Raw genomic sequence first — 114822 nt, forward strand, 5'->3', positions numbered from 1 at the left:
CCGGTGCGGAAGAACGAGCGGGCCAGCCGGTGATCGCCCAGGTTGATCATGATCATGCCACTCAGCCCGGAGAGCTGCGCCGCCATCCTGCACAGGCGGTCCTGCAGATCGTTGGGCTGGCGGCGGGACATGGCCGTGCGTACGGCGCTCAACTCGAGCATCACGTCGCACAGCAGCCTGAGCGGAGCCGTCGTGGTGTATTGACGGCCGAAGCTGACCGTCGCCTCCTCCCACTGGTCGAGCATCTGGGCGGACACGGAGGCGGAGACGAGCGTCTCGTCCATCCGGCGCCTGATGCCCTCGCACGCGCCGAGCACGGGCCCGTCGAGCTGCTCCAACAACTTGGTGTCGGTGTTGAGCAAGTTTAATAGCGTGCGACGCAGGACGTTTTCGTCCTCCTGGGCCTCAGGCTCGGTGACCATCGGCTGGAGGTCGAGCTCGCGCTCGGTCGGCTGAAGCGGCTTCTCCCGCTCGGTCGCCAGCACCCCCGGCATCCGGTGGCCGTGGCCGCAGATGCACGGTCCGTCGAAGCCCAGCGCGACGGGCTCCACCCGATAGACGGTGCACAGGTAGTGCAGGTATTCGGGCCCAGGGCGCTTGAGCCCGCTCTCGTAGGCGGAGAGCAGGGTCTCCCCGATGCCGGGCATCGGTTTCGAGTCGCGCTCGAACAGGGCTCTGATCTGCTCGATCACGTCGGCCAGCGCGATCCCGAAGGCCAGGCGGTGCGCCTTTATCCGGGTCGTGTTGAACTGGGACGCGCACGTCTCATGGATCTCATCAGCTATCTGGGCCGACGTGCGCCCGGCTGCCAAGGCCTTGGCCCTGATGCGCCGGGCGATCTCCGTCTCCCTGTGCTGTCTGCCGGACATCCCGGCCCCTCTCACGATGCCCTCGACCGGTCCACAACTGGTGACTCAGCGTAGCCCCTTTGTTGCTGTGCGCCTACCCAAGATGATGAACCAATGCCGGCCGGATGGGAAATGCGCCCATCCGGCGCACGGTTAAGGATCGTCCACCGCGGGACTGTTTCTTACAACCCATGAGGGAGAAGCAACTCCCTGTGAGCGGACCCCCCTCGTTGCGCCCCGCCTTGACATGCGTCATGTTGGGCCCACCAGCACCGATTCCTAGGGAGGGACGAACAGTGGGGGACGACAACTTCGAGCACCTGGAGCGTCTGGTAGCCGAGCTCGACGCCCGTGGAATGCTCGCACGAGTGGTCCGGACCCAAGGGCGTCTGTTCGTCCGGGTCATCAACCCGAACGCCACGAGCCTGTCCGAGAACGTCACCTGCCGCCCGGCCAACGTATCTGACATACCCGACTGGTGGTACTGCTGGTCCTGGGGCGAGCGGATGCACACGGCCGACGACCCGGCTGGTGCGGCGACGAAGGTCGCCCGAGTACTCGCCGCCGTGGGGGAGTGACGACGTGGTGAACCGGGTGGAGCGCAGCCACCACGGCTCACCGCGTCCACGGCGGCCGACACGGAGCCGGTGGAGTGGCCGGTGCGGAGGGTCCCCTGTATGCCGGGGCCCTGGCCACTCCGCCGGCTCCGATCCCCGACCCTCCTGCGCCCACAAGCCGCTCGCCCGGTCCGCCGGGCGAGTGTTCGGGGGATCCCTTCCGGAACCGGCATGGGACACGCTTCCGGGTGCGTGTCCCGTTCCGAGCCGTCCGTCATCGGAGCGTCCGCTCTCTCCCTCCGCGGCCCAGAGAGTCGGCGTCCCCGTCTTCCCCGGCGTGATGTGACGGCGGGCGGTTCGGTCGGCGGTATTTTTGGATCGAAACGGTCCAAGCCGACCGAACCGCTTCCGGAGGGGGATCCGCCCAGTGTTACTGCTGGTGACAGCGTCGCCACAACCCAGCGCCACACCGACGACCGGCCTGCCGGATCCCGAGAAAGTGGTCCAGGGAATCGCGACGATGTGCCAAGGCGACAGCGTCTGCTCTACTCTCGTGGAGATGTTCGGCCAAGCGCCCTGGGCACCACTCGTGGCCAGCACGATCGTCATCGTCCTGATCGTCGTGCTGGCTTTCGTGCTCCGCAAGATCGCGCACCGGATCATCTCGCGAGTGGTCAACCGCGCGGCCTCGGGTGGATCCATCACCAGCAGGTTCCGCAAGGGCGTGGCCACCGACTCGCTCGACGCGCTCCTCCACGAGCGGCGCAAGCAGCGGGCCGAGACCATGGGCTCGGTGCTCAAGCACGTCGCCTCCATCGTCATCCTGGGCACGGCGGTGCTGACCGTGCTCGACCGGTTGACGATCAACATCGCACCCCTGCTCACCAGCGTCGGCATCCTCGGCGTGGCCATCGGCTTCGGCGCCCAGGAGCTGGTCAAGGACTTCATCGCGGGCATGTTCATGCTGCTCGAAGACCAATACGGCGTCGGCGACGTGATCGACGCGGGCGCCGCCGTCGGCACGGTCGAGGCGGTCACCCTGCGCGTCACGAGGCTGCGCGACGTGGACGGCCGCGTCTGGTATGTCCGCAACGGCACCATCACCAGGGTCGGCAACGAGTCGCAGGGCTGGTCGCGGGCCTACGTGGACGTCCCGGTGGCCTATGACACCGACGTCGTGGGCGTACGCGTGCTGCTGGAGCACGTCGCGGAGGAGATCTGGGCCGACCCCGAGCTCCGGGAGGCCAAGATCGTGGAGCAGCCGCAGGTGTTCGGCGTCGAGCAGCTCTCCGACAGCTCGCTGGTGTTCCGCCTGAGCGCCAAGACGCTGCCCGCCCAGCAGGCGGAGGTGTCCAGAGAGCTCCGGCTCAGGGTCAAGTCGGCGCTCGACGACGCGGGCATCCCCATGGTGGCTCTTGCGTAGGAGGACCGGTGCAGGCCTCGCAGGACCCGGCGCGCCGTGGTGCACATAAGCTTGGGGGGTGACTGAGACCTCCTTCTTTGACGCCGTCGGAGGCGAGGAGACCTTCCGGCTGCTCGTGCACCGCTTCTACGAGGGGGTCGCAGAAGACCCGTTGCTACGGCCGCTCTACCCCGAGGCCGACCTGACGGGCGCCGAGGAGCGGCTGCGGGGCTTCCTGATCCAATACTGGGGCGGTCCCAAGACCTACAGCGAGCAGCGCGGGCATCCAAGGCTGCGGATGCGGCACATGCCGTTCGTGATCGGCGAGCGGGAGCGGGACGCCTGGTTGCGGCACATGCGCGACGCGGTCGACTCCCTCGACCTGACCGAGGAGCAGGAGACCAGGCTCTGGGACTATCTCGTCTACGCCGCCCACAGCCTGGTGAATGCCCCGGTATAAACGGGCATGACACGCCACATGGAAACCCCCTGGTGGCGTGACGCCGTCGTCTACGAGATCTATGTGCGCAGCTTCGCCGACGCCTCGGGAGACGGCGTCGGCGACCTGGCCGGGGTGCGCGAGCGCCTGCCCTACCTCGCCCGGCTGGGGGTGGACGCCGTCTGGCTGACGCCGTTCTATCCCTCCCCCATGGCCGACGGGGGCTACGACGTGGCGGACTACCGCGACGTCGACCCCATGTTCGGGACGCTGGACGACTTCGACGCGCTGGTCGCCGACGCGCACGCGCTCGGGCTGCGGGTGATCGTGGACATCGTGCCCAACCACAGCTCGTCCGAGCATCCCTGGTTCCGGGCCGCGGTGCGCGGGGAGAAGCGCGATCGCTACATCTTCCGTGACCGGCCCAACAACTGGCGCTCCACCTTCAGCGGGTCAGCGTGGACCCAGGTGGCGGACGGGACGTACTACCTGCACCTGTTCGCGCCCGAGCAGCCCGACTTCAACTGGCGCAACCCCGAGGTGCACGCGGAGTTCCTGGACGTCCTGCGGTTCTGGCTGGACCGGGGGGTGGACGGGTTCCGTATCGACGTGGCGATGGGGCTCTACAAGGCGGAGGGGCTGCCCGACGTCGGCGACCAGTCGTTCAAGTCGGAATCGCCGGTCTGGGGACGGCCCGAGGTGCACGACGTCTACCGCGAGTGGCGCCGGCTGCTGGACGGCTATCCGGGGGCGCGCATGGCCGTGGGCGAGGTGTGGACCGACAGCCTCACCGACCTGGCCCTCTATGTGCGGCCCGACGAGTTGCACCAGAGCTTCAACTTCGCCTGGCTGCAGGCGCCGTGGTCGGCGACGGCGTTCAGGAAGGTGATCGACGACACGCTCGCGGCTGTCCCGTTCCCGACCTGGGTGCTGTCCAACCACGACGTCGTACGCCACCGCACCCGCTACGGGGCCGCCGACCCCGGCACGGGGATGGCGCGGGCCAGGGCGGCGCTGACGACGATGCTGGCCCTGCCCGGCTCGTCCTACCTCTACCAGGGCGAGGAGCTGGGGCTGCCGGAGGTGACCGACCTGCCCGCGGTGGCCCGGCAGGACCCGGTGTTCCTGCGGTCGAAGGGCAGGTTGCCGGGGCGCGACGGGTGCCGGGTGCCGATCCCGTGGACGGTGGACCCGCCCTCGCACGGGTTCTCGCCCGGCGGGGTGGAGCCCTGGCTGCCGCAGCCGGCCTCGTTCGCGGAGCTGAGTGTCGAGAAGCAGGAGGGGGACGCCGACTCGACGCTGGAGTTCTACCGGCGGGCCCTGCATCTACGCCGTGACCTGGTGGGATCCCTTCCTTACACCTTGGAGTGGCTGGAATCCCCCGAAGGTGTGCTTTCTTTCACCCGTGGGCCGCTGACCTGCGCGATCAACTGCAGCACCAGGGCGGTACGCCTGCCCCGGCACGAGGACCTGCTGCTGGGGAGCGGCCCGCTCAGGCGGGGCCTGCTGCCACCCGACACGGCGGTGTGGCTGCGGCGCACATCATGATCGTTCTCCCCGGAAGGGGATGACGGGTAACGAGATCAGCGCGCATCCCAGGCCTGCGGCGAAGCCGACCCCGTAGCCGGTGTGCGTGATCAGCACGCCGGCCAGCGGCGTGACGGCCAGGGAGACGGTGTTCTGGATGGTGTTGTGGGTGCCGAGCACCCGGCCGGCCCAGGCGGGCCCGGCGAGCTCGCCCGCCTTCAGGTAGGCCAGGCCGTTGCCGGCCACGGTCATCACCGAGGCCAGCGCGAGCATGAGAGGCCCGAGCCAGCTGCCGGTCAGCGTTCCGGCCACCAGGAGTGCCAGCACGCCCAGGGTGGCGAAGGTGAGCAGGAGAAGGGGTCGCATGCGCAACCCTGTCCGGTCGGACCAGCGGCCGACCGCGATGCGCACCGCCGCCCCGCCGATCGCCGCTATCCCGAACAGTTGCCCGGCCCCCACGTCGTCCCAGCCGTACTGGCGGACCAGGAACGTCACCCCGTACGTGCTGACCACGACCTGCGGCACCACGTGTAACGCGCTGGTGGCGTGCACCCGCCAGAGCGCCGGCTGCCGGTACGGCGTGCCCGCCGGGGCGGTGCCGGACTCCTGGATCGGGTGCGGCGGCTCCCTGAGGAAGAGCGCGGCCAGCACGGCGGCCAGCAGGCTCACGCAGGCGCAGACGATGAGCACGGCGGGCAGGCCGTACGCCTGGGCCACGGGCGGGAGCGCGAAAGCGCCGATCGCCATGCCCAGGGTGAAGGAGACCTGGCGCAGCCCCATGGCGACGCCCCGCTCCGGCGGCCGGAACCAGCGCAGCACGATGCGGCCGCCGCCGACCATCGCGGCCGAGCCCGCCGCGCCGGCCAGGGCCAGCAGCGCGATGACCGCCCAGGCCGGCTCCACGAACGCGACGGCGGCGAACAGCAGGGCCGCCGCCCCCACACCGAGGCCCAGGACCACCCGCTCGCCGTGACGGTCGGCCAGCGCGCCCCAGGCGACCAGGGCGATCAGGATGCCGATGGCCGGGGCGTTCGCGATGATGCCGGCCACCGCCAGCGGGACCCCGAAATGCCGCTCGACCTCCGGCATGACCAGAGGCAGGCCGAACAGGCCCAGGGTGACGCCGGCGTGCGCGTTGACGCCGAGCGCCAGCATCCACCAGCGCCTCACGAGAAGCGCTTGAGGTAGGCCAGTTCGCTCTCGGTCAGCCTGCGGGGTCTGGCCTCTTTGACGTCGTAGGCCGCGATGACGGACGCGGCGGTGACGAACACCTCGTCGTCGTCGCGGATCTCGTACTGGAGGGTGAAGCGTACCGGCCTGATCTCGGTCACCCAGGTCTCGACCCGCACCGGTGTGGCGCGGAAGCCGAGCGGGCGGCGGTAGTCGATCTCGTGACGGGTCACCACCAAGCCCTTGAACGGAGTCTCCCCCGCGTTGTGCGGATCGATGTGGAACATGCCGAACCGGGCGTCCTCGAGGTAGTCGAGGAAACGGACGTTGTTCACGTGCCCCTGGGAGTCGATGTCGGCGAATCTCACCGTTCGGGGATAGACGTGTCGATGGGCCTGGGAACGTTCAACCACGTCCGCAACCGTACCCCGTTCCGCTCAGGTGACCTTGCGCCGGGCCAGGCACGCCAGCACGGTCAGGACCGAGATCGTCGCCATGGTCGCCAGCGCCCACTGGTAGCCGGTCACGAGTTGCTCCACCGCGCTGCCCCTGAGCCGGGAGAGCGTACCGGCGAAGACGCTCTGGTGGAGCACGGCGGGCAGCGGCGCGGTGATGATCGACAGGACCAGGCCGGTGCCGACGACGTTGCCGGTGTTCTGCAGCATGAGACGCATGGCGTTGACGATGCCGAGCCGCTCGGAGGGCAGCCCGTCCAGGATGGCGGTGGTGTTGGAGGGCAGGAACACGCCCGACCCGAGCCCGATGAGCACCAGCCCGAGCGCCACCGCCGGATACGGCGTGGCCGCGGACATCACGGCCAGCATCACCAGCAGCCCGCAGGTGGTCATCGCGGCCCCGGCCACGGCCAGCGTGCGGGCGCTCAGCAGGCGTTGCAGGAAGCCCGAGCTCACCGACGCGACCATCGCCGCCACGGCCAGGGGCAGCACCTTCAACCCGGCCTGTACGGGGTCGTCACCGCGTACGGCCTGGAAGTAGAGCGCGACCAGGAACACCATGCCCATGCGCGCGACGGCGTTGAGGAAGGAGGCGAGCGTGCCGAAGGCGAACGCCCGCTCGCGGAACAACCCAAGGTCCACCACCGGATGCGCGGCCCGTGCCTGCCTGACCAGGAACAGCGGCAGCCCGACCGCGAACCCCGCCAGCCCGCCCAGCACCACCGGATGCCCCCAGCCGAGCCGGGTGAACTCCGACAGCGCCAGCAGCAGCCCGCCCAGCGTGACCAGCACGAGCACGCATCCGGGCAGGTCGAGCCCGCGCTCGCGCCCGGCAGGCGGCACCCGCCGTAACACCAGTGCGCCCCATGCCAGGCAGATCAGCCCGATCGGCACGTTGAACCAGAACACCCACCGCCAGCCCAGGCTCTCGGCCAGCACCCCGCCCAGCGTCGGCCCGATCAGCCCCGCGATCGAGAACGAGGCCACGTAGACCCCCATCCCCTCCCCCAGCCTCTCCCGCGGGAAGGCGTCACTGACCAGGGCGGCGCTGTTGGTGAGCAACATGGCGGCCCCCGCCGCCTGGACCACCCGCATGGCCACGATCGTCCACGCGTTCGGCGTCAGGCCCGCGAGCAGGGCCGCGGCCGTGTACGTGGCCAGCCCCCACAGGTACAACGTGCGCCGGCCGAACATGTCCGCCAGCCGTCCGAATACCACCATGAGGACAGTCGTGGTCAACTGGAAGCCCAGCAGTATCCAGCCGGCCGCGGTGGCGTCCGCGCCGGTGTGGCGGGCGATCTCCGGCAGGGCGACGTTGATCGCGCTGCCGCCGAGCCCGGTCAGCACGCTGGCCAGGCTCACGACGGACAACGTTCGCCAGGCATAACCGACGGGGGTGGTGGTCGTCGCCAGCAAAGACCTGTCCTTTCTAGATTTTGATACTAGAATCTAATTCGCATCGTCAGCCGGTCAAGGATCGAGGTGTCGGATGAGCGGAATAGTCGAGGGCCGCGTGGTGATCGTCACGGGCGCGGCCAGGGGCATCGGGCGCGGGCACGCGCTGGAGTTCGCCCGCCAGGGCGCGAAGGTGGTGGTCAACGACCTCGGCGCGGAGGTCGACGGCACGGGCTCGTCCGAAGCCGCCGCCGAGGTGGTGGCCGAGATCGAGGCCCTGGGCGGCCAGGCGGTCGTCAACGGCGAGGACGTCTCCGACTTCGACGGCGCCGAACGGCTCGTGAACACGGCCATCGAACGCTTCGGCCGCCTGGACGTGCTGGTCAACAACGCGGGCATCCTGCGCGACCGGATGCTGGTCAACATGACCGCCGACGAGTGGGACGCCGTGATCAGGGTGCATCTGCGTGGCACGTTCGCGCCGCTGCGCCATGCGGCCGCCTACTGGAGGGCCAGGGCCAAGGCGGGCGAGCCGGTCGACGCGCGGATCATCAACACGACCTCGTCCTCCGGCATCTACGGTAACCCGGGGCAGGGAAACTACGGCGCCGCCAAGGCCGGCATCGCGGGGCTGACCGTCATCGCGGCGCGCGAGCTGGAGCGCTACGGCGTGACCGTGAACGCCATCGCCCCCGCCGCCCTCACCCGCATGACCGAAGGGCTCATACGCCCCGCGGGGACCGGCTCGACCAGCGCCGACCCCGACGACATCGCGCCGCTGGTGGTCTGGCTGGCCAGCGCCGAGGCCCGGGGGATCACCGGCCGGGTGTTCAACGTGCGAGCCGGGACGATCAGCGTGGCCGAGGGCTGGCACGCCGGCCCCGCCGTCGACAAGGGCTCCCGCTGGGACCCGGCCGAGCTGGGCGCGGTCATTCCGGCCCTGGTGGACAAGGCCGCGCCCAACGCGTTGACCAACGGCCGCATTCCCGGGCGGGAGGACTGACATGGCACTCGACCACGGCCTGATCGGCGTCGAGAACCCGCCCCACGAGCGCACGTGGACCGCCAAGGACACCATGCTGTACGCGCTCGGCGTCGGAGCGGGCCTGTCCGAGCTGGAGTTCACGACCGAGAAGGGGCAGCGGGTGCTGCCGACGTTCGCGGTGCTGGCGGCGCAGGCACCGGGGCGGCGGCTGGGCGACTTCGACCCGGCCCGGCTGGTGCACGCGGAGCAGTCCTTCGAGCTGCACCGGGAGCTGCCGGCGGCGGGCGGCGTGCGGACCACGACGAAGGTGACCGGCATCTACGACAAGGGCTCGGGCGCGCTGGTGGTCACGGAGGCCAGGGCGGTGGACCTGGACACCGGCGAGCCGGTGATCTCGGGCCGCAGCTCCCTGTTCATCCGGGGCGAGGGCGGTTTCGGCGGCGACCGCGGCCCCCGCGACGACTGGGCCGCGCCGGACCGGGCCCCGGACCACAAGGTGACCTATCCCACGCTGCCGGAGCAGGCGCTGATCTACCGGCTGTCCGGTGACTACAACCCGCTGCACAGCGATCCGGAGTTCGCCGCCCGGGCCGGCTTCGACCGCCCGATTCTGCATGGGTTGTGCACGTACGGGGTCACGGGCCGGGCGCTGCTGCACGCGGTGGCGGGTTCGGACCCGGGGCGGTTCCGGGCGATGTCGGGGCGTTTCAGTAGCCCGGTGTTCCCCGGGGAGTCGCTGACGGTCTCGATCTGGGTGGACGGGGCGGAGGTGCTGTTCAGGACGGCCAAGGACGACGGAACGGTGGTCATCGATCGCGGCCGGGCCACGATCGCCGGGGGTTAGTCCCCATGCCAGAAAGTTGAGGGCTTTGGGCGGCTGTCAATGAGGGTTCGGCGGGAAAGGAGATCTTCCCGGAGCGAGCAGCGACGACTGTTCGCTGCCGAGCCGAGTTTCATCACCGCAGGCTGATTTCTGCACGCGGCTTCCTCGAAGGCCGGCCCGCCGCAAAGGTACGTGAGACAACGGCGCCCCGGTTGGGCCGGGGCATTCCCCGGGGCGCCGTGCGGGCCTCAAGCGATACTGATGCCAGGCCCGCCAAGGTCAGAAGTCGATGAATCCGTACAGTGCCAGGTGGTTCGACTTCGTGCCGCCCACCGTGTGGTCGATCGGCGAAGGCCGCACCGCACCCTTGACGAACAGATAGTCGATCTTCCGGGAGCCCATGGTGGCCTTCGCGCCGTAGCCGGTCATGCCGAAGCCGCTGAGCGTCGTCGGAGCGATGTTCGCGCGGTTCGCGTCGATCCCGATGACCCGGATCGTCGAGGCGTTCATCAAGCTGGTGGCGTCGGCGCCGACATGGATGCCGGAATTCCCGATGCCGGCGCTGCCCGCGCCCCCACACGCGTTCGCGCCGTTCTCCTCCGGGAGATGCATGGTCGCGGCGAACACGGTGGTCCCCGTCGCCTTGATCGTGAACCGCGCCGCGATGGCACTCGTGCGCTTCCACTTGGCGGCGTTGGTAGTGCCGCTGTCGTTGTCCGGCGGCTTGTACAGAGTGCAGCCGGCCCCGCCGTTGTACGAGGTGCCGGGCTTCAGCCAGCCCGCGCTCCAGTATTTCGAGATGTCCCCGGCAGCCAGGCTGAGTGTCCTGGAGTTGTAGACGATCGCGTTGGTCTGCTTCTTCTTCAGGTCACCGAGCGACTGCTGGCTGCACTTGTGCGTGCTGCCCCAGGCCTCGGGGTCGTCCCACGCCACGATCGCCTTGTACGTTCCTGCCGCATATCCGAACTTGGCGCCGAGCTGGTCGGCGTAGGCCGTGGCCTGCCCGGTGCCGCGCACTTGCTGCACGATCAGCAGATCGGGAGGCTGCACCCCCGAGGTGCCCGTCTTCCCACTGTCGTCGACCAGGATCGACGTGAGGTGGTCCGGGCCCGAGATCCGGGTGCACGAGCCGTCGGCGTTGTTCGTGATCAGGTTTTCAATGTTGTTGTTGTAAACCCGTAAGACCCGCTCAGCCGCGGGTGCTTCCTGTGTCTGCGCGCTTACGGCGGTGGCCGTGGTGGCGAGTGCGACAGCCGCCGCGAGCACCGCCGCGGCAACCGATCGACAGGTGAATGACATGGTCGAAAAGTAGCAATCATCTCGTACTGGCAACACGGGGCCCTTCCCGCGGTGTAGATCGAGGCCGGCCCTGCGATGTGCGTCGCGTCGAGAGCGACGAGCTCCAGGCGTCCTGTCACGGCGATGCCTGTCATCCTGTCTCTGTCCCTGTCCCTGTCCCTGTCCCTGTCGGGGCAGGATCATGCCGGTGAAACTGGCACGCTGGTCCGGCAGAAGCCGGAGAGCGATCCGCGCCGTCCCAGGGGGTGCCGTCCGAGCGGCAGTCCCTGGGACGGCTGTCCGGTCAGCCGCTCGGGAGCTGTACCTGGCTGCGGAACAGGTAGTGGTCGGAACAGGGGTGGTCGTCGCCGCCGCACTGCCCGACGTCCGTCAGGTGCTCGACCCGGCCGGGCGGCACGAAGAGGTGCCAGCGGCCGGCGAACACGTAGTCGATCTTCTGTGGCTGGTTGCCGCTCGCCTCGTCGCTCCAGTGCGTGGGGCCGCCGCCGCTCTGGCGCGGGACGCACGAGCCGAGTTCGCCGCAGTCGCGTTCCTGGTCGACCTCGGTCACCGCTGCCCGCCGGATCGGCGTACAGCGTGCTGAGGCCACTGTTGGACGGTGGCACCCGGATGTTGAAGTCGCCGGCCATTCTCCTGGTCCAGGTGTGTCGAGCAGGCCTTGAGGTCGCGGCTGGTGCCGGGCAGCCGCGCGACGACGCAGGCCACACTCCGGTCCACGCCGGAGAAGTTCTCACCGGGGAGGGCGGTACCCGAGGGCTTCCAGCCGGACGCCGAGGTGTTCGAACTGGCGCAGGCAGACCTCGTTCAGCGAGATGACGTCCGGGTTGCGCGCCTGCACCAGGCGTTATCAGCCCTCGCATCGTCAAACGCGCGATCTCCAGACACCGGGCCAAAGGCCACGTCGACCGCACCAACCACCGAGCAGCCATCAACATCAACGTTCTTACCGAACCCTCATTGACAGCCGCCCAAAGCCCTCTGGGGTTAGTCCGCCTCGTCGAGCACCCTGAGGGGGTCGAGGCGGTGGATCAGGGTCATCGCGGCCTCGATGACCTCCTTGGCCTCCTCCTCCGTGTCCGAGGTGGCCACCTCGCGGGCCGCCTCGCCGATGATGCTGGTCAGCACCGCCACGGTGAACCGGTCGAGCGGGTCGCCCCCGGCCCCGAGCAGCACCGCGTTCTGGCGCACCCACTCGCGGCCCCGCGTGCGGCGGATCAGCTCGAATCCCGGCGGCCCGTCGCCGTCGATGAACAGCCTGACCAGGTCCCGCCGCTCCCACGCGCCCGCCAGGTAGGCCCGGGCCCCCGCGATCAGCAGCTCGACCGGATCGGAGACCCCGGCCTTCTTCGCCTTGGCCACGCTGGCGGCCGAGGCCTGCTCGTGCGCCGCCTGGTGGTCCTCGTAGAGCGCGAGGAAGAGCTCGGTCTTGCCGCCGAAGTGGTGGTAGAGGCTGCCCACGCTGGACCCGGCGCGGGAGACCACCTCGGAGACGTTGGAGTCGGCGAAGCCGTGCTCGCTGAAGACCTCGCGGGCCGCCTGCAGCATGCTCTTGCGGGTCTGGGCCGTACGGCTCCACTCCCAGGACGACTTCCGTGCCATGCGAGACATCCTAACTCCGGCAAATTCTAGAATCTGATTCTTGACATCCGGCCGGTCCGCGCAAGAGTCTCTTCCTAGAGAACGATTCTAGAAATTGAGGAGGCGGCTGTGGACTTCTCGCTCACCCCCGAGGAACGGCAGATCCGCGACACCGTCCGGTCCTTCGTCGAGAAGGAGATCATGCCGCTGGAGCCCGAGGTGCTGCGCAACGAGCGCGCGGGCCGGCCGGCGCTCGACCCCGAGGTCCTGCGCGACCTGCGGGCCAAGGCCAGGAAGTCCGGCTTCTGGGGGATCAACACCCCCGAGGAGTACGGCGGCGCGGCGCTCGGCCCCATCATGTCCGCGATCATCGCCATGGAGGTGGGCAGGACGTTCGTGCCGTTCTCGTTCGGCGGCAGCGCCGACAACATCCTCTACGCGGGCACCGAGGAGCAGAAGCGGCGCTACCTGCTGCCCACCATCGAGGGCGAGCGGCGCTCCTGCTTCGCGATCACCGAGCCGGGCGCCGGCTCCGACGCCCGCAACATCCGTACCCGGGCCACCAGGGACGGCGGCGAGTGGATCATCAACGGCGAGAAGACCTTCATCACGGGCGGGAACGAGGCGGACTTCGTCATGGTGTTCGCCGTGGCCGAGGAGTACGGGGTGACGTGCTTCCTGGTGGACCGCGACCTGGGCTGGACGTCCGAGCCGATCCCGACCATGGGCCAGTGGGGGCCGGCGGCGCTGGTGTTCCAGGACGTGCGCGTCCCGGAGGAGAACATCCTGGGCGAGCTCGGCAAGGGGTTCGAGCTGGCCATGCAGTGGATCGGCCAGGGCCGGTACATGATCCCGGCCCGGGCCATCGGAGCGGCCGAGCGCATGCTGCAGATGGCCGTCGACTACTCCAAGATCCGCAAGTCCATGGGACAGACGATCTCCGAGTACCAGGCCATCCAGTGGATGATCGCCGACTCCCAGGTGGAGATCGAGGCGGCCAAGTGGCTGACGCTGTACGCGGCGTGGCGGGTGCGCGAGGGGCTCGACGCCCGGCACGCGTCCTCGATCGCCAAGCTGAACGGGGCGGAGATGGCCAACCGGGTAGTTGATCGGGTGCTGCAGATTCACGGGGGTATGGGCTACACCAAGGAACTGCCGATCGAGCGGTGGTATCGGGAGTTGCGGCTGCTACGCATCTTCGAGGGGACCGACGAGATCCAGCGGCGTACGATCGCCCGCAACCTGATCAAGGGACACGCCCGGCTCGGCCTGATCGGGGAGTGATCGTATGTCGGTGCAGGCGTTGTTCAACCCGCGTTCGATCGCCCTGGTGGGGGCCACGGACAAGTCCGGGTGGTCGGTCAGCACACTGCTGAACCTGCGTACGCACGGCTTTCCCGGGCCCGTGCACCTGGTGAATCCCCGGGGTGGCGTGGTGCACGGCTCGCCTGCCTTCCGGAGCCTGGCCGAGGTGCCGGGGCCGGTCGACCTGGCCTACGTCATGGTGCCGACCGCCGCCGTGCTCGGGGTGTTGCGGGAGGGGGCCAAGCTGGGGATCAGGTGTTACGTGGTGCTCACGGCGGGGTTCGGGGAGGCCGGGTCGGAGGGGGCGCGGCTGGAGTCCGAAATTTCGGCATTTGCTGTGGAAAATGATCTTACGATCCTGGGGCCGAACGGGAACGGGTACATCAACGCCGCCGCCGACGTGACCCCGTACGGGCTGCCCATCCCCGCGCCCCTGCTGCGCGGCTCGGTCGGCGTGGTGCTGCAGAGCGGCGCGCTGGCCAGCTCGGTCCTGGCGTTCGCGCAATCCCGCAACCTCGGTGTCAGCCTGCTCACCTCGATGGGCAACGAGACGGTCGTCACCGTCACCGACGTGATCGACTACCTGGTGGACGATCCGGCCACCAAGGTCATCGCGCTGTTCCTGGAGACGATCAGAAACCCGGCCGAGTTCTCCCGGGTGGCGCGGCGGGCGCTGGCGGCGGGCAAGCCGATCGTGGCGCTCAAGATCGGGCGCAGCCGGCTGGCCTCGAACACCGCGCAGGCGCACACGGGGGCGCTGGTGGGCGACGACGACGTGATCGACGCCGCCCTCCGCCAGCTGGGCGTGATCCGGGTACGGTCGCTGGAGGACCTCATCATCACGGCCGGGCTGCTTGCCTCGTACGGGCCGCTGCCGGGGCGGCGGATCGGAGTGGTCACGCCCTCCGGCGGGGCCTCGGAGATAATCGCCGACCGGGCCGAGGACGAGGGGCTGGAGCTGCCGCCGTTCGCTCCGGAGACGGTGGCGCGGCTGGCCGAGATCGTGCCGTCGTTCGGCACCGTACAGAACCCGCTCGACGTCACCGGCTACGTCCTCATCGACCGCACCCTGCTGGGCCGGGCCCTGGAGATCGTGACCGCCGATCCCGGGATCGACCTCGTCATGCTCCTGTCCGAACCGCCCAGGATCGCCCCGCCCGACCCTGCTCCCTCCTTCGCCCTGTACTCGGCCAGCGCGGCCCGCATCGCCGCCGCGCCGGTGCCCGTGGTGGTGGTGAGCAACGTGCTCACGGACGTCACGGAGTTCGGGCGGCGGGTGCAGCAGGAGACCGGGTTCCCGTACGTGGTGGGCGGAATCGAGCACGGCCTCCACGCCATCGGCGCAGCCGTGCGCTGGTGCGAGACCCACTCCCGAGCCCTCCCCCACACCGCCGCCGCGCAGGCCGACCTCATACCGCAGCCCGGCACTACCAGGAAGCCCCGAACCAACACGCAGCCCGAAACCAGCACGCACGCCCCGGCCACCGCCACCACTGCCTCTCCGGTGGCTCTCCCGGCCGGTATCGGTGGTGTGTGGGCCGAGCACCGCGCGTCCGCCCTGCTCGCCTCGGCCGGGCTGCCGGTGGTGCCGTCCGTGCTGGCGGGCACGGAGGCCGAGGCGGTCGCGGCGGCCGAGCGGTTCGGATATCCGGTCGTCCTCAAGATCGCGGCCGAGGGTCTCGGTCACAAGAGCGACATCGGAGGCGTACGGCTGGGGGTGACGGGCCCTGAGGAGGTACGCCAGGCGTACCGCTCACTCACCACCACAACCACCGTGCCCGCACCCCCACCCACCATCGACCCGACACCGTCACCCACCACTCCGGACTCCGACCCGCCGTCGTTGGCGGGGATCCTCGTACAGCCGCAGCGGACCGGCGGGATCGAGTTGCTCGTCGGCATCGTGCGGGACCCCGCGTGGGGGCTCACGCTGGCGGTGGGGCTGGGCGGGGTCTGGGTGGAGGTGCTGCGGGACACGGCGCTGCGGGTGCTGCCGGTGGACGCCGGCGAGGTGCGGCGGGCGCTGTCCGAGCTACGCGGCGTGGCGCTGCTACGCGGGGCCAGGGGCGCCGAACCGGCGGATCTGGACGCGGTGGCCGAGGTAGTGGCACGGATCGCCGCCTTCGCAGAGACCCTGGGCGTCCGCCTGGAGTCCCTGGAGATCAACCCCCTCCTCGTCACCGGCTCCCACGTCGAGGCCCTCGACGCACTGGTGACCTGGCGCCCCGCCAACTGAACCCCACCACGGGACACCCCGCTCAACCGCGAATGGGCGACCACACCCGCCCATCCGCGACCCCATGCCTCGACCCCTGCGCCTCGGTCCGACGCCCGCCCCCATACCTCAGTCCAATGCCTCGACCCTCGATATCCCGCCGACAGCGGTCCACGATCAGGGCAGGCGGTTGGTGAGCACCAGGGTGGCGGCCGAGGCGAACATGCCGCCGTTGCCCAGCACGACGCTCACCTCCACCCCCGGCACCTGGGCCGCCGCCTCACCCCGCAACTGCCGTACCGACTCCTGGATGGCGAACATGCCGTACATCCCGGTATGCGTGTACGACAGGCCGCCGCCGTTGGTGTTCAGGGGCAGGCGACCGCCCGGTGACGTGTGGCCCTCGGCGATGAAGGCCCCGGCCTCGCCCCGGCCGACGAACCCCAGATCCTCCAGCCCATAGATCGGCACATGGGCGAACGCGTCGTACACCATGAGGTGGTCCACGTCCTCATGGCCGATCTTGGCCTCGGCGAAAGCCGCCTCGCCGGAGAGTCTGAACGCCTTCGACGTGGTGAAGTCCTCCATCTGCGAGATCATCGGCGACTCGGCGGCCTCGCCGGAGCCCAGCAGGTAGACCGGGGAGCGGCGCGACAGCTCCTCCGTCGTGACGATCAGCGCGCCGCCGCCGTCCGTCACCAGGCAACACTCCAGGAGGTGGAACGGGTAGGCCACCATCCTCGACGCCAGCACGTCATCCACCGTGATCAGGTCCCGGTACATCGCCCGGGGGTTCATGTGGGCCCACCGCCGCTGCGCCACCGCCACCTCCGCCAGCTGCTCGTGGGTGAGGCCGGTCTCCTTCATGTACCGCAGGGCCGTGATCGTGAACGACGTCGGCGGCCCCACAACTCCGTACGGCAGCTCGAACTGTCCCAGCAGTGAATCCGGCGCCATCCCGAAACGCCCGGCTCCGATACGCGACCTGCCCGACTCCCCGTGGGTGATCAGGACGGTACGGCACATGCCCGCGCGGATGGCGGCGGCCGCATGCCGTACGTGGAACAGGAACGACGACCCGCCCACCCCCGTGCCGTCGAGCCAGGCGGGCGTTATCCCGAGGGCGTGGGCGATCTGGATCGGGCCAGGGGTGCCGACGGTGGCGATGCCGTCGATGTCATGCTTTGTCATACCGGCGTCGGCCAGCGCATTCCTGGCCGCCTCAAGGTGGAGCTGCAGGGTCGAGTGGGTGGGGAGGCGGCCCACCTCATCCGTCTCGGCCGCGCCCGCGATCACGATCGTCATCTGGTGCCTCCCGCCGGCTCGAAAAGGGGCACATGCATGTCTCCGCGCTGCTCGAACACCACCCGCAACTCCATGTCCAGCGGCAGGTTGTCGGGGGTGTTCGGCACGCCCACGAGGTTCGTCATCATGCGCACGCCCTCCTCCAGCTCCACGACCGCGATGGCGTACGGGGCCTCGTCCTCGAAGCCGGGGGCCGGGCGGTGGTTGATCACGTAGGAGTAGAGGGTCGCGCGACCACTGGCCCGCACCCATTCGACCTGGTCGCTACCGCAGTGCGGGCAAGCGGGGCGCGGGTAGAAGTAGTGCCGCTCGCACGTCTGGCAGCGCTGAATCCTGAGCTCTCCCGCCGCCGTACCGTCCCAGAAGGGCTGGGTCTCAGGTGTGGGCTTAGGTACCGGCTTCATCGGCCTCCCCAATCTGGTTCTAGAATCCCACTCTAAATCTGCCCCCCGTTCCCAGAAAAGACCCATGTGCGATGGACGACCGATGCAGGGTCGACGCCCAGCGGTGGAGTCGGCGGACAGTAAGCGGGTGCCGAACCCCAGTGCCTGTGCTCGGTGCCGGTGCTTGGTGCTGGTGCCGGGTGCCGGGTGCCGGTGCCCCGGTCTCGGGTGCCGGTGCCCCGGTCTCGGATGCCGGGTGCCCTGTGCCGGCGCCGGGGTGCCCGGCGTCTCGGCGTCCGGTAGCGGGCCGGGTGCCAGTGCCGGGCCGGGTGCCAGTGCCCGGCCGGGTGCCAGTGCCCGGCCGGGTGCCAGTGCCCGGCCGTATGCCGGTGGCGGGTCATGAGCAGAGTGCGGTCGGCCCCACACCGCTACCAGCCACCAACCCGCCACCAGCCACCACGCTCGCCAGAACACCCCGCCAGGACGCCCCGCCGGCGCACCCTCCCGCCGGCCCATGCCGACCTCACCCGCCGACCTCACCCCACCGACAACCCGCGCCCAGCCGCACACCCCCCGCCCACAGTCAGCAACCCGCACCACGCCGACCACATTCGCCAACAACCCGCACCGACCGCACCCCGCCCACGGCTCATGCGACCCGCCATCCCCACCACCGGCCAGCGGCCTCACCCGCCGGCCGGGGCGAGGACCGGGGGCCGAGAGCCGGGGCGGTGGGCTGGGGCGGTGGGCTGGGGCGGTGGCCGGGACAGGGCGCCGGGACAGGGCGCCGGGACAGGGCGCCCGGGCGCGGGCTGGAGAGGTGGGCCGGGATGGAGGGCCGGGGAGGTGGGCCGGAACGGAGGGCCGGAACGCGGGCTGGGGAGGTGGGCCGGGATGGAGAGCCGGGATGGAGGGGTCAGGGGCTTGGGGTGCCGGTGCCGGTGCGGCCGTGGCCGGAGAGGACGTCCTCCAGGGTGGGGCGGGGCTCGCCAGGGGCGCGCGGTCCCGGCTGGGCGAGTTGGATCAGGACGCCGTGCGCCTCCTTCGGGTGCAGGAACACCTCCCGCCACCGGGCATCCGCCCGGTTGAGGCCGTGGAGCCGGTAGCCGCGTGCCGTCAGCCGCGACACCGCCGCACCCAGGTCGCTGACGTGGAAGTTCAGATGGTGGACGCCACCCCTGCCCCTGGTGAGCTCGAAGAAGCTGTCGAAGAACGTCGACCCGGCCAGCGGCTCCATGAGCTCGACCTTGCCCCCGTTCGCGTACGTGAGCTGCAAGGTGCGATAGCCCGCGGCCCGGTTGTCGCCCCCGCCGCCCAGGTGCCGCCCGCCGAGCAGGTCGCGGTAGATCGGCAGCAGGTCCCTGATCCGGGGAGCGGCCACGGCCGTGTGGTCGAAGGCCACGTCGAGGCCGTCGAGTTCGAGGTCCAACGCACGACTCCTTACGTCAAGCGATCCAGGAATCCTAGAACTTCATTCTAGCTGTCGACTCGCGGCTCACCCTTGACGCCGGATGATGTGAGGAGCAGCATCTCAGAAATAGATTCTAGAGCTTGCTTCTAGAACCTGTCACGGGGGTCCAGCCCGAGCAGAAAGGCTGAGCCATGAGGCCGTCCTACGTCCGTGAGCTCGACGAATATCCCACCGGCGCCCGTCGCATGAAGATCCTCACCATGGCAGTCCTCGCCATCCTCATCGGCTCGTACGAGGGACAGATCGCACCAGTCGTGCCACTCCTGCTCAAAGACCTCCACATGTCGCTGGAGACGTACGGCACCGTGTCCGGCGTCGCGGCGGTGGCCGGCGCGATCGCCTCCATCGTGGGCGGCAGGCTCACCGACCGGCTCGGACGGGTGCGCCTGCTCATCCCGCTCATGGCCCTGACGGCCGTGTGCTGTTTCGCTATGACGCTCGTGCACAGCCCGCGTGACCTCCTGATCGCGCGGATCGTGCTGGCCTTCGTGGACGGCGTGGCCATGGCCAGCACCGCACCGCTGATCCGCGACTTCTCACCACGCCTCGGACGGGCTCAGGCGTTCGGCTTCTGGACGTGGGGCCCCGTCGGCGCGAACTTCCTGGCCGCGGCCGTCGCGGGCTGGACCCTGCCGATCTTCAACGATTCGTGGCGCTCGCAGTTTGTCATCATGGGGTGCTTTTCGCTGGTCATCTCGGTCGTCATCGCGTTGAACATCGCGGATCTGTCACCCGAGCTGCGAGCGAGGATCCAGCTCACCGAACGCGCCGCCACCGAGGTGGCCGGCCTGCGGCAGGCGCCCAAGCTGCGCTCCCTCTTCGCCAGGCGGAACATCTGGGCACACGTGGTCGGGATCTCGCTGTGGCTGGTGCTCTACATCACACTGTCGCTCTTCGGGCAGACGATGCTGGTCGACGCGCTCGGTATCAGCAGTGCGGAGGCTTCAACGATCATGGCGGCATTCTGGAGTCTCAACCTGATCACGTTGATCGTAACAGGCCGCGTGTCCGACCGTACCCAGCTGCGCAAGCCGTTCTCCCTCGGCGGAACCATCGCCGCCGTGATCGTCACGGCCTACCTCGCCGTCTCACTCGGGCAGGAGAACATGTCCACCGGCACGCTCATGGTGACCGGCGCCCTGCTCGGCGGCTCGCTCGGAGTGGCGTACGCGCCGTGGATGGCCAACTACTCCGAGGACGCCGAGGACGCCGACCCGCGACTGCAGGGCACGGCCTGGGGGCTGTTCGGGTTCCTCAGCAAGGGCATCGCCGTGGTCGGGCTGCTGATCATCCCGCGCGTGGTCGGGGCCACGAACTGGCAGACGTGGCTGTTCGTGGCGCTGGGCTGCCTGGTTCTGTTCATCCCCGCGATCCTGCTGTTCAATGGGCCTTGGCGGCGGGCCGCGCGTGCTCCTCTGCCCTCCGCCGTCGGGGAGGTCAAAGGATGAGCAAGCTGTCGAAGGTCGCCGATTCCGATCTGCGCGGCCTCGGCGACCTCGACATCGACGACGTGCTCGCGTACGTCCACCGCGACCTCAAGCGGCTGCCCGACTACACCGAGCTCTACCGCCGCTACCTGAGCCAGCGCTGGAACGTCTACGACCTGGACTTCTCCCGGGACGCCGTCGACTGGCGGGAGCGGATGTCCCGCGAGGAGCGGGACGCGTTCGTGGGGATCTCGGCCGGATTCCATCACGGGGAGCGGCAGGTGGAGGTGGAGCTGCCGGTGTTCATGCTGGGCGGCTCCGAGGAATCCAAGATCTACATGTCCAGCCAGATCGAGGACGAGGCCCGGCATACGGTGTTCTTCGACCGGTTCTACCGCGAAGTGGTCGGCCTCCCCGGCGACTCGGTGCAGGCCGTGCTGGACGCCTCGTTCGAGCACGTGTCGGAGACGTTCGTGGGGCCGTTCGGGCTGCTCGCCTACCAGGCCGACGAGCTGCGGAAGGATCCCGAGGAGCCGGCCGCGCGGGTGCGTTACGGGACCACGTACTTCCTGTGGATCGAGGGCGTGCTGGCGCTGACCGTCATGAAGATCACGCTCACATACTGCCGGGAGCGGGGGTTCCTGCCCGGCTACTACACCGGCTTCACCGCCACGTGCCGCGACGAGGCCAGGCACGTGCAGTTCGGGATGCGGTTCCTGCGCGATTCCGTACAGGAGGATCCGCGGCTGCTGCTCCAGATCCACGAGACCCTCCGTACGCTCCTCGCCATGAACAGCGCCACCAGCCGCCGGCTCGATCTCCAGTCGCTGGGCTGGACGCCGGAGGAGGTCAAGCGCCTGATGATCCGGCAACTCCGGATGAAGCTGGTGGATGTGGGCATCACCCTTCCGCCGGATATCCAGGACATGGTCTCCGGGATCACACCTGAGATCGCCGGAGGCTGACGCATGCGCTTCTTCACCCCCGAATGGGCTGAAACCGTACGCGCCGCCGTCGACGCCGGGCCGCCCCGGGAAGACAAACTGCCGGAATACTGGAGCTGGATCGACCGCGCCCGCACCGCCTACACCGCCACGTGGGCGCTGGGGGTGCGGGAGACGGGGCTCTACCTGGTGCTCGCCTGGAAGGACGGCAAGTGCGTGGACGCCGCGATCAGCGGCGATCCCGGGAGCGCCGACTACGTGCTGACGGCCGGTTTCGCCACCTGGCGGGAGCTGCGCGAGGGCGCCGATCCCGGCCAGGCGGTGATGTATCGGCGGTTGCGCCTGGAACGGGGCAACGTGCTGGCGTTCTTCCGCGTGATCTACTTCTTCGTCGAATCCCTGGCCGCCCTGTCCCGTGTCCCTGCCGAACCCTGAGCTCCCCTGCTCCCGGTGAGCCCGGCCTGGGTCATCGCTCAGGCTTTGGGCAGCTCTGTCCTGATCCAGTCGGTGACGGAGGTGTGGCGAGGACGCCAGCCGAGCTGTTCGCGGGCGCGTTCGGCACGGACCCGGCTGTTGGAACCGAGGGCGAACAGGGCGAGTTCGTGGCCCCATTCGCGGACCGCGGCGGCGGCGTCCCATTCCTCGACCGGTCCCAGGCCCAGGGCCTCGGCGATGGCGTCAGTGACGTCCGCGAACGACGCCTCGCCGTTCTCGACGAAGTAGAAGGACCCGGCGGGGGCCGATTCCAGTGCGAGCAGGTAGAGGTCGGCCATGTCGTCGATGTGGACGTTCGACCAGATGTTGCGGCCGGCCCCGATCCGGCGGACGACTCCGCTGGCGCGCGCCTGCCGTACCAGGGCCGGGATCTGTACGCTGTCGCGCCCGAGCCCGCGCCCGTGGCCGTAGATCAGCGTGTTGCACAGGACCACCGAACGGACCCCACGATCCGCGGCCGCCCGGACGTATCGGTCGATCTCCACCCGAGCCTGCTTGTCGTCGGCGGGCCGCCAGGCAGAGCCCTTGTCGAGGATGTCCTCCTCGAAGACGTCACCGGAGGCCGCGCCGCGCGAGTCGGAGCCCACGATGCTCGATCCGCTGGTGTGCAGCAGCGTTTTGCCCGACCCCGCGAGCGCCTCGACGAGCGCCTCCGCCGCGCCCCGGTGATCGCTGTCGGCCGCATTGACCACGGCGTCGGCGGCCTGCGCCTGCTCGCCGAGCAGGTCGCGGTCGTCCAGCGTCCCGAGCACAGGGGTCACGCCCAGGCGCCCGAGCGCCTGCGCCTTCTCGGCGGTACGGACCAGGCCGGCGACCTGGTGGCCGGCCCGCAGCAGCCGGTCGGCGACCGAGCCGCCGATGAACCCCGTGGCACCGGTGACGAACACCCGCATGCGACAACCCCGATCCATGCATAGACGTTAGTTGTATATGCATAGATTGTATGAGCATGTTACCTGTGTCAAACTGCTCGGCGAAGGAGTTGATGATGCCGCCGACCACCCCGCGCATCGAGCTGCCGTCGGTCCTGGAGGGCCGGTGGCAGGCGCTACGCCGCCTGAGATCCGCCGTCGATGACGCACTGGACCGGGCACTGCAGGCCGAGCACGGCATCTCCGCCTCCGAATACGCCGCCCTGGCCGCCCTGGCCTACTCCGACGACGGGGGCCATCTGCGCCAGCAGGTGCTCGCGGACGCGATCCCGCTGCAACAGAGCTCGCTCAGCCGCCTGGTCTCCCGGCTGGAGCGAACGGGCCTGACCGAGCGTTTCCACTGCCCGACCGACCGGCGCGGGGTCTATACGCAGATCACCGACCGGGGACGCGAGGTCGTTGCCGCGGCACGCACCACCTATGTGGCCGTCCTCGAACGCTCCCTCGCCGAAGCCTGCGGCGATCCCGAGCTGGCACCGCTCGTCGAGCACTTCCGCCACGCGTAGCCGGCGCCCTTGAGAGGGGCGACGCGGTGGCCGCGCGCCGGTCGCGGCGGCGCGGACCATGACGATCATGTCACCCGGCGACGTCACGACCGACCTGCGGCCGAAGAGTGGGGCGCCCAGCTCATGCTTCTGGGCGCCGAGCGGACCTCAGCAGGGAGTCTCGAAGAACTCGGGATAGGACCCGCGCGTGCCCACCCAGGTCTCGTCACCGACGCAGTTCTCGTACTTAATCCCGACCAGCGTGGTACGGGTGGAATCGCTGTAGTAGTACGTTTCGCAGTGGAAGTCGATCCTGCAGGCACGGGCGTGCGCGGGCGAGCCGAGCACGGTGAGGGTGCCGACGGCGAGGAGAACGGCTAACAAAGTGCGGCGAATCACAGGATCCCTCCTGAAGTAAGCGCTACTGCCCTCGATGATTGATCACCGCGGCCTACAGATCAATAAGGCCGGCGGTATGGCCTGCATCCCGTAGTACCTCAGAGCTACACGAAAGGTGCCATCCACAGTGGGTCGCCGGCTGGTAGTGGCGACCCGTACCTTCGAGGTCCGAGCCCGACCCCCGGCCTGTAGTGCGTCGATAGGCTGGCCATTCACCGAAAGCGGGCCAGAAGGGATGCGGGTCGAGGTGGGCAGGCTGCGACGGCTCCCGGGCGCCTTACGTGCGGACTTGTGGGCGACGGCCCCCGACCCGCTCCCCCGTATGGCGGGGCCGCGCTGGTCGTCCCGGCTCCCGCACGTCCTGGTCATCCTGTACGCGCTGGTCATGGGCACGTTCCCCAACGCGGCAGGGGTGGACCCGACGGTTCCGCTGCTCGCCATGGTGCAGGCCGCGATCCTCATGATCGCGATGTCGTACCCGCTGCCCGCCTGGTGGGCGTCGATCGTCGTCATGGTCATCGGCGCCAGGTCGGGTGCGACCTACCTCCAGCAGAGCCTGAGTTTCCCCTGGATGGTGAACTCGTCCACGTCCGTGATGTCGGTCGTGCATGCCTCCCCTGTGACTTTCCCGTGGACGGGCTCCGGCATCGCCCTGCAGGCCGGAGTGCTGTTCCTGCTGGCTCTCCGGGTACGCCCGCGCGTCGCGGCCGCGTCGCTGGCGATCACCACGCTGGTGGGAGTGGGGTGTGTGGTGTTCCTCCCCAAGGCCAACTGGAGTGGCGATGCGGTGCTGGCCCTGCCGGCCTACGCGGTCGCGGTCCTGGTCGGGGTGGGGGTACGCCTGCTCAGGACGACGCGTACCCGGCTGGAGGCCCAGGAGGAGTTGACGGCCGAGGAGCGTGCGCGCCGCACCCTGCTGGAGGAGCGCAGCAGGATCGCCCGCGAACTGCACGACGTGGTCGCGCATCACATGTCGGTGATCTCCATTCAGGCGCAGGTGGCGCCGCACCTGGTGGACAACCCGCCCGACGAGCTGAAGGAGAACCTCGCGGGCATCCGCGGGAACGCCGTCGCGGCGCTCACCGAGCTCCGCCGCATCCTGGGCGTGCTGCGCGCGCAGGACGCACCCGGGGACGCGCCTCAGCCCACCCTCGACCGCCTCGACGACCTGCTCGCCAACGTACGAGCCGCGGGGGTCGAGCTCACCGCCGAGACCACGGGCGAACCGCGGCCGCTGTCGCCCGGGGTGGAGTTGTCGGCGTTCAGGATCGTGCAGGAGGCACTCAGCAACGCCATGCGGCACGCGCCGGGCGCGCCGGTGACGGTCCAGCTGGGTTACCGCCCCGCCGCCGTCACGATCCGAGTGGCCAACGCCGCACCCGCCGCGGCGGTGCCGCGCTCGCCCGGCGCGGGGCACGGACTGCTGGGGATGCGCGAGCGCGCGGCCATGCTCGGCGGCGATCTGGTCACCGGGCCGACGCCGGACGGCGGCTACGAAGTGAGCGTGTTCCTGCCCGTCGATTCGCAGAAAGGCATCGAGGCCACTCCATGACGAGCATCCGCGTGCTCATAGCCGACGACCAGATCATGGTCCGTCAGGGCTTCACCGTGCTGCTCAACGCCGAGCCCGGCATAGAGGTCGTCGGCCAGGCCGTGAACGGCCTCGACGCCGTCGCCAAGGTCGCCGAGCTGGAGCCTGATGTCGTGCTCATGGACGTACGCATGCCCGAGCTGGGCGGCATCGAGGCGACCCGCCGCATCGCCGGCCGGCCGGGCACCGCCGTGAAGGTCCTGGTCCTGACCACCTTCGACCTCGACGACTACGTCTACGAGGCGCTGCGCGCGGGAGCCTCCGGCTTCCTGCTCAAGGACGCGTCCGCGGCCGATCTGGCCCACGCCGTCCGGGTGGTGGCGGCCGGGAACGCCCTGCTCGCCCCGAACGTCACCAAGCGCCTGATCGCCGAGTTCTCCCGGATGAGCGGAACCCCGCGCATCCCGCTGAAGGAGCGCGTGGGCGACCTGACCGAACGGGAGACCGAGGTCTTGTCGCTGATCGCCCAGGGCCTGTCGAACGCGGAGATCGCCGAGCGCCTGGTGGTCGCGGAGCAGACCGTCAAGACGCACGTGAGCCGGATCCTGGTCAAGCTCGGGTTGCGCGACCGAACCCAGGCAGCGGTCTTCGCGTACGAATCGGGCCTGGTGCGCCCATCAGGCTACTGAGGCTCCCACCGCCCGACCCCGGGGGGCGGGCGGTGGGCCGTGGCTCTGCCGCACCGTACGCAGGAGTGGAAGATCTCCCGCTGGATCAGTCGCGGTGCAACTTCCGGTACGTCACGCGGTGCGGGCGGGCGGCGTCGGCACCCAACCGCTCGATCTTGTTCTTCTCGTAGTCGGCGAAGTTCCCCTCGAACCAGAACCAGTTCGAGCCCTCCTCCCACGCCAGGATGTGGGTGGCGATGCGGTCGAGGAACCACCGGTCGTGCGAGGTGATCACCGCGCAGCCCGGGAAGTCGAGCAGCGCGTTTTCCAGCGACGACAGCGTCTCCGTGTCGAGGTCGTTGGTGGGCTCGTCGAGCAGCAGCACGTTGCCGCCCTGCTTGAGGGTGAGCGCGAGGTTGAGCCGGTTGCGCTCGCCGCCCGACAGCACCCCCGCCTTCTTCTGCTGGTCCGGCCCCTTGAACCCGAACGCCGCGATATACGCCCTGGACGGCATTTCCACATTGCCGACCTTGATGTGGTCGAGCCCGTCGGAAACGACTTCCCAGACGTTCTTGTTCGCGTCGATGCCGCCTCGGCTCTGGTCCGCGTAGGAGATCTTGACCGTGTCCCCGACGATGATCGAGCCGCTGTCGGGCGTCTCCCCACCCGTGATCATGCGGAACAGCGTGGTCTTGCCCACGCCATTCGGGCCGATGATGCCGACGATGCCGTTACGGGGCAGGTCGAACGTCAGCCCCTCCATCAGCAGCCGGTCGTCGAAGCCCTTGGTGAGCTCCTCCGACCTGATCACCGTGGTGCCCAGGCGCGGGCCCGGCGGGATCTGGATCTCGTCGAAGTCGAGCTTGCGGAACTTGTCGGCCTCGGCCGCCATCTCCTCGTAGCGCTGGAGACGGGCCTTGCTCTTGGTCTGGCGGGCCTTCGGATTGGACCGGACCCACTCCAGCTCGTCCTCCAGCCGCTTCTTCCGCTTGACGTCCTTCTGCCCCTCGACCTTGAGGCGCTGCGCCTTGGCCTCCAGGTAGGTGGAGTAGTTGCCCTCGTAGGCGTAGGCGCGGCCACGGTCGAGCTCCAGGATCCAGCCAGCGACGTTGTCCAGGAAGTAGCGGTCGTGGGTGACGGCCAGCACCGTCCCGGCGTATTTCTCCAGGTGCTGCTCCAGCCACTGAACGCTCTCCGCGTCCAGGTGGTTGGTGGGCTCGTCGAGCAGCAGCAGGTCGGGAGCCTCCAGGAGCAGCTTGCACAATGCCACCCGGCGGCGCTCACCACCGGACAACTTGGTCACATCGGCGTCGGGCGGCGGACAGCGCAGGGCGTCCATGGCCTGCTCCAACTGGCTGTCGAGATCCCAGGCGTTGCGGTGCTCCAGCTGCTCCTGCAGCTTGCCCATCTCTTCCAGCAGCTCGTCGCTGTAGTCGGTGGCCATCTGCTCGGCGATGTCGTTGTAACGCTGGAGCATCGCCATCGTCTCGGCGACACCCTCCTGAACGTTGCCGAGAACGTCCTTCTCCTCGTTGAGCGGCGGCTCCTGCTGGAGCATGCCCACCGTGAAGCCCGGCATGAGCCTCGCCTCACCATTGGACGCCTGCTCCAGGCCGGCCATCATCCGGAGCAGCGTCGACTTCCCCGTGCCGTTCGGCCCCAGGACACCGATCTTGGCTCCGGGCAGGAACGACAACGTCACGTCGTCAAGCACAACCTTGTCGCCGTGCGCCTTGCGCACGCGCTGCAGCGTGTAGATGTACTCCGGCATGCCCTCTAGCTTAGGGGCTCCCAACCCGGGCTTCCGCCGCTCCTCCCCACTCGACCCCCAGCCGATCTACGACAAGCAACCCCCTGACCCAACCACCCACCCCCGCACCCCACCCTCCATCCCCGACCTCACCCTCCAACGCCCCCACCCTCCACCCTCGAACCCACCATCAAACGCGCCACCTTCCGACCCCGAACCCCACCCCCCAAAGCCCCACCCATGGTGCAGGAGCTGCTGGAGGCGGCGCCCAACCTGAAGGTGCTGGCTCCGACCCCGAACCCCACCCTCCAACACCCCACCCACCGACCCCGCCGTCCACCCTCCGTCCCAGAACCCGCCCTCCAACGCCCAAAACCCCACCAGCCGACGACCAGAGCACCAGCAACCCGGCCCATCGCCACCGAACACCCTCGTCAAGCACACCGACCAAAACCGGACCATCACCAACTCGACGCCCACGGCCACCTAGCCCTCCCGGCACGCGCCAACAGCCCGGACCCGGCTACCCAACCCCGACACCCACCACCCGCCGGACAACCCCACAGGCACCCACCGGCCAAGACAGAACACCAACCACCCAACACCCACCGCAATCGAGCATCCCCGCCACGCACCAACAACCCGAACCGGCTACCCAACCCGACACCCACCGCTCGCCGGACACCCCACAGGCACCACGGAGCAGAAGCTCACGCACCACCAGGCCCCGGGGATGGAGAGTCGACCAGCTCGCAGGACGGAAAGCCGATCAGCCCGGGGAACGGGAAGCCGACCAACCCGCAGGACGGAAAGCCGATCAGCCCGAGGAATGGGAAGTCGACCAGCCCGCAGGACGGAAAGCCGTCGGCCCAATGGACGGAGAATCGACCAGCCCGCAGGTTGGAAAGCCGTTCAACCTGAGGAACGGAGAATCGACCAACCTGCAAGCAGGAAAGCCGCCCACCCGAGGGACGGAGAATCGTTCAGCTCGCAAGGTGACGTGTCGTTAGCCGGGGTCAAGGGTGGGGTCTTTGGGGAGGGGGCGTGGGGGTGGTTGGACGGCGGGGATGCAGACGCGGTTGCGACCCAGTTCCTTGGCCCGATACAGCGCCAGGTCGGCGGCGGCCAGCAGGTCGATCAGGTCGTCGCCATGGACGCTCATCAGGGCGACCCCGGTCGAGATGGTGATCTTGATCGGGGCGTTTTCAGCGGGGATGGCCATGTGGCTGATGCGGGTGCGGAGGCGTTCGGCGACTTGGCGGGCTTCATCGGTGTCGGCGCCCGGCAGGAGGACGACGAACTCCTCGCCGCCGAACCGGCCCACCACGTCGTATTCACGCAACTGGCTGCGCAACGTGGCCGCCACCCCGGCCAGCACCTGGTCGCCGACCAGGTGGCCGTGGGCGTCGTTGACGCGTTTGAAGTGGTCGATGTCGATGATCAGGAGAGCCAGAGTGTCACCGGTGCGGCGGGCTCGGACTATCTCGGTGTCCGCCTCGCGTTGCCAGGCGGCGGCGTTCAGCAGGCCGGTCTTGGCGTCCGTACGGGCGGCGGCCTGGAGTTGGGCGTGGAGGAGGCTACGTTGCAGCAGCACCACGGGTGGCAGGGCCAGCACCAGCAGGGCCAGGTTGAGGCCGCAACCGATCGAGACCGTGACCCCCAGGCACAGCTCGACGATGTCCAGCAGCACGCTCTCCCTGTCCCACAGCACCTCACGCCAGGGCCTGTCCGGGTTGGCCATGTGGGCGGCGAAGGCGATGAGGGCGATGTTGAGCAGGGAGAAGAGCAAGGCCGCCAGGACAGCGAAGCCGATCGTCGAGCCGCTCCCCTGCGAGAGGGCCCGGGGGTCCTCGACGAACCAGTGGAACATGAAGGACGCCGTACATCCGGCCAGCCCGATGGCCGCCGAGCTGAACACCCGGCGGTAGATCACCGTGGCGCGCACACGCACCTGGAGCAGGATCTGCAGCACTATCGGCGCGAACAGCGCATAGACCGGGGGCAGGAGCAGCGCGACCGGCAACCACCACGCCGACAGCAGGTCGCGTGACACTCCAGCGGGCATACCCAGCCGTCTCGTGGCCTCGATGCAGACGGCGCCGCCGCCCATGAGTGCGGTGAACGTGAGCAAGTCGCGCCACTGGAACACCGTGGTTACGGTCAGGAGCATGATCGCGACGAGATCTAGAGCGACTATGACGCACAAATAGATCACTAGCGCGCGGCGTTGCCCGAGCAGTGGCCAGCGGCCAGCTCGTGTTGACACACCGTCGCGAGACTTGACCGAGGCGTGACTGGTCGCCGCCATCTCGTCTCCTCTCTGACTAACGATGTGTAACACAATAATTGCGGAGTGTGCGATGTGCGATGGAAACCGCTACGTTGGCTAGCACGACACCTGCTCAATCCGCGAGCGGGCCGTGCTGGAAAGGAGCAGCCATGGTGCGGGGCGTGACCTGGACCTGACCGATGCTCTAACCATCTGACACGGGCAGCACACCATCGGCCGCCGCCCTCCGGGTGCCAACGGATCCGCCCGGTGCCCCCCTCCACCCCGGCCTCCCCGTGTGCCTCCCTCAGCCCTCGCCACGACCGCCCCCACTCCGCGCTCTCACCCACGCCCAGCCTTCTCTGCGGTCTCACCCCACGCCCGACCTCGCTCCGCGATTTCGCCGAACGCCCGACCCCACTCGACGGTCTCACCCAACGCCCGACCCTTGCTCTGCGGTCACGCCGAACGCCCGACCTCACCCGGCGGTCTCACCCCACGCCGGCCTCCCTCTGCGCTCTCACCCCACGCTTAATCTCACCCCCGGTCCCACCCCAGGCCCGACCTCACGCCGCCGCTTCCACACAGGTCCTTCAAGACTGCTGCTCGCTAGCGCGACTGCGCGCCGCGGCCAGCGCGGCGACGGCGACGGCGACGCGCAACGGCTCGCTCCGCCCCCTACACACCCAGCGTCCCTAGCACCCTCTTGCGCACCCCGGCCGCCCTGCGCCCCCTTTCCACACCGGTTTCGACCCTGCTTTCTCGGCTCTTGGGCACCGCCACTGCGCTGCCTTCCCACGTCGCACCGGCTCTCTCCGTTGCCTTCAGCGCCCTTGCACGAGCTAAGAGCAAGGGGGTAGTCGCAGAGGGCGCGTCCAGATGCGGGTGGGGTGATCGTGGGCGTGTCGCTAATGGTCGGTGTGGCCCTCGCCTCGACACGACCGGCGAGCGGGATGCTCGTGCGACGGCCGGGATGCCGCACGCGAGGGCCGGGATGCTTGCGTGTGAGGGCGGGGCACCAGAGTGGTGGTCGGTGCCCCGTTGCGTGCGTCCTGGGGCTTCTACGCTGCTGCTCGCTCCTCCAGGGCTATTCGCCCGGGGTTTCGGTCCTGCTCGTCATCGCCGTCGCTGGGCGCTTCCTCTGCGCCCAGGATGCGAACCGTGTCGCCGTCCGGGAGCAGCGAGCGCATCGGGTCACCATCGCCCAACGCGCGTACGGTGCCGTTCTGCTCGTCCAGGGCACGGGAGGTGGCGGCTTCCGTGCCCTGGGCTCGTGCCGGGTCACCTTCGGTGCTTGCGAAAGCGTCCGTGCTGGTGAGGTCGGCGTGGGTGAGGCTCCGGAGGTTGCGAGAGCCCATTGCCCAGTCTCGGGTTTCCTCGTCGAGGCGCTCGCGCATCTCCTTACTCACCAAGCCCACCCCGCCGCCCCGCTCGGGCTTGGTGAATACGCCGCTGCCCCAGCGCAGGTCATGGCCCACCGCGCTGGCCTCCACCTCGGGCATGAAACGACGATCACCCTCCGGGCCGAACTCGCGGATGCGTAGCTTGCCCGACACCACTACCGGATGTCCTGCTCGTACGGAGCTCGCGACGTTTTCGCCCAGGGCTCGCCAGCAGCGGACGGTGAAGCAGACCTTGTCGCCGTCCGTCCACTGCCCTGTCTTCCTGTCGAAGTAGCGGTGTGCGGTGAGCACCTTCAGTGAAGTGACCCTGGTGCCGTCGTCGAAGCTGTATTGCCTCGGCTCTGCCGCCACGTTGCCGGTGAGCGTGATGTAAATGTCGTTCATCCCGTGCCTCCCATGCGGCGGGCCGGCTGCCCGCGATCTGGGAACACGGTGCCGTGGGAGGGCGAGGCGCCGGGCTGTGGAACGGGATTCTGTGGACGACGGGCGAGCGATCGGCCAAGACTGTGGACGAGGGACGGGTGTTCGGCCAACGCTGTGGACGAGGGACGGTGTTCGGCCAGCGCTGTGGGCGAGTGAACGATGGCCCAAGGGTGTGGGTGGAGGTGGACGACGACCCGAGTTTTCGGGTGAAGGGTGAACGACGACCTGAAGTGTCGGCTGAAGGGTTAACGACAGGCTGAGGCTCTGGGCAAAGGGTGGACGCGGGCCTGAAGCCTGTGGATGGGGCTGAGACAGGGCTCAGGGAGATGAAAGCCGCGTCGGCGAGCCTCCAAACAAGCGACGGCACCCACGCAAACGACGGCCTTCAGGCGAACGATGGCTTTCAGGCAAACGCCGGCCTTCATGCGACGACCGACCTGGGCGAATGGTGGACGCAGGCCTGAGGCTTAATGACAGGCCGGAGCGGACGGCGGGCGTGGGCTCGCCACGGCGCCGCCCGCCAGGGCGCTTCACCCCCTATGTGGCCGTGAGGGTAGAGGGAGGCATACGGGCTGATTGCGGCGATCGGTATGACAAGCCATCGCGTGCCGCCTTGTCACAGCAACGGTGATGCGATGCCGTCCGTAGGCAGCGCGGCCCGCCGTTCCCTCTTAAGGTCCGGGATGCCCGTTCGTGGAGCTTGTCGGCAAGGCCAGGCCGCTGCCTACACCGGGGCCGGGAGATTGGGCAGGGTCAGGATGACATGTCCCTCAGGGCGGTGTAGAAGGCGTGGTGGCGGCTCAGTTCGCGTTCGACCGGCTCCACGACCATGGTCGCCGACACCGTCCCGACCCTGCGCCGCATCTCGCGCTCCAGCCGCTCCCGCTCCCGCGACGCCCCCAGTTCCACGAAATTGCGGGACGCGATCCCGGACAGGGCTCCGAGCCCCAGAACCGAGGCCATCATGAGTCCCACCCACGGCAGCGTCGCGCTGTCACCCAGCAGTTCCAACGCGGGCGGCAACTGGTCGGGCATGGTCAGCCCCACCACCAGCCACGCCAGCCCGGCCACGAAGGCCGCCACCAGCAGGTATTGCCACACCTTGAGCAGCCGCCACCACCCGGGCACCCGGTCGAGCTGTGGCGCGACCTCCGTGAGGTCCTCGGTCAGCGCCTGCGGGAGCTGCTTGGAGCGGGATCTGGCCGCCTGGTGCACGGCCGTACGCCAGACCGGGTGCATCCCCATCGACAGCCCGTCCGTCAGCGCCTGGACGGCGTTGGACACCTCGGCCGACTGCGCGCTCACCGAGCCGGTCGTGATGCCGCGGATCTCGTCACCCACGTCCTGCAGCCGCAGGCTCTTCAGCGGATCGGCACGGAACTTGCCGAACCACCGCGGGTACGGCCACCCCACCCACCGGTTGGACCGCTCGGCGTAGACGTTCTCCATGGCCTCGCCCACGGCCGGCACGCCCACCGCGTCGCACAGCGCGTCCGTCAGCCCCATCCTGCGGGCCTCGTCCACCGACGAGGGCGCGGACAGGGCCTCGCCCAGCGGCATCGCCTGGGTGAGGCGCTGTTCGAGCCGGTGGAGGTCGGCTTCGAGCTTCTGGATGGCCGCGCGCCGGCGGCTCACGGCGGTCGCGATGACGCTCTTGAGGCTTTCCACGCCCCGGCCGGTGACGGCCGAGGTGGGGACCACGCTGGGGTGTTCGACGCCTTCGCGGCGCAGCAGGTCGTTGAGGTCGATGACCAGCTCGGCCAGCTCCTCAGCGGTGAGCCGGTCGGCCTGGTTGAGCGCGAACAACGTCACCGCGTCATGCCCCGCCAGCTCCGTCACGTAGCGCCGGTGCGTCGAGGCGTCGGCGTACTTCTGCGGGTCCAGCACCCACACCACCAGGTCGGCCAGCCCGATGAGCCGGTCTGCCTCGGTGTCGGTGAGCGCCCTGATGGAGTCGTGGTCGGGCAGGTCGAGCAGGATCAGCCCGTGGAGCTGGCTGTCGCCCCTGTCGAGCGCGCTGGCCCGCGAGAAGCGGTGCCGCCACTGGATCTGCAGCCAGTCGAGCAGCGGCCCGGCGCCTTCCAGCCCCCACACGCAGGCGTGGGTGCGAGCGGTGGTCGGCCGGCGTACGCCCGTGGGCGAGAGCTCCAGCCCCGAGATCGAGTTGAACAGCGACGACTTGCCACTTCCCGTGCCGCCCGCGAGGGCGACGACGGTGTGCTCCGACGACAGCTTGAGCCGTTCACCGGCCTGCCGGAGCAACGCGGTGGCGTCGTCGAGCAGCTTTTTGTCCAGCCTTCCCGGGCCCAGCTCCACGACCTTGGTGAGCGCGGACAACCGCGAGGCGAGTCCCGTCCTGGTGGTCATGGTGGTCATCGAGCGACCTCGAGGTTGTAGGTCGCCTGGTAGAGGCGGGTCGCGACGGACTCGTCGGGAATGCCCGCAGAGTCGAGCGCTTGCACGTAACGCATGGATTCCTCGTCGAACAACATGCCGATTCTGGCCCGCAGATCGCTGAGTGCCTTGGCACCGATGCCGCGCAGCGACTCGGCGCCCAGCAGGGCATTGACCAGCCGGTGCGGGACCCCTTCGCCGTTGCTCCCGCTGAACATCGCCACCGTGAAGATCAACGACAGCGAATCCGGGTCGAACGACACCAGCTTCGACACCGACCGCTTCGCGACACCCTCCGTGCGTACGAGCTCGCTCAGGTGATCCTGCCAGGTGGCGATGGCACGGCCGGTGTGGCGTACGAGATTGTCGGAGGGCCGCTCCAGGCCCTCACCGAGGCTTGCGCCCAGCTCCGCACGGTGCCGCCAGCGCGCGACGACCTCCTCGGCGGCGCGGTTGGCGGCGGCGACGATCACCGACTCCAGCCCCGCGCGGATCGCCGTCCTGAACGCCGTCACGCGCTCCGGCGCCCGCTTCGACCAGTTGCGCTTGCGCAGCTGCAGCGAGCGCATGAGGTCGCCGGAGCCCGCGAAGTCCTGCCAGCGGGCCAGCACCTCGCCGTGCAGCAGCGAACCGTTCTTCGACGCCTTGTCGATCTCGCTGAGCGCGCCGAGGAAGGCCGCCTCCACGTCGCCGCGCAGCTCCGCGCGGAACGCGACCTGCCCCTCCAGGTGCTTGGCCAGCGCGGGTACGCGGGTGCGGAAGCTGTCGAGCACACCATTGAGTGTCTCGCGTACGGCCTGGGCCCGGCGCTCCTCGTCGACCGACAGCTCGGCGAGCCACAGGCGCAGGTCCACGACCTCGCTGTCCGGCAGCCTGCCGTCGTGCACCTTCGCCTCGTGGATGACGAACCTGTCGATCTCGCCCAGACCGTATTCGGTCAGCATGCGTCCGAAGTGCTTCAGCACCACGTCCGCGGACTTCGGCTGGACCCGGGAGAGCACGATGGCCAGGCGGGCACCGCGTTCCTTGGCGAGGCGCAGCAGATTCCAGGCGGGGGCGTCGGCGTAGCGGGCCGCGGTGGTCACGAAGATCCACAGGTCGGCCGCGTCGAGCATCCGGTGCGCCACCTCGTGGTGCTCCTCGACGACCGAGTCGATGTCAGGAGTGTCGAGCAGCGCGACGCCCTGCGGGAGCTTCTCGGTGGAGACGATGACGAGGCTGCGCAACCCGGCGTCCGGGCTGGGCTGGTCGACGCGTGTGAGGCCGCCGAGCAGCTCTCCCTCCGCGAACCACCTGCGGTCGTCCGGATGACAGGCCAGGACGGGGGTGCCGGTGGTGGGACGGCGTACGCCGGTGCGGGAGATGTTCCGCTCGGCCAGGGAGTTGACCAGGGTGGATTTGCCCGCGCCGGTCGAGCCCGCGATCACGATGAGGGCGGGCGCGGCGCTGGTCCGGACCCGGGGCAGTACGTAGCCCTCCAGCTGGGCCAGCAGGTCGGCCTGCGCCTGCCTGGCCTCCTCGGCGCCGGGGAGGTCGAGGCCGAAGCGCAGGGCGGCGATGCTTTCGCGGAGCGCGTCGAGCGCTGCCATGAGCGTTTCCGCCGCCTCGGCGGGCAACTCCTCCTCGGACCCGCCCGCCTGCTCTCGGGCTGCGGAATCGCGGCCCTTCTCGCCACTGTCGGCGGCGCCACGGCCTTCCCGGGCGTCGCCCGTAGGGTCGGTTTGAGCTTCCCGGGCGTCGCCCGCAGGGTCGTCCTGGGCTTCCCGGGCGCCGCCCGTAGCGGCGTCCTGAGCTTCGCGGTCGCCGTCCGGGGTGGCGGGGCCCTTCCCGTCGTCGCCAGCGGGCTCGGGCTCCTGCCGGGCTTCGTCGCCGGGCTTCCGTCCCTTCCGCTTGAGGTCTGCGGCAGCGCTTGCCGCCGCCGGGGCGGGGTGTCCGGGGTCCTGCCTCTCCTGGTCCCGCGCTTCGGGGTCGTGCCCCTCCTGATCGCGGGACGGCTCCTCGTCCTGCGGTTTCCCGGCCGCGCTAGATCCGCCGGAGGACTGCTCCTCGAACGACTCGGCATCGAACGGCTCGGCGTCGAACGATTCGGCATCGGACGGCTGCTCGGCCGCGCGGGGCTCCGGCTCGTCGTCCCGGCGATCCGCCTGGGGCGCCAGGCCGGACTCCTCGGTCGCCCCGGGGCGCCGCTCGGAGGAGGCGGCACTGAAGAGTGAAGCGGTGGCTTGCTCGGGAGGCGAAGCCGCAGTTTCGGGGTCCGACGGCTCCGTCGTCTCGTAGCGGGGAGCGGGCTCGGGAGCGGGCTGGCGGTTCTGGCTCTCCGGCCCTCCTAGCGAGGCGGGCCGCACGAAGAGAGAGGGCTTTTCGGTCGCAACCGGGTCACCGACCGCGGCGGGCTTGCCGCCATCGGCGGGCTTGCCGGCCTGCGTGGGCTCGCCGGGAGTGACGGGCTTGACCGGCTTGCCCTGGGCGGCGGCCCTGCCCGACACGGCCCGGCCGGCGGCGGCGCCTGGCCTGTCAGAGCCGCCACGCTCGCCGGCCCCACCGGACGCGTCGAAAAGGCTGCCGCCCGACGAGCCGGAAGTTGTGGCGCCAGGTGGGTCGGAGGGGCCCGGGCGGGGCGTGCCGAAGAGGGTGGTGCCGGGTGAGTCGGGAGCGGCGGCGCCCGGCGGGCCGGCGGCGTCACGCTCTGCCGTGTCAGGCTTCCTGGCCGGTGTCCTGGCCGTGAAGAGGCTCGGTCTCTCGCCGGTGGGCTCCTCCGGCGTGCCGGGTCTTCCGGCTGCCGGCCCCCGCGACCCCGTGGGGGAAGTGTCGTCGGCGTCCGTAGGCGGGTCGTCGGTGGACGGGGGGCGGTCGCGGGTCTCCCGCGCCTCCTCCGGCCCTCCCCCGCCGCGTACGGCCTCTGCGCCGTCCGAGGCGTCGTCGTCCCGCACCGGGCGAAAGCTCAACGTCTGCTCTCCCGGTGACTCCTGCCGCCCGTCATCCATGGCCGTGTTCACGGCAAGCGCTCCGCTCGAACCATCTCGACCTCCTGGCCGACCCTCACGACGTCGCCGACGACCACGATCGCCGGCGGCCGTATCCCAGCCGCGGACACGCGGTCGGCCACAGTGGAAAGCGAAGCGGTAACCGCCCGCTGGGTCGGAAGAGTACCGTCCTGTACCACCATTGCGGGAGTCTCCGGGTCACGTCCGTCGCGAATGAGCGCCTCGGCCACCTGGGCCAGCCGCTCCACCGCCATCATGAGCACCAGCGTGCCCCGGGAACGGGCCAGCGCGGGCCAGTCGACGGTGGACCTGGCGTCGTCGGGCGGCACGTGCACGGATATGACGTGGAACTCCTGGCTCACTCCCCGATGCGTCACCGGCACCCCGGCCATCGCCGGCACCGCCACCGCGCTCGTGATGCCGGGCACCACCAGCACCGGGATGCCCGCCTCCGCGCAGGCGATCATCTCCTCGCCGCCGCGCCCGAACACGAACGGGTCGCCGCCCTTGAGCCGGACCACGAACTTGCCCTGCCGGGCCCGGTCCACGAGCAACTCGTTGATCGTGTCCTGGGCCAGCGCCCGGCCGTAGGGGACCTTGGCGGCGTCGATCAGCTCGACGTCCGGCGCGAGCTCGTCGAGCAGGCCGCGGGGCGCGAGCCGGTCGGCGACCACCACGTCGGCCTGGGCGAGCAGTTGCCGGCCGCGCACCGAGATCAGCCCGGGATCGCCGGGCCCGCCGCCGACGAGGGCCACGCCGACCGGTTTGGTGCGGTTGCGGCGGGCGTCGACCGTGCCGTCGCGCAGCGCGCCCACGACCGCGTCTCTGATGCCGGCGGCCCGGCGCGGGTCGCCGCCCGCGGTGATCGCGACGCTGATCTCGTCGACCCGGCCGGAAGCCGGTGTCCAGGCGGCGGAGGCGTCCTTGTCGTCGGCCCGCACGCACCACACGCGCTTGGCCTCCGCTTCCGCGGCGACCGCCGTGTTGACGGCCCTGACATCGGTGCAGGCCTGCACGAGCCAGGCCCCGTCGCAGTCGCCCACCTCATAGGGGCGGGCGTGCCAGGTGACCCGTCCGGCGGCGATCAGGTCGTCGAGCGCGGGGGTCACGCTCGGCGAGACGACAGTGACCTCCGCACCGGCCTCCAGCAACGCGGGCACGCGCCGCTGGGCGACGCGACCGCCGCCCACGACGAGGACCCGGCGGCCGGTGAGCCGCAGGCCGAGGAGGTAGGGACCCATGGGGGGAATCTCCCGTTCGCGAAGGTTGTGTTAAGAGGTAAACCTACCGGCTTCGGATGCGTCATTTGCTGCATCGCCTCAACGACCGTCAAGAAGGGGCTGCCGCGGATCCCAGCGAGGCCCGCCTTCGTCATCCTTCCGGCGTCTGGCCATCGCCGACAGCGCTTCAAGGATAACCCGGTTCCCGAGGTACGCGGTGATGTCCGCGTGGTCGTAGGGGGGCGCCACCTCGACGACCTCCATCCCGGCCACCGGAAGTTCGTAGCAGATCCTGCGTACGGCGTCGAGGAGTTGCCTGGCCGTGAGCCCCCCGGGTTCGGGCGTGCCGGTGCCGGGAGCGTGCCCGGGGTCGCAGACGTCGATGTCGACCGACAGGAAGATCTGGTCGCATTCGTCCAGGGCCGTGCCGAACGACTCCGTGAGACACTCCTCCAGCCCGCGCGCCACGATCTCGGTCATCTCATAGGAGCGCATCCTCTGGGCGGCCATCCAGTCCAGCGTCTCCGGCTCGGGCCAGTAGCCGCGCAGCCCGATCTGCAGGAACCGGTCTCCGCGGATGGCGCCCGACTCGATGAGCCGGCGCATCGGCTGGCCGTGCCCGTGCAGGTGGCCGAAGGTGATGTCGCCGGTGTCCGCGTGCGCGTCGAAGTGGATCATGGACGTCCGGCCCGCCGCGTACGCCCTGGCCGTGCCCCTGGCGTCGGGCAGCGCCACCGTGTGGTCGCCGCCGAGGACCAGCGGGACGGCGCCCGAGGCGGCGATGCGGTGGACCGCCTCCTCGATCGCGGCCAGCGAGCCCTCCACGTCGCCCGAGTAGCACTCGACGTCACCCGCGTCCAGCACCCGCAGATCCCGCAGCGCGTCCACCCGCAGCGCCAGGCTCGGCCGGGAGCCGTCATGCGGCAGGTAGCACGCCTGCCGCAGCGCCATCGGGCCGAACCGGGCGCCGGGGCGGTTCGAGGTGCCGCCGTCGAAGGGCGCGCCGATGATCACCACATCGGCGTCGGCGTAGCTCTCCGGTTCGTTGACGTCGCAACGGTCCACCCCGAGAAAGGTGATGTCGGGGCCGTACATAGTGCCATAACGGGACACTGCTCACCTCCAGGGCCACCATCATCACACGGGCTTTTCCGTCACTCCCGCCGAGTCGAAGGTGGCCACCTCCCGCAGTGCCCGTACCGCCGCGCAGACCATCGGATGGGCGAGCAGGCCGCCGGTGCCCTCGCCGAGCCGTAGCTCCAGGTCCACCAGCGGGCGCAGCCCGAGCTGGTCGAGCGCGGCGGAGTGGCCCGGCTCGACCGAGCGGTGGCCGGCGATGCAGTGGTCGGTCACGGCGGGGTCCAGGGCGGCGGCGACGAGGGCGGCGGCGCCGGCGATGACCCCGTCGAGGATCACCGGCACCCGGGCCGCCGCGCCGCACAGGATGAAGCCGGCGATGGCCGCGTGTTCGAACCCGCCGACGGCGGCCAGGGCACGCAGCGCCTCGCTGGGCGCTTTCAGGCCGGAGGCCAGCTCGGTGGGCAGATCGCCGGAGAGGCCGTTCACGCGGATGGACTCGCGTACGATGCCCACCTTGCGCTCGTGCGTCGCGTCGTCGATCCCCGTGCCCCTGCCGGTCACCTCGGCCGCGTCCTTGCCGGTGAACACGGAGATCAGCGCGGCGGACGCGGTGGTGTTGCCGATGCCCATGTCGCCGGTGATCAGGCAGCGCGCGCCCGTGGCCATCAGGTTCCTGGCCACCAGGATGCCGGCCTCCAGCGCCTGTACGGCCTGGTCGACGGTCATCGCGGGGCCCCGGGACAGGTCGGCCGTGCCGTATCCGATCTTGTGGTTGACGAGGCCGGGCGCCTCGGGCAGGTCGGTCGCGACGCCGACGTCCACCACCGTCACCGGCACGCCCGCCTGGGCGGCGAAGGCGTTGGCGACCGCGCCGCCCGCCAGGAAGTTCGCCACCATCTGGACGGTGACCTCCTGCGGCCACGGGCTGACGCCGCGGGCGTGCACGCCGTGGTCGGCGGCGAAGATGGCCAGCGCCGCGGGCTCGGGCATGGGCGGCGGGCTCACGCCGGCCGCGCCGGCCAGCCGGATCGCGACGTCCTCCAGCACGCCGAGCGAACCACGCGGCTTGGTGAGGCGGTCATGATGGGAGCGGGCCTCGGCGAGCGCCCGCGGGTCTGCGGGGCGGATCTCGGCGAGCGTCTCTGCTAGCACGGCAATCCTCCACTTATGGGACGAGCTGGAGCGCTTCCTCGTATCGGTCGATCACGACGTCGGCCAGGATCTCGCAGTCGCCGATCACCTCGGCGCAGCGGATGTCGAGGTCGGGGTGTCCCGCGCCGTACGCGAGCGCCTGCGCCCACACGCGCTCCAGCAACCCGCCCGCGAACAGCAGGTACGGCACCACGATCACCCGCCGGGCACCCAACCGGCGGCAGCGTTCGAGCCCGCCGGGCACGCCGGGCGGGGTGACCGACACGAACGCCGTCTCCACGGTCATGAAGTCGTAGGCGTACGTCTCCCAGAACAGCCGCGAGACCCGGTGGACCTCGGCGTTGGCGGCCGCGTCCGTCGAGCCCTCGCCCACCAGGACGACCGCCGTCTCCCCCGGCTCGACGGGCGTGGCGACGTCGTCGGCCGACAGCGCGTCCACGGCGCGCAGCCGGGGCCTGGCGCCCGCCAGCTCCAGCGCGCGCGGCCTGGAGAGCTCGACCGCGGCCTCGTTGAGCCGCTCGGACAGCAGCCCCAGCACCCGCGGATCGGGGCCGAGCGGGCGGCCGTAGTCATAGGCCAGCGTGGGATGGCGCTTCTGCTCCAGCTCCATCGCGGCGGGCAGCTCCTCGCCCAGCCTGCTGAGGCTCAGCGGCAGCGCGACCAGCCGATGGTGTCCCCTGGCCACCAGAGAGTCGACGGAGTCGCTCAGCCGGGGCGTGGCGCGCTCCAGATAACCCCCCGAGACGTCGGCGACCGTCTGGTCGAGCCGGCAGCGCAGCCGGTGTACGAACCGGCCGAACTCCGCGGCGTAGGCGTCATCCTGTGAGCCCTGCCCGATCAGCAGGAGCGGCGGCTTCATCGTGAGGGTATCTCCGGTGCGGTAAGACAAAGTCACGCGAGGATAACCGATGCGCACCGGTAGGGGACAGGTCACCCTCCGTGCACGGGTGTCGCGTGCACCACGAACACGGGGTCGCAGGCCGTCAGATGGTGCGAGCCGTCGGGGCCGGGCGTCAGTCCGGAGACCAGGATCTGGCTGCCCTCACCGCGAAATCCCTGCTCGCGCAGCAGGTCGAGCACGACCGCGACCTGCTCCAGTTTGCTCAGCGCGCACACGAGCGCGCGCGGGCGGCGGGCGGCGCAGGCGACCACGACGTCGGGGCCGCCACCGCCCACGAAGACGGCGTCGGGGTCGGGCAGCGGCTCCAGCGTGGGCGGTGCCTGCCCCCTGGCCAGGGCCACTTTGACGCCCTGGCGGAGCACGTTGGCGCGCAGCAGGGCGCAGGACTGCTCGTCGCGTTCGACGGCGATGACCGCCGCGCCCATCCTGGCGCACTCGACGGCGATCTCGCCGGCGCCGGCGCCGACGTCCCACACCAGGTCGCCGAGCCGGGGACCGAGCTTGGCCAGGATGAACGCCCTGACCTCGGCCGGGATCCCGCCCTCGGACGGCAGCGCCCACTCGGCCGGTCCCGGCTGGGCCCCGGCCACCCAGCCCGGCTCCTTGGGCTGGTGCAGCGGATCGATGACGAGGACCACGTCGGGATCCTTCCATGGCCTGGTGGTGGCCTCGCCCATGCGGCTGTGGGTGATCCGCTCGTCGGGCCCGCCGAGGTCCTCGCAGACGATCAGCGCGCGCGGTGTGGTGGGGGCCAGCTCCCTGGCGATCTCCGCGGGGCCGACGCCCGGCGCGACCAGCAGGGCCACCTTGGGGTGGGCGCGGCAGGCGTTGACGGCGCGGTTGAGCTGGCCCGGGCCCGACGGGGCGACGACGAGCGCGTCCTCCCAGTTGAGCCCGGCGCGGGCGAAGGCGAGGCTCACCAGCGAGATGGCGGGCAGCACGTCCGGATGGAGGCCGTGCTCGCGCAAGGTGCGTACGACGCCGAAGAAGCCGGGGTCACCTTCCGCGATCACCACCGCGGGGCCCTTGCCGTGTTCGAGGTGGCTGTCGAGGGCCTCCAGGAGCGACCTGTCGGCCACGGTCGGCGCGCTGATCCTGAGCTGGTCGAGGATGGCGTCCGGCCCCACGACCAGCCGGGCCTCGTGGAGTTTGTCCACCGCCCTGGCCGAGAGCTCGGATCCGTCCCAGCCGACAACCGTGATCATTGCGCCTCACCGTCCTCATCTCAAGGGTGACTGGTCAGGAGGGGTTTCACAAACGGTGCGAGGGTCATTCCGATGTGCCCCCGGGCCAGGTCGGACGGCATCCAGCGGGCAGGTCAACCCAGGTCGGCCGGGACGAGGCTGTAGACGACGAGATCCTCGCCGCCGAGCGAGGCGCGGGCGACGCCCTCGCGGACGAAACCCGACTTCTCCGCCACCCGCTGGGAGGCCGGGTTGGACACGGCCGCGCGGAGCTGCAGCCGGCCGAAGCCGTGCCGTTCGAACAGCCAGTGCGCGATCCGCACCACGGCCTCGCCCGCGAACCCCCGGCCGCGGGCCCACGGGGCGGTCATGTAGCCGACCTCGGCCGTCCGGTTGGTCCAGTCGAGGTCGCGCAGGTCCACGCTGGCGGCGAACCGGCCGGTGGCGAGCTCCTCGACGGTCCAGGCGATGCCGGCGCCGCGCAGCCGCATCCGCTCGCAGTAGTCGATGAAGGCCCTCGCGTGGTCCTGCGAGTAGCCACGCGGCACGTTCGTCCTGGCCTGGGTGAGCGGATCGGCGCCGGTGGCGGCCAGGTCGGGTACGTCGGCGGGGGCGGGCGGGCGCAGCAGCAGCCGGGGGGTGCGCAGCTCCGTCCTGGGCAGCGTGTCGGAGGGGAAGCGGCTGTCGTCGCGCAGCAGGCCGAAGACGACCAGGTCGTGCGGGCCGTCGTCCTCCAGCACCGCGGCCCGCAGTACGCCCTCCCAGGTGAAGCCGGCTTTCTGGGCCACGCGGAGGGAAGGCAGGTTGTCCAGGTTGGCGGTCAGGTCGATCCTGCGCAAACCGGTGGTGGTGAACACCCAGTCCGTCAGCCCGCGTACGGCCTCCGTGGCGAAGCCGCGGCCCCGGTAGAGGGGGTGCACGCCGTATCCGACCTCGGTCGTACCGGCCTGCCACGAGGTCTTGAACAGGCTGATGGCGCCCACGATGAGGCCGGCCTCGCCGGTCATGGCCAGGTGCAGGCCCTGGCCAGAGCGGCGCAGCTCGTGCACGCCGTTGGAGAGCCACTGGGCGACGCCGGCCGCCTTCGCCGGGGCGCCGGGCGGGAGGAACCGGACGCCGGACCGCACGATCGAGCCGATCCTGGCGGCGTCCTGCAAGCCGAACGGCCGGAGCGTGAGCCGTTCCGTAGCGATGCTCACATCAGCGTCGAACACCCTCGGCAGGGTACACAGTCGCGACGTTTGCCCATCAAAGCAGGGGTAGGGGCGCATTGAGGGGAGTGAGAGAACTATGGAACGTGGGAGCGGCAAGCACGGTCCCCGCCTCGACGACCAGCAGAAACACGAGACCGAGGGCCTGGTACGCGGGGGCGGCGGCACGCATGCCGAAGAGTGGAAGGAACCCGAGTCCCCGCTCGCGCCCGGCGAGGAGCCGCGGAGTTCCTACCCGCCGGGGCACGAACCGGGCGTCCCCGAGGGCATCACGCCGCAGGGCGCCGAGATCCGCAGCGATCTGGCCAAATGGCTCAGCGACGCCGGCTGGCCCGCCTCCAAGGACGAACTCGTCCGGCACGCCGACCGCGCGCAGGCGCCGGACGCGGTGGCCGGCCTGGTCGGATCCCTGCCCGACCGCCGTTACGCGAACATGGCGGAGGTGGCCGAGGCCCTCGGGCTCGGTTCGGAGCGACGAAGGTGGTGAGCCGTGCGCCTCGACTTCATCCGGCCCCTGTACGAGCGGAGCGGCCCGTACGCGTCGGTCTATCTGGGCGCACTGACGGGCCCGGAGCGGGCGAGGCACTGGCGGGGCCTGCGCGACCGGCTCGACCGGGAGGTGGACCCCGCCACGCTTGACGCTTTGGAGGAGGAGGCGACCCGGACCGCTCCCGGGCAGGCGTTGTTCGCCGCGCACGGTGACGTGGTGCTGGCCGAGTCGTTCGACCGGCCGCCGGTGGAGCTGGCCACCTGGTCGCCGTTGCCGCACGTCACGCCCATGCTCATGCAGCGCGGCGAGAACGTGCCGCACATCCGGGTGATCGTGGATCACGCGGGTGCGGAGGTGACGGTGTTCGGAAGCGGGGCGCCGCGCAGGACCACCGTGGCGGCCGCCTCGTGGCCACTGCAGAAGACCGCGCAGGGCGGCTGGTCGCAGAAGCGGTACGAGCGGGCCGTGGACGAGACCTGGGAGAAGAACGCGGTGGCCGTCGCTCGCGAGGTCGACGAGCAGGTCCGCCGGATCGGCGCGGAGCTGGTCCTGGTGGCCGGTGAGCCGAAGTCGCGCTCGTACCTGCTGCAGCATCTCGGTACCAAGGCCGCCGACCGGGTCATGATGGTCGAGCACGGCAGCCGCGCCTGCCACGGGCAGTTCGAGGCGGACGTGGAGCGGGCCCTCGACCAGTGGCTGGAGCGGCGGCGGGCCGAGCTGGTCGAGCGGCACCAGGAGTCGGCGGGGCCGGTCGGGATGGCCAAGGTGGCCGACGCCCTGCGCGACGGCCGGGTCCAGGCCGTGCTCTCGCCCGGCGAGTTGCCGCGCGGAGTGTGGACCGGGCAGTGCGGGACGCTGCTGGCCACCGACGCGGGCGAGCTGCGCCGCTGGGGCGTCGAGGCTCCCATCGAGGAGCGCTCGGACTCCGCCCTGGCCAGGGCCGCCGCGCTGACGGACGCGGAGTTGTGGTTCACCGACCGCGTCCCCGACGTGGCGGCCGTGCTCAGGTACTGACGATCGCCTGGGGGCCCCGGGTGCGGGGCTCAGGTGCTGACGATCACTTCCAGGGTCCTGGGGCCGTGCACGCCTTCGACCCGGTTCAGCTCGATGTCGCTGGTGGCCGAGGGGCCGCTGATCCAGGTGAGCGGGCGCGACGGGTCGAGCCTGGCGATCGCCTCCGGCACGCAGGACACGATCTGGTCGGCCCGCACCACGCACAGGTGGTAGTCGGGGACCAGCGTCTGCGCCCTGGTGCCCTGGCCGGGGCCGTGGTCGAGGACGATCGTGCCGGTCTCGGCGACGGCCACGGCGCAGTTGGTGATCACGCCGTCGGCCGTGTTCAGGTCGGTCCAGCCGCCCTCCCGGTCGAAGCCGTCGGGGACGATCATGCGGCGCCCGGCCACGCTCTCGGCGATCCTGCCCGGCACCTCGGCCTCGGGCAGCACGTGCACGATCGCCCGGTAGTCGTCCACCCGCTCGGCGAACAGCGTCACGAGGTCGTCCACCTGCTGCGTCGTGCGGTAGTGCCGGGGGATCTCGACGTCCGCCGCACCGGCCACGGCCCTGCCGATCCTGGCCAGAATCTCCTCACGCGCGCTCATTCGCCCGCACCCCCGCTCCGCTCCCACCAGTCTCTGAACGACTCCTCCGGGATGTCCGGCAGGTCCCTGGTGTCGGTCCACGCCGACAAAGGCCCGGGCAGCCGTTTCGGTACGAGCTTGCGCAGCCGGGTGGCCGCGCGCTCGGCCTTGGCCAGCCGGGTGTGGTCGTCGAGTATCCAGCCCGCGACCTTCATGCCCGCCCGCTCGGCCGCCGCGTGCGGCGCCTTGGCCCGCAGGTCCACCAGCACCTCCGGGATGTCGATGGCGACCGGGCAGACCTCGTAGCAGGCCCCGCACAGGCTGGAGGCGAACGGCAGCGAGGCGTCCAGCTCCGACGACATGCCCCGCAGCTGCGGGGTGAGGATGGCGCCGATCGGCCCCGGGTAGACCGACCCGTACGCGTGGCCGCCCGTACGCTCGTAGACCGGGCACACGTTCAGGCAGGCCGAGCAGCGGATGCAGCGCAGCGCCTGGCGGCCCACCTCGTCGGCGAGCACGTCGGTGCGGCCGTTGTCGAGCAGCACCAGGTGGAAGTCCTGGCCTTCGACCGCGCCGGTCCACATGCTCGTGTAGGGATTCATCCGCTCACCCGTGGAGCTGCGCGGCAGAAGCTGGAGGAACACCTCCAGATCCCGCCAGGAGGGCAGCAGCTTCTCGATCCCGACGACGCTGATGAGCGTCTCCGGCAGGCTCAGGCACATGCGGCCGTTGCCCTCCGACTCCAGCACCACGAGGGTGCCGGTCTCGGCGACCATGAAGTTGGCCCCGGAGATGGCGACCTTGCTCCGGAGGAAGCGTTCACGCAGGTGGAGCCGGGCCGCCTCGGTCAGGGCGGGCGGGTCGTCGGTCAGGCCCTCGGGCGGATCGGGCATCTTGTCGAGGAAGATCTCGCGGATCTCCGACCGGTTGCGGTGGATCGCGGGGACCAGGATGTGGCTGGGGAAGTCGTCGCCGAGCTGCACGATCAGCTCGGCCAGGTCGGTCTCGTACGCGGTGATGCCCTGCTCGGCCAGCGCCTCGTTGAGCTCGATCTCCTGGGTGGCCATGGACTTGACCTTGACCACCTCGGTCTCGCCGGTGGCCTTGACCAGGCCGGTGACGATGGCGTTGGCCTCCGCCGCGTCCCTGGCCCAGTGGACCGTGCCGCCCGCCCTGGTCACGGCCTCTTCGAGCTGGAGGAGGTAGCGGTCGAGGTTGCGGAGGGTGTGGTCCTTGATCGCCTTGCCGGCGGCGCGCAGCTCCTGCCAGTCGGGCAGCTCACCGACGACGCCGGCTCGCTTGTCCCGGATGGTGTGAGTGGCCTTGCGGAGGTTGTAGCGGAGCTGCGAGTTACTAACGGCTTTCGCCGCATTTTGCGGGAAATTTCCGGGCATGCCGAGGAACGTGGCGCTCATTGTGCTTCCTCCGTGGATGCCAGGATCTCGGCCAGGTGCATCGTCCGGACGCCGGTCTTCTGGCGGCGCAGCGTGCCGCCGATGTGCATCAGGCAGGAGTTGTCCGCCGCGCACAGCACTTCGGCGCCCGTGTCCAGGATGCCGCGGGTCTTGTCGGCGCCCATCGCCGCGGAGACGGCCGGGTTCTTGACCGCGAACGTGCCGCCGAAGCCGCAGCACTCCTCCGCGCCGGGCAGGGGCACCAGCTCCAGGCCGCGGACGTTCTTGAGCAGCCGGGTGGGCCGGTCGCCCAGGTGGAGGCCGCGGAGCGAGTGGCACGTCGGGTGATAAGTCACCCGATGCGGGAAATATGCGCCGACGTCATCGGTCTTCAGGACGTCGATCAGGAATTCGGATAGCTCGTACACCTTCGGCACGACCTCGGCGATCGCCGCCGCTCCCCGGCTGCCCGGCCGCGCCAGCTTCGGGTACTGCTCGCGCACCATGGCCGCGCACGACCCCGACGGCGCGACGACGGCGTCGTATCCGGCGAAGACCTCGGTGAAGTGCCGTGCCAGCCGTACGCCCTGCTCGCGGTAGCCGGTGTTGACGTGCATCTGGCCGCAGCACGTCTGCGCCGCGGGGAAGTCCACGTCGCAGCCGAGCCTGCGCAGCAGGGAGACGACGGCCTTGCCGGTGCCGGGGAAGAGCGTGTCGTTCACGCACGTGATGAACAGGGCGACTCGCACGCCACTCCTTCCAAGATATGGTCGGACCACTGTATGGTCAGACCATACCTAAATACCACTATTTCCGGCCACCACCAGAGAGGACTCCGTTGGCGGACAGCGGCTGGCATCCCGTCAGGCGAACGCGGACGTTCGAGGACGTACTCGCACAGATCGAGCGGCGCATCGCCGAGGACGGACTGACCGTGGGCGACCGGCTGCCCGCCGAACGCCACCTCGCCGGGCAACTCGGCGTCAGCCGCTCGTCCGTACGCGAGGCCCTGCGCGTGCTGGAGACCCTCGGCGTGGTCTCCTCCCACGCCGGCCGGGGGCCGGACGCGGGGGCGGTGCTCACCTCGCGCCCCGACTCGGCGCTGACGGACCTGCTCCGGCTGCACCTCGGCCTGGCCAGCCTGGAGCTGCGCGAGGTCATCGACACGCGGCACATGATCGAGCAGTGGGCGGCCTCGCATGCCGCCGCCGCCAGGGCGGACACCTCCGCCCTGGCCGACGCCCTTTCCGGGATGGACAGGGCGCGGACGGCGGAGGAGTTCGTGGAGCACGACACCGCCTTCCACTGCGCGATCGCGGACGCGTCGGGCAACCGGCTCGTCGCCGCGATCATGCGCTCACTACGGGACTCGATGTGCAAATACGCCGTCGAAGCCGTCGAACGCCTGGGCGACACGTCGATCCTGCGTACCGACCACGAGCGCATCCTGAACGCCATCGACCGGGGCGAGGCCGCCGAGGCCGCCCGGGCGGTGTCGGACCACCTGGCGCACGCGTACCCGTCGCTCTTCGGTCAATGACGGGTGTCCGCCTCCCGGCAGCCGGCCCCTGAGCAGGCCATCATCGCCTGCAGCCGCCGCTCCAGGCCGACCAGCAGCCCGGGGTCGGCGTCCTGGGCCAGGTTGTGCAGCTGGTACGGATCGGCGGCCAGGTCGTAGAGCTGTAGCTCGCCCGTCTCATAGCGGACATACGTATGGTCCCGCGTACGCAACGCCTGATAGGCGGGCACCGGGGTCTGGGCGGCCGACGACCGGTCGATCGGCCGGTAGAACTCGATCAGCAGGTTCTTCCGCCACTCCCCCGGCGGCTGGCCCCGCAGCAGCGGCACCAGCGACCGCCCCTCCGCGAACGCGGGCACCCGGGCCCCGCCCAGCGCGGCGAACGTGGGCGCCAGGTCCACCGTGGCCGCCAGCTGGTCGTTCGTGGTGCCCGGGCTGATGCCGGGACCGCGCACCACGAGCGGGATCCTGATCGCCTCCTCGAACGGGGTGGTCTTGCCCTGCTTGAGGCGGTGCGTACCGAGGTGGAAGCCGTTGTCGGAGCTGAAGAAGATGTAGGTGTCGTTGAGCTTGCCCGACTCCCGCAGCGCGTCGACCACGGAGCCGACCAGGTCGTCCACGCCCAGCATGGAGCGCAACCTGGTGCGGTAGCGCTCGTCCACCTCGTCCAGGGCGGGCTCCTGGATCCGGGGCCGCTGCCGCAGCCAGAGCGGCTCGCGGCTCACGTCCTCCTGGTTGAACGACGGCGTGCGCGGGGCAGTGGCCAGCGAGAAGGCGCCCGCGTGGCGGACCGCCGGGTTGGCCGGATTGTGCGGGCCGATCGGCGCCAGGAACAGGAAGAACGGATCCTGCGAGGCAGTGATGAAGTCGGCGGCCTTGCCGGCCAGCACGTCCGACAGGTAGTCCTCCTCCGACCAGCCGTAGTCGTAGACCCTGCCGTTCTCGTTGAGGCGGTAGCCGTATTCCTCGTAGAGGTGGCGGACCGGCACGTCCCACTCGTTCCAGCCGGGCGGCACGTACGTCTCCTCGGCCGTACCGCCCGGATAGTGGTTGAGGTATTTGCCCATCAGGCCCGTGCGGTATCCGGCCTCCTGCATCCAGGTGCCGATGGTGGAACGTTCCAGACCCAGACTGTGGAAACGGTCGAAACCGCCTTCCGGGGCCGTGTTGGTGCGCACGTTGTGGCTGTGCACGTACTGGGAGCGCAGGATCGAGGCCCTGGACGGGCAGCACCACGAGTTGGTCACGAAGAAGCGCTCGAACGAGACCCCCTGACGCACGAGCTCCTCGGCGATGTTGGGGAAGAGCCCCAACGTCCCGGTCTCGAGGTCGTCGGCCACGATGTACACGATGTTGGGCCGGGACTTGCCTTCGGCCATCGTGGGCTCAGCCGCCGGCAGCAGGAGAAGCAGCAGGCAGACAATGCGTCGCAGACCGTTCAGCACAGTGTGACCAGTACCCCGGAAGATCCTCCATTGACACTTTCGGTCCTCACAGCCGTAATAGAACTTAATTCCGGAGGTGTCATATGAAGCTCGGCCTGTGTCTCGGATACTGGCAGCGCCACGCCGACGACGCGACGGAGACGGTGCTGGCGGCCGAACGGCTCGGCTACGACTCGGTGTGGACGGCCGAGGCGTACGGGAGCGACGCGTTCACGCCCCTGGCCTGGTACGGGGCGCGTACGAGCCGCATCAAGCTGGGCACCTCGATCGCCCAGATCTCCGCCCGCCCGCCGGTCACCACGGCCATGACCGCGATGACCCTGGACCACCTCACCGGCGGCCGGTTGCTGCTCGGCGTGGGCGCCTCGGGCCCGCAGGTGGTGGAGGGCTGGTACGGCCAGCCGTTCGCCCGGCCGCTGGCCAGGACCCGCGAATACGTGGACATCATGCGCCAGGTGTGGCGCCGCGAGGAGCCGGTCACCAGCGACGGCGCGCACTACCCGCTGCCGCTGCCCGGCGGCCTGGGCAAGCCGCTCAAGCTCATCACGCATCCGCTGCGCCCGGAGATCCCCGTCTATCTCGGCGCCGAGGGCCCGAAGAACGTGGCCCTGGCCGCCGAGCTGGCCCAGGGGTGGCTGCCGCTGTTCGCGTTCCCCGCCAAGATCGAGGAGATGTACGGCACGGCGCTGTCGGGCGCCCCCACCGGCTTCGACGTGGCCGCCATGGTGATGGTGGTGATCTCCGACGACGTCCGGAGCGCGCTGGACGGCGTGAAGCTGATGCTCACCCTGTACATCGGCGGCATGGGTGCCAAGCAGCGCAACTTCCACGCCGACATCATCGGCCGGATGGGCTACGCCGCGGCCGCCGAGCACATCCAGGCGCTCTACCTGGCCGGGCGCAAGGAGGAGGCGTTCCGGGCGATCCCGGACGAGCTGGCCGACGGCATCTCGCTCGTCGGCCCGCCCGGCAGGATCAAGGAGCGCCTGGAGCTCTGGCACCGGAGCCCGGTCACGACCCTGCTGGTCATGGGACCGCGCGACGAGCCCTCCCTGAAACTGGTCCGCGACCTGGTGCTGGGCTGAGCGCCCGCGCCCGGCGCCCAAAAGACCTGCCCGGGGCGGGTGGCTCAAGTCCGGGCGCGGCGCCGGGTCGGGGCGGGGCGGGGTGGGTCAGTCCGGGCGCGGGGCCGGGTCGGCGGTGACCGAGCGCAGCAGCGGCCTGCTCAGCGCGCCCGCGCCCACCACCCCGCCGAAGCCCACGACCACGCAGGCCCCCAGCGTGATCGCCCCGGCCACGCTCATCCCGCCGATCATGAACGGCATCGCGCAGAACACCCCCACCAGGATCGCCCCGCCGCCCATCACCGTGAGCGGGACGAGCGTCTCCGCGCGCCGGGCCCGGTCGAGCACCTCCAGCGGCGTGCCCGCCAGCCGCAACAGCGCGTACGTCTGCCGCCGGTCCAGGATCGAGGACGCGGCCGTGATCCCCGCGCTGGCGATGGCCACCAGGAACGACACGGACAGCACCACGGTCGTGCCCATCCTGATGTCGGCGAGGAGCTGGGTGGCGAAGCGCTCGTCGTCGGCCCTCGTCGTGGGAGTGCGCCCGGGCATGAGCCCGGTGAGCGCGGTGCGCGCCCGGTCGATCGTCGCCGGGTCGGCGTAACTGCCCAGGGCCGTGGCCACCAGCGCGTCCCCGGTCCCGCGCCGCGAGACCCGCACCGTCGCCCGGACCCCCGCGGCCCGCAGCCGGTCACGGGCCTGCCCGGCGACGGCCTCGGCCTGCCCGGCAGGCGCGGAGACCAGCAACTGCGGCGGTTCCCCGTCCCCGGCGAACGCCGACGGGCTGAGCAGCCCGATGAAGCCCGCCACGAACCCGGTCAGCGCCACGCCGCTCACCGTCCGCCAGGCCGAGCGCGGGTCGTCGACCAGCCGGCGCCCGGCGAGCAGCCCGGCGGGCCGGCGCGCGCTCCCGGCCGTGATCCGGCCGATCAGGCTCACCACCCAGGGCCCCGCCAGGTTGACGCACAGGAACGCCAGGCCGAGCGCGACGGCCACGATCCCGATGCTGGTGCCCCTGGTCAGCAGGGGGAACGCGGCGAGCACCGCGAACAGGGCGAGCACCCGGACGAACCGCATGGCGGGCGGCGTCTCCCGCTTGGCCACCCCGAGCGGGCTCACCACGACGCGCCGCAGCCCCACCACCGCCGACAGACCCACCAGCAGCGGCACCCCGGCCAGCACCGCCGCCAGCGGCAGCGGGCCTGGCAGCACGTCGGAGACGAACCACGAGCCGCCCGCGATCGGGATCCCGGCCAGCAGCGGCGCGGCGGCGGCGTAGGCGGCCGCGCCGAGCAGCGCGCCCGCCAGCGCGACGATCACGGCCTCGGCCACGGTCATCCGGACGACCTGCCCCGGCGTCGCGCCGACCAGCCTGAGCGCGGCCAGCCGCCAGTCGCGCCGGGCGACCGTGAGCCTGGCCGCGGCGCCGCCGAACACCAGCAGCGGCACCACCATGAGCACGCTCGCGACGAGCGTGAGAGCGCGGTAGGCCTCGGAGTCCTCCGACGGGGTGCCCGTCAGGTCTGCCACCTTGGCGGGGCCCTTGCCGAGCGCCCCGTCCCGAGTGCCGGCCGCCGTCATCGCCGGCGCGTCCGGCGCGTGGCCGACCACCGCGACCAGCTCACCCGGGTAGACCAGGGCCTCGTCGCCGAGCACGCCCGCCGGATCCGGGTAGCGCTCGGCGAGCTGGTCGGCGGGCAGCTTCCTGGCCAGCTCGGCCAGCGCCGGGGACAACCACACCTCGCCCGGCGCGGGCAGGCGCGGCATGCCCGGCGGCCGCGCTCCCGCAGCTGCCCGGGCGTCGAGCGCCGCCAGGTCCACAACGGTGATCACCTGGTCGCCGACGAAGTCGAAGCGCGCCGCCTCGATCGCCACCGCCCCCGCCTCCGCCGGTACGGGGTTGCGCCAGGCGCCGCGGTCGGCCCTGGCCGCGAAGGCGAAGTTGACCGCCACGGCGAACAGCAGCAGCGCGGTGGACACGGCGACCGCGCCCAGCGTGAGCCAGGCGCCGAGCAGGCCCCTGCGGCCGCCGCCCTTGAGCAGCCGCCAGGTGAGGTCGAGGTTCACGCGCCGACCCCGCCGGGAACCAGGAGCAGGCCGTCGCGGACCTCGACCGTGCGGTCACACCAGGAGGCCACGTTCTGGTCGTGGGTGACGACGATCAGGGAGGCACCGTTGTGCCTGGTCGCCTCCACCAGCAGCCGCATCGTGTCGTGGCCGGTCCGCTGGTCGAGCGCCCCGGTGGGCTCGTCGGCGAACACCACGGCAGGCCTGCTCACCAGCGCCCTGGCGATGGCCACCCGCTGTGCCTGGCCGCCGGACAGCTCCCCCGGCCGCCTGGTCTCCATGGTGTGCAGGCCGAGCGGGGCGAACCACTCGCGCGCCTGGCGTACCGCCTGGGTCCTCGGCACCCCGCCCAGCATGAGCGGGAGCGCCACGTTCTCCTCGGCGGGCAGCTCGGGCAGGAGCTGGCCGAACTGGAAGACGAAGCCGAAGCGGGTGCGGCGCAGCGCGCTGCGCTCGCGCTCGCGCATGGTGTCGATGCGCCGGCCGAGCAGGCTCACCTCGCCCCCGTCCGGCTTCATGATCCCGGCCAGGCAGTGCAGGAGCGTCGACTTGCCGGAACCGCTCGGGCCCATGATCGCTACGGCTTCGGCCGCTCCGATGGTGATGTCCACGCCGCCCAGGGCGACCGTCTGCCCGAACCGCTTGGTCAGGGCTCGTCCAACAAGTACGTCGTTCATGGCTTCCAGGTTCGCCGGGTGGCGGGCCTGGCGAATCGGCCGTGAGTCCATATCGGCCTCGGCCGAACGGACGATCCTTAGAGTTGGGGCGTGACTATTCGGGTTCTCATCGCGGATGACCAGCAGCTTGTACGCACCGGATTTCAGATGATTTTGGACGCCCAACCGGACATAGAGGTGGTGGCCGCCGTGGCCGACGGTGCCGAGGCGGTCTCGGAGGCCAGGCGGCTCAGGCCCGATGTCTGCCTGCTCGACATCAGGATGCCCAAGCTGGACGGCCTGGAAGTGACCCGGGTACTGGCCGGGCCGGGAGTGGAGAACCCCCTGCGGGTGGTGATAGTCACCACCTTCGACCTCGACGAGTACGTCTACGGCGCGCTGCGTTCCGGGGCGACCGGGTTCCTGCTCAAGGACAGCGGGCCGACGCTGCTCATCGAGGCGGTCCGGGCCGCGGCGGCGGGCGACGCGCTGGTGTCACCGTCGGTGACCGTACGGCTGCTGCAGCACCTGGCCAAGCCGCGGCGGGCCGCCGTCCCCGCGGGCGATCCGCTCACCGACCGCGAGCTGGACGTCGTGCGCCTGGTGGCCAGGGGGAAGACCAACCAGGAGGTGGCGGCGGAGCTGTTCGTGTCGCTTTCCACGGTCAAGACCCACCTCGGCAGCATCCAGGCCAAGCTCGGCGTCCGCAATCGGGTCGAAACCGCAGCGTGGGCTTGGGAATCCGGCGTGGTGAGCTGATTAACAGCGCCGCTCCCGGGATACAAGTGAATCAAGACCTCAGCGCATGGCCCGGGGGGAGAACAACGTGCGCGACAGCCAGGAACCGCCCATCAGAAGAGCCGCCTCTGCCGTTTATGTAACGCTTGCCGCGCAGGTCCTCTCTCTCGGCGCCCTGGTGATCTTCGAGCATTCACGCGGCCGCCGGCTCGCGGCCCAGCTCGCGGAGTTCGGCGGCCGGCCCCAGGGGGCCGAGGCGGAGGCCGTGGTGGGCGCGGTGACGACGTTCGCGGTGCTGATGATGCTGGTGACGGGCACCTCCATCGCGGTCGCGGTCGCCTACGTGACCTGGCTGGTGCGGGCCAGGCGGGCCAACGACCGCTCGGCCGCCTCCGGCCCGGTCGCGGCCGCCTGGCTGATCCCGTTCGTCAACCTGGTGGCGCCCGCCGTGCTGGTGGACGAGGTGTGGCGGGGCACCAGGCCGCCGGCGGGGCAGCGGGCGCGGTGGATCGGGCTGCTGGCCGGGTGGTGGCTGAGCTGGCTGACCATGGTCGCGCTGGTCACGATCAGGCTCCCGCTCGACGCCTCCGCGGCCGGCCTGACGGGGGTGGGGCTGCCGGAGCTGGCCTGCGCGTCGGTGGCCGCCCTGCTGTGCGGGGCCACCGTACGCGAGCTGACGCGGCTGCAGCGGGCCCGAGTCCCCAGGAGCGCCGGGTCCGGCGCCGTGCGCACCTTCACCCCGCCACCCCGCCAGACCCCGGACTCCACCCCGGTCGGCCACCCGGGCTGACCCCGGATCGACGGACCGTTTCCGGATATCGCGGGGTCAGGCGGCCGTGGGGCCGGAGCTGCCCGGGCTGGCGTGCCAGAGGCGGCGGGGCGGGTCGGCGATGGCCGGGCCCAGGTCGGAGTAGGGCGAGAGGCGGTAGCCGTTCGGATATTCGATCTTGCGTCCGCCGACCCCGGCGAGCTCCTCCGGCGCCCGCGCGAGGTGGGCGCGCACCGCCTCGATGCCCTGGGAGCGCCAGAGGGCGTCCAGGTCCCGCAGGTCCCAGCAGTCCACCGCGCGCATCGACACCGCCCGCGTGCCCGTGCGCCTGACCACCCCCTTGCCCAGCAGGAGCCATGAGCCGAACACCGTCGCCGCGCACCGGCCCTGCACCGACTCGAAGAACGTCAGGTCGATCGGGCCGGTCGAGTCGTCGAGCGTGGTGAAGATGACCCGCTGGCCCGAGCGCACGGCGGGTGTCTGGGTGGCCACCTTGACCCCGGCGACCAGGATCTCCGCGCCGTTGCGCTGCGCGAGCAGATCCCTGGAACGGACCACGCCGAGGAGGTCGAGCAGCTCGTCGTAGAAGCTGATGACGTGGCGGCTGACGTCGATGCCCAGGATCTCCAGCTCGGCCTCGACCATCTCCGCCTCCGTCATCTCCGGCAACTCCCCGGGCGCGAGCCGCTCGCCGAAGCCCAGCGGGAGCTGCACGGACGGCGGGGCGGCGGCCCGGGGAGGGGCGGCCACGGGCGAGGAGTAGCGCTTGGACCCGCGCGAGCCCGTCCGCACTCCGCTCGCCGAGACCCGGTCGAGCATCCCCACCTGGGCGATCAGGTCGCGCCTGGTCAGCTCGCCCGGCCGCCAGCGAGGACCGCCAGGGTGCAGGTCGTGCAGCGCGTCCAGGCCGCCCACCTGGACGATGCGCTCGATCGTGGGGCGCGAGGGGCGGGCGCGGTCCCAGAAGTCGGCCAGCGACGTGTACGGCTGCCCGGCCACCATCCGCTCGACCTCCGCCTCGCTCACCCCCTTGATCGCCGAGAACGGCACCCGCAGCGCGTATCCCTTGCCGATCTCGTCGATCTTGAAGTCTTTCCGCACCGGGGAGCCTTCCAGCGCGGAGGGACGCACGCGAACCCGCACACCAGCCTGGTCACCGGTCCCGGCACCGGCCTGGTCACGCGCCTGACCGCGCGCCCGGTCACGGGGCCGGACCCGGGGGCCGAGCCGCTCCACCCGCCAGTCCCGGCCCGACTTGTTGATGTCGAGCTGCAGGATCTGGACCCCGCACTGCCGGGCCTCGTCGATGATGACCCGCGGCGGGTACATTCCGGGCTCGTGCGTGAGCACCCCCGCGAAGAACGCCGCCGCGTGGTGCCGCTTGAGCCACGCCGACTGGTAGGTCGGCAGCGCGAACGCCGCCGCGTGCGCCTTGCAGAACCCGAAGGCCCCGAACGCGTCCAGCACCTGCCAGGCCCGGTCCACGGCCGCGTCGTTGAACCCGTTGGCCCTGGCCAGGGGCACGAACGTCTTGCGCACCCGCTCGCGCCCCTCCGGCGTGTCCAGCGTGCGCCGCAACGTCTCGGCGAACGACAGGTCCCGCCCCGTCATCACCTCGATGATCTTCAGCACCTGCTCGTGGAACACCACGACGCCGTGCGTCTCCTTCAGCGCCCCCCGCAGCCGCTCGTGCGGATAGTACGGCTGCCGCCACCCGTGCCTGGCCTCCAGGTAGGGGGTGACCATGTCGGAGTTGACCGGACCCGGCCTGAACAGCGAGATGTCCACGATCAGGTCGTGCATCGTACGCGGCTCCAGCTTGGCGACCAGCTCGCGCTGGCCCGGGGACTCGATCTGGAAGCAGCCGATGGTGCGGCTGGCGCCGATCAGCTCGTAGGTCTCCTGGTCGTCGTGCGGCACGTACTGGACCTCGGGGTCCTCCTGCGCGGCGCCGTCGTCCGGCGGGCGTGCGGTGTCGTCGTCCGGCGGGCGTGCGGTGTCGTCGTCCGGCGGGCGTCGCTGGGTGTCCAGCTCCACCACGACGTCGTCCACGCGCTTGATCTCGCTCAGCGCGTACGCCAGCGCGGACTGCATCCGCACGCCCAGCACGTCGAGCTTGAGCAGCCCGGCCTCCTCCACGTCGTCCTTGTCGAACTGCGACATCGGGAACTCCAGCAGGCTGCGCTCCACCGGCGTCCTGTCGCGCAGCCCCGAGTTGCCGATCAGCACGCCGCACGGGTGCAGCGCGATGTGCCTGGGCAGCCCGTCGAGCTTCTCCGCCAGCCGGAACACCCGCTCCAGCCCCGCGTCGCCGAGCCGGCTCTCGCGCAGCTCCGGCAGGTCGCTCAGCGACGCGGTGATCTGCCGGGCCCTGATGTGCGGGAACGCCTTGGCGATGGCGTCGATCTCGTGCGGTGGCAGGCCCATCGCCCCCGCGACGTCGCGGATGGCGCTGCGCGCCCGGTAGGTCTCCATCATGGACACGCAGGCCACGCGCGCCTCGCCGTAGCGCTCGAAGATGGCCTTGTAGCAGTCGAGCCGGCGGGCCGACTCCACGTCCATGTCGATGTCCGGCAGCCCGATGCGGCCCTCCGAGAGGAAGCGCTCCATGAGCAGGTCGTGTTCGAGCGGGTTGACCTCGCCGATGCCGATGAGGTAGTTGACCAGGCTGCCCGCCCCCGAGCCGCGGATGGCGCAGCGGATGCCCATGCCGCGGATCATGTCGGTGATGCCGGCCACGGCGACGAAATATCCGGACAGGCGCTTCTTCTCGATGATCGCCATCTCGGCCCGGAGGCGCTCCCTGGCCGGGCCGGAGCGGTCGAGGCCGCGCGCGATCAGCCCGTCCTCGGCGCGGTGGCGCAGCAGCGGCACCGGGTCGCGGCCGATCTCGGGCAGGTGCAGGGCGGGCGGGCTGTTGTGCAGCGCGAGCAGGTCCAGCGGCGCCATCGAGCACGCCTCGGCCAGCCGCCGGGTGGTGAGCAGCAGCCGCGCCACCCGCTCCTGGTCCGCGCCGCAGACCTTGGTCGCCACCTGCCACATCTCCTTGGTGCTCTTGAGGTAGGCGTGGGAAGTGGTGCGTTCCAGATGGCGCGGGTGCAGCGGGACGAGCTGGCGGGCCGCGTCGAGCACGTCGCCCACCTGGTGGTCGGCCGGGTCCAGGTAGCGTGCGGCGTTGGTCAGCACGGCCGGCACGCCCATGGACTCGGCCAGCCCGAGCATGCGCACGGCCGTGATGGCGTCGCGGAAGCCGTACTGGTCGACCAGCTCGATCACCACGCCGGGCACGGCGGCGCGCCACAGGCCGAGCAGCGTCCTGGCGTGCTCGTCGCGCCGCTCGGCCACCGCGCGGCCCACGTCGGACCTGGGGCCGAGCAGCACCACGAGCCCGTCCTCGGCGCCGAACCCGTGCTCGCCCGGCCCGCCCGCCCAGGCGCCGAGCAGCTCGCGGGTCACCTTGGGCGCCCCCCGCTCGCCCGCGTGGTGGGCGGCCGTGACCAGACGGCACAGGCGGGACCAGCCCTTGGCGCGGGCCAGCACCGTGACGCGGTCCTCGGCGTCCGGGCCGGTCCTGGGCCGCCCGCCGCCGGACCGCCCGCTCCTGGGACGCGGCGGCGCGGGGATCCCGGGCACCGGGTCGAAGGCCGGAGCGGGGTGGTCGAACGCCAGGTTCACGCCGACGACAGGGGCGATCCCGGCCTCCGCGCACGCCTGGACGTGCTTGATCGCGCCGTAGAGCCCGTCGCGGTCGGTCAGCGCGAGGATGTCCATCCCGTGCTCCACCGCCCGGTTCACCAGCGCGCGGGGGAAGGCGGTGCCGTAGCGCATGGAGTATGCGGAGCACACGTTGAGGTGCGGGAACGGGGGCGCCATCAGTCCCACGCCCGCAAAAGCAGCCAGCCGTTGCCGGCGGTGTCGTAACGCAGCTCGTAGGAGCCGACCTCGCGCCCGGGGCTGGCCTCCACCCGCCAGAACTGGCGCTCGCCCGGGTCGTTGTCGCCGGTCTTCCACCACTCGCGTGCGACCACCCAGTGGTCGAGGACGCTGCGGACCAGATAGAGCCGGTCACGCCAGACGAACTGGGTCGGCTCCCCGTCCCGGGTCCACACCTCTATCGGATCGCCATAGAGTCTGCTCAAGACGCTTCTCCCCGCGGCTCTGGTCGTATGGTGAGCCACCCGGGGGAAGGCGGGCGCTTATAAGTCGAACATATGTTCTCTGCGCCCGGAGCGCAAGTCTCCCGCCTGTCTCACGAGCGGGTTGGCGCCGATCGAGTTGCGGATGCTGAAGATCACGCTGCCCGCCCGGTAGCGGTCGTCGGAGGTCTCCACGGGGCGGCCCTCGTACGTGGTCGTGATCCTGCGCTGGCGCAGGAGCGGGCTGCCGCGGCGCACCCCGAGCAGGCGGGCGTCCTGGGCGCCCGCGGGGACCGCGTCGATGAGGTGCTCGCCATAGGCGATCACGAGCCCGATCGACTCGTACAGCGCCTCCGTGACCGACTCGCAGTCGGCCGGCAGCCGCTCGACGGCGGGGGCCACCCACTCCGCGTAGACCGTGCGCTCGACCAGCACGGGCTCGTCGTCCAGCGTGCGCAGGCGCAGCACCTCCAGCACCTTGTCATTGCCGAGCCGGACCGACTCGACGGCGCTCGCGGCCCTGCGGCGCTGCTCGATCACCTGGCCGCCGTAGCGGTGGCCGTTGGCGCGGGCCCACTGCGCGAAGCTGTGCAACTCGGCGAAGCTCTGGCTGCGCGCCCGGCCGAGCACGATGCGCCGGGCACCCTGCCGGGACCCGACCAGCCCCTCGACGGCGAGTACGGCCACCGCCTGGCGCACGGTGCCGCGTGCCACGCCGAAGCGCCCGGCCAGGTCGGATTCGCTGGGAAGTTGCGAGCCGACCGGATGCGCGCCCGTGAGGATCTCCTCCCGTAACGCATCAGCGATCCGTTCATAGCGCGCAACCATCCCCGACCTTTCCCATTCACCAACGAGCAACATCTGTGCGACTTACTAGGGCTCGCTTGTTTGTACAAGTTCCCCTATGTTCTTGGCACACCCCCTGGAAAGTGGAGGCGTTGTGTTCACACCTCGCACCCGAGCGGCCGGCGTTGTCGCAGCACTCACCCTAGTCACAGCGGCGTGCGGCGCCGCGCCCAGCACCCAGCAGACCACCCAGGCGTCGGAGGGCGGGGTCAACGCGGCCACCGCCACCTCCGCCGCCGACTTCGGCGGTATGGAAAAGCTGGTCGAAGCCGCCAAGAAGGAGGGCAACCTCCACGTCATCGCCCTCCCCCCGAACTGGGCCAACTACGGCGAGATCATTGAGAAGTTCCAGGCCAAGTACGGCATCAAGATCGAGAGTGAGACGCCGGACGCGGCCAGCGCCGACGAGATCAACGCGGTGAAGACCCGCAAGGGCCAGGACCGCGCTCCCGATGTGCTGGACCTCGGCAAGTCGTTCGCGATCAGCGGCGCCGCGGAGGGCCTGTTCGCCCCGTACAAGGTCGAGGCCTTCGACAAGATCCCCGAAGGGCAGAAGGAGACCACCGGCCTCTGGGTCAACGACTACGGCGGCTACGTGTCCATCGGCTGCGACGCCAAGAAGATCACCAACTGCCCGACGAGCTTCGCCGACCTGCTCAAGCCCGAGTACAAGGGCAAGGTCGCGATGAACGGCAACCCGACCAAGGCGGGCTCGGCCTTCGCCGGCGTGTACGCCGCCGCGCTGGCCAACGGCGGCTCGTTCGACGACATCCAGCCCGGCATCGACTTCTTCAAGAAGCTCAAGGACGCCGGCAACTACAACCCGGTCGAGACCACGCCCGCGACCATCGAGAAGGGCGAGACCCAGATCAGCATCGACTGGGACTACAACAACGCCGCCTACGCCCCCCAGATGACGGCCAAGGGCATCGACTGGAAGGTCAACATCCCGAGCGACGGCAAGTACTTCGAGATGTACGCCCAGGCCATCAACAAGGACGCCCCGCACCCGGCGGCGGCGCGCCTGTGGCAGGAGTACCTCTACAGCGCCGAGGGCCAGAACCTGTTCCTCAAGGGCTTCGCCCGTCCGGTGCTGCTGCCGACCATGACCACTGAAGGCACCGTGGACCAGGCGCTGGCCGACGCGCTGCCGCCGGTGGACGGCACCCCCGAGTTCCCGTCGACCGAGCAGCAGGAAGCGGCCAAGGCCAAGCTGGCCACCGGCTGGGACGCCGCGATCTCCGGATGAACCGCGCCGGATCCAGAGGCTGGCTCGGGGCACTGCCCCTGCTGGCCTTCTTCGCCCTCGTCTTCGGCGTCCCCGCCGTCGCGCTGGTGGCGGGGGCGTTCACGGCGGACGGGCGGCCGAGCCTGTCGAACATGTCGCAGAGTCTCCAGGGCGGCTACCTCACCGCGATGATCAGCAGCGTCCAGCTGTCGGGTGTCGTCGCGCTGGTCGGGGCCGTGCTGGGGACGTTCCTCGCCTACGCCATCGTGACCTCCCGCTTCGCCCTGCTGCGGGAGGCCGTGCTGACGGCCTCCGGCGTGCTGGCCAACTTCGGCGGGGTGCCGCTGGCCTTCTTCTGGATCGCCACGCTGGGCAACTCCGGCGTGATCAGCGGCCTGATGGGGCTGCCGTCGGGTTCCCTCTACACCTTCTGGGGCCTGGTGGTGGTCTACCTCTACTTCGCGGTCCCGCTGATGGTGCTGGCCATGGCGCCGGCGCTGGACGGGCTGCGGCCGCAGTGGCGCGAGGCGGCGGCCAACAACGGGGCCACCACCTGGCACTACTGGCGGTTCGTGGCGCTGCCGGTGCTGGCGCCGGCGATGCTCGGCGGGGTGGTGCTGCTGTTCGGCTCGGCCTTCTCCGCGTACGCGACCGCGAACGCCATGGTCGGCAGCGTCGTGCCGCTCGTCACGCTGAAGATCGCCGCCGCGCTCACCGGTGACGTGCTGATCGGCTACGAGAACATCGCGCTGGCCCTCAGCCTGGACATGATCGTGGTGGCCGGGCTGGTGATGGCGATCTACCTGCCACTGCAGAAGAGGAGCTCCCGATGGCTGCACTGACCGGTCTGGAGCGGGTCAGCGCCCCGGCGCCGGCCGCGCGCACCCGGCCGCGGGTGTGGCGCGGGGTCGTGTTCCTGCTGTCCGCGGTCTACTTCCTGATCCCGCTCGGCGCCTCGCTCTGGTACACGATCTACACCCCCGGCAGCGGGGTCTCCCTCGCGGCCTACGGCGAACTGCTCACCGCCGAGGGCTTCCTGCAGTCCCTGGCGCTGTCGCTCGGGCTGGCGGTGGCCACGATCGTGATGGTGCTGCTGCTGGCCCTGCCCGCGATGCTGGCCGTGCGGCTGTTCGCGCCGCGGCTGCGGGTGGTGATGGAGGTGCTCTGCACGCTGCCGCTGGTGGTGCCGCCGATCACGTTCGTGGCCGGGATCGGCACGTCGCTGCGCACCGGGACCGAGGTGCTGGCCCCGACGCCGTTCTGGGGCACGATCATCGCGGTGCAGAATCCGGCCTTCCCCGTGGTGCTGGTGCTGGCGTACGTGGTGCTGGTATTGCCGTTCGTCTACCGGTCGCTGGACTCCGGGCTGCGCACGATGGACGTGCGCACGCTGGTGGAGGCGGCCCGGAATCTGGGGGCCTCGTGGCCGTACCTGCTGTTCAGGGTGATCGTGCCGAATCTGCGCTCGGCGCTGGCCAGCGCGTCGTTCCTGACGCTGGCGCTGGTGCTGGGCGAGTACACCGTGGCCAGCCTGCTCGGGTACCAGCCGTTCGCGGTGTGGATCGTGACGGTCTCGGGCTCCAAGGGACAGCTCTCGGTCGCGGTGTCGATCCTGAGCCTGGTGCTCATCTGGCTGCTGCTGCTCGCCGTGTCCACGGTCTTCGGCCGGCAGAGGTTTGGTAAGGAGAAGGGGAAATGACCGCATCTGTGGAATTCCGCGGGCTGCGGCGGGAGTTCGGGAAGACCGTCGCGCTCGACGGTCTCGACCTGCACATCGCGCCCGGCGAGTTCATCGCTCTGCTGGGGCCGTCCGGCTGCGGCAAGACGACGGCGCTGCGGTGCGTGGCCGGGTTCGAGCGGCCGGACTCCGGCGCGGTGCTGGTGGACGGCAAGGACATCACGAACGTGCCGGCCAACAAGCGGGACGCGGGCATGGTCTTCCAGTCCTACTCCCTCTTCCCCAACCTGAACGCCCGCGACAACGTGGCCTTCGGCCTGCGCGTGCGCAAGGTCCCCGTGGCCGCCCGGCGGAAGAAGGCCGACGAACTGCTCGAACTCGTCGGCCTGCCCACGCACGCCGACCGCTATCCGCACCAGCTCTCCGGCGGTCAGCAGCAGCGTGTCGCCCTGGCCCGGGCGCTCGCCCTGGAGCCGCGGGTGCTGCTGCTGGACGAGCCGCTGTCCGCGCTGGACGCCAAGGTACGGGTCGCGCTGCGCGAGGAGATCCGCCGCCTCCAGCTCGACCTGGGCATCACCACCATCTTCGTCACCCACGACCAGGAGGAGGCGCTGTCGGTCGCCGACCGGGTGGCGGTGCTGCGGGCCGGGCGGCTGGAGCAGATCGGCTCGCCCGCCGAGGTCTACGACCGGCCGGCCACGCCGTTCGTGGCCGAGTTCGTCGGCACCATGAACCACCTGGCCGGGCACGTCTCGGGTGACCAGGTCACGGTGCTCGGCCAGCTGCTGCCCGTGGACGGGCCCGTTCCCGCGGATCCGTCGGTGGACGTGCTGATCCGCCCGGAGGCGGTCAGGATCGCGCCCGCCGCGGACGGGGCCGGCGAGGTGGTGGCGGCCTCCTTCCGCGGCGCCTCGGTACGGCTGAGGCTGGCGGTGGCGGGCGGCGAGGTCCTCGCCGACGTGCCCGGCCACGAGGCGGCCGGGCTCGGGCCCGGCACCCGCGTGGCGGTCAGCCTGGTCGAGCGCCCCGTCCTGGTGGCCGCCCGGACGGTCACGGTACCCGCCCCCGTCGTGACGACCGATGCCGTCTGACGCGCGAGTGCCGGCAGACAGGCGGATGCCGTCCGGCGGGCGGATGCCGGCCGGTGAGGAGGTGCCCGGCGGGTCCGGGACGCCGGCCGCCGTGCTGCTGGACATGGACGGGACGCTGGTCGACACCGAGGGGCTCTGGTGGCAGGCGGTCGCCGCCGTCGCCGAGTCCCTCGGCCGCCCGCTCAGCCCGGCCGACCTGCCCCACATCCATGGCCGCACGATCGAGGACGCGGCCGCCCATCTCCTGCGGAACGATCCCCCGGCGGCGGACGGCGAGCTCGTCGCCGAGGTGATCGACCGGCTCACCGTCGCCTTCGCCGAGCGCGTCCGCCGGGACCTGACGGTCATGCCCGGCGCCCCGGAGCTGCTGGCCGACCTCGCCGCCACCGCCATCCCCACCGCCCTGGTCAGCGCCTCGCCCCGGAGCGTCGTGGAGCTGGTGCTGCCGCGGCTGGGGCACCGGTTCGACCTGGTGATCGCGAACGAGGACACGGCCCGGGGCAAACCGCACCCGGACCCGTATCTGGAGGCGGCCCGCCGCCTCGGGACGCCGCCGTCGAGCTGCGTCGCCATCGAGGACAGCCCGACGGGCATCGCGTCCGCCACGGCGGCGGGCTGCCGCGTGCTGGTGGCCTCGCCCGAGGCGGGCCTGCCGTCCTTCGATCGGGTACGCCGGTCCTTACCCTCTTAGCGGAAGTGCGGGCGTGTCGGCGGTGGCGTCCGCGCCACACCGTTCCGTATCGGTAACATTGCGCTGCGTGAGCGGTGAAACCTCCCACATCGGGCGCTACAGGTTGCTCAGCGTGCTGGGGCGTGGCGGGATGGGCACAGTCCATCTCGCCGAGGACCCTGCCGGACAGCAGGTCGCCATCAAGGTGATCAATCCGGAGCTCAGCCAGCACGAGCAGTTCCGCATGCGCTTTCGCAGGGAGGCCGATGCCGCCCAGCGGGTGCGCAGGTTCTGCACGGCGGCGGTGATCGAGGCGGCGCTCGACGGCGACCTGCTCTACGTGGTGACCGAATACGTGTCGGGCCCCAACCTCGAGGAGGCTGTGCTCGATTCGGGGCCGCTGCGCGGTTCCAGCCTCGACGCGCTGGCCGTCAGCGTGGCCACCGCGCTCACCGCCATCCACGGGGCCGGGGTCGTGCACCGCGATCTCAAGCCGTCCAACGTGCTGCTGTCCCCCGTCGGGCCGCGCGTGATCGACTTCGGCATCGCGCGGGCGCTCGACACGCTCGGCGGCGTCACGAGCACCGGCGAGCTGGTCGGCACGCCCCGCTACATGGCTCCGGAGGTGCTGCGCGGCGACCCGGTGTCGTCGGCCTGCGACGTGTTCTCGTGGGGCTGCCTGGTGGCGTTCGCGGCCAGCGGGCGGGCGCCTTTCGGCGGGGACACGCTGCCGGCCATCGTCTACCAGGTGCTCAACAGCGAGCCGTCCCTGGACGACGTCGAGCCCGGCCTGCGCGAGGTGGTCAGGGCCGCGCTGGAGAAGGATCCGGCCGCGCGGCCCACCGCACAGCAGCTGCTCGACGACCTCGTCGGGCGGTCGGCCGCGCCCGAGCTGGCGGCGCACACCGTACAGGTGGCCTGGCAGCAGGTCACCAAGCAGCTCACCGCCGTGCGGCCCGGGGCGCGCAGGCCGCGCGGCAAGCTGGTCGCGGGGCTCGCGGGCGGGGCGGCGCTGCTGGTGGCCGGGGCCGTGACCGCGTGGGCGGCGCTCGGCCCGAGCGGGCCGCCCGACGACCTCGGGGTCCTCTACCGGGAGGACTTCACGCAGACCTCCGGCGGCTGGGACGGCATCTACGACCCGGAGAACGGCGCGAGCCATGGCTACCGCCCCGACGGCACCTATGGGCTGGACGTGGCGGAAGGATACGAGGAGCGCTGGGCCAAGGCCCCCATCCCCTTCCTCGTCGCCACGCCGACGGACACGCCCGACCCCTCGGCCACGCCCACGCCGATGTTGCCGCCGAGCGTGGTCGTCGGCGTGACCGCGGAGATCAAGCGGGCCTCGGGCCCCGGCGAATACGGCGTCTACTGCCACAACTCCGACGACGACGACACCTACTACGAGTTCGCGCTCGACACGACGGGGCATGCCAGGATCCGCCGCGTCGTCAACGGCGCCGGTGGCACGCTGGCCCACCCGGTGCAGGTCGACGGGCTGCCCGGCAAGGCCAGGATCGTGGTCTCGTGCGAGCAGTCGGGCAGCACCGTCCGGCTGGCGATGTGGGTGAACGACCAGCAGGTCCAGGAGGTCGAGGACCCCAACGGCATCGGCAACGGCTATGTGGGACTGTTCGCCCGCATCCCGAAGGACAGCCACGCGCTGCTGCGGACGACGTTCGACGACTTCGAGCTGCGCGGGCAGAAGCCGGAGCCCTGACCCGGGGCGTGGGTGTCCCGAGTGGCGTTCGTGTGGGTGGGCGGAGTTGACTATGCCGTATGCATGCCATCGTCATCTCCGCTCAGGGCGGACCAGAGGTTCTTGAATACGCCGAGCATCCCGATCCCGTCCCCGGAGACGGGCAGGTCGTGGTCGACGTCGCCGCCAGCGGCGTCAACTTCATCGACATCTACCATCGCTCGGGCGTCTACCCGCTCGCCCTGCCCAGCCCCATCGGCTCCGAGGGGGCGGGGACCGTCTCTGCGGTCGGGGCCGGAGTGCGCGATGTCAGCGTGGGTGACACCGTGGCCTGGGTCAACGTGCTGGGGAGCTATGCCGAGAAGGCCGTGGTGCCGGCCGATCGGGTGGTGCCGGTGCCGGCCGCGGTCTCCCCCGAGACGGCGGCGGCGGCGATGCTGCAGGGGATGACCGCCCACTACCTCACCCACTCCACCCACGAGCTGCGCGCCGGGGAGAACGTGCTGATCCACGCGGGTGCCGGGGGCATGGGCCAGCTGTTGATCCAGCTCGCCAAGCTCAAGGGGGCCAACGTCTACACCACCGTGTCCAGCAGCGAGAAGGAGAAGCTGGCCCGGGACGCCGGCGCCGACCAGGTGCTCCGCTACGAGGACTTCGCCGAGGCCCTGCGCGACAAGATCGACGTCGTGTACGACGGCGTCGGGGCGGCCACGTTCGACGGCGGGCTGGAGGCGCTGCGGACGCGCGGCATCATGGTGCTGTACGGCGCCGCCAGCGGCCCGGTGCCCCCGGTCGACCCCCAGACGCTCAACCGGAAGGGCTCGCTCTTCCTCACCCGGCCCACGCTCGCGCACTACACCGCCAAGCGCGAGGAGTTGCTCCAGCGCTCCGCCGACCTGTTCGGCTGGCTCGCCGCCGGGCAGCTCACCGTCAACGTCTCCCAGCGTTATCCGCTGGCCGAGGCGCGCCGGGCGCAGGAGGATCTGGCGGGCCGCCGGACCACCGGGAAGCTGCTCCTCCTACCCTGACCTCGTGGTCCGCGTGCCGGAATCGTCCCGCCCGGCGGGCACGACGTCAGTGGAAGGGTCCGGCATGCCGCCGATGGCTTTGCTTCCGGGACGCGGCAACGAGAGGGTGGTGGCGTGGAAACGGCGTTCGTGCTCGGGGGCGGCGGCGTGCTCGGCGCGCACGAGGTGGGCATGCTGCAGGCCCTCGACGAGGCGGGCATCGCGCCCGACCTCGTGGTCGGCACGTCCGTCGGGGCGCTGAACGGGGCGCTCATCGCCGCCGCCCCCGCCGAGGCGGTCGAACGGCTGGCGTCCCTGTGGCGGTCCGACGTGGTCCGTACGGCGTTCACCGGCTCGTGGGTGGCCCGCCTGTCCACCCTGGCCAGGACGGGCACCCACCTGCACCCGATCGGGCCGCTGCGCGAGGTCCTGAGCGAGGCCATCGGGGTCTCCCGGATCGAGGAGCTGGACGTGCCGTTCCAGTGCGTCGCGGCCTCGGTGGAGCGCGCGGCGGCGCACTGGTTCACCAGCGGGCCGCTGGTCGAGGCGGTGCTGGCCTCGTGCGCGGTGCCGGGGCTGCTGCCGCCCGTGGTGATCGGCGGCGAGCACTTCTTCGACGGCGGGCTGGTGCACAGCATCCCCGTCGGGCGGGCGGTGCAGCTCGGCGCCCAGCGCGTCTACGTGCTGCACGTCGGGCGGATCGAGCGGCCCCTGACGCCGCCCAGGCGGTTCTGGGAGGTGGGCATGGTGGCGTTCGAGATCGCGCGCCGGCACCGTTTCGCCGAGGACCTGGCCTCGCTGCCGCCGGGCGTGGAGGTGCACGTGCTGCCCGCCGGGGCCACCGAGCCGCTCTCGCCGCTGCGCTATCGCGACCTCTCGCAGATCTCCCGGTACATCGACCGGGCTTACGAGGCCTCTTCCCGCTATCTGCGGACAGGAGGAGGATGAAAACCTGACCACCCCGGGGAGGCCGATTGCTCCCACCACGCATCCTGCGCCGGCTGGTGCTGGCCCCGCTCGTCATCGTCGCGACCGTGTTCATGCTGGTGACGCTGCCGTTCTGGCTCGTCGTGACGGCCGCCGCCTCGCTGCGCCTGCCGCCGCCGCAGCGCCGGGGGCTGAGGTTCGTCTGGTTCGGGGTGGCGTGGCTGACGCTGGAGTCGGCCGTGCTCATCGCCTGCCTGTGGCTGTGGGTGGCGGGCGGGGCCCGGCGCCGGGAGCGGCACTACGGGCTGATCAGGTGGTTCCTGTCCAAGGTGTACGCGGCCGCGGTGCGGATCTTCCGGCTGACCGTGGAGGTCGAGGAGCCGGACCCGACCCCGGAGGAGCGGGCCGCGCGGCTGACCAGGCCGGTGATCGTGCTCTCGCGGCACGCGGGCCCCGGCGACTCCTTCTTGCTGATCTACCTCCTCCTGGCGGTCTACCGGCGGCGGCCCAGGATCGTCATGAAGGCCGCGCTCCAGTACGACCCCTCGCTGGACGTGGTGATCAACCGGCTGCCGAACGCGTTCGTCCCGCGCCGCTCCGGGCACCGGCACGTCGTCGAGGAGATCCACCGCCTCGCCGCGACGATGGAGGACCAGGATGCCCTGGTGATCTTCCCGGAGGGCGGGAACTTCACGCCGCGGCGCCGCCGGCTGGCCATCCGGCGGCTGGAGGACAAGGGGCTGACCGAGGAGGCGGAGCGGGCGCGCGGCATGGACCACCTGCTGCCGCCCCGCCCGAACGGCGCGATCACGGCCATCGAGGCGTGCCCGACGGCCGACGTCGTCTTCGTCGCGCACACCGGGCTGGACGAGCTCATCACGATCGGGGACGTGTGGCGCAGGCTGCCCTTCAGCGCGCACATCACCGCCAAGTGGTGGCGCGTGCCGGCCGCGGAGGTGCCCGCCGAGCGCGAGGACCGGATCCGCTGGCTCTATGACCACTGGGAGCAGATCGACGCCTGGATCACCGCCCAGCGCCTGGCCCGCACCTGACCTCCGCGGTCAGTACGACGTGCCGCCCGGGGCGCCCGGCGGCAGGAACGGCAGCTCCGGGGGGCCGTGCTCGATGAGCCGGAGCAGGGCGTCCGTGTCGAGGTGCCGCTCGACCAGGTCACCGAGCGCGTCCAGCCGCTCCTCCCTGAGCCTGGCGAAGTCCGTCCCGGGAGCCGGTACGAAGTCCCGCCCGGCCCGCCCTGCCACGTCTGCCAGGAAGGCCCGGCGGAAGCCGTCGTTCTCCAGCACGCCGTGCCAGGTGGTGCCCCAGACGTTGCCCACCCGGCAGCCGTCGAGGAACGGCTCGCCCCCTTCTACCGTCGCCCGCCCGTGATGGATCTCGTAAGCCCGTACCGGCTGCGCGTAGGCCACGCCCTCGGGGCGGCCGAGCCGCTTGTCCGGGGCGAACTCGACCCGCACCGGCAGCCTCCCCAGTCCCTCGACCTTGCCCGCCCCCGACTCGACGTCGTCCACGATCTCCCGCCCGAGCATCTGGAACCCGCCGCAGATGCCCAGCACCGGCCCCTCCCGCTCCTGGAGGGCCGCCGCCAGGCCGCGCTTCCGCAACCACGCCAGGTCGTCGACCGTCGCCCGGGAGCCCGGCAGCACCACCAGGTCGGCGTCGTCGAGCTCGACCGGGTCGGTCACGAACCGCACCACCACGCCCGGCTCGGCGGCCAGCGCGTCCAGGTCGGTGAAGTTCGAGATGCGGGGCAGCCGGACGACCGCGACCCGCAGGGTCTGCCTGCCGTGCGGCCCGCGTACCGCGACCCTGCGGTTGTCCAGGGCCAGCGAGTCCTCCACGTCCAGCCAGAGCCCGTCGAGCCACGGGAGCACGCCGTAGACCTCGCGCCCGGTCAGCCGCCTGAGCGTGTCGAGACCCGGCTGCAGCAACTCCGGGGCGCCCCGGAACTTGTTGATGACGAATCCGGAAACGTGGGACTGGTCGGCGGCGTCCAGCAGGCCCACCGTGCCGTAGAACGCGGCGAACACCCCTCCCCTGTCGATGTCCCCGACCACGATCACCGGCAGGCCGGCGGCCCTGGCCAGGCCCATGTTGGCGATGTCGCCGCGGCGCAGGTTGATCTCCGCGGGGCTGCCGGCGCCCTCGCACACCACCACGTCGTACCGCTCCCTGAGCCTGGCCAGCGCCTCCAGCGCCGTGGTGCGCAGCAGGTCCTTGAGGGCGCCGTATTCCATCGCGTCCACGTCCGCCACCGGCTCGCCCATGAGGACGACCTGGCTGCGGCGGTCGCTGCCCGGCTTCAGCAGGATCGGGTTCATGTCGGCGACCGGCTCCAGGTAGGCGGCCTGCGCCTGCGTCGCCTGGGCCCGGCCGATCTCGGCGCCCTCCGCGGTGACGTACGAGTTGAGCGACATGTTCTGCGCCTTGAAGGGAGCGACGCTCACGCCCTGCCGGGCCAGCCAGCGGCAGATGCCGGCGGTGACCACACTTTTACCCGCGTCGGACGTGGTGCCCGCGACCAGGAGTGCCCCCTTGACCATGCGATTACCGTACCGGAGCGGACGAGAGCCGCATCGGCACCCACGGGCGGTCCTATGCTGGCGCTATGAGCGCCGACCTGCCCATCTGCCGCACCTGCGGCGTCCAGTACGCCGAGCCCCGCCCGGACTGCCCGATCTGCGAGGACGAGCGGCAATATGTCGGCTGGGACGGCCAGCGGTGGACCACCATGGCGGAGCTGGCCGCCGAGGGTCATCGGGGCCGGGTGGCGGAGGAGGGGCCGGACGTGGTGGGCATCGGCACCGCCCCGCCCACGGCCATCGGCCAGCGTGCCCTGCTCGTCCGCACACCGGCAGGAAACGTGCTGTGGGACATGGTCTCCTACCTCGATGACGACCTCGTCACCCAGGTCAAGGAGCTGGGCGGGGTGGCCGCCATCGCGATCAGCCACCCCCACTTCTACGGCTCCATGATCGAGTGGGCGCACGCCTTCGACGCCCCGGTCTACATCCACGCGGCCGACCGGCAGTGGGTGGCCAGGCCGGACGACTCGGTGGTGTTCTGGGAGGGTGAAACCCATCAGCTCACCGAGGACCTCACGCTGATCAACGCCGGCGTGCACTTCGAGGGCGGGCAGGTGCTGCACTCCTCACGCGGCGAAGGCGCCCTGTTCTCGGGTGACATCTTCACCGTCGTCCAGGACCGCCGGTGGGTGAGCTTCATGTACAGCTACCCGAACTTCATCCCGGAGCGGCCACAGGTCGTGCGGCGTGCGCTGTCCCTGATGGAGCCCTTCGCGTTCGATCGGGTCTACGGCGGCTGGTGGCAGCGCGTCGTCCACACGGACGGCGCCCAGGCCGTCCGCCGTTCGGCCGACCGCTATCTGTCCTTCACCGAAGCCCGCTGACCCGCTGACCCGCTGCCCGCTGCCCGCTCAGGCCGGCGGCGGCTCGCGGCGCTCCCGTGGCGGCTCCTGACCGGTCCGGGTGCCGGGCCGGGCTCCGGGCGGGGTTTCGCCGCCGCCGTAGCGGCGCTGCACGGCGTCCGCGCCCTTCTCGATCTTCTCGTCGTACTTGTGCCCGGTGCGTTCCTTCGCCATCTGCTGGGCCCGGTCCAGCAACTGGTCGGCCTGTTTCGAGTGACTCCTGGCCAGGTGTTCCGCCTTCTTCAGCCATTCCCCGATGCGGCCCATGAGCGTTCCCCGTTCTTCAGACTACGAACGGGCCCCTACCCTCAGCAGGTCGAGTGGAACAGCCCGCCGACGGCGACGGTCCTGGTCAGCGCGTTGTAGTGCTCGACGGCGGCCCGCGTCTCCGCCAGGTGGACCTCCACGCCCTTCTCCGCGAGCAGCTCCAGCGTCTCCGGGCACGTCCGCAGCACGAGATCCATGCCACGGGAGAGCACGATCACTTGGCAGCCCTGGTCGAGCAGCTCTTGCACATCGGCGGGCTGGATGCCGGGCGAATGCCTCGTGCCCGTCTCCCCCCAGTCCCAGGACCGCCCGCCGCCGGGGTAGAGCTTGAAATCCTTGCCCTCACCGAGGCCTTCCACCACCATCCGACCCCAGGAGAGGTGGGTGATCAACGGGCTTCGACGCTCCATGGGGCGAGACTACCGGGCCGTGCGGGCTTGCTGCGTCTGGACGTCGCCCCAGGTGGAAGACCCGGCAAGCCGGGACGTGTTGACGCGAACGGGAGGAAAGGATACGTTCCGGTAGATTTCACGGTTGTCCAAGGGAAATCCGGTGAGATGCCGGTGCGGACGCGCCACTGTATCCGGGACGTAGATCCCGGGAGCCAGGTCGCTTGGCGACCGTGACCTCACAAGCGGGACGCGTCATCCCTGAGGAGGCTCTTATGAGTGGCATCACCACTCCTTCCACCACCGTTATCCCCTTCCCCCGCCTGCGCCGCTGGCTGCTGGCCGTACCCCTGTTGCTGCTCGTCGCCTACCTGGTCCTGGCGGACAACGGCGCCGTCTCCCAGACGGGCACGTTCCTGCACGAGCTGATGCACGACGGGCGCCACCTGCTCGGCGTGCCCTGCCACTGAGGACCCGGGCATGGTACGCACCCTGCTGGTCAGGGGCCTCCTCCTGGGCCTGCTGGCCGGGCTGGTCGCGGGCGGGTTCGCCTTCGTCGTCGGCGAACCGCACGTGGACAGCGCCATCGCCCTGGAGGAGGCGGCGGCCCAGGCCGCCCATGGTCACGAAACCCCTGCCACGGAGGCCGATCACGATCACGGGGTGGAGGTCGGCAGGCCGGTGCAGAAGGCCGGGCTGTTCCTCGCCACCGGGCTCTACGGCCTGGCCGTGGGGGGTGTCTTCGCGCTCGTGTTCGCCGGGCTGCGGGGGCGGGTCGGGCCGCGCTCGGACGGGCAACTGGCCCTCGCCGCCGCCGGTACGGCGTTCGTCGCGATCATCCTCGTACCGTTCGTGAAATATCCCGCCAATCCGCCTGCGGTGGGAGACCCTGAGACGATCAACGGCCGTACCTGGCTCTACCTGGTGATGATCCTCGTCGGGCTGGCCGCGACGGCGATCGCGGTGGCGACGGCCCGCCGCGTCTCCGGCGACCCGTGGGCCCGCCGGCTCGCGGCGGCCGCCGGGTTCCTCGTCCCGGTGGTGGCCGCGTGGGTGCTGCTGCCGCCGGTCAACGAAGTGCCCGGGGGCTTCCCCGCCACACTCCTGTGGGAGTTCAGGCTCGCCTCGATCGGCACGCAACTCGTCTTCTGGACGGTGTTCGGCGTGCTGTTCGGCTGGGTGAGCGACAGGGCGGTGCGGCGGCGGGCGCCGGTCGTCCTCGCACCGGTGTGAGCCGGGTGCTGTTCGTCCGGCACGCCACCACGCCGGGGATGCGGGCCGCCCGCTTCCCCGACGACGAGGACGCCGACCCAGCGAGCCTGTCCAGAGCAGCCTCCGTGGCTTCCGCGACAGCCCTGTGGCCGACCTTCGCGGCGGCCCCAGGAGCGGATTCGGGAGCGGCGGCAAGCTCGGGGCCCTCGGGGGCGGCGGTGTGGGTGGCTCCTGTCAGGGCGGCGCGGCAGACCGCCGCCGCCCTGGGGCTGGAGGCCCAGGAAACGCCTGCCCTCCGGGAGGCCGATCCCGGCCGGTGGCGCGGCCTGGCGTACGAGCGCGTGGCGTCGGAGGAGCCGGAGGCGCTGGCACGGTGGCTGGCCGATCCGCACGCCGCCCCGCACGGCGGCGAGAGCCTGACCGCGCTGGCGGCCCGGGTGGCGGGCTGGCTCGACTCGGTACGCGGGCGACCCGCGATCGCCGTCTGCGACACGGGAGCCATCAGGGCGGCGCTCGGCCACGCACTCGGGCTCGGCCCGTCGGACACCTCCCGTTTCGACCTCGCGCCCCTGTCCACCACCGAGCTGACCGTCACGCGGGACGGCTGGCGGGTCGCCCATGTCAACCGGAAGGTCCTGTTTTGACCATCACCTATCCGTTCAGCGCCGTCGTCGGGCTCGATGACCTGAAGCTGGCGCTGGTGCTCAACGCGGTGTCGCCGCGGGTGGGCGGCGTGCTCGTACGCGGGGAGAAGGGCACGGCGAAGTCCACCATCGTACGGGCGCTGGCGGCCCAGCTCCCCGCCGTGGACGTGGTGCCCGGCTGCCGTTTCGCCTGCGAGCCGGCCGCGCCCGACCCCGAGTGCCCCGACGGCCCGCATGAGCCCGGCGTCCCCGGCGTACGCCGCCCGGCCGCGCTCGTGGAGCTGCCGGTCGGCGCCTCGGAGGACCGCCTGGCGGGCTCGCTCGACGTGGAGCGGGCCCTGACGGAAGGGGTGAAGGCGTTCGAGCCGGGCCTGCTGGCCGCCGCGCACCGCGGCGTCCTGTACGTGGACGAGGTGAACCTGCTCCACGACCACCTCGTGGACCTGCTGCTCGACGCCGCCGCGCTGGGCACCTGCTACGTCGAGCGCGAGTCCGTGTCCGTTCGGCACGCCGCCCGTTTCCTGCTGGTGGGCACCATGAACCCGGAGGAGGGTGAGCTGCGCCCGCAACTCCTGGACAGGTTCGGGCTGACGGTCGAGGTCAAGGCGTCGCGCGACCCTGTGGAGCGGGCGGAGGTGGTGCGGCGGCGCCTGGCCTTCGACGCCGACGCGGCGACGTTCGCGGCCGGGTGGGCGGACGAGGAGTCGGCGCTGGCGGGGCGGATCGCCGCCGCCCGGGCCCGGATCCCGGGCGTACGCCTGCCGGACGCCCGGTTGCGGCAGATCGCCACGGTGTGCGCGGCGTTCGAGGTGGACGGGTTGCGGGCGGACCTGGTGACGGCGAACGCCGCCATCGCCCACGCCGCCTGGCAGGGACGGGACACGGTGACCACCGACGACGTGCGCGCCGCCGCCCGGCTGTCGCTGCCGCACCGGCGACGGCGGGACCCGTTCGACGCGCCCGGGCTGGACGAGGAGCTCCTGGAGCAGCTGTTGCGGGACACCTCGGGGGACGACGACGATCCCGATGGGCCGGGAGGCGGTGCGGCTCCCGACGGCTCAGGGACGGACGGGGGTGAGGGTCCGGCGAACACCGGGCCGGACGCGGACGGCGCCCGCCCGGATGGGGATGCCGCCCGGCCGGACGGGGACGGCCCTCAGCCTGGCGACGACAGCGCCCAGCCCGACGGCTACCAGTCCGACGGCCACCAGCCCGACAGGGACGGCTTCCGGTCGGACAGGGACGGCTTCCGGTCGGACAGGGACGTCAGCGGTGGCGGGGCGGAGGAGGCCACGTCGGAAAACGGGCGCGAGCCGGTGTCCGACGGGCAGGCCGGAGACGGTCAGGGTGCTGCCGGGGTGGCGGGGGGCGGGCGGGTGGCCGGGGTGGCGGAGCCGTACCGGGTGCCGTTGCTGGCGGTGCCGGGGGTCGGCGAGGGCGCGGCCGGGCGGCGGTCGCGTTCGCGGACCTCGTACGGACGCGCCACCGGATCCCGGCGCCCCACGGAACGGGTGCGCGACCTGCACGTGACGGCGACGCTGCTGGCCGCCGCGCCGCACCAGGCGGCGCGCGGGCGCGGCGGCCCCGGTCTGGTGCTGCGCGGGGACGACCTGCGCGAGGCGGTGCGGGAGGGCCGGGAGGGCAACCTCGTGCTGTTCCTGGTGGACGCGAGCGGCTCGATGGCCGCCCGCAAGCGGATGACCTCGGTCAAGACTGCGGTGCTCAGCCTGCTGCTCGACGCCTACCAGCGGCGCGACAAGGTCGGCCTGGTCACCTTCCGCGGCACGGACGCGGAGGTGGCGCTGCCCCCGACCTCGTCGGTGGAGGCGGGCGCGGCCAGGCTGCGTTCCCTGCCCACCGGCGGGCGCACTCCGCTGGCGGCGGGGCTGGCCAAGGCCGCCGAGGTGCTGCGGGTGGAACGCCTGCGCGACCCGGCCAGGCGCCCGCTGCTGGTGCTGGTGACCGATGGGCGGGCCACCGCGGGCGGCGACGTGGACCGCGCCGCCGCCCTGCTGGCGGGCACCGCGGGCGTGGTCGTGGACTGCGAGAGCGGGCCGGTGCGGCTCGGCCTGGCCGTCCGGCTGGCCGGTCGGCTGCGTGCCCGGCTCGTCCGGCTCCAGGACCTGGCCGAGCTGGGCTCGGTCGTCCGTGACCACCGGAAGGCGGTCTGACCATGAGGGTGCCGGCCCTCGGGCGGCTCTTTCCGTACGACGACAGGAAGGCGATCTGACCATGCCGCAGGGAAAACCCGCCGTCGTGCCCGACGACGGCCTCACCACCCGGCAGCGGCGTACCAGGCCGCTGCTGATGGTGCACACCGGCCCCGGCAAGGGCAAGTCGACGGCCGCCTTCGGGATGGCGTTGCGGGCCTGGAACCAGGGCTGGCCGGTGGGCGTGTTCCAGTTCGTGAAGTCGGCCAAGTGGCGGGTCGGCGAGGAGCGGGCGCTCAAGCTGCTCGGCGCGACGGGCGAGGGCGGCTCGGTGGCCTGGCACAAGATGGGCGAGGGCTGGTCGTGGATCCAGCGGCCCGGCACCGAGGAGGATCACGCGGCCGACGCCCGCGAGGGGTGGGAGCAGATCAAGCGCGACCTGGCGGCCGAGACGTACCGGTTCTACGTGCTGGACGAGTTCACGTACCCGCTGAAGTGGGGGTGGCTGGACCTGGACGACGTGCTGGCGGCGCTCACGTCCCGGCCGGGGAACCAGCACGTGGTGGTCACCGGCAGGGACGCGCCCGAGCGGCTGGTCGAGGTGGCCGATCTGGTGACGGAGATGGGTAAGGTACGCCATCCCCTGGACGCCGGGCAGAAGGGGCAGAAGGGTATCGAGTGGTGATACCCCGGCTCGTCATCGCGGCGCCGTCGTCGGGCAGCGGCAAGACGACGGTGGCGACCGGCCTGATGGCGGCGCTGCGGGCGCGCGGGCTGGCGGTCTCGCCGCACAAGGTCGGGCCCGACTACATCGACCCCGGCTACCACGCGCTGGCCGCCGGACGCCCGGGGCGCAACCTCGACCCGTGGCTCGTGGGCGAGGAACTCGTCGGCCCGCTGTTCCTGCACGGGGCGGCCGGGTGCGACGTGGCGGTGGTCGAGGGCGTGATGGGCCTGTTCGACGGCAAGGCGGAGACGGATCCCGGGGAGACGGGCTTCGCCTCCACCGCGCACGTCGCCAAGCTGCTGGACGCGCCGGTGGTGCTGGTCGTGGACGCGGCGCGGCAGAGCGCGTCGGTGGCGGCCGTGGTGCACGGGTTCGCCACGTTCGATCCGCGGGTGCGGGTGGGCGGGGTGGTGCTCAACCGGGTGGGTTCCGATCGGCACGAGGAGTTGTGCCGGGCGGCGCTGGCGGCGGCGGGCGTGCCCGTGCTCGGCGCGATCCGCCGCGACGACGCGGTCTCCGTCCCGTCCCGGCATCTGGGGCTGGTGCCCGCCGCCGAGCGGGAGTCCGCGGCGGTGCGGGCCGTGGAGCGGCTCGGCGCCCTGGTGGCGCGCTCCTGCGACCTCGACGGCCTGGTACGCCTGGCCGCCTCCGCCCCGCCGCTCACCGGCCCCGCCTGGGACCCGGCGACAGCCCTCAACTCGGCGACGGCCCTCAAGGAAGTCCCGGGCAGTGCGACGGCCAGGACCGCCGGAGAACGCGCGGGCGGCACGTCGGACGCGGCAGCCGGAGCACGGGCGGGCGGCGCACCCGACATGGCGGCGGGCGGAGCACGGGCGGGCGGTGGTGTGACCGTGGCGGTGGCCGGTGGGGCGGCGTTCACCTTTGGTTACGCCGAGCACGTGGAGCTGCTGCGCGCGGCCGGGGCCGAGATCGCCGTCTTCGACCCGCTGCGTGACGAGCGGCTGCCCGAGCGCGCCGCCGCACTCGTCATCGGCGGCGGCTTCCCCGAGCTGTACGCGGCCGAGCTGGCCGCCAACGAGCCCCTGCGCGAACAGGTGGCCGCCTTCGGCGGTCCGATCGCGGCCGAGTGCGCCGGGCTGCTCTACCTCTGCGAGGAGCTCGACGGGCAGCGCATGTGCGGGCGGGTGCCCGGCCGGGCGCGGATGACGCCCCGGCTCACGCTCGGCTACCGGGACGCGGTCGCGCTCAGGCGTTCCCCGCTGACCAGGGTGGGCGAGCGATTCCACGCGCACGAGTTCCACCGCACCGCCGTGGACCACGCCGACGGGCCCCTGTTCGGCTGGCCGGGCGGCGCCGACGGGTACGGCGACGCCCTGCTCACCGCGTCCTACCTGCATCTGCACTGGGCCGGGAGTCCCGGCCTGGCTCAGCGGCTGGTGTCGTCCTCCAGGTCGCCCTCCGTCTTGAGGTAGACCTCCTGCAGGCCGCGCAGGAGGTCAGGGTCGGGGTGCTCCCACATGCCGCGCTCGGCGGCCTCCAGGAGGCGTTCGGCGATGCCGTGCAGGGCCCACGGATTCGACCGCGCCATGAACTCCTGGTTCTCCGGGTCCAGCACGTACGTCTCGGTGAGCTTGTCGTACATCCAGTCCGCCACCACGCCGGTGGTCGCGTCGTAGCCGAACAGGTAGTCGACGGTGGCGGCCAGCTCGAAGGCGCCCTTGTAGCCGTGCCGCCGCATCGCCGCCAGCCAGCGCGGGTTGACCACGCGGGCGCGGAAGATCCGCGCGGTCTCCTCCGACAGCGTACGGGTGCGGACCGCGTCCGGGCGGGTGCTGTCACCGACGTAGGCGGCCGGGGCCCGGCCGGTGAGCGCGCGGACGGTGGCGATCATGCCGCCGTGGTACTGGAAGTAGTCGTCGGAGTCGGCGATGTCGTGCTCGCGGGTGTCGACGTTCTTGGCGGCCACGGCGATCCTGCGGTAGGCGTCCTCCATCTGCGGGCGGGCGGCGACGCCGTCGAGGTCGCGGCCGTAGGCGAAGCCGCCCCACACCGCGTACACCTCGGCCAGGTCGGCGTCGTCGCGCCAGTTGCGGCTGTCGATCAGCGGGAGCAGGCCCGCCCCGTACGCGCCGGGCGCGGAGCCGAAGATCCGCATCGTGGCCCGGCGGTCGTCCCCGCCGGTCTCGGCGACGTGGGCGCGTACGTAGTTGTCCTCGGCGGGCTCGTCCAGCCCGGCGACCAGCCGTACGGCGTCGTCGAGCAGGCTCACCACGTGCGGGAATGCGTCGCGGAAGAAGCCGCTGATGCGGACCGTCACGTCGATCCTGGGCCGGCCGAGCTCGGCGAGCGGGATCGGCTCCAGGCTGGTGACCCGGCGCGAGGCCTCGTCCCACTCGGGCCGTACGCCGAGCAGGGCCAGCACCTCGGCCACGTCGTCGCCCGCCGTGCGCATCGCGCTGGTGCCCCAGACCGACAGGCCCACCGAACGCGGCCACTCGCCCGTGTCGGCGCGGTAGCGCTCCAGCAGTGACTCCGCCATGGCCTGGCCGGTCTCCCAGGCCAGCCGGCTGGGCACCGCCCTGGGGTCGACGGAGTAGAAGTTGCGGCCGGTCGGCAGCACGTTGACCAGTCCGCGCAGGGGCGACCCGCTCGGCCCGGCCGGCACGTACCCGCCGTCCAGGGCGTGCAGCAGGTGGTCGATTTCGTCGGTGGTGCGGGCCAGCCGGGGGACCATCTCCGTGGCGGCGAAGGCGAGCACCCGCGTGACGAGCTCCACCCGCTCCTCAGCGACCGCCCCGCCACCGACCGGCAGCACGGCAGGGGTGACCTGGGCCGTCCCACTGTCGGCGAGCAGCACGGCGCGGGTGACCTCGGGCGCCCCGCCGTCGGCGAGCAGTACGGCGCGGGTGACCTCGGGCGCCGCCTCCGGTGCCCAGTCGCGCTCCTCCATGGCCGTCACCAGGGCGCGGGCCACGGTCTCCGCCCGGTCGACGTCACCCAGGCCCGCCGTGCCGTCCTCGGCCAGGCCGAGGGCTTCGCGCAGGCCGGGCAGCGTCTCCCGGCCCGACCACATCTGCCGGGCCCGCAACATCGCCAGCACGAGGTCCACCCGGACCTGGCCGACCGGCTCCTGGCCGAGCACGTGCAGGCCGTCGCGGATCTGCGCGTCCTTCACCTCGCACAACCAGCCGTCCACGTGCAGGATGAAGTCGTCGAACTCGCTGTCGTGCGGCCGGTCCGCCAACCCGAGGTCGTGGTCGAGCCGGGCCGCCTGGATCAGCGTCCAGATCTGCGCCCTGATGGCGGGCAGCTTGGCCGGGTCCATGGCGGCGATGGTGGCGTGCTCGTCCAGGAGCTGTTCCAGCCGGGCGATGTCACCGTACGTCTCCGCCCGCGCCATCGGCGGCACCATGTGGTCCACCAGCACCGCGTGCGCCCGCCGCTTGGCCTGCGTGCCCTCTCCCGGGTCGTTGACCAGGAACGGGTAGACCAGCGGCAGGTCACCGATGGCCGCGTCGGTGCCGCACGCCGCCGACATGCCCGCCGACTTGCCCGGCAGCCACTCCAGGTTGCCGTGCTTGCCCACATGCACCATCGCGTGCGCGCCGAACTCGGCCGACAGCCAGCGGTAGGCGGCCAGGTAGTGGTGGCTGGGGGGCAGGTCGGGGTCGTGGTAGATGGCGATCGGGTTCTCGCCGAAACCGCGCGGCGGCTGCACCATCACCACCAGGTTCCCGGCGCGCAGGGCGGCCAGCACGATGTCCCCCTCGTGCACGAACAGCTCGCCGGGCGGCGGCCCCCAGTGCCGTTCCATCGCGGTACGCAGCTCCTGGGGCAGCGTGCGGTACCAGCGTTCGTAGGAGGCGGCGGAGATGCGTACCGGGTTGCCCGCGAGGTGCTCCTCGGTCAGCCAGTCCTGGTCCTGCCCGCCGGCGGCGATCAGCGCGTGGATGAGCGCGTCGCCGTCCTGCTCGGCCACCCCGGGGAAGCCGTCGCCCAGGTCGTAGCCCGCTTCGGCGAGCCGGGCCAGCAGCCGTACGATGCTGGCCGGGGTGTCCAGCCCGACCGCGTTGCCGACCCGGGAGTGCTTGGTCGGGTACGCCGACAGCATCACCACCAGCCGCCGCTCGGCGGGCGGGGTGTGCCGCAGCAGGCCGTGCCGTACGGCGATGCCCGCCACCCGCGCGGCCCGCTCGGCGTCGGCCACGTAGACGGTCAGCCCGTCCTCGTCGATCTCCTTGAACGAGAACGGCACGGTGATGATCCGCCCGTCGAACTCGGGGATCGCCACCTGGGAGGCGGCGTCCAGCGGCGACAGGCCGTCGTCGTTCTCCTCCCATGCCTGCCGCGAGGTGGTCAGGCAGAGTCCCTGCAGGATGGGCACGTCCAGGGAGGCCAGGGCGCCCACGTCCCACGCCTCGTCGTCGCCGCCCGCGCCCGCGGTGGCCGGGCGCGAGCCGCCCGCCGCCAGCACCGTGACCACCAGCGCGTCGGCGGCGCGCAGGGTGTCGAGCAGCTCGGGCTCGGCGGTGCGCAGGGACGAGCAGTAGATGGGCAGCGCCTGCCCGCCCGCGTCCTCGACGGCGGCGCAGAGCGTCTCGACGAACCCGGTGTTGCCCGCCATGTGGTGCGCGCGGTAGTACAGGACGCCGATCACGGGACCGCCGTGCGACCTCGCCGTACGCTCCAGCCGCCCCCAGGCGGGGGCCGGCGCGGGCGGCGCGAACCCGTGCCCGGTCAGCAGGACGGTGTCGGACAGGAACGCGTGCAGCTCGGCCAGGTTGGCGGGCCCGCCGTGGGCGAGGTAGGCGTGGGCCTCCGCGCAGACTCCGGCGCTGACGGTGGACAGCTCCATCAGCTCGGCGTCCGGGGCCTGCTCCCCGCCCAGCACCACCACCGGGCGCGGCCCCGCCAGCAGCGCGTCGAGCCCCTCCTCCCAGGCGCGCCGCCCGCCCAGCAGGCGTACCACGACCAGGTCGACGCCCTCCAGCAGGGCGGGCAGGTCGTCGACGCCGACCCTGGCGGGGTTGCCCGGCCGGTAGGCGGCGCCGCTCGCGCGGGCGCTCAGCAGGTCGGTGTCCGATGTCGAGAGCAGCAGGACGGTACGGCTGTCGCCAGGCACGACACATTCCTCCCTCGGGGTCCTCGCCCCGGTCGCGGGTGACACGACGGCAGGAGTCTCCTGGCTCCCGGATCGGCACTCACCCCGGCCTTCCCACCCGTTTCCGGGCAGTGGCCTGTGGTGGGGTTCGCTCCCCGGTCACAGTGGCGGGACCGCGCCGGTTTCGCACCGGCTTCCTCCCTTTGCCATCGTCTACCGAGGAGCCTACGGCAGGAGCGACCTGCCGCAGAAGTGGCGTTACCATCCTCTTCGTGTCCATAGCAGACATTTCTGGAGCTGACGGTTCGGGAGCCGGCTCTTCCGGGCGTGCGCGTCCCGACGCCTGTCCGGGTGCGCTGCAGGTGCACGAGGCCGCCGACGGCCCGCTGGCCCGGGTCCGCCTGCCCGGGGGCGCGATCTCTCCCGCGCAGCTCCGCGAGCTGGCCGCGTGCGCGGAGGAGCTGGGCGGGGGCGTGATCGAGCTCACTTCCCGGGCCAACGTGCAGGTGCGGGCCCTGCGCTCGCCCGCCGCCTTCGCCGGGCGGATCGCCGCCGCGGGGCTGCTCCCGTCGGCGGCGCACGAACGGGTCCGCAACATCGTCGCCTCGCCGCTGGGCGGACGCGGCCCTGCTGGCCTGCTGGACCCCGCCCCCTTGGTGGCGGCGCTGGACCGGGCGCTGTGCGCGCTGCCCCGCCTGGCGGGGCTGCCGGGACGGTTCCTGTTCGCGGTGGACGACGGAACGGGGGACATGCCGGGGCTCGGAGCCGACGTCACTTTCGTCCCGAGCGCGCCCGAGACGCCGGTGGCCCGTCCGGAGGGGACAGCCGGCGGTCCGGGGGATGGCGGGGCGGTGGGGCGGCTGCTGCTGGCGGGCGCCGATGCCGGGATCGTGGTGCGGGCGGAGGTGGCGGTCCAGGTGATGGTCGCCGCCGCCGCGGCGTTCCTCGACGAGCGGGAGGCCACGCCCGGCGAGCGGGCCGCGTGGCGGATCGAGGAACTGACGGACGGACCCGCCCGAATCACCGCCCGCCTCACCACCGCCGACCCCACCGCCGACCCCACCTCCGGCCCCCCGATCTCCCCCGGGCCCTCGCCGCCTCAGCACGCGGGGCGCATCGGCCAGCGCGACGGTCGCGTGGCGCTGGAGGTGGTGGCACCGCTGGGACGGTTGTCCGCCGCCCAGGCACGCGCACTCGCCACCGTCGCGAGCGGCACAGATGGCGAGTGCGCCGCGCAGGAGCGTGCCGCCGGCCGGGTGAGCGACCCGGCCACCGACGTGCCCGTGCGGTTGACGCCCTGGCGGACGGTCATGTTCCTCGACCTCTCCCCCGAAGCGGCAGGGCGGGCCGAGCGCACGCTGGCGGAAGCCGGGCTGGTGACCGATCCGGCCTCACCCTGGGTCGGCGTGAGCGCCTGCACCGGGCGTCCCGGATGCGCCAAGGCGCGGGCCGACGTACAGCAGGACGCACGGCGGTGGGTGGCGGAGCTGGACGGTCCCGCGCCGGACCCCGTGCACTGGGCCGGCTGCGAACGGCGGTGCGGCCTGCCACGCGGCCGGGTCGTGCAGCTGACCGCCACCGGGGACGGCTACCGCCGGACGACCACCGCCGGCAGAGACGGCGGCCAACACCCGATTGCCACCCAAGAAAGGCTTCAGTGACCGACTACCTCCGCGACGGGGCCGAGATCTACCGGCGCTCGTTCGCGACCATCCGCTCCGAGACGGACCTCACCGGGATGCCTCCCGAGGTGGCCCAGGTGGCGGTGCGGATGATTCACGCCTGCGGCATGACCGACCTCGTCGCCGACCTGGACTGGTCGCCGGGGGTGGTCACCCGGGCCCGCGAGGCGCTGCGCCGGGGCGCGCCCGTGCTGTGCGACGCCATGATGGTCGCCTCCGGCGTGACCAGGCGCAGGCTGCCCGCGGACAACGAGGTGCTGTGCACCCTGGGCGACCCCGAGGTGCCGGCGCTGGCAGAACGGCTCGGCACCACCCGCAGTGCCGCCGCGCTGGAGCTGTGGCGCGACCGCCTGGACGGCGCGGTGGTGGCGATCGGCAACGCGCCCACCGCCCTGTTCCGGCTGCTCGAACTGGTCGCCGAAGGCGCGGGCCGGCCTGCGGCGGTGCTCGGCATCCCGGTGGGCTTCATCGGGGCGGCCGAGTCCAAGCGTGCCCTGGCGGACAGCGATCTTGCGTACCTGGTGGTGCACGGCCGTCGCGGCGGCAGTGCGATGACGGCGGCGGCGGTCAACGCCATCGCGAGCGAGGCGGAGTGATGGCGATGACGGGACGGTTGTACGGGGTCGGTCTCGGCCCAGGCGACCCGGAGCTGGTCACGGTCAAGGCGGCCCGGCTGATCGGCGAGGCGGACGTGATCGCCTACCACGCCGCGCGGCACGGCCGCAGCATCGCCCGCTCGATCGCGCTGCCGTACATGCGGGAGGGGCAGGTCGAGGAGCTGCTGCTGTACCCGCTGACCACGGAGACCACCGACCACCCCGGCGGCTACCAGGGAGCGCTCGACGACTTCTACGCCGACTGCGCGGAACGGCTGGCCGCCCATCTGGACGCGGGCCGGACCGTGGTCGTACTGGCCGAGGGCGACCCGCTGTTCTACGGCTCGTACATGCACATGCACAAGCGGCTCGCCCACCGCTATCCCACCGAGGTGGTCCCCGGCGTGACCTCGGTCAGCGCCGCCTCCGCCGTGCTGGGGCGGCCCCTGGTGGAGCGGGACGAGGTGCTCACCGTGCTGCCGGGCACGCTGCCCGCCGAGGAGCTGGCCGAGCGGCTGCGCGGCACCGACTCGGCCGCGGTGCTCAAGCTCGGCAGGACGTTCACGAAGGTACGGGACGCGCTCGCCGAGGCCGGACGGCTGGAGGACGCCTGGTACGTCGAGCGGGCCACGATGAACGCCGAGCGGATGCAGCCGCTCAAGGACGTGGACCCGGACGGCGTGCCGTACTTCTCGCTGGCCCTGCTCGCCAGCCCGGCCGAGCGCACGTTCGTGCCCGATCCCCAGCCCCGGGCCGGCGGTGGGGAGGTCGTGGTGGTGGGGCTGGGCCCGGCCGGGCGGCCGTGGCTCACGCCGGAGGCGCAGGAGGCGCTGTCGGCGGCCACCGACCTGGTCGGGTACGGCCCGTACGTGGACCGGGTGGCGCCCAACCCGCGCCAGCGCCGCCACCGTACCGACAACCGGGTGGAGGCCGAGCGCGCCAGGCACGCGCTGGAGCTGGCCCGCGAGGGGGCGCGGGTGGCGGTGGTGTCGTCCGGGGATCCGGGGGTGTTCGCCATGGCCAGCGCCGTGCTGGAGGTGGCGGCCGACTTCCCCGGCGTGCCGGTGCGGATCGTTCCCGGGCTGACCGCGGCGCAGGCGGTGGCCAGCCGGGTCGGCGCGCCGCTGGGCCACGACTACTGCGTGTTGTCGCTGTCGGACCTGCTCAAGCCGTGGGAGGTGGTGGCCGATCGGCTGGCCGCCGCGGCTCGGGCTGACCTGGTCTTGGCGCTGTACAACCCGGCCTCGCGCAGCCGTACCTGGCAGCTCGCCGCCGCCCGTGACGTGCTGCTGGAACACCGCGACCCGGCCACCCCGGTGGTGGTCGGCCGCGACGTCGGCGGGCCGGAGGAGAGCGTCACCGTCACCACGCTCGGCGAGCTCGACCCCGCCGGGGTGGACATGCGCTGCCTGCTGATCGTCGGTTCCTCCACCACCCGGGTCACCGACCGCGGCGTCGTCTACACCCCGCGCCGCTACCCGTGAACCCAGTCCACCGCCGCTGCCACGGTGTCCGCCAGCCGCACGCCGGCGGGCAGCGGCGGCCGGTTCACCATGATCACCGGTAGTCCGAGCTGACGGGCGGCGGCCAGCTTGGCCGTGGTCATCGGGCCGCCGCTGTCCTTGGTGACCAGCACGTCCAGGCGGTGCTCGCGGATGAGGGCCCGCTCGCCCTCGACGGTGTACGGCCCGCGGTCCAGCAGGACGTGCACGTTCGGGGGCACGGGCGGCTCGGGCGGGTCCACGGACCTGGCCAGCAACCACACCCCGGGCACCGAGGCGAACAGCGCCAGGCTCCTGCGCCCCGTGGTGAGGAACACCCGTGCCCGCCCCTCGTCCCGGGGGGTGGGCCGCCGCCAGTCGCCCGTCGCCAGCAGGTCGGCGGCGGCCGGCAACGAGCCGACCCGCGACCAGGCGTCTCCGGGCTCCTCGGTCCACCCGGGGCGGCGCAGGACCAGCAGCGGCACCCCCGTCGCCGAGGAGGCCGCGGCCGCCGAGGCCGTCATCCGCTCCGCGAACGGGTGCGTGGCGTCGACCAGCACGTCGATGCGCTCCTCGGCCAGGAAGGCGGCCAGCCCCGCGGCCCCGCCGAACCCGCCCTCCCGCACCTCACCGGCCGGCAGCCGCGGGTTCGTGACCCGCCCGGCCAGCGAGGACACCACCCACAACCCCGGATCGGCCGCCAACTCCCCGGCCAGCCCCCGCGCCTCGGCGGTGCCCCCCAGAATCAGCACCCGCCGCATCGCCCCACCCCGCCCGCGCCGCCCCAACCCAACGCCCGCCTCATGCCGCCACCCGAAACCAGGACCCGCCTCATGCCGCCGCCCCAACCCAACGCCCGCCTCATACCGCCACCCGAAACCAGGGCCCGCCTCGTGAGGGCACCCGCAGCGGCGGCATCCGGCGTCAGGACCCGTCGCATGCCCGTTCCCTGGCCGCGCTGTAGAGGTGGCTGTCGGGGAACTCCGTCGCCGACAGCACCCGCCCGACGACGATCACCGCCGTCCGCCGGATCCCGGCCGCGTGGACCTGGTCGGCGATGCCGGCGAGCGTGCCGCGCAGGATCACCTCGTCGGCCCGGCTGGCCCGTGCCACCACCGCGACCGGACAGTCGGGCCCGTAGGAGGGCAGCAACTCGGCGACCACCGCGTCGATCCGCTGTACGGCCAGGTGCAGCACCATCGTGGCGCGCCCGGCGCCGAGGGTGGTCAGGTCCTCGCCCGGCGGCATCGGGGTGGCCCGGGCGGAGGTGCGGGTCAGGATGACCGTCTGCCCCACGCCGGGCACGGTCAGCTCCCGTCCCAGCGCGGCCGCCGCCGCCGCGAACGCGGGAACGCCCGGCACCACCTCGTACGGCACGCCGAGCCCGTCCAGCCGCCGCATCTGCTCGGCCACCGCGCTGAACACCGACGGGTCCCCCGAGTGCAGCCGCGCCACGTCGTGCCCCGCACGGTGGGCGGCGGCCAGCTCGGCCACGATCTCGTCGAGGGTCAGGTCGGCGGTGTCCACCAGCCGGGCCCCGGCCGGGCAGGCGTCCAGGAGCTCGCGCGGGACCAGCGACCCCGCGTACAGGCACACCGGCGACGACTCCAGCCGCCGCAGCCCGCGCAGCGTGATCAGGTCGGCGGCGCCGGGTCCGGCCCCGATGAAGTACACGGTCAAGGTAGGTCCTTCCTGGTGACCGACCACACGGTCACCGGCATCGCCGCCCGCCATCCGGTGAACCCGCCCACGGGCGAGGCCCGCTGCACCGCCAGCCGTACGAGGTCGCCGCCGAGCCTGCCGTACCACTGCCCGACGACGCCCTCCGACTCCAGGGTGACGGCGTTGACCACGAGCCGCCCGCCGGGCCGCAGCGCCGACCAGCACCGTTCCAGCAGGCCTGGCACGGTCGCACCGCCGCCGACGAACACCGCGTCCGGCGCGGGCAGCCCGTCCAGCGCCGCCGGTGCCCGGCCCTCGACGACCCGCAGCGACGGCACCCCGAGCGCGGCGGCGTTGCGGCGGATGGCCGCGGCCCGGTCGGGCCTGCTCTCGACGGCCACGGCCGCGCACGACGGGTGGCTGCGCATCCACTCGACGGCGATGCTGCCCGCCCCCGCGCCCACGTCCCACAGCAGTTCGCCGGGCAGCGGGGCCAGCCGCGACAGGCTGACCGCGCGGACCTCCCGCTTGGTGAGCTGCCCGTCGTGCTCGAACGCCGTGTCCGGCAGGCCGGGCACCCTGGCCAGGGGCTCGGTGCCTGGGGCGGGGCGGCATTCTACGGCGATCACGTTCAGGCCGGAGTCCGCGGTTCCCGTCCAGGTCTCCGCGCTGCCCCGCTGCTCGGACTCCGACGGCGCGCCCAGGTCGGACAGGACGGTCATCGGGCTCGGCCCGTACCCGTGCCCGGCCAGTAACGCGGCTACCAGCGCCGGGGCGTCGCGGTCCGCGCCGAGCACGAGGAGGCGGCGGCCGGGCAGGGCGGCGGCGTTCAGGGCCGCGGGCGGGCGGCCGACCAGGCTGATCACGTCCACCTGCTCGACCGGCCAGCCGAGCCGGGCGCACGCCAGCGACAACGACGACACGTGCGGCAGCACCCTGACGCGCGCCGCGCCCAGCAGCCGCACCAGCGTGGCGCCGATGCCGTGGAACATCGGGTCGCCGCTGGCCAGTACGCACACCTCCCGACCGGCGTGGGACTCGACGAGTCCCGGCAGCGCGGGCAGCAGCGGCGACGGCCAGGCCACGCGCTCCGCGGCGGCCGCGGACGCGGGCACGAGGCCCAGTTGCCTGGGGCCGCCCATGAGCACCTCGGCCGCCTCCAGCGCCCGCCTGGCCTCGGCGGACAGGCCGGTCCAGCCGTCCGCGCCGATGCCGACGACGGTGATCACACGTTACCCAGCACGCGGGTTACGAGGATCTCCAGCACCACCCGCGACGGGTTGGGCCGGGGCGGCTTGTAGCGGGCGGCGTAGCGGTGCTCGGCGTCGGCCACCTGCTCGGGCTCGGCCCGCAGCACGGCCCGGCCCTCCAGCGTTGACCACCGGCGGCCGTCCACCTGGCAGAGCGCGACCTGCGCGCCCGACGGGCCGATGAGCCGCGCCTTGTACGAGGTCCCCGAGGTGATCACCCGCGCGATGCCGCTGGCCAGGTCCAGGGTCGCCCCCACCGGAACGACGTGCGGCGGGCCGCCGGGACGTGCGGTCGAGAGCGTACACAGGTGACGCTCCTGCCAGAAGGCGGCGAATGCTTCGCCCTGCTCGACCAGGTTCACGGTCCTCCTCGGGGTGATTTGCGAGCGATATCGTATATCTCCCGCTCTGGCACACTCTTACGGGTGAAACGGCTACTCGTCATCGGCATCGGCGCGGGGGATCCCGACCATCTCACCTTGCAGGCGGTCAAGGCCATCGCCGCCGCCGACGTGTTCTTCATCGTCGACAAGGGCGAGGTCAAACAGGATCTGGTCCAGCTCAGGCTCGACCTGATCGCCGAGCACGGGCGCGAGCCGTACCGGATCGCCGAGGCGCGCGACCCCGAGCGCGACCGGACCACGCCCGCCTACGCCGCCGCCGTCGACGACTGGCGCTCGCGCCGCGCGCTCGCGTGCGAGACGCTCATCCGCGAGGAGCTGGGCGACGGCCAGACGGGCGCGTTCCTGGTCTGGGGCGACCCGGGGGTGTACGACAGCACGCTCGCCATCGTCGAGGAGATCCTGCGGCGCGGGAACGTCACCTTCGACTACGAGGTCGTCCCCGGCATCAGCAGTGTGGCCGCGCTCACCGCCCGCCACCGCACCAGCCTCACCCAGGTCGGGCGGCCCGTGCACCTCACCACCGGCCGCCGCCTGGCCGAGCGGGGCGCCACCGCCGACGACATGGTGGTCATGCTGGACGCGCACTGCTCGTTCGCCGGCTTCGACGACTTCCACATCCACTGGGGCGCCTACCTGGGCACCCCGGACGAGATCCTGGTGTCCGGGCCGGTGGCCGAGGTCGGCGACCGCATCCGCGAACTGCGCGCCGAGGCCCGCGCCCGCAAGGGCTGGATCATGGACACGTACCTGCTGCGCCGCACACCACCCGCCGATCGCTGAGACCGCGCACGTGGGCGACTTGCCCGAGCCGCTCGCCCAGGTGTGCGGGCACGTCAGGGTGTCGGTGCGGGCTCCTACCATACGGCCATGACCACGCACGGATTCACGCTCACCGCCGACGGCCCGTTCGACTTCGGGGCCTCGTTGCGCTTCGTCGAGGACTGGCCCGCCACCAGCGCGCTGCCGTCCGACGGGCGGGCGCTGCGCTTCGCCTACTGCGCGGAGTCCGACTGGCGGCCGATCGGCGTGACCGTGACGGGCGCGCCGGGCGGGGTCTCGGTGGCCACGACGCGGGCCGCCGGGCCGGGCATCCGGGGCGAGGTGGCGCGCATCCTCTCCCTCGACGTGGACGGCGCCGGCTTCGCCAAGCTCGGCGCGGCCGACCCGGTCCTCGGCGACCTGCAGCGGCTCCGTCCCGGCCTGCGGCCGGTGTGCTTCTGGAGCCCGTGGGAGGCGGCCTGCTGGGCGGTGATCGTGCAGCGCTCCTCGATGCTCATCGCCTCCCGGATCAAGCAGCGCATCGCGGCGCGGTTCGGGGCGGAGGTGGATGTGGACGGGCAGACGTACGCGGCCTTCCCGCCGCCCGTGACCCTGGTGGACGCGGGCGGGCTCGGCCTGCCCGCGCAGAAGGAGGAGTGGGTGCGCGGGCTGGCCCGGGCGGCGCTGGACGGCGTGCTCACCACCGAGCACCTGCGCTCGCTCGCCCCGGAGGAGGCCCTGGCCGAGCTGCGGGCCCTGCCCGGGGTGGGGCCGTTCTCCGCGGGTCTCATCCTGATCCGGGGCGCGGGGGCGCCGGACGCGTTCCCGGGCGACGAGCCGCGGCTGTTCGCGATCCTGCGCGAGGCGTACGGGCTGCCGGAGGACGCGCCCCCGGCCGCCTACCGGAGGCTGGCCGAGACCTGGCGGCCCTACCGGTCCTGGGCCTCCTTCCTGTTCCGGGCCACCTCCTACGGTGTCATGGACGATCGGGACGGGACACCGGCCGGTGCCGGCGGCTGACCCGGGGCGTTCATCGGCAGCGGCATCGAGGCGCTGCCGGGTGCGCCCGCACGTTCTCGTGGTGGACCTGAGCTGGTCATTTCTCGGAAAGGCGGCGACCGAGCAAGACGCCCGGAGGACGGTGCCGCGTTAGCGTCGGCGGCATGGAGATCGACGTGGTGCTGCCCTGCCTGAACGAGGCGGCGGCCCTGCCGTGGGTGCTGGGACGCATGCCGGACGGCTTCCGCCCGATCGTGGTCGACAACGGCTCCGTCGACGGCTCCGCGGAGGTCGCGGCCGGGCTGGGCGCGAAGGTGGTGAGCGAGGTCCGGCCCGGGTTCGGCGCCGCCTGCCACGCCGGGCTGGTGGCCGCCACCTCGGACGTCGTGTGCTTCATGGACGCTGACGCGTCCCTGGACCCGGCGCAGGCGCCCCGCGTGTGCGGGCCCGTCCTGGCGGGCGAGGCCGACCTGGTGCTCGGCCGCCGTGTGCCACGGCCGGGGTCGTGGCCGGCGCACGCCCGGGTGGCCAACGCCGTACTGGCCGGGCGGCTGCGCCGGCGTACCGGTGCGCCGCTGCGCGATCTGGGGCCGATGCGGGCGTGCGGGCGGCTCGCGCTGCTGGAGCTGAGGCTCGCCGACCGGCGCTTCGGCTACCCGCTGGAGATGGTCCTGCGCGCCGCGGCGGCGGGCTGGCGCATCCATGAGACCGAGGTGGACTACCTGCCGCGCCAGGGCAGGTCGAAGGTGACCGGCACGGTACGCGGCACGCTGCGGGCGATCGGCGACATGCGCCGCGTCATGGCCGCCCGCGAACCTCTCCGCCGACCCGGCCCGTGAGCCCACTCCCGACGTGGGCCTGCCCAGAGGCCCCGGCACCCGACCCAGGACGGATCCCACTGACGCCATGACGAAAGTACTGGTGACCGGCTCGGCCGGATTCATCGGAAGCCACGTGACCGCCGCGCTGGAGGCGCACGGCCACGAGGTGACCAAACTCGACCTGCGCCACGGCGCCGACGTACGCGACGCCGCGCTCCTCGGCCGGCTGTTGCCGGGCACCGGCGCGGTCGTTCACCAGGCGGCCAAGGTCGGGCTCGGCGTGAACGTGGCCGACCTGCCCGACTACGCCTCGGTCAACGTGTACGGCACAGCCGTGCTGCTGGCCGCGATGGCGGCCCACGGCGTGGGGCGGCTGGTGCTGGCCTCCTCGATGGTGGTCTACGGCGAGGGCGCCTACGACTGCGCCCGGCACGGCCGGGTACGTCCCGGTGCTCGCTCCCCCGCGGACCTTGCCCGCGGGTCCTTCGAGCCCTGTTGTCCCCGGTGCGGGAGCAGCCTGGTCTTCGCCACCATCGGCGAGGACGCGCCGCTGGACCCGCGCAACGCCTACGCCACCACCAAGCTGGCCCAGGAGCACCTGGCCGCCAACTGGGCGCGCGAGACCGGCGGCACGGCCGTCGCCCTGCGCTACCACAACGTGTACGGGCCCCGGATGCCACGCGACACCCCGTACTCGGGCGTCGCGGCGATCTTCCGGTCGGCCCTGGAGGCGGGCCGGGCGCCGCGCGTGTTCGAGGACGGCGGGCAGATGCGCGACTTCGTGCACGTACGTGACGTCGCCGAGGCGAACGTGGCCGCCCTCACCGGCGGCGAGCCGGGCACCCTGACCGCCTACAACGTCGCCAGCGGGGAGCCGCACTCCGTGGGCGAGCTGGCAGCGGCGCTGGCCGCCGAGCGGGGCGGCCCGGAACCGGTCACCACCGGAGAGCACCGGCTCGGCGACGTCCGCCACATCGTGGCCGCCCCGCACCGGGCCACCGCCGAGCTCGGCTTCCGCGCCCGAATCGGCTTCGCCGAGGGCATGAAGGAGTTCGCCACCGCCCCACTGGCCTAACCCCGAACCCAGCCACCCCAACACCGCGCCCAAGCACCACCGGCCTGACCGCGACACCGCAGTCCGTCCCTGCGCACCCGCCTGGTGCCCTTCGCGGCCTTCGAGGAGGAGCTGGGGTTCCAGCTTCCCGGGATGGGTGCCCGCGACGCTGCCGCGCACGCCGCCGGTCGCCGGAACAGTGCCACCGGCCCGTCGGCCGGCCGGATGAACCCTGTGTGCCCCCAGAGGCTCAGGAGGCCCCAGAGGACGTTTGCCCACGCCGATTGCCCGTTTCGGCTACTTCACCGCCACCTCTCTAGTTTCGTCAGGTGCATTGTCACCACCTGATCCCCACGCACCCCTTTGGCACGGCAATTCCGGTAACAAACATTTCCCGAAATAACCGGTCTATCGTATTGTCAATAACTGGAATTGTTGGAACATATGGTCTGAGTCATCGAGTGAGGTCCGAAGATCGCTTACCGCGGGACGGTGGGCGGCGAGGGAAAGGGGCAACGCTCATGCACCAGCGGGCTGTCCGAAACCTGGCCAAGCTCAACACCACGGAAGCCAGGATCACGCGGATATTCGACGCCGCGGCGGGCGGGAAGAACAACTTCCTCGCCGACCAGGACATGGTGCGCCATTTCGATCAAGTGTCTCCCGCCCTGACGACCGCCGCCCGTGCGGTGCTGCAATTCATGAGCCGGGTTATACACCACCTTGCCGCCAACGAGGGTATCGAGCAATTCATGATCGTGGGCAGCGGCATTCCCAGCGGTCTCGCGGCCGGACAGCGGTTACACGACGTGGCACGCCAGGCCTCGGCCAGCCCGGCGCTGCGGGTGGCGTACGTGGAGAGCAACCCCATGGTGGTCACCATGGCGCAGGCCACCATCGAACCCTTCACCGACCTGGTCCGGGTGATCGACGGTGACATACGCGAGATCGACGAGATGCTCCGCGACCCGGTCGTCCAGACGTTCCTCGACTGGACCGAGCCGGTGGCCATCCTGCTGATGTCGACGCACAGCCTCGACGACGACGAGTACGCCCACTACGTCATCAAGCGGCTGCGCCACACGGCGCCGAGGGGCAGCTTCCTCGCCCTGCTGCACACCACGTTCGACGGCGTCCCGACGGAGTTGCTGCCCGCCATCCGTGACATGCTCGCCATGACGCTGCCCCACCTCGCGATCCGCACCCGGGAGGAGGTCGAGGCCCTGCTGGCAGACCTCGACCTGCTGGCGCCCGGGCTGGTGTGGGTCCCGGAGTGGCATCCCGACGAGCGCGACCTCGCCTGCGGCGACGAGCCCAGCTCCTCCGGCAACTACGGCGCCGTGGCCCGCATCCCCTGAGCCGCCACGCGGTAGATCGCCGAGGGCCTAGACCAGCGCGGGCGACGGGGACCAGAGGTCGTCGATCGCCCGCTCGGCGGCCGCGAGGCTCTCGTTGGCCAGCGGGATCAGGTCGGCCATCTCCGGCCGCGACTTGGCCAGCGTGAGCTCGGCCGTGATGAAGCGCGGCTCCAGGCCCACCGGGGACAAGCCGTGCGGCAGCCACGGCTCGGCGTGGTCCCAGCTCTCGCGGGGCGTGCCGGGGGCGTAGCCGCCGCCCCGGCTGGCCAGCACGATGAACTCGCGCCCGCCGAGCAGCCCCTCCCGCGTCTCGGGGTCGAATGCGATGCCGGGGGCGATGATGTGGTCGACCCAGGCCTTGACGCTGCTGGGAGCTCCGTAGTTGTAGAGCGGGAGCCCGAACACGATCGTGTCCGCCGCACGCACCTCCTCGACCAACCGCTCGGTGAGCGCCCACGACTCGGCCTGGGTCGCCGAGCGCTGCTCGGGCGGCATCAGCCGCGCCAGGCCGGCCGCCGCGTCAAGGTGCGGCACGGGGTCGGCACCCAGATCCCGGTACGTCACCGTGCCGCCGGGATGCGCGGCCCGCCAGACGGCGGCGGCCCTGGCACTGAGCCGGCGGCTGGTGGAGTTGTCGCCCTGGATGCTCGAGTCGATGTGAAGCAGGTGGGGCATCTCTCTACCCTTCGCTAATCGTTTGTGTAGCGCCAATCATTGGCGCTGGAGCACAAAACGTCAACTCGGCTAGACTTTTTCCCGTGTCCTCCCTGCCTGTGGTCAACCAGCCGCTCCATGGGTCAGGCGCGCTGCTGGACCACCTCTCGCGGCGCATCCGCATGCGGGCCGAGTCCGTGCTGGCACCCCTCGGCCTGCGGCCGCGCCATCTCATCGCCCTGACGGTGCTGCGCGAACATGGCGGCATCACGCAGCAGGCGCTCGCCGCCACGCTGGAGATGGACGGGACCAACGTCGTCGGGCTGCTCAACGACCTGGAGACCGAGAAACTGATCGAGCGCCGGCGCTCCCCCGAGGACCGCCGCCGCCACATCGTCGAGCTCACCGACGCCGGGCTGCGGCGGCTGGCCAAGGCCGAGTTCGAGCTGGCGGCCGTGGAGGACGAGGTGCTCGGCGCGCTCGACGAGGATCAGCGCGAGCAGCTCTACCACCTGCTCCAGCGGGCGACCTCGGGCACCGACGTGTGCCGCGCCGCCGCTGCCGCCGCCGAGTCAGAGGAGCCGGCATCCGCCGACGAGTGCTGACCAGGAGGCGGGGCGCACGTCATCCCTGTCGCAACGACCGTTCCAGCCGCCGGGACAGGGACGTGAGCGGCAGGCAGATGACGAAGTACACAACGAGGACCGCGCCGAGGATCGGCACCGCGTGGGTGACCCCGCTGGAGAGCGTGAGCCGTTCGATCGAGCGCTGCGCGGCCTGCAGCAGGTCCAGCACGCCGATGACGGCGGCGAGCGAGGTCTGCTGCGTGAGGTTGACGACCAGCCCGACGAGCGGTGGCAGCGCCCGCCGCACCGCCTGCGGGAAGACCACGTGGCGCATGCGCCCGTGCCACGGGAAGCCCAGCGCCGCGGCGGCGTCCGCCTGGCCGTGCGGCACGGACTGCACGGCCCCCCGCACCACCTCCGCGACGTTGGAGCTGCCCCACAGGCACAGCCCGATCGCGGCCGCGACGAACGTGTCGAACCGCAGGCCGACGACCGGCAGCACGAAGAAGATGAAGAAGAGCGTGACGATGATCGGCAGGCCCCGCCAGATCTCGACGTAACAGCGTACGGCCAGGCGCGTGGCCCGGCTGGGCAGGACGAGCAGCGCGCCCAGTACGGTGCCCAGCACCACACTCACGACGATGCTCACGGCCGCGAGCGCGAGCGTCGTCAGCAGCCCTCCGGCCAAATAGCCGGCCACCGGCGCCACCCAGGACGGCATCAGTGCCCCCCTGGGATCGCGAAGCGCCGTTCGACCAGCCCGGCCGCGAGGGAGAGGAGCCAGACCAGCGCCAGGTAGACCACCCCGATGGCGATGAACACCTCGAAGGCGCGGAACGTCACGGAGACGAGATCGACGGCGGCGTCGGTCAGCTCCGGATAACCGATGGCGATCATGAAGGACGAGTTCTTGAAGACGGAGATGAGGGTGTTGGTCACCGAGGGCAGCGCCGTTCTGGTGCCCAGTGGCAGGACGACCCGGCGGAAGGCGGCGAGCCGGGAGAACCCGAGGGCCCGGCACGCCTCCACGTACGTCGGATCGACGGCCTCGTAGCCTGCCCGGAGGTTCTCCGCGTTGTAGGCGCCGCCCCACAGCAGGAGCGAGAGCCAGCCGACGGTGAACGCGCCGAGCTCGATCCCGATCTCGGGCAGGGCGAAGTACAGGAAGAAGATCTGGACCAGCAGCGGCGTGTTCCTGAACACCGCCACGTAGGCCCGGATCAGCTGCCGGACGACCGGGACCCGCAGCGCGCTCAGCGCGCCGAGGAGCACGCCGGCGGCGAGCGCGCCCGCGGTGCCGATGGCGCTGATCCCGAGCGTACGGGCCAGGCCCTGGCCGAGCGGACCGAGGTTGGACAGGAGGAACGCGGGGTCGAAGGGAACGGTCATCGCGGGTACGAGGTCCGTTCCGCCCGGTCGCACGACGTCAGCACTGGATGATCTCCCCGGCCGGGTATTCGAGGCTGTCGCCGGGCCGCGGCACGAACTGCTCGAACTGCTGCTGCACGCCCTTGTCGGTGACCGTCCGCTGGAACGCCGTCCAGAAGGAGTCCTCCGCCCGCATCTTCTCGATGGCGGCGTTCACCCAGGCGAGCATGGCCGCGTCGGACTTGCGGACGCCCATCCCCCAGGGGCTGCCGGCCTTCTGCTCGCCCACGACCTTCACGCCGGGGTTCTTCGAGGCCAGCTCGGCGAGGAGCGTGTCGTCCTGGGCGAAGGCCACCGCGCGGTTGCTCCGCATCGCCGAGTACGCCTCGCTCGTCTGTCCGAAGGTCACCTGCTTGGCGCTCTTCACGCACTGGGCCAGCCAGATGCTGGCCGTGGAGCCGGTCGTGGTGGTCACCGGCTTGCCCTCCAGGTCGGCGAACGAGGTGATCGGCGAGTCCTTGGGCACCAGGAGCTTCACGCCGCTGTTGAAGTACGGGGTGGAGAAGTCGACGCTCTCGGCCCGCTCCGGCGTGTAGTTCATCGTCGCGATGATGAGGTCGATGCGCTTGGTGGTCAGGTAGGGGACCCGGTTGGCCCCGGTCACGCAAGTGAGCGTCGCGGAGCCGGGGGTGCCGAAGGCGTACTCGCCGAGCCGTCGCGCGATCTCGACCTCGAACCCGGCCTCCGCTCCGCTCTCGTCGATGAAGCCGAACGGCGGGTAGTCGCACTTCACGCCGACGGCGAGCCGCCCCTTGGCCCGCACGTCGGCCGGTAGCGGGGCGCCGACGTCGACCGGCTTGCCCGAGCCGGCGCCCTGGGTCCCGGCGGTCTCTCCGGTGGCGGAACCGCAGCCGGCCACGGCCATCACGAGGACGGCCAGCAGGCCGGCGACTTTCGTTGTCACAACGTACTCCTCTCGCCCGCGCGCGGCGGGCACCCGGACGTCCGGGTCATCTCAGAACCTTGTGGAGGAACTGGCGGGTGCGCGGATGCCGCGGGTCGTCCAGCACGTCGGCCGGACGGCCCTGTTCGGCGATCACCCCGCCGTCGACGAAGACCAGGCGGTCGCCGAGCTCACGGGCGAAGCCCATCTCGTGCGTGACGCAGAGCATGGTCATGCCCGAACGCGCGAGGTCGCGCATGACATCCAGCACCTCGCTCACCAGCTCGGGGTCGAGCGCGGAGGTGACCTCGTCGAACAGCATGACGTGCGGACTCATCATCAGCGCCCGCGCTATCGCGACGCGCTGCTGCTGGCCGCCGGACAGGCGTCGCGGGTGGGCGTCCACCTTGTCGGCCAGCCCGACCCGCGACAGCAGGTCGTTCGCCTGTCGTTCGGCCTCGCGCCGGTCGAGCCCGAGCAGCCTGCGCGGCGCGAGGGTGAGGTTGTCCAGCACCGTCAGGTGCGGGAACAGGTTGAACTGCTGGAACACCATGCCGATGCGGCGCCGGATCAGGTTGAGGTCCACTCCCGGCCCCGTGAGGTCCTCCCCTTCCAGGAAAACCTGTCCGGCGGTGACGGGTTCCAGCAGGTTGACGCATCTCAGCAGCGTGCTCTTGCCGCCGCCGGACGGACCGATGATGACGACGACCTCACCGCGCCGCACGGCGAGGTCGACTCCCTTGAGAATCTCCAGCTCGCCGAAGGATTTCCGGACGCCGCGCAGCTCGATGACGGTGTCCTGGTCCGCGGCCGGCGGTTCGGTCATGGGCGTACTCCCTGAGATCACTGGGGGAACGGGGTCCGCCCGGCGGACCCCGGAGGGTCAGCCGCCGAGCCGCGCGAACTGGTCGGCGTCGAGCCGCCGCGACGGCCCGTAGTACAGGGAGTTGAACACCATCTTCTGCTCGGCGCGGTTCCAGGTGCGGTACCCGGCCTCGCTGCCGAACGTCACGACGTAGCCCTTCCCGACCTGGAACGCGACGCTGTTGGCCGCGCCGTCGAGGTGCTCGCCGCCGATGAGCCAGCCGCTCCGCAGCTGATCTCCGCTGTCGGGGTACTTGCCGACGACCTTGGCGTCGTACTTTTCCTGGTCGGTGATCCGGTAGGCCTGGTTGCTCTCGAACCAGACCGGGTTGTCGGCGGTCATGCCCCAGCCCACCGGATCGTCGGCGTCGATCTGCTGGGCGAGCAGGGAGCCCGGCGAGTAGAAGACCTCGTCGTCGGTCGGCAGGACCGGCTCGATGGGCAGGTCGAGCAGGCTCTGCGCGGTGCCCGTCGCACTGCCGTAGGCGACGAGCGTGCCGCCGTCCTCGACGAAGTCGCGCAGCTGCCGCCAGCCTGCCTCGCCCACCCCGTGCGCCCAGCTCCACTCGGCGGGGTACGCGTCCGCGTTCAGGCCGTTGACGATCTTGCTCTTCGAGACGCCGTCGGGCAGCACGATGGCGTCGTACTTGTCGCTCAGCTTGCCTTCGTAGTCCTGTGCGGTGACGACCTGGTAGTTCACGCGGTACTGGTCGAACATCCACATCAGCCAGCCCGACGGGATGTTGTTGGCCGGCTTGTAGAGCCCGATCCGGGTGCCCGGCTTGAGCTGGACGCCGGCGACGCCGGGAACCTGGGAGACGGTCGAGACCGGGATCCCGGTGCTCGCCGACCGGGCCTGCAGGACCTTGCGGGCCTGGTCGGTGGGCGGGATGAGGAACGTCCCCGCCGGGTAGTCCCGTCCGCCGTCGGTGAACTCCTGTGCCGCGCGGAACGTCGGGACGCCCTGCCGCTGCAAGTCGGACACGAACTGGTAGACACCGTACGACTCCGGGCCGACGGCGTAGGCGCCACCAGGGGCCGGGGCCGCGGGGAACGTCACCGGCGCGGGCGCGATCTGCCGCAGCAATGTGGTGTCGGCCTGGAACGGGTCCTTGACCAGGTCCGCGGTGAACCCCAGCAGCAGCGGCAGGGTCTGCGCGGTCACGTCGTACGGCTCCTGCGGCGGCCCGCCCGGGTACTCGGCCAGTTGCGGGTAGTGCTGCACCTCCAGCAGGGTCTTGGCGAAACCGCCGTACGGCTGCGCCAGCTGGATCACGTAGGAGCCTGCGGGATAGTCCTTGCCGCCCGCCGTGAACGGCTTGCTCGCCTGGCGGATCTCGACCGCCCCCGTGTGCAGGATGTCGAGGGCGTCGCGCACGGCCTGCGGGTCACGCTGGTTCGCCGGGATGACGTACGCGTACGGGCTGGTCCTGGTGACCGCCCGCCGGCCGACCAGGTAGAAGTTGTACAGCCAGGTGGAGGGATCGCTGGCCACCGTCTGGACGCCGGTGTAGAAGGTGTTGGAGGTGTAGTCCAGGATCTGGCGCAACGTCCACGTCGTCTGGTCGTAGGGCTCGATGAAGTTGGTGTCGGCCTGCTGGTCGCCGATCGGGGTCGGCCTGGTGTAGGGGTAGGCCAGGTTCGAGACGCTGGCGGCCTCCGTCAGGATGCGGACCGCGCCGTGATAGACCTGATACTGCCGCGACGGGGACCAGTAGTCGTAGGTCGTGCCCCACTGGCCGCCCTTGAGCCCGGCGGCCGTCATGCCGCGCTGCATGGCCATGCCCAGGGCGTTCGTCTGCTGGACCGTGATCGGGTCGATGTTCGGATCGGACGGCGACAGGAACGGCGGCGTGAACATCCGCGGCGCCCCGGTGCCCGCCTGGTGCGCGTCCTGGAACACCTGAGGGTGATACTTGTTCTGGATCGAGACCATCAGCCGGCTCTCGACCTGGGTGAACATGAACCAGTCGCGGTTGTCGTCGTGGCCGGTGTACTTCTGGTACAGGTCGGGATAGGTGCGGTTGTAGTTCGTCCCGGCCGTGGCCTTGAAATAGTCGTTGACCAGGCGGAGCCCGTCCGGGTTCTGTGACGGCACGAGCAGGATGACGACGTTGTCGAGTAAGCGCTTGATGGCCGGCGAATTGTCGGTCGCGAGGCGGTGCGCGATCTCGATCATCGCCTGGGAGTTGCCGACCTCGGTCGCGTGGATGCCGGCCTGGATGTAGTAGAAGGGCTTGCCCTCCGTCGCGAGCCGCTCCGCCTCGGCCGGGGAGAGTCCCCGCGGATCCGCGAGGCGGGCGTTGATCGCGACCAGGCGGTTGAGGTTGTCGAGGTTCTTCTTGGAGCTGATGGTGAGCATCACGTAGGGGTTGCCTAACGTGGTGTCGCCGACCTTCTCGTAGGTGACGCGGTCGCTGCCACCGGCGACAAGCTGGAAGTAACTCACCATCTTGTCCCACGTCGCCAGGTTGCCATCGGAACCGATGCGGAAGCCGAAATAGTCGTCCGGGCGGGGGATGCCGGCCGCCGCCGACACTCCCGGGGTCGAGACGGCTCCCGCGGTCGTGACCAGGGTGACCAGGGCCACGATGGAGATCGCGAGCTTCCGGAGAGATGCGCGCATCTCGCTCCTCCTGTTTTCACGCTTTGCCGGTCGGCGTCACATCTGTCACGCGAACGGTCAAAGATCACGCCGTCCAATGTCAGCCACGTTCAGCACAAAGTCAATAGGTTTTGTGGGGATTCACTCCGTCTTGTACGGTATGTGAGCTGAGTGCGGTGATGGGGAGGTCTGTCCGGCCTACAGGACCGGCCGTGGGCGGCTGAAGGTCCGGTAGGTGAACGCTCCTCCTCCGTCCTCCACCGCCTCGGTGACCAGGTGGTGGTCGGGGGAGAGCGCGCAGGCCGGGTCGGTCCTGCGGGGGTCTCCCGTCAGCGCGTACGCCTGGCACCGGCAGCCGCCGAAGTCCTCGTGCCGCCGCGGGCAGCCCGAGCACGGCTCCCGCATCCAGGCCGTGCCCCGGTAGGCGTTGAACGCCGGAGAGTCGGCCCAGATCCACTCCAGCGGGTGGTCGCGTACGTTCGGCAGGTCCAGGGGCAGGTCGTAGGCGGCCGGGCAGGGCAGTACGCGCCCGTCGGGGGCCACGGTCAGGGAGATCGCGCCCCAGCCCCCCATGCACGGCTTGGGGGTGCCGTCCACGTAGTCGGGCGCCACCCAGACGAGCTCGACCTCCGTCCGGCCGCGCCAGGCCGCGACCTTGGCCCGCGCGGCGGCCACCTGGTCACGGGTGGGCATGAGCGCCCGCCGGTTGACCAGCGCCCAGCCCTGGAACTGGACGTTGGCCAGCTCGACCCGGTTCGCGCCCCAGGCCAGCGCCAGCTCGATGAGCTCGTCCACGGCGTCCAGGTTGTGGCGGTGCAGCACGATGTTGACCCCGAGCGGCAGCCCGGCCGCCACGACCAGCCGGGCCGCGCGCTCCTTGGCGGCGAACGACCGACGCCCGGCGATCACGTCCGAGGCGGCGGCCGAGGAGCCCTGCACGGACAGCTGGACGCTGCGCAGGCCGGCGTCGGCGAGCTCGGCCAGCCGCTCGCGGGTCAGGCCGACGCCGCTGGTGACGAGCTGGCAGTAGATCCCGGACGCGCCCGCGACGATCTCGGCCAGGTCGCCCCTCAGCAGCGGCTCGCCACCGGAGAGGTGGGCGTGCAGCACGCCCAGCGCGGCGGCCTCGCCCAGCACCCGCCGCCACTCCCCCGTGTCCAGTTCCCCGGACCGGGTGACGAGCCGGGTGGGATTGGCGCAGTACGGGCAGCGCAGCGGGCAGCCGTGGGTGAGCTCCGCCAGCATGGCCCAGGGCGCGCTCACCGCAGCCAGCCCCGGGCGCGCACGTCGTCGAGGAAGCCCCGGACGTCGGCCGCGCCCTCGGGCGGGAACTCGGCGACGATCTCCGCCACCGTCCTGCCGCCGTCGCAGAGTCGGATGATCGCCGCGGCCTCGTCGTTGAGCACCACGATCCGCTCGGGCACGATGAGCAGCTCGGCCTGCCGCACGTCACAGCGCCGCAACACGGCGCCCGCGCCCAGAACCGGCCTCCAGCCGCCCGCCGCGTCCGCCGCGCCCAGGCGGGCCACCGGGTCCGCCGGGTCCGGGCCGCCCGCCGCCTCCGGGCCGGTCATCGGTAGGCCCTCTCCACGGCGTCCAGCAGGGTCCACAGCACCTCGCACTTGTAGGCCAGCGCCGCGAGCGCCGACTGCCGCTGCTCGCGGGTCCGTGCCCAGGCCAGTACCAGGGGCAGCGCCTCGGCACCGTCCCGTCTGCCCTGGTTCACCCGGACGCGGAAGTAGCGGAGCCCGTCCTGGTCGATCCACGGGTAGTGCCGCTCGAAGGCCGCGATCCTCTCCCGCATCAGGTCGGGGGCGAACAGCTCGGTCAGCGAGGCCGCCACCGCCTCCAGCGGGGTGCCGTGGCGGCACAGGTTCACGTAGCCGTCCACGGCCAGCCGCACGCCGGGCAGCACCGCGTCGCCGGACCACATCTCGTCCCTGGTCAGGCCGGCCGCCTCGCCCAGGCGCAACCAGCGTTCCAGGCCGCCCTCGCCCGAGGCTGCGCCGTCGTGGTCGATGATGCGGCGGATCCACATCCGGCGCAGACGCGGATCCGGCAGCTTGGCCACGATCAGCGCGTCCTTGATCGGGATGGCCCGCTGGTAGTGGAAGCGGTTGAGGATCCAGCCGCGCAGCTCCTGCGGGGACAGGGTGCCCGCGTGCATGCGCCGGTTGAACGGGTGCAGGTGGTGGTAGCGGCGCTCCGGCACGGCGCGCAGCTCGGCCTCGAAGTCGATCACAGGTCGATGACCATCCCGTCGTACGCCACCTCGACGCCCAGCCCGGCATGCCACGGCGAGGCCGGGTCGGCGAGGGGGTTGGTGTTGTTCAGGTGCGTGTAGAGGCAGCGGGCGGACAGGGCGGACAGGCGTTCGCGGGTGGCCTCGATCGGGAGGTGGCCCATCTCGGTGGCGGTCCGGGCGGAGAAGGCCAGCGGCTCCTGCTCCGTGAAGAAGGTCCCGTCGGCGAAGACCACGTCCGCCGCGGCGCCGAACCCCTCCGGCCAGCGGGCCATGCAGGGGGCGTAGAGCAGGCCGCGCAGCTCCAGCGCGCTCACCCACGCGCCGTCCGGCCGCGCGAGGTGGCCGCTCGCGTAGCGGGGGCGCTTGCCGGAGATCGGGATCGCGCGTGCCCCGAGGTCGGCGAACGTGCGCCAGACCAGCTTGACGTACGGCTCCAGCATCGCCATCGTGCCGCCGACCGCCTGCCGTACCGGCTCGGTGGCCACCACCTCCAGCTCGTCGGCCTCGCGGAGCCTGGCCAGGCCGAGGGTGTGGTCGAGCTCGGCATCGGTCAGGATCACCCCGGCCAGCGGGCTGGTCCGGCCCACCGGCCGCAGCCACGGGCAGGACTCGATCTGCTCGCCGACGTCGGGAGTGGCGTTGACCAGGTAGACCCGGCCGGGTTCGACCTCGATCGCGAGCGAGGCGTGCCGGCGCCGCCGCGCCGGGTGCGCACGCGCGCTGCGGCAACCGGGACACGCGCAGTTCCACTGCGGGAGACCGCCGCCCGCGGCCGTGCCCAGAACCTGCACGCGCATGGCGGACCCCCTGCCGGCGGCGGCTAGCGGTCGGCCAGGAAGTACGCCGACATCTCCATGGACGCCTCGACCACCTGGTAGGCGGGCTTGTGCCAGATCGTCTCCGCGCCGCGCGCACGCTCGTGTCCGGCGCGGCGGCGCGTGGGGCGTTCGTCCTCGCGACCTTTCCGCTCGCTCATGGCCGTCTCCTCTCGGTTACGCCTCATGTGCGGGTATGGCCGCAATCCTGTCCCGGCTACCCCGGGATGCGGTAAAGGAGCAGTAGGCCCGGCGCCGTCAGAGCGGCAGCGGGATCCGGTCGAAGAACCAGTACAGGCTGACCGCCACGATGGGGATGGACAGCGCGACCGTGGCCCAGCCGGTCACGGGTGTCCGGCGCAGCAGCACCAGCAGCGGGAAGAGCACGGCGATGAGGGCGAGCTGCGTGACCTCGATGCCGACGTTGAAGCTCAGCAGCGACAGCAGCAGCTCCCACGATCCGCTCTCCTTGATGTCGAGGGCGCCCGCGAAGCCCAGGCCGTGCACCAGGCCGAAGACGAACACGATCGGCAGCCGCCACCGGCCCAGCTTGTCCTCCTGGCGGCCGAGGAGGTTCGCGACCGCCACGACGACGATCGACGCCGCGATGACCGGCTCGACGATCGCCCCCGGCACGTCCACGAATCCCATCGCGGCCAGCAGGAACGTGATGCTGTGGGCGACGGTGAAGGTGGTGGCCGTGACGACGACGGCGCGCAGCGAGCGGGCGCCGATGAGCAGGGCGAGCAGGAAGCAGAGGTGGTCCAGGCCGAACAGCAGGTGCTCGACGCCGAGCAGGAAGAACTCCCAGATCTGGCCGGCCGCCTGGCGCTCGCCGACGCGCACCGTCGGGCTCTGGGCGACCAGGACGGCGGAGCCCTCGCTGCCGTCGAGATCGTAGCGGACGAGGGTCTCGGTGCTGTGCACGAAGGTCTCGGCGTCGGGGAACAGCGCGCTGGAGATCGCGTGGGCGCCGCCGGGCTCGCCCGCGCAGGCGTAGGCGTAGGTGAGCAGCGCGTACGTGGCCTTGCCGCGCGGGTGCACGTCCGCGTCGCCGGTCATCGTGGGGGCGCACGGCCGCTCGTCGTACGTCACGGCGAAGCGGCGCGTGACGTAGTCGGTCACGGCGGCGCGGTTGATCCTGAGCTGGCGGAGCTGTTCGGCCCGCCCCTTCGCCTCGTAGGCCTCCGCGTAGAGCCAGGCCGATTTCATGAGGAGGTCGTACTCGAGGTCGAGCACCACCTTGACGTCCTTGCCCGTGCCGGTCACCTCGGCGTGGGCCTTCGTGGTCGCGTCGTGCGCCGCCGCCGGGGCGGGGTGCACCAGACCGGCCAGCACGGCGCCGAGGACGACGGCCAGCACGGCCGCGGACGACCAGCGCCACCTGCGCAGCATGTCTCGTCACTCCAGATGGGGGGGAGGCCGCCCCGGAGCGGGTCCGGGGCGGCGCTGATGGTTGTCGGCGGTATCGGTTATCGGCGGGTGAACCAGCGGTGCATGGGCGAGTCCGGGCCCCACGTGCCCGGGCGGCCGTGCTCGTCCTTCGTGACGAAGACGCTCGGCTCGGAGGCGGTCACGCCGCCGCCGGCGGAACGTGCCGTGACGAACCAGGCGTAGGCCGTGTCCTCCTTGAGGCGGTCCCACGTCACCGAGGCGACCTGGCCTGACGCGACGGTGCTCCGGCCGATGATCCGGGTCGGCTTGTAGAGCGCCAGCGAGTCGGTCTGGAAGGTGGTCGTGCGGGAGGTGAGGTCGACCGGCAGCACCATGTTGTCCTCAAGCCCGTTGTAGCGGCGCAACGGGTCGAACTCGGTGGCGCCGAAGTCGTCGAGCAGCGGGGAGTAGGTGTCCACGCTCAGCTCGGCCCGCTTGACGTCGAACTGCAGCAGCCGGAAGAAGCTCGCGCCGAACTGGAGCTGGTCCTGCGGGTTGTAGCCGCCGATCTCGGTGAGCCCGAGCCGGTCGGCCGACACCGTGTAGAACTGGTAGTCCGCCAGCAGCTCGACGACTCCCTTGCCGACCTGGCCCACCTTCGGCTTCACGTTGGTGCCCACACCGTGCTCGTGACCGGCGAGGATGAGGAAGACGTTCGGGTTCTGCTCGACCACCGTCTTGTAGAGCATCGAGCCGTCGGGCGCCGAGAAGGCGGCGCCGCGCCCGTCGGGGTTGGTGCTCGGCACGAGGTAGTCGTGCGAGAGCAGGATGCCGTTGCGGTTGGGATATTTCTTGAAGACGGAGTCGGCCCACTCGGCCTCGTCCCTCGTCACGCCGTACGACAGGCCGACCACGACGAAGTCCAGCCCGCCGGCGGAGAACAGGTCGTAGTGGTTCTGGTTGTCGCCTTCCTTCCACGGGCCACCATACTTGGCGTGCTTCCAGCCCCTGGCGGCGTCCTTGTAGCGGTCGGGGCCGTAGTACCGGTTGTAGATGGCCTCGGGGCCGTCCTCGGTGCCCGACTGGTTGTCGTGGTTGCCGGCGATCACGCCGTTCGGGATGTCGGCCTGGTCCAGCACCCGCTGCTGCTTCGACGACACCTCGAACTCGCCGACGACCTGCTGCCGCATGGCCTCGTCGGCGGGCTTGCGGATGTTGTTCTCGATGATGTCGCCGGTGTGGGCGACGTACGAGATCTTGCGCTCGTCCTTGTTGGCGGCGATCCAGTCGACGACGCCGGAGTAGGCCTTCTCCCACACCGCGCGCTCCTCGGCGGTCTCCTGCTCCACCGCGCCCTCAGAGAGGTACTGCGTGTCGGTGAAGTGGACGATCGAGAAGTCGTAGTCGGCGGGGTCGTCGAAGCCGTTCGGGTCGCCGGGGTCGATGTCGTCGGCGAACGGGTCCTCACCCGTCACCATGACGTGGATCCGCTGCTTGTCGACGTACTTCTGGTCCACGACGGACGTGAGGACCGTGTTGCCCGTGGCGGCGCCGCGGGCGCTCGTCAGCAGGTCCCACGTGTCGGTCTCGGTGTTCCAGACCCGCAGCGAGGCCAGCCGCTCGGGGTCGATGGCGCCCTCCCAGCGCAGCACCGGGGCGTCCGCCTGGCCCTTCACCTCGACGTCGAAGCGCTGGTAGGTGACGTCCTGACCGGAGGGCGCGGCGAGCGTCTCGCCGTCGGCGGGCTCCAGCCCGCGGGACTTGACCCGCCGCTCGCCCGGGACCCGCAGCGTGGTGGGCACGGACTTGGCCGTGCCCTGGTACACCTCGTTGGGCGTCAGGATCTCGGCCTGCGAGAACGTCGCCGTCACCTTGCCGCCGTCGGGTTCGGCCACCCTGGCAGAGAGCCGGGCGGGATCCGACACGTCCACGGCCCCGAGGGCCGGGGACAGCTCGGCGGGCGCGTCCGGGATGCCCGCGGACTCGAAGCGGATCTCGCGGGTCGCGGTGTTGCCGAGCCCGTCGGCGCCGGTCACGGCCAGGGTGTGCGACCCGGCCTTCAGCCCGGGGCCCACCTGGGCGCCCAGCTCGATCGGCTGCCCGTCGAGCGTGACGATCGGCCCGGACACCACGCCGGAGGCGTCCTCCAGCTTGACGTCCAGCACGACCGACGCGGTGATCTTCCGGTTCGCGGCCGGGACGCTCCTGGTGATCGCCGGGGCCGAGTTGTCGGTGATCAGGATGCGGGTGGCGACCTCACCGGTGGCCGACTTCGCGGCGATGGTGTGCTTGCCGTCCTTGATCGCGGTGGTGTCCAGGTCAGCGCGCAGGCCGCGGGCCGGGGCGTCCACCAGGAACTCCAGGTCGATCTCGGTCAGCGGGTTCACGTTGTCGCCGCAGTTGCCGTCGCCCATGGCGTACGAGCTCTTGAGCATCTGCCCGGCCGCGGTGCCCCGCACCGGGGTGAGGGCGATGTTGGAGATCGTGAAGTCGTCCCGGTTGTTGCCGCACGACGTGGGGAAGGTGCCGGCCACGAAGTCGATCGTGTTCCAGCCGGGCACCAGGAACTCGTTCGGGATCGTCAGGTCGACGCGGCGGCTCACGAAGTCGCCGTCGAGCACCACCTTCTGGCCGTTGACCAGCACGTAGTTCTGGTAGCGCGCCTCGATCGAGTTGGTGGCCACGTTGAAGCTGAGGGTCGCCTCGCCCGTGCCGAGCGTCTCGATGACGGACACGGCCTCGGCCTCGATCGTGTAGCGCAGCTCGGCCTCGCGCAGGGCGGTCTGGTTGTCGCCGCAGGTGCCGTCGCCCATCACGTACGAGGGTTTGATGTCCTGGCCGGTGACGGTGGCGCCGTCGAGGGCGAGGTCGAGGTTGGCGATCGAGAAGTCGTCGCGGTCGTTGCCGCAGGACTCCTTGTAGTCGCCGGTGACGACCTTGATGGTGTTCTCGCCGGGCACCAGGTAGCGGGCCGGGACGGCGACGGTCACGCGCCGGCTCGCATAGGAGCCGCCGAGGTCGATGCGCTTGCCGTTGACCAGCAGGAAGTCGTTGTTCTTGTCGTCGAGCGGGTCCGCGCCCACGTCGAAGCTGAACTTCGCCGCTCCGTTGCCGAGCGTGGGCTTCGTGGCGGGCTTGCCGTCGTCGACGGTGAGCGACGTGACGCCGCTCTCGCCGGCGGCCGGGACCGTGGCGAAGACCGGCTTGGTGCCCGCCACGAGCGTGCCGTCCGTGGGCAGCAGCCGGGGCGCCCCGGCCGGGGCGTTGTTCACGGTCACGGTGTGCTTGACGGCCTGCCCGGCGGCGGTCGTGGCGGTGATGACGTGCTCGCCGTTGTCCAGCGTCGTGGTGTCCAGGTCCGCGCTGAGGCCGGTGGTGCCCCGCGGGTCCGACTGGACGAAGAACTTGAGGGTGGCGCGCGTCAGCAGCGTGGTGTTGGTGCCGCAGCTGCCGTCGCCGAAGGACAGCGTGTAGGGGTTGTCCTCGCCGTCGGCGACCTCGCCGAGCAGTTCGAGGCCCACGTCGGAGAAGACGAAGTCGTCGTAGTTGTTGCCGCACGAGGTCGGGATCGCGCCGACGACGATCTCGACGGTGTTCTCGCCCTTGACGAGGTGCTCGTTCGGGATGTCCATCGTCGCGCGCTCGTTGACGTGGTCGCCGATGTCGCTGCGATACGCACCGTTGACGAGGATATAGCTGTGGTACTGCGCCTCCGTCGAGTTCGAGCCGACGTCGAAGCGGAGCTTGGACACGCCCAGCGTGGCGGTGGCGGTCAGCGCGGTGCCGTCGATGTCCAGCCGGGTGACGCTGTCACCGGCGGTGGCCGGGGTGGCCGCGACCTTGACGGTGCCCTCCAGGTACGCGCCGTCGGCCGGGGTGAGCGCCGGAGGGGTGGGGGCCTGGGTCGGGGAGCCGGTCGGCGTCGGCCTGGGGCGCCCCCGGTCCTGCTCGCCGGGCGCCGGGTCGGCGTACGCGGCCGTCACGAAGGTGCTCACGAGCACCGCGGCGATCGCCGCGGCCGTGGCCAGTCTCCCCCGTTTCCTGAAGCCACCCGATAAGTTGCGTGGTGCGGTCGGCTGCATCGAATGCAGTCCCTTCTATCGCGTTCATGAAGCCTGGTAGGCGGCTTGCTCTCGGGCGGACACATTGGAGCTCCCGAGTGAACGGTGTGTATAGAGGGACTGAAGGAGAAGGGAACGATCTTCTCTACTTTTTGTGGTGAGGTGTCCGGTACGTCGGGATCCGCCCGCCAGGCCGGCGGGCGGGTTACCGAGCGTTCAGAGGGTCGTGCAGACGGTTCCGTTGAGCTTGAAGACGGCGGGCAACACGTTCGGGCCGCTGTAGTTGCCGACGAACCCGATCGTGGTCGACGCCCCGGTGGGCAGCGAGCCGTTGCCGGCCTCGTTGACCACCTTGACGTCCTGCCCCTTCTGCGTCCATCCGCCGCTCCAGCCGCTGCCGAGGCTCTGCCACGGCCTGGGCCAGCCGAAGGTCAGGGTCCAGCCGTTGATCGCGGCGCCGTTGTTGGTGATGTCGATGCCGCCGACGTAGCCGCTGCCCCAGTCGTTCTGGTTGGTCAGTCGTACGGTGCAGGAACTGGCGGCGGGCGTGCCGGTGGTGAAGGTCAGCGGCGGGGAGGCCCAGGAGTGGCCGCCGGCGCTGTCCCGGGCGATCACGTTGACCGTGTAACGCGTGCCCGGCTTCAGGTTGCGGGCCGTGAACGAGGTGCCGGCGGTCTCGCCGAGCTGCTCGGTGACGGCGCCGAGCTGGCGGTGGACCTCGTACTTCACGATCGGGCGGGCGCCGGCGGAGGCGGCGGGCCAGGAGATCGCGGCGGTCGTGTCCGTCACGTTCGCCGCGCCGGGCTGTCCCGGCGTGCCGGGCAGGGCGGGCTGGGCGGTGGCGGGGCGCACCACGATCGTGGTCATCGAGAGCGGCGGCAGCGTCTGGCTGGTCGCGGTGCCCGTGGCCGAGGTGGCGATGCTCGTGGCGCCGTTGGTGTGGGTACGCACGCTGGGCGCCCCGGCGGCCGGCCGGAAGCCCTCGTAGCCGAGGGTGACGGGATGGGCCGTGCTGGACGAGGTGTTGATCAGCAGGACCGCCACGTCGCCGTTGGGGCGACGGGCGGCGTGCGCGACCACGTCGGACCGGCCGGCGGCGGCGCGGATGAACTGGTCGCCGGGCCGGGCGAACAGGCTCGTCATCTGGAGCGCGTAGTACGGCGCGAAGGGGGTGTTCAGCGCGGGCTCGCAGACGCTGCCGTCGGAGGTGCAGGTGGCACTCGACAGCAGGCCGAAGTCGCCGTAGTCGGTGTGCCCCGCGACCTGCGTGACGGGGCCGATGCCGTTGTGCACGTTCCACCAGTTGACCGCGAACACCCCGTTGGCCAGCAGCGTCGCGTAGGCGTCGGCGGCGGCCAGGGCGCCCGGCTGGGTGGTCGTTCCGGCGCTGCTGGACCCGGTGTTGAACTCGGTCATCGCGATGCCGATCCGCTCGGAGCCGGGGCCGGCGTACTTCGCGATCTGCTCCCGGGTGAGCTGGATCATGTCGGGCACGTGGGCCGCCCGGTCGAGTGCGCCGGGGTACCAGTGCACGATCACGAAGTCGATCTTCTGACCGGCGGCGGACAGGACGACCTTGTTCCACGTCCCGGCATCGCCGGCGCCGACGAGCCCGTCGGGCCAGTTCGCGGACGTGGTCAGCACCGCGCCGATCTTGATCTTGGGATCGACCGCCTTCATCGCGTCGGCGTAGGCGACGACGTGGCGGGCGTACTCGGCCGGGCTCTTGTCGGCGTGGTCGTCCGCCTCCCAGGCGGTGCCGTAGTGACCGTTGCCGTAGTTCTCGTTGCCGATCTCCCAGTACTTGACGCCGTAGCGCTTGGTGACGTTGGCGTACCGCACCCAGGCCGCGGCCTCCTCGGCGGTGCCGGTGCCGTAGTTGGCGGTCACCATCGCCTGCGCCCCGGTACGTCGCACGCCGCGCATGAAGGTGTCGAAGTCGGTGTTGGGGGCCACGTAGCCGCCGGGGGCGGTGTGGTCGGCCCAGTGGTAGATGTCGGAGTAGGAGCCGCCGGGATAGCGCAGCAGCTTGACCCCGGCGTCCTTCAGGCGGTCGGCGGTCTCGTCCGTGCCCAGATTGGTGTCCCAGATCGCGTGGTTGGTGGCGATGCCGGTCTCGGGGACGGTGGCGAGCCCGGCCCGCGCGTTGACGGTCACGGCGATCGGTGTGTCGTCGGCGGCGACGGCTGGGGCCGTGGGGGCGTTCAGGGTGGTCAGTGCCAGCAAGAGGGCTGTGGCGGCTCGTAACGGCGTTCGTGGCATCGGCGTACCTCGTCCTGGGTAGCGGAATTCACTCGACACCCCCGCCTGACCAGGAGGCACCATGATCATGAAGGGTGGCGGCACGCCCGTCAACCGAGGCTGAAAGTTTCACGCCGCTGCGCTAGGCGGGCTGGACCGGGCAGGGCTCGAACAGCCGGCGGGTGCCGGTGGCGCGGGCGGCCGGGTCGGTGAAGCGGCACCCGTAGTCCGGGGCCGCCACCACGGCCGGATCGGCCACCGGGTCCCCGGCCGGTCGCACCCCATGGCGCTCCCACCTGACCAGGTCGTCCCAGGCGGCCCCGACCTCGGCGGGGCTGAACTCGCAGTGCCCCACCGCCCGGATCGCGCGCTGCACCAGCATCCCGCCGCGCCCCTGCCGATTCACGTCGGCGCGGTAGTCCTGCTCCATCGAGAACGGCACGAAGTTGTCACCCAGGTTGTGCAGCGAGAGCACGGGCACGCCGATCCTGCCGGTGACGGCGGGCACGGCGGTCAGCTTCTGCGTCCTGCGCGCCACCGGGTCCTGCGGGGGCACCCGCCGCACGCTCGCGTCGACGTCCACCGGCGAGGACGGCCGGTAGCGGGTGCCGAGGTTCGTCGCCACCCGCCCCGGCTCCTGTGCCAGGGTGCCGTCCCCGTCCGGCCCGGCCAGCCCGAACAGGTAGTCCTGCCAGTACGCGAAGGCCGCCTGGGCACCCGGACGCTCGCCGCCGGTGAGGTTGACGACGACGGCCCGGAACTGCTCGCCGAGCGCGTTCGCCGGCCCGCCGAGCCCCAGCCGCCGCTGGATCTCCGGCACGGCGGAGGTCGCGTAGTCCGCCGGGAACGGATAGGCCGGCACGTCCGCCAGGTCCTGCGCGACGAGGTGGAAGTCCAGGAAGAAGTCGAACAGCTCGTGGTCGCCGAGCACCCCGCACATCGGCAGGGCCGCGTCGTAGTAGCCGGGATACTCCTCGATCGAGCGGGCCGTGACGTGCCCGCCCATGGACACCCCGGCCAGATACGTCCTGCGCGGCTTGCCCACCACGCGCCGGAAGTGGTCGGCCAGGTCACGGGTGCTGAGCACGCCGGCCCGTACGTCATAGTCGTTGGCGTAGTAGGAGGAGGCGGCCCACGCGTAGCCCTGGTCCAGCAGGCGCTGGCGCAACCCGTACCCGGGCGGGTCCACGGTGAGCACCCTGGTGTCGCCGCGGAACCCGTGGGCCCACATCAGCAGGTCGCCGTTCCACCGTGGCGGCACCTCGATCTCGTAGGCCGCGTGCCCGTGCACGCCCTGCAGCACCCGGCTAGGCCGCCCTTGCACGATCGCGGGCTCCAGCGGCGGGTTGTCGATCGTGTACCCGGGCAGCGGCCGGTCCCCGCGCACCCGGTCGTCGACCGCCGCGTCCGCGGTGGTGGCGATGAGCAGGACGGCGGACAGCACGATGGCGGGCAGGGTCAGGCTCCGACGGCGCATCTGCCGTCACCTCCGGGGGACCTGTGTGAACGGCTGGGGTGATTCGTTCATACTCCGGCAGCCCCGCCGGAGGAAGGGCCCGTCGCCAGGATGCGCGCGATTCGGGCCGCGCCTCGGATCGTGGCCGCTGTTCGACCAGGGGATGATCGGTATACCGTCGTCCGGTACGCCCCCTCCAAGGAGACGCCAACCGTGCGATCCCGAGTGCTGGCCGCCCTGGCGGCCTCGATGGCCGTCGCGACGGCCCTCGTCACCATTCACACCGTTCCCGCCCAGGCCCGATCGGCCGCCCGCACCGCCCCCGCGGCGGCCCAGGACGACCTCCTCGACCGGCTCAGGGCCATCCCCGGACTCACCGTCGTGTCGGAGACCCAGCCGACCGGCTACCGGTTCTTCGTGCTGTCCTACACCCAGCCGATCGACCACAGGAACCCGCGCAAGGGGACCTTCCAGCAGCGGCTCACCCTGCTGCACCGCTCGGCCGAGGCCCCCGTCGTGCTCTACACCGGCGGATACGGCCTGCCGGTGAACCCGGCGGCCTCACGTACCGAGCCGACCCAGCTGGTCGACGGCAACCAGGTCTCCGTCGAGCACCGCTTCTTCCGCTCCTCGCGCCCGTCCCCCGCCGACTGGAACGACC

At 71.5% G+C, this 114822-nt stretch carries 101 protein-coding genes and 1 riboswitch (2 of these 102 running past the window's edge); of the genes, 46 read left to right on the forward strand and 55 right to left on the reverse strand.

Going from position 1 to position 114822, the window contains the following annotated elements; translation table 11 throughout:
- Positions 1-869, reverse strand: the 5' portion of a protein-coding gene (locus BLS95_RS36230) for an NsdA family TPR-like regulatory protein (RefSeq protein WP_090942222.1). 682 nt of this gene lie to the left of the window's left edge; the window shows 869 of its 1551 coding nt (coding positions 1-869); the start codon lies at positions 867-869; its stop codon lies beyond the left edge, outside the window.
- Between the two features lie 275 nt (positions 870-1144).
- Between BLS95_RS36230 and BLS95_RS36235 the strand changes: the two genes are divergently transcribed.
- The 4 genes from BLS95_RS36235 (at position 1145) to BLS95_RS36250 (ending at position 4794) form a co-directional block, all read left to right on the forward strand.
- Complete coding sequence (locus BLS95_RS36235) at positions 1145-1426, forward strand: hypothetical protein (protein WP_090942225.1); 282 nt, start codon at positions 1145-1147, stop codon at positions 1424-1426.
- Between the two features lie 538 nt (positions 1427-1964).
- Positions 1965-2828 carry a mechanosensitive ion channel family protein gene (locus tag BLS95_RS36240; RefSeq protein WP_245765488.1) on the forward strand — a complete coding sequence of 288 codons (864 nt, stop codon included), beginning with the start codon at positions 1965-1967 and terminating at the stop codon, positions 2826-2828.
- Positions 2829-2886: 58 nt separating this feature from the next.
- Entirely contained in the window at positions 2887-3267 is a 381-nt protein-coding gene (locus tag BLS95_RS36245; protein ID WP_090942230.1) for a globin, read from the forward strand.
- Between the two features lie 18 nt (positions 3268-3285).
- Positions 3286-4794 (forward strand): glycoside hydrolase family 13 protein, encoded by a 1509-nt coding sequence (locus BLS95_RS36250; RefSeq protein WP_090942233.1) that lies wholly within the window; start codon positions 3286-3288, stop codon positions 4792-4794.
- Here BLS95_RS36250 and BLS95_RS36255 read toward each other — a convergent pair.
- From BLS95_RS36255 to BLS95_RS36265, 3 genes are all read right to left on the reverse strand, one after another.
- The gene (locus BLS95_RS36255; RefSeq protein WP_143043994.1) at positions 4789-5943 is read right to left on the reverse strand and encodes an MFS transporter; all 1155 of its coding nucleotides are present in this window, start codon (positions 5941-5943) and stop codon (positions 4789-4791) included. The genes BLS95_RS36250 and BLS95_RS36255 overlap by 6 nt on opposite strands.
- Positions 5940-6311 carry an acyl-CoA thioesterase gene (locus tag BLS95_RS36260; protein WP_090942240.1) on the reverse strand — a complete coding sequence of 124 codons (372 nt, stop codon included), beginning with the start codon at positions 6309-6311 and terminating at the stop codon, positions 5940-5942. Before BLS95_RS36260 ends, BLS95_RS36255 begins: the two co-directional genes overlap by 4 nt.
- A 69-nt stretch (positions 6312-6380) precedes the next feature.
- Positions 6381-7814 (reverse strand): MFS transporter, encoded by a 1434-nt coding sequence (locus BLS95_RS36265; protein WP_090942243.1) that lies wholly within the window; start codon positions 7812-7814, stop codon positions 6381-6383.
- Positions 7815-7887: 73 nt separating this feature from the next.
- Here BLS95_RS36265 and BLS95_RS36270 point away from each other — a divergent pair, with 73 nt between their 5' ends.
- Both BLS95_RS36270 and BLS95_RS36275 read left to right on the forward strand, forming a co-directional pair.
- Positions 7888-8796, forward strand: coding sequence for an SDR family oxidoreductase (locus BLS95_RS36270; RefSeq protein WP_090942246.1), 909 nt, complete (start codon positions 7888-7890; stop codon positions 8794-8796).
- Between the two features lies 1 nt (position 8797).
- Positions 8798-9622, forward strand: a complete 825-nt coding sequence (locus BLS95_RS36275) for a MaoC family dehydratase (RefSeq protein WP_090942249.1) — start codon at positions 8798-8800, stop codon at positions 9620-9622.
- A gap of 258 nt (positions 9623-9880) precedes the next feature.
- On the opposite strand, the gene BLS95_RS36280 is transcribed toward BLS95_RS36275, so the two are convergent.
- From BLS95_RS36280 to BLS95_RS36290, 3 genes are all read right to left on the reverse strand, one after another.
- Positions 9881-10900: a hypothetical protein gene (locus BLS95_RS36280; protein WP_090942252.1), complete on the reverse strand. Its 1020-nt coding sequence runs from the start codon at positions 10898-10900 to the stop codon at positions 9881-9883.
- A gap of 283 nt (positions 10901-11183) precedes the next feature.
- Positions 11184-11450, reverse strand: coding sequence for a hypothetical protein (locus BLS95_RS36285; RefSeq protein ID WP_090942255.1), 267 nt, complete (start codon positions 11448-11450; stop codon positions 11184-11186).
- Between the two features lie 434 nt (positions 11451-11884).
- Positions 11885-12499, reverse strand: a complete 615-nt coding sequence (locus BLS95_RS36290; protein WP_090942258.1) for a TetR/AcrR family transcriptional regulator — start codon at positions 12497-12499, stop codon at positions 11885-11887.
- 108 nt (positions 12500-12607) lie between these two features.
- Between BLS95_RS36290 and BLS95_RS36295 the strand changes: the two genes are divergently transcribed.
- Both BLS95_RS36295 and BLS95_RS36300 read left to right on the forward strand, forming a co-directional pair.
- The gene (locus tag BLS95_RS36295; protein ID WP_090942261.1) at positions 12608-13762 is read left to right on the forward strand and encodes an acyl-CoA dehydrogenase family protein; all 1155 of its coding nucleotides are present in this window, start codon (positions 12608-12610) and stop codon (positions 13760-13762) included.
- Positions 13763-13766: 4 nt separating this feature from the next.
- Positions 13767-16019, forward strand: a complete 2253-nt coding sequence (locus BLS95_RS36300) for an acetate--CoA ligase family protein (RefSeq protein ID WP_090942264.1) — start codon at positions 13767-13769, stop codon at positions 16017-16019.
- A 156-nt stretch (positions 16020-16175) separates the two neighbouring features.
- On the opposite strand, the gene BLS95_RS36305 is transcribed toward BLS95_RS36300, so the two are convergent.
- From BLS95_RS36305 to BLS95_RS36320, 3 genes are all read right to left on the reverse strand, one after another.
- Positions 16176-17303 carry a thiolase C-terminal domain-containing protein gene (locus tag BLS95_RS36305; RefSeq protein ID WP_090942267.1) on the reverse strand — a complete coding sequence of 376 codons (1128 nt, stop codon included), beginning with the start codon at positions 17301-17303 and terminating at the stop codon, positions 16176-16178.
- A complete protein-coding gene (locus BLS95_RS36310) occupies positions 17300-17707 on the reverse strand; it encodes a Zn-ribbon domain-containing OB-fold protein (protein WP_090942270.1) in 408 nt (135 codons plus the stop codon). The genes BLS95_RS36305 and BLS95_RS36310 overlap by 4 nt, the downstream gene beginning before the upstream one ends.
- An 895-nt stretch (positions 17708-18602) precedes the next feature.
- Entirely contained in the window at positions 18603-19115 is a 513-nt protein-coding gene (locus BLS95_RS36320; protein WP_176993574.1) for a VOC family protein, read from the reverse strand.
- 173 nt (positions 19116-19288) lie between these two features.
- Between BLS95_RS36320 and BLS95_RS36325 the strand changes: the two genes are divergently transcribed.
- The 3 genes from BLS95_RS36325 to BLS95_RS36335 are packed head-to-tail and all read left to right on the forward strand — an operon-like array spanning position 19289 to position 21963.
- Positions 19289-20605 carry an MFS transporter gene (locus tag BLS95_RS36325; protein WP_090942278.1) on the forward strand — a complete coding sequence of 439 codons (1317 nt, stop codon included), beginning with the start codon at positions 19289-19291 and terminating at the stop codon, positions 20603-20605.
- A complete protein-coding gene (locus BLS95_RS36330; protein WP_090942281.1) occupies positions 20602-21549 on the forward strand; it encodes a ferritin family protein in 948 nt (315 codons plus the stop codon). The genes BLS95_RS36325 and BLS95_RS36330 overlap by 4 nt, the downstream gene beginning before the upstream one ends.
- A 3-nt stretch (positions 21550-21552) precedes the next feature.
- A complete protein-coding gene (locus BLS95_RS36335; protein WP_090942284.1) occupies positions 21553-21963 on the forward strand; it encodes an SCP2 sterol-binding domain-containing protein in 411 nt (136 codons plus the stop codon).
- A 38-nt stretch (positions 21964-22001) separates the two neighbouring features.
- On the opposite strand, the gene BLS95_RS36340 is transcribed toward BLS95_RS36335, so the two are convergent.
- Positions 22002-22934: an NAD-dependent epimerase/dehydratase family protein gene (locus BLS95_RS36340; RefSeq protein WP_218136156.1), complete on the reverse strand. Its 933-nt coding sequence runs from the start codon at positions 22932-22934 to the stop codon at positions 22002-22004.
- A 38-nt stretch (positions 22935-22972) separates the two neighbouring features.
- Here BLS95_RS36340 and BLS95_RS36345 point away from each other — a divergent pair, with 38 nt between their 5' ends.
- Positions 22973-23461, forward strand: coding sequence for a MarR family winged helix-turn-helix transcriptional regulator (locus BLS95_RS36345; RefSeq protein ID WP_245765489.1), 489 nt, complete (start codon positions 22973-22975; stop codon positions 23459-23461).
- 147 nt (positions 23462-23608) lie between these two features.
- Here BLS95_RS36345 and BLS95_RS36350 read toward each other — a convergent pair whose 3' ends face one another.
- Entirely contained in the window at positions 23609-23839 is a 231-nt protein-coding gene (locus BLS95_RS36350) for a DUF6289 family protein (RefSeq protein ID WP_090942290.1), read from the reverse strand.
- 322 nt (positions 23840-24161) lie between these two features.
- Between BLS95_RS36350 and BLS95_RS36355 the strand changes: the two genes are divergently transcribed.
- Together BLS95_RS36355 and BLS95_RS36360 are read left to right on the forward strand one after the other, a co-directional pair.
- Entirely contained in the window at positions 24162-25391 is a 1230-nt protein-coding gene (locus tag BLS95_RS36355; RefSeq protein WP_245765490.1) for a sensor histidine kinase, read from the forward strand.
- A complete protein-coding gene (locus BLS95_RS36360) occupies positions 25388-26059 on the forward strand; it encodes a response regulator (RefSeq protein ID WP_090942296.1) in 672 nt (223 codons plus the stop codon). Before BLS95_RS36355 ends, BLS95_RS36360 begins: the two co-directional genes overlap by 4 nt.
- 85 nt (positions 26060-26144) lie before the next feature.
- Here BLS95_RS36360 and ettA read toward each other — a convergent pair whose 3' ends face one another.
- The 11 genes from ettA to BLS95_RS36420 form a co-directional block, all read right to left on the reverse strand.
- Positions 26145-27809, reverse strand: a complete 1665-nt coding sequence (ettA, locus tag BLS95_RS36365; protein ID WP_090942300.1) for an energy-dependent translational throttle protein EttA — start codon at positions 27807-27809, stop codon at positions 26145-26147.
- A 985-nt stretch (positions 27810-28794) separates the two neighbouring features.
- A complete protein-coding gene (locus tag BLS95_RS36370) occupies positions 28795-29958 on the reverse strand; it encodes a GGDEF domain-containing protein (protein ID WP_245765491.1) in 1164 nt (387 codons plus the stop codon).
- Positions 29959-31118: 1160 nt separating this feature from the next.
- Entirely contained in the window at positions 31119-31844 is a 726-nt protein-coding gene (locus tag BLS95_RS36375) for a single-stranded DNA-binding protein (RefSeq protein WP_090942306.1), read from the reverse strand.
- A 792-nt stretch (positions 31845-32636) separates the two neighbouring features.
- A complete protein-coding gene (locus BLS95_RS36385; protein WP_090942312.1) occupies positions 32637-34259 on the reverse strand; it encodes a YfjP family GTPase in 1623 nt (540 codons plus the stop codon).
- On the reverse strand, positions 34256-37273 hold the full coding sequence (locus BLS95_RS54615) for a dynamin family protein (protein WP_245765492.1): 3018 nt from the start codon (positions 37271-37273) through the stop codon (positions 34256-34258). Before BLS95_RS54615 ends, BLS95_RS36385 begins: the two co-directional genes overlap by 4 nt.
- Positions 37270-38502 carry a uroporphyrinogen-III C-methyltransferase gene (cobA, locus tag BLS95_RS36395; RefSeq protein WP_090942315.1) on the reverse strand — a complete coding sequence of 411 codons (1233 nt, stop codon included), beginning with the start codon at positions 38500-38502 and terminating at the stop codon, positions 37270-37272. Before cobA ends, BLS95_RS54615 begins: the two co-directional genes overlap by 4 nt.
- Positions 38503-38580: 78 nt before the next feature.
- Entirely contained in the window at positions 38581-39576 is a 996-nt protein-coding gene (gene speB / locus BLS95_RS36400; RefSeq protein ID WP_218136158.1) for an agmatinase, read from the reverse strand.
- A 42-nt stretch (positions 39577-39618) separates the two neighbouring features.
- A complete protein-coding gene (cobT, locus tag BLS95_RS36405; RefSeq protein WP_090942321.1) occupies positions 39619-40719 on the reverse strand; it encodes a nicotinate-nucleotide--dimethylbenzimidazole phosphoribosyltransferase in 1101 nt (366 codons plus the stop codon).
- Between the two features lie 7 nt (positions 40720-40726).
- Positions 40727-41572 (reverse strand): sirohydrochlorin chelatase, encoded by an 846-nt coding sequence (locus tag BLS95_RS36410; protein ID WP_090942323.1) that lies wholly within the window; start codon positions 41570-41572, stop codon positions 40727-40729.
- A 71-nt stretch (positions 41573-41643) separates the two neighbouring features.
- Positions 41644-42819, reverse strand: a complete 1176-nt coding sequence (gene cbiE, locus BLS95_RS36415; protein ID WP_090942325.1) for a precorrin-6y C5,15-methyltransferase (decarboxylating) subunit CbiE — start codon at positions 42817-42819, stop codon at positions 41644-41646.
- A gap of 113 nt (positions 42820-42932) precedes the next feature.
- Positions 42933-44012 carry a GNAT family N-acetyltransferase gene (locus BLS95_RS36420; RefSeq protein WP_176993575.1) on the reverse strand — a complete coding sequence of 360 codons (1080 nt, stop codon included), beginning with the start codon at positions 44010-44012 and terminating at the stop codon, positions 42933-42935.
- A gap of 76 nt (positions 44013-44088) precedes the next feature.
- On the opposite strand from BLS95_RS36420, the gene BLS95_RS36425 reads away from it, so the two are divergent.
- Positions 44089-44496 carry a DUF2795 domain-containing protein gene (locus tag BLS95_RS36425; protein ID WP_090942331.1) on the forward strand — a complete coding sequence of 136 codons (408 nt, stop codon included), beginning with the start codon at positions 44089-44091 and terminating at the stop codon, positions 44494-44496.
- A 3-nt stretch (positions 44497-44499) separates the two neighbouring features.
- Complete coding sequence (locus BLS95_RS36430) at positions 44500-45513, forward strand: baeRF2 domain-containing protein (protein WP_090942333.1); 1014 nt, start codon at positions 44500-44502, stop codon at positions 45511-45513.
- Between the two features lie 29 nt (positions 45514-45542).
- Here BLS95_RS36430 and BLS95_RS36435 read toward each other — a convergent pair whose 3' ends face one another.
- From BLS95_RS36435 to BLS95_RS36445, 3 genes are read right to left on the reverse strand one after another with little or no spacing between them, the layout of a single operon-like run.
- On the reverse strand, positions 45543-46100 hold the full coding sequence (locus BLS95_RS36435; RefSeq protein WP_090942335.1) for a LutC/YkgG family protein: 558 nt from the start codon (positions 46098-46100) through the stop codon (positions 45543-45545).
- Positions 46097-47494, reverse strand: a complete 1398-nt coding sequence (locus tag BLS95_RS36440) for a lactate utilization protein B (protein WP_090942337.1) — start codon at positions 47492-47494, stop codon at positions 46097-46099. Before BLS95_RS36440 ends, BLS95_RS36435 begins: the two co-directional genes overlap by 4 nt.
- Positions 47491-48222: a (Fe-S)-binding protein gene (locus BLS95_RS36445; protein ID WP_090942339.1), complete on the reverse strand. Its 732-nt coding sequence runs from the start codon at positions 48220-48222 to the stop codon at positions 47491-47493. The genes BLS95_RS36440 and BLS95_RS36445 overlap by 4 nt, the downstream gene beginning before the upstream one ends.
- Positions 48223-48311: 89 nt before the next feature.
- Here BLS95_RS36445 and BLS95_RS36450 point away from each other — a divergent pair, with 89 nt between their 5' ends.
- Positions 48312-49013: a FadR/GntR family transcriptional regulator gene (locus BLS95_RS36450; RefSeq protein ID WP_090942342.1), complete on the forward strand. Its 702-nt coding sequence runs from the start codon at positions 48312-48314 to the stop codon at positions 49011-49013.
- Here the strand turns inward: BLS95_RS36450 and BLS95_RS36455 are convergent.
- A complete protein-coding gene (locus tag BLS95_RS36455) occupies positions 49007-50437 on the reverse strand; it encodes a sulfatase family protein (protein ID WP_245765493.1) in 1431 nt (476 codons plus the stop codon). The genes BLS95_RS36450 and BLS95_RS36455 overlap by 7 nt on opposite strands.
- An 83-nt stretch (positions 50438-50520) precedes the next feature.
- Here BLS95_RS36455 and BLS95_RS36460 point away from each other — a divergent pair, with 83 nt between their 5' ends.
- Positions 50521-51522: an LLM class F420-dependent oxidoreductase gene (locus tag BLS95_RS36460; RefSeq protein WP_090942345.1), complete on the forward strand. Its 1002-nt coding sequence runs from the start codon at positions 50521-50523 to the stop codon at positions 51520-51522.
- An 87-nt stretch (positions 51523-51609) separates the two neighbouring features.
- Here the strand turns inward: BLS95_RS36460 and BLS95_RS36465 are convergent, their stop codons facing one another.
- Together BLS95_RS36465 and BLS95_RS36470 are read right to left on the reverse strand one after the other, a co-directional pair.
- On the reverse strand, positions 51610-53568 hold the full coding sequence (locus BLS95_RS36465) for an FtsX-like permease family protein (RefSeq protein WP_090942348.1): 1959 nt from the start codon (positions 53566-53568) through the stop codon (positions 51610-51612).
- Positions 53565-54245: an ABC transporter ATP-binding protein gene (locus tag BLS95_RS36470; RefSeq protein WP_090942556.1), complete on the reverse strand. Its 681-nt coding sequence runs from the start codon at positions 54243-54245 to the stop codon at positions 53565-53567. The genes BLS95_RS36465 and BLS95_RS36470 overlap by 4 nt, the downstream gene beginning before the upstream one ends.
- A 90-nt stretch (positions 54246-54335) precedes the next feature.
- Between BLS95_RS36470 and BLS95_RS36475 the strand changes: the two genes are divergently transcribed.
- Both BLS95_RS36475 and BLS95_RS36480 read left to right on the forward strand, forming a co-directional pair.
- On the forward strand, positions 54336-54983 hold the full coding sequence (locus BLS95_RS36475) for a response regulator (RefSeq protein WP_090942351.1): 648 nt from the start codon (positions 54336-54338) through the stop codon (positions 54981-54983).
- 67 nt (positions 54984-55050) lie between these two features.
- Positions 55051-55752: a DUF4328 domain-containing protein gene (locus BLS95_RS36480; protein WP_245765494.1), complete on the forward strand. Its 702-nt coding sequence runs from the start codon at positions 55051-55053 to the stop codon at positions 55750-55752.
- A 36-nt stretch (positions 55753-55788) separates the two neighbouring features.
- Here BLS95_RS36480 and BLS95_RS36485 read toward each other — a convergent pair whose 3' ends face one another.
- The 3 genes from BLS95_RS36485 to BLS95_RS36495 are packed head-to-tail and all read right to left on the reverse strand — an operon-like array spanning position 55789 to position 60695.
- Positions 55789-59604: a DNA polymerase III subunit alpha gene (locus BLS95_RS36485; RefSeq protein WP_090942559.1), complete on the reverse strand. Its 3816-nt coding sequence runs from the start codon at positions 59602-59604 to the stop codon at positions 55789-55791.
- Entirely contained in the window at positions 59604-59870 is a 267-nt protein-coding gene (locus BLS95_RS36490; protein ID WP_090942357.1) for a DUF6504 family protein, read from the reverse strand. Before BLS95_RS36490 ends, BLS95_RS36485 begins: the two co-directional genes overlap by 1 nt.
- Before the next feature lie 57 nt (positions 59871-59927).
- On the reverse strand, positions 59928-60695 hold the full coding sequence (locus tag BLS95_RS36495) for a GntR family transcriptional regulator (RefSeq protein WP_090942360.1): 768 nt from the start codon (positions 60693-60695) through the stop codon (positions 59928-59930).
- A gap of 112 nt (positions 60696-60807) precedes the next feature.
- On the opposite strand from BLS95_RS36495, the gene BLS95_RS36500 reads away from it, so the two are divergent.
- From BLS95_RS36500 to BLS95_RS36540, 9 genes are all read left to right on the forward strand, one after another.
- Positions 60808-61962: an ABC transporter substrate-binding protein gene (locus BLS95_RS36500; RefSeq protein ID WP_218136159.1), complete on the forward strand. Its 1155-nt coding sequence runs from the start codon at positions 60808-60810 to the stop codon at positions 61960-61962.
- The gene (locus BLS95_RS36505; protein WP_090942366.1) at positions 61959-62783 is read left to right on the forward strand and encodes an ABC transporter permease; all 825 of its coding nucleotides are present in this window, start codon (positions 61959-61961) and stop codon (positions 62781-62783) included. The genes BLS95_RS36500 and BLS95_RS36505 overlap by 4 nt, the downstream gene beginning before the upstream one ends.
- Positions 62771-63640, forward strand: coding sequence for an ABC transporter permease (locus tag BLS95_RS36510; RefSeq protein WP_090942369.1), 870 nt, complete (start codon positions 62771-62773; stop codon positions 63638-63640). Before BLS95_RS36505 ends, BLS95_RS36510 begins: the two co-directional genes overlap by 13 nt.
- A complete protein-coding gene (locus BLS95_RS36515) occupies positions 63637-64710 on the forward strand; it encodes an ABC transporter ATP-binding protein (RefSeq protein WP_090942372.1) in 1074 nt (357 codons plus the stop codon). The genes BLS95_RS36510 and BLS95_RS36515 overlap by 4 nt, the downstream gene beginning before the upstream one ends.
- A gap of 7 nt (positions 64711-64717) precedes the next feature.
- Positions 64718-65401 (forward strand): HAD family hydrolase, encoded by a 684-nt coding sequence (locus BLS95_RS36520; protein ID WP_245765495.1) that lies wholly within the window; start codon positions 64718-64720, stop codon positions 65399-65401.
- Between the two features lie 67 nt (positions 65402-65468).
- Complete coding sequence (locus tag BLS95_RS36525; RefSeq protein WP_245765496.1) at positions 65469-67097, forward strand: serine/threonine-protein kinase; 1629 nt, start codon at positions 65469-65471, stop codon at positions 67095-67097.
- A 59-nt stretch (positions 67098-67156) separates the two neighbouring features.
- The gene (locus BLS95_RS36530; protein WP_090942378.1) at positions 67157-68104 is read left to right on the forward strand and encodes a quinone oxidoreductase family protein; all 948 of its coding nucleotides are present in this window, start codon (positions 67157-67159) and stop codon (positions 68102-68104) included.
- A gap of 114 nt (positions 68105-68218) precedes the next feature.
- Positions 68219-69031, forward strand: a complete 813-nt coding sequence (locus BLS95_RS36535) for a patatin-like phospholipase family protein (RefSeq protein ID WP_090942381.1) — start codon at positions 68219-68221, stop codon at positions 69029-69031.
- Positions 69032-69057: 26 nt separating this feature from the next.
- The gene (locus BLS95_RS36540) at positions 69058-70062 is read left to right on the forward strand and encodes a 1-acyl-sn-glycerol-3-phosphate acyltransferase (protein ID WP_090942383.1); all 1005 of its coding nucleotides are present in this window, start codon (positions 69058-69060) and stop codon (positions 70060-70062) included.
- A 9-nt stretch (positions 70063-70071) separates the two neighbouring features.
- Here BLS95_RS36540 and BLS95_RS36545 read toward each other — a convergent pair whose 3' ends face one another.
- Complete coding sequence (locus tag BLS95_RS36545) at positions 70072-71568, reverse strand: cobyric acid synthase (protein ID WP_090942386.1); 1497 nt, start codon at positions 71566-71568, stop codon at positions 70072-70074.
- 65 nt (positions 71569-71633) lie between these two features.
- On the opposite strand from BLS95_RS36545, the gene BLS95_RS36550 reads away from it, so the two are divergent.
- Positions 71634-72434: an MBL fold metallo-hydrolase gene (locus tag BLS95_RS36550; protein ID WP_090942391.1), complete on the forward strand. Its 801-nt coding sequence runs from the start codon at positions 71634-71636 to the stop codon at positions 72432-72434.
- 27 nt (positions 72435-72461) lie between these two features.
- Here the strand turns inward: BLS95_RS36550 and BLS95_RS36555 are convergent, their stop codons facing one another.
- Complete coding sequence (locus BLS95_RS36555; RefSeq protein WP_090942394.1) at positions 72462-72719, reverse strand: antitoxin; 258 nt, start codon at positions 72717-72719, stop codon at positions 72462-72464.
- A gap of 41 nt (positions 72720-72760) precedes the next feature.
- Positions 72761-73129, reverse strand: coding sequence for an Mth938-like domain-containing protein (locus BLS95_RS36560; RefSeq protein ID WP_090942396.1), 369 nt, complete (start codon positions 73127-73129; stop codon positions 72761-72763).
- Between the two features lie 254 nt (positions 73130-73383).
- Here BLS95_RS36560 and BLS95_RS36565 point away from each other — a divergent pair, with 254 nt between their 5' ends.
- The 6 genes from BLS95_RS36565 to BLS95_RS36590 all read left to right on the forward strand — a co-directional run bounded on the left by BLS95_RS36565 (position 73384) and on the right by BLS95_RS36590 (position 79274).
- Complete coding sequence (locus BLS95_RS36565) at positions 73384-73578, forward strand: CbtB domain-containing protein (protein ID WP_090942399.1); 195 nt, start codon at positions 73384-73386, stop codon at positions 73576-73578.
- A gap of 10 nt (positions 73579-73588) precedes the next feature.
- The gene (locus BLS95_RS36570) at positions 73589-74341 is read left to right on the forward strand and encodes a CbtA family protein (RefSeq protein WP_090942402.1); all 753 of its coding nucleotides are present in this window, start codon (positions 73589-73591) and stop codon (positions 74339-74341) included.
- Positions 74338-74964, forward strand: coding sequence for a histidine phosphatase family protein (locus tag BLS95_RS36575; protein WP_143043997.1), 627 nt, complete (start codon positions 74338-74340; stop codon positions 74962-74964). Before BLS95_RS36570 ends, BLS95_RS36575 begins: the two co-directional genes overlap by 4 nt.
- Entirely contained in the window at positions 74961-77135 is a 2175-nt protein-coding gene (locus BLS95_RS36580) for a VWA domain-containing protein (RefSeq protein ID WP_090942408.1), read from the forward strand. The genes BLS95_RS36575 and BLS95_RS36580 overlap by 4 nt, the downstream gene beginning before the upstream one ends.
- Positions 77136-77196: 61 nt before the next feature.
- The gene (gene cobO, locus BLS95_RS36585; RefSeq protein WP_090942411.1) at positions 77197-77799 is read left to right on the forward strand and encodes a cob(I)yrinic acid a,c-diamide adenosyltransferase; all 603 of its coding nucleotides are present in this window, start codon (positions 77197-77199) and stop codon (positions 77797-77799) included.
- Complete coding sequence (locus tag BLS95_RS36590) at positions 77796-79274, forward strand: cobyrinic acid a,c-diamide synthase CobB (protein ID WP_218136163.1); 1479 nt, start codon at positions 77796-77798, stop codon at positions 79272-79274. The genes cobO and BLS95_RS36590 overlap by 4 nt, the downstream gene beginning before the upstream one ends.
- On the opposite strand, the gene cobN is transcribed toward BLS95_RS36590, so the two are convergent.
- The gene (gene cobN, locus BLS95_RS36595; RefSeq protein WP_090942414.1) at positions 79229-82924 is read right to left on the reverse strand and encodes a cobaltochelatase subunit CobN; all 3696 of its coding nucleotides are present in this window, start codon (positions 82922-82924) and stop codon (positions 79229-79231) included. The genes BLS95_RS36590 and cobN overlap by 46 nt on opposite strands.
- A gap of 35 nt (positions 82925-82959) precedes the next feature.
- A riboswitch (cobalamin riboswitch) is annotated at positions 82960-83147 on the reverse strand.
- Between the two features lie 28 nt (positions 83148-83175).
- Between cobN and cobG the strand changes: the two genes are divergently transcribed.
- Genes cobG through BLS95_RS36610 form a run of 3 tightly spaced genes read left to right on the forward strand, consistent with a single transcriptional unit; the run spans position 83176 to position 86665 of the window.
- Entirely contained in the window at positions 83176-84564 is a 1389-nt protein-coding gene (cobG, locus tag BLS95_RS36600) for a precorrin-3B synthase (protein WP_245765497.1), read from the forward strand.
- Positions 84561-85181: a precorrin-8X methylmutase gene (locus BLS95_RS36605; protein WP_090942417.1), complete on the forward strand. Its 621-nt coding sequence runs from the start codon at positions 84561-84563 to the stop codon at positions 85179-85181. Before cobG ends, BLS95_RS36605 begins: the two co-directional genes overlap by 4 nt.
- A gap of 5 nt (positions 85182-85186) precedes the next feature.
- Positions 85187-86665, forward strand: a complete 1479-nt coding sequence (locus BLS95_RS36610; protein ID WP_090942574.1) for a precorrin-2 C(20)-methyltransferase — start codon at positions 85187-85189, stop codon at positions 86663-86665.
- On the opposite strand, the gene BLS95_RS36615 is transcribed toward BLS95_RS36610, so the two are convergent.
- The 4 genes from BLS95_RS36615 to BLS95_RS36630 form a co-directional block, all read right to left on the reverse strand.
- On the reverse strand, positions 86656-87423 hold the full coding sequence (locus tag BLS95_RS36615; RefSeq protein ID WP_090942419.1) for a cobalt-precorrin-6A reductase: 768 nt from the start codon (positions 87421-87423) through the stop codon (positions 86656-86658). The genes BLS95_RS36610 and BLS95_RS36615 overlap by 10 nt on opposite strands.
- Before the next feature lie 163 nt (positions 87424-87586).
- Positions 87587-88342 (reverse strand): precorrin-4 C(11)-methyltransferase, encoded by a 756-nt coding sequence (gene cobM / locus BLS95_RS36620; protein ID WP_090942421.1) that lies wholly within the window; start codon positions 88340-88342, stop codon positions 87587-87589.
- Positions 88339-89553: a precorrin-6y C5,15-methyltransferase (decarboxylating) subunit CbiE gene (gene cbiE / locus BLS95_RS36625; protein ID WP_090942424.1), complete on the reverse strand. Its 1215-nt coding sequence runs from the start codon at positions 89551-89553 to the stop codon at positions 88339-88341. Before cbiE (BLS95_RS36625) ends, cobM begins: the two co-directional genes overlap by 4 nt.
- Positions 89550-89936 (reverse strand): pyridoxamine 5'-phosphate oxidase family protein, encoded by a 387-nt coding sequence (locus tag BLS95_RS36630; protein WP_090942427.1) that lies wholly within the window; start codon positions 89934-89936, stop codon positions 89550-89552. Before BLS95_RS36630 ends, cbiE (BLS95_RS36625) begins: the two co-directional genes overlap by 4 nt.
- Before the next feature lie 63 nt (positions 89937-89999).
- On the opposite strand from BLS95_RS36630, the gene cobF reads away from it, so the two are divergent.
- The 5 genes from cobF to BLS95_RS36660 all read left to right on the forward strand — a co-directional run bounded on the left by cobF (position 90000) and on the right by BLS95_RS36660 (position 94969).
- The gene (gene cobF, locus BLS95_RS36635; RefSeq protein ID WP_090942430.1) at positions 90000-90758 is read left to right on the forward strand and encodes a precorrin-6A synthase (deacetylating); all 759 of its coding nucleotides are present in this window, start codon (positions 90000-90002) and stop codon (positions 90756-90758) included.
- 87 nt (positions 90759-90845) lie between these two features.
- Positions 90846-91757, forward strand: coding sequence for a DNA-3-methyladenine glycosylase family protein (locus BLS95_RS36640; RefSeq protein ID WP_090942433.1), 912 nt, complete (start codon positions 90846-90848; stop codon positions 91755-91757).
- A gap of 143 nt (positions 91758-91900) precedes the next feature.
- Entirely contained in the window at positions 91901-92575 is a 675-nt protein-coding gene (locus BLS95_RS36645; RefSeq protein ID WP_176993576.1) for a glycosyltransferase family 2 protein, read from the forward strand.
- Between the two features lie 67 nt (positions 92576-92642).
- A complete protein-coding gene (locus BLS95_RS36650; RefSeq protein WP_090942435.1) occupies positions 92643-93632 on the forward strand; it encodes an NAD-dependent epimerase/dehydratase family protein in 990 nt (329 codons plus the stop codon).
- Positions 93633-94132: 500 nt separating this feature from the next.
- Positions 94133-94969, forward strand: coding sequence for an SAM-dependent methyltransferase (locus BLS95_RS36660; RefSeq protein WP_090942440.1), 837 nt, complete (start codon positions 94133-94135; stop codon positions 94967-94969).
- Between the two features lie 27 nt (positions 94970-94996).
- On the opposite strand, the gene BLS95_RS36665 is transcribed toward BLS95_RS36660, so the two are convergent.
- Positions 94997-95644: an FMN-dependent NADH-azoreductase gene (locus tag BLS95_RS36665; RefSeq protein ID WP_090942443.1), complete on the reverse strand. Its 648-nt coding sequence runs from the start codon at positions 95642-95644 to the stop codon at positions 94997-94999.
- 83 nt (positions 95645-95727) lie between these two features.
- On the opposite strand from BLS95_RS36665, the gene BLS95_RS36670 reads away from it, so the two are divergent.
- Positions 95728-96228 (forward strand): MarR family winged helix-turn-helix transcriptional regulator, encoded by a 501-nt coding sequence (locus BLS95_RS36670; protein WP_090942446.1) that lies wholly within the window; start codon positions 95728-95730, stop codon positions 96226-96228.
- Between the two features lie 19 nt (positions 96229-96247).
- On the opposite strand, the gene BLS95_RS36675 is transcribed toward BLS95_RS36670, so the two are convergent.
- The 14 genes from BLS95_RS36675 to BLS95_RS36735 all read right to left on the reverse strand — a co-directional run bounded on the left by BLS95_RS36675 (position 96248) and on the right by BLS95_RS36735 (position 114182).
- Positions 96248-96910 (reverse strand): amino acid ABC transporter permease, encoded by a 663-nt coding sequence (locus BLS95_RS36675; protein ID WP_090942448.1) that lies wholly within the window; start codon positions 96908-96910, stop codon positions 96248-96250.
- Entirely contained in the window at positions 96910-97578 is a 669-nt protein-coding gene (locus BLS95_RS36680; RefSeq protein ID WP_090942451.1) for an amino acid ABC transporter permease, read from the reverse strand. The genes BLS95_RS36675 and BLS95_RS36680 overlap by 1 nt, the downstream gene beginning before the upstream one ends.
- A 37-nt stretch (positions 97579-97615) precedes the next feature.
- A complete protein-coding gene (locus BLS95_RS36685; protein ID WP_090942454.1) occupies positions 97616-98521 on the reverse strand; it encodes a transporter substrate-binding domain-containing protein in 906 nt (301 codons plus the stop codon).
- Between the two features lie 46 nt (positions 98522-98567).
- Positions 98568-99326 (reverse strand): amino acid ABC transporter ATP-binding protein, encoded by a 759-nt coding sequence (locus BLS95_RS36690; RefSeq protein ID WP_090942457.1) that lies wholly within the window; start codon positions 99324-99326, stop codon positions 98568-98570.
- A 57-nt stretch (positions 99327-99383) separates the two neighbouring features.
- Positions 99384-101990, reverse strand: a complete 2607-nt coding sequence (locus BLS95_RS36695; protein ID WP_090942460.1) for a M14 family metallopeptidase — start codon at positions 101988-101990, stop codon at positions 99384-99386.
- Between the two features lie 177 nt (positions 101991-102167).
- On the reverse strand, positions 102168-103232 hold the full coding sequence (pqqE, locus tag BLS95_RS36700) for a pyrroloquinoline quinone biosynthesis protein PqqE (RefSeq protein ID WP_218136160.1): 1065 nt from the start codon (positions 103230-103232) through the stop codon (positions 102168-102170).
- Complete coding sequence (pqqD, locus tag BLS95_RS36705) at positions 103229-103543, reverse strand: pyrroloquinoline quinone biosynthesis peptide chaperone PqqD (RefSeq protein ID WP_090942466.1); 315 nt, start codon at positions 103541-103543, stop codon at positions 103229-103231. Before pqqD ends, pqqE begins: the two co-directional genes overlap by 4 nt.
- Positions 103540-104211: a pyrroloquinoline-quinone synthase PqqC gene (pqqC, locus tag BLS95_RS36710; protein WP_090942469.1), complete on the reverse strand. Its 672-nt coding sequence runs from the start codon at positions 104209-104211 to the stop codon at positions 103540-103542. Before pqqC ends, pqqD begins: the two co-directional genes overlap by 4 nt.
- Positions 104208-105011 carry a pyrroloquinoline quinone biosynthesis protein PqqB gene (pqqB, locus tag BLS95_RS36715; RefSeq protein ID WP_090942472.1) on the reverse strand — a complete coding sequence of 268 codons (804 nt, stop codon included), beginning with the start codon at positions 105009-105011 and terminating at the stop codon, positions 104208-104210. The genes pqqC and pqqB overlap by 4 nt, the downstream gene beginning before the upstream one ends.
- 23 nt (positions 105012-105034) lie before the next feature.
- Positions 105035-105190, reverse strand: coding sequence for a pyrroloquinoline quinone precursor peptide PqqA (locus BLS95_RS54620; RefSeq protein WP_143043998.1), 156 nt, complete (start codon positions 105188-105190; stop codon positions 105035-105037).
- Between the two features lie 97 nt (positions 105191-105287).
- On the reverse strand, positions 105288-106424 hold the full coding sequence (locus tag BLS95_RS36720) for a HupE/UreJ family protein (RefSeq protein WP_090942474.1): 1137 nt from the start codon (positions 106422-106424) through the stop codon (positions 105288-105290).
- Positions 106425-106501: 77 nt separating this feature from the next.
- The gene (locus tag BLS95_RS36725) at positions 106502-110398 is read right to left on the reverse strand and encodes a metallophosphoesterase (RefSeq protein ID WP_143043999.1); all 3897 of its coding nucleotides are present in this window, start codon (positions 110396-110398) and stop codon (positions 106502-106504) included.
- 282 nt (positions 110399-110680) lie between these two features.
- Positions 110681-112726, reverse strand: a complete 2046-nt coding sequence (locus tag BLS95_RS36730; RefSeq protein WP_090942480.1) for a cellulose binding domain-containing protein — start codon at positions 112724-112726, stop codon at positions 110681-110683.
- 121 nt (positions 112727-112847) lie between these two features.
- Positions 112848-114182, reverse strand: a complete 1335-nt coding sequence (locus BLS95_RS36735) for a hypothetical protein (protein ID WP_090942483.1) — start codon at positions 114180-114182, stop codon at positions 112848-112850.
- A gap of 192 nt (positions 114183-114374) precedes the next feature.
- On the opposite strand from BLS95_RS36735, the gene BLS95_RS36740 reads away from it, so the two are divergent.
- Positions 114375-114822, forward strand: partial view of a S28 family serine protease gene (locus BLS95_RS36740; protein WP_245765498.1) — the 5' portion only. Its footprint extends 974 nt past the window's final position; the window shows 448 of its 1422 coding nt (coding positions 1-448); it begins with the start codon at positions 114375-114377; its stop codon lies beyond the right edge, outside the window.

Origin of the sequence: Nonomuraea jiangxiensis (assembly GCF_900099965.1) — a bacterium.
GTDB lineage: Bacteria > Actinomycetota > Actinomycetes > Streptosporangiales > Streptosporangiaceae > Nonomuraea > Nonomuraea jiangxiensis.

What these genes read in the sequence shown, in the direction of transcription:
- BLS95_RS36240 (WP_245765488.1), top strand. Translation starts at nt 1,965, where the DNA reads ATGTTCGGCCAAGCGCCCTGGGCACCACTCGTGGCCAGCACGATCGTC.
- BLS95_RS36250 (WP_090942233.1), top strand. Translation starts at nt 3,286, where the DNA reads ATGGAAACCCCCTGGTGGCGTGACGCCGTCGTCTACGAGATCTATGTG.
- BLS95_RS36270 (WP_090942246.1), top strand. Translation starts at nt 7,888, where the DNA reads ATGAGCGGAATAGTCGAGGGCCGCGTGGTGATCGTCACGGGCGCGGCC.
- BLS95_RS36275 (WP_090942249.1), top strand. Translation starts at nt 8,798, where the DNA reads ATGGCACTCGACCACGGCCTGATCGGCGTCGAGAACCCGCCCCACGAG.
- BLS95_RS36280 (WP_090942252.1), bottom strand. Translation starts at nt 10,900, where the DNA reads ATGTCATTCACCTGTCGATCGGTTGCCGCGGCGGTGCTCGCGGCGGCT.
- BLS95_RS36290 (WP_090942258.1), bottom strand. Translation starts at nt 12,499, where the DNA reads ATGGCACGGAAGTCGTCCTGGGAGTGGAGCCGTACGGCCCAGACCCGC.
- BLS95_RS36300 (WP_090942264.1), top strand. Translation starts at nt 13,767, where the DNA reads ATGTCGGTGCAGGCGTTGTTCAACCCGCGTTCGATCGCCCTGGTGGGG.
- BLS95_RS36305 (WP_090942267.1), bottom strand. Translation starts at nt 17,303, where the DNA reads ATGACGATCGTGATCGCGGGCGCGGCCGAGACGGATGAGGTGGGCCGC.
- BLS95_RS36310 (WP_090942270.1), bottom strand. Translation starts at nt 17,707, where the DNA reads ATGAAGCCGGTACCTAAGCCCACACCTGAGACCCAGCCCTTCTGGGAC.
- BLS95_RS36325 (WP_090942278.1), top strand. Translation starts at nt 19,289, where the DNA reads ATGAGGCCGTCCTACGTCCGTGAGCTCGACGAATATCCCACCGGCGCC.
- BLS95_RS36330 (WP_090942281.1), top strand. Translation starts at nt 20,602, where the DNA reads ATGAGCAAGCTGTCGAAGGTCGCCGATTCCGATCTGCGCGGCCTCGGC.
- BLS95_RS36335 (WP_090942284.1), top strand. Translation starts at nt 21,553, where the DNA reads ATGCGCTTCTTCACCCCCGAATGGGCTGAAACCGTACGCGCCGCCGTC.
- BLS95_RS36340 (WP_218136156.1), bottom strand. Translation starts at nt 22,934, where the DNA reads ATGGATCGGGGTTGTCGCATGCGGGTGTTCGTCACCGGTGCCACGGGG.
- BLS95_RS36345 (WP_245765489.1), top strand. Translation starts at nt 22,973, where the DNA reads ATGTTACCTGTGTCAAACTGCTCGGCGAAGGAGTTGATGATGCCGCCG.
- BLS95_RS36355 (WP_245765490.1), top strand. Translation starts at nt 24,162, where the DNA reads ATGGCGGGGCCGCGCTGGTCGTCCCGGCTCCCGCACGTCCTGGTCATC.
- BLS95_RS36360 (WP_090942296.1), top strand. Translation starts at nt 25,388, where the DNA reads ATGACGAGCATCCGCGTGCTCATAGCCGACGACCAGATCATGGTCCGT.
- ettA (WP_090942300.1), bottom strand. Translation starts at nt 27,809, where the DNA reads ATGCCGGAGTACATCTACACGCTGCAGCGCGTGCGCAAGGCGCACGGC.
- BLS95_RS36370 (WP_245765491.1), bottom strand. Translation starts at nt 29,958, where the DNA reads ATGCTCCTGACCGTAACCACGGTGTTCCAGTGGCGCGACTTGCTCACG.
- BLS95_RS36375 (WP_090942306.1), bottom strand. Translation starts at nt 31,844, where the DNA reads ATGAACGACATTTACATCACGCTCACCGGCAACGTGGCGGCAGAGCCG.
- BLS95_RS36385 (WP_090942312.1), bottom strand. Translation starts at nt 34,259, where the DNA reads ATGACCACCATGACCACCAGGACGGGACTCGCCTCGCGGTTGTCCGCG.
- cobA (WP_090942315.1), bottom strand. Translation starts at nt 38,502, where the DNA reads ATGGGTCCCTACCTCCTCGGCCTGCGGCTCACCGGCCGCCGGGTCCTC.
- speB (WP_218136158.1), bottom strand. Translation starts at nt 39,576, where the DNA reads ATGTACGGCCCCGACATCACCTTTCTCGGGGTGGACCGTTGCGACGTC.
- BLS95_RS36410 (WP_090942323.1), bottom strand. Translation starts at nt 41,572, where the DNA reads ATGAAGCCGCCGCTCCTGCTGATCGGGCAGGGCTCACAGGATGACGCC.
- cbiE (WP_090942325.1), bottom strand. Translation starts at nt 42,819, where the DNA reads ATGATCACGGTTGTCGGCTGGGACGGATCCGAGCTCTCGGCCAGGGCG.
- BLS95_RS36425 (WP_090942331.1), top strand. Translation starts at nt 44,089, where the DNA reads ATGGAACGTGGGAGCGGCAAGCACGGTCCCCGCCTCGACGACCAGCAG.
- BLS95_RS36435 (WP_090942335.1), bottom strand. Translation starts at nt 46,100, where the DNA reads ATGAGCGCGCGTGAGGAGATTCTGGCCAGGATCGGCAGGGCCGTGGCC.
- BLS95_RS36440 (WP_090942337.1), bottom strand. Translation starts at nt 47,494, where the DNA reads ATGAGCGCCACGTTCCTCGGCATGCCCGGAAATTTCCCGCAAAATGCG.
- BLS95_RS36460 (WP_090942345.1), top strand. Translation starts at nt 50,521, where the DNA reads ATGAAGCTCGGCCTGTGTCTCGGATACTGGCAGCGCCACGCCGACGAC.
- BLS95_RS36470 (WP_090942556.1), bottom strand. Translation starts at nt 54,245, where the DNA reads ATGAACGACGTACTTGTTGGACGAGCCCTGACCAAGCGGTTCGGGCAG.
- BLS95_RS36485 (WP_090942559.1), bottom strand. Translation starts at nt 59,604, where the DNA reads ATGGCGCCCCCGTTCCCGCACCTCAACGTGTGCTCCGCATACTCCATG.
- BLS95_RS36495 (WP_090942360.1), bottom strand. Translation starts at nt 60,695, where the DNA reads ATGGTTGCGCGCTATGAACGGATCGCTGATGCGTTACGGGAGGAGATC.
- BLS95_RS36505 (WP_090942366.1), top strand. Translation starts at nt 61,959, where the DNA reads ATGAACCGCGCCGGATCCAGAGGCTGGCTCGGGGCACTGCCCCTGCTG.
- BLS95_RS36510 (WP_090942369.1), top strand. Translation starts at nt 62,771, where the DNA reads ATGGCTGCACTGACCGGTCTGGAGCGGGTCAGCGCCCCGGCGCCGGCC.
- BLS95_RS36515 (WP_090942372.1), top strand. Translation starts at nt 63,637, where the DNA reads ATGACCGCATCTGTGGAATTCCGCGGGCTGCGGCGGGAGTTCGGGAAG.
- BLS95_RS36530 (WP_090942378.1), top strand. Translation starts at nt 67,157, where the DNA reads ATGCATGCCATCGTCATCTCCGCTCAGGGCGGACCAGAGGTTCTTGAA.
- BLS95_RS36545 (WP_090942386.1), bottom strand. Translation starts at nt 71,568, where the DNA reads ATGGTCAAGGGGGCACTCCTGGTCGCGGGCACCACGTCCGACGCGGGT.
- BLS95_RS36550 (WP_090942391.1), top strand. Translation starts at nt 71,634, where the DNA reads ATGAGCGCCGACCTGCCCATCTGCCGCACCTGCGGCGTCCAGTACGCC.
- BLS95_RS36555 (WP_090942394.1), bottom strand. Translation starts at nt 72,719, where the DNA reads ATGGGCCGCATCGGGGAATGGCTGAAGAAGGCGGAACACCTGGCCAGG.
- BLS95_RS36560 (WP_090942396.1), bottom strand. Translation starts at nt 73,129, where the DNA reads ATGGAGCGTCGAAGCCCGTTGATCACCCACCTCTCCTGGGGTCGGATG.
- BLS95_RS36565 (WP_090942399.1), top strand. Translation starts at nt 73,384, where the DNA reads ATGAGTGGCATCACCACTCCTTCCACCACCGTTATCCCCTTCCCCCGC.
- BLS95_RS36570 (WP_090942402.1), top strand. Translation starts at nt 73,589, where the DNA reads ATGGTACGCACCCTGCTGGTCAGGGGCCTCCTCCTGGGCCTGCTGGCC.
- cobO (WP_090942411.1), top strand. Translation starts at nt 77,197, where the DNA reads ATGCCGCAGGGAAAACCCGCCGTCGTGCCCGACGACGGCCTCACCACC.
- BLS95_RS36610 (WP_090942574.1), top strand. Translation starts at nt 85,187, where the DNA reads ATGACGGGACGGTTGTACGGGGTCGGTCTCGGCCCAGGCGACCCGGAG.
- BLS95_RS36615 (WP_090942419.1), bottom strand. Translation starts at nt 87,423, where the DNA reads ATGCGGCGGGTGCTGATTCTGGGGGGCACCGCCGAGGCGCGGGGGCTG.
- BLS95_RS36640 (WP_090942433.1), top strand. Translation starts at nt 90,846, where the DNA reads ATGACCACGCACGGATTCACGCTCACCGCCGACGGCCCGTTCGACTTC.
- BLS95_RS36645 (WP_176993576.1), top strand. Translation starts at nt 91,901, where the DNA reads ATGGAGATCGACGTGGTGCTGCCCTGCCTGAACGAGGCGGCGGCCCTG.
- BLS95_RS36650 (WP_090942435.1), top strand. Translation starts at nt 92,643, where the DNA reads ATGACGAAAGTACTGGTGACCGGCTCGGCCGGATTCATCGGAAGCCAC.
- BLS95_RS36660 (WP_090942440.1), top strand. Translation starts at nt 94,133, where the DNA reads ATGCACCAGCGGGCTGTCCGAAACCTGGCCAAGCTCAACACCACGGAA.
- BLS95_RS36665 (WP_090942443.1), bottom strand. Translation starts at nt 95,644, where the DNA reads ATGCCCCACCTGCTTCACATCGACTCGAGCATCCAGGGCGACAACTCC.
- BLS95_RS36675 (WP_090942448.1), bottom strand. Translation starts at nt 96,910, where the DNA reads ATGCCGTCCTGGGTGGCGCCGGTGGCCGGCTATTTGGCCGGAGGGCTG.
- BLS95_RS36680 (WP_090942451.1), bottom strand. Translation starts at nt 97,578, where the DNA reads ATGACCGTTCCCTTCGACCCCGCGTTCCTCCTGTCCAACCTCGGTCCG.
- BLS95_RS36690 (WP_090942457.1), bottom strand. Translation starts at nt 99,326, where the DNA reads ATGACCGAACCGCCGGCCGCGGACCAGGACACCGTCATCGAGCTGCGC.
- BLS95_RS36695 (WP_090942460.1), bottom strand. Translation starts at nt 101,990, where the DNA reads ATGCGCGCATCTCTCCGGAAGCTCGCGATCTCCATCGTGGCCCTGGTC.
- pqqD (WP_090942466.1), bottom strand. Translation starts at nt 103,543, where the DNA reads ATGACCGGCCCGGAGGCGGCGGGCGGCCCGGACCCGGCGGACCCGGTG.
- pqqB (WP_090942472.1), bottom strand. Translation starts at nt 105,011, where the DNA reads ATGCGCGTGCAGGTTCTGGGCACGGCCGCGGGCGGCGGTCTCCCGCAG.
- BLS95_RS54620 (WP_143043998.1), bottom strand. Translation starts at nt 105,190, where the DNA reads ATGAGCGAGCGGAAAGGTCGCGAGGACGAACGCCCCACGCGCCGCCGC.
- BLS95_RS36720 (WP_090942474.1), bottom strand. Translation starts at nt 106,424, where the DNA reads ATGCTGCGCAGGTGGCGCTGGTCGTCCGCGGCCGTGCTGGCCGTCGTC.
- BLS95_RS36730 (WP_090942480.1), bottom strand. Translation starts at nt 112,726, where the DNA reads ATGCCACGAACGCCGTTACGAGCCGCCACAGCCCTCTTGCTGGCACTG.
- BLS95_RS36735 (WP_090942483.1), bottom strand. Translation starts at nt 114,182, where the DNA reads ATGCGCCGTCGGAGCCTGACCCTGCCCGCCATCGTGCTGTCCGCCGTC.